105 protein-coding genes, 1 tRNA gene and 1 pseudogene (1 of these 107 only partly in view) are annotated in these 114,806 nt (G+C 64.1%); 68 read left to right on the forward strand and 39 right to left on the reverse strand.

What is annotated here, in order from left to right; translation table 11 throughout:
* Together aceB and QCE58_RS06845 are read right to left on the reverse strand one after the other, a co-directional pair.
* On the reverse strand, positions 1-356 hold the 5' portion of the coding sequence (gene aceB / locus QCE58_RS06840) for a malate synthase A (protein WP_034472023.1). It extends 1,255 nt beyond the left edge of the window; the window shows 356 of its 1,611 coding nt (coding positions 1-356); its start codon is at positions 354-356; its stop codon lies beyond the left edge, outside the window.
* A gap of 18 nt (positions 357-374) precedes the next feature.
* Positions 375-1,214, reverse strand: coding sequence for a haloacid dehalogenase type II (locus tag QCE58_RS06845; protein WP_051996521.1), 840 nt, complete (start codon positions 1,212-1,214; stop codon positions 375-377).
* A gap of 138 nt (positions 1,215-1,352) precedes the next feature.
* Here QCE58_RS06845 and QCE58_RS06850 point away from each other — a divergent pair, with 138 nt between their 5' ends.
* Positions 1,353-2,255 (forward strand): LysR family transcriptional regulator, encoded by a 903-nt coding sequence (locus QCE58_RS06850; RefSeq protein ID WP_250521067.1) that lies wholly within the window; start codon positions 1,353-1,355, stop codon positions 2,253-2,255.
* 132 nt (positions 2,256-2,387) lie between these two features.
* The gene (locus tag QCE58_RS06855) at positions 2,388-2,822 is read left to right on the forward strand and encodes a universal stress protein (protein ID WP_250521068.1); all 435 of its coding nucleotides are present in this window, start codon (positions 2,388-2,390) and stop codon (positions 2,820-2,822) included.
* An 87-nt stretch (positions 2,823-2,909) separates the two neighbouring features.
* Here the strand turns inward: QCE58_RS06855 and aceA are convergent, their stop codons facing one another.
* The 3 genes from aceA to QCE58_RS06870 all read right to left on the reverse strand — a co-directional run bounded on the left by aceA (position 2,910) and on the right by QCE58_RS06870 (position 6,981).
* Positions 2,910-4,217 (reverse strand): isocitrate lyase, encoded by a 1,308-nt coding sequence (gene aceA, locus QCE58_RS06860; RefSeq protein WP_250521069.1) that lies wholly within the window; start codon positions 4,215-4,217, stop codon positions 2,910-2,912.
* Between the two features lie 373 nt (positions 4,218-4,590).
* Positions 4,591-6,237 carry a DEAD/DEAH box helicase gene (locus QCE58_RS06865; protein ID WP_034472015.1) on the reverse strand — a complete coding sequence of 549 codons (1,647 nt, stop codon included), beginning with the start codon at positions 6,235-6,237 and terminating at the stop codon, positions 4,591-4,593.
* A 474-nt stretch (positions 6,238-6,711) separates the two neighbouring features.
* Entirely contained in the window at positions 6,712-6,981 is a 270-nt protein-coding gene (locus QCE58_RS06870; protein WP_250521070.1) for an acyl-CoA-binding protein, read from the reverse strand.
* A gap of 178 nt (positions 6,982-7,159) precedes the next feature.
* Here QCE58_RS06870 and tsaB point away from each other — a divergent pair, with 178 nt between their 5' ends.
* From tsaB to QCE58_RS06890, 4 genes are read left to right on the forward strand one after another with little or no spacing between them, the layout of a single operon-like run.
* On the forward strand, positions 7,160-7,939 hold the full coding sequence (gene tsaB, locus QCE58_RS06875; RefSeq protein ID WP_250521071.1) for a tRNA (adenosine(37)-N6)-threonylcarbamoyltransferase complex dimerization subunit type 1 TsaB: 780 nt from the start codon (positions 7,160-7,162) through the stop codon (positions 7,937-7,939).
* Positions 7,936-8,430, forward strand: a complete 495-nt coding sequence (gene rimI / locus QCE58_RS06880) for a ribosomal protein S18-alanine N-acetyltransferase (RefSeq protein ID WP_008350138.1) — start codon at positions 7,936-7,938, stop codon at positions 8,428-8,430. Before tsaB ends, rimI begins: the two co-directional genes overlap by 4 nt.
* Positions 8,417-9,310: a uracil-DNA glycosylase family protein gene (locus tag QCE58_RS06885; RefSeq protein ID WP_250439596.1), complete on the forward strand. Its 894-nt coding sequence runs from the start codon at positions 8,417-8,419 to the stop codon at positions 9,308-9,310. Before rimI ends, QCE58_RS06885 begins: the two co-directional genes overlap by 14 nt.
* On the forward strand, positions 9,310-10,293 hold the full coding sequence (locus tag QCE58_RS06890) for a DUF1853 family protein (RefSeq protein ID WP_250521072.1): 984 nt from the start codon (positions 9,310-9,312) through the stop codon (positions 10,291-10,293). The genes QCE58_RS06885 and QCE58_RS06890 overlap by 1 nt, the downstream gene beginning before the upstream one ends.
* A gap of 11 nt (positions 10,294-10,304) precedes the next feature.
* Here the strand turns inward: QCE58_RS06890 and thiD are convergent, their stop codons facing one another.
* From thiD to lplT, 4 genes are read right to left on the reverse strand one after another with little or no spacing between them, the layout of a single operon-like run.
* Complete coding sequence (gene thiD / locus QCE58_RS06895) at positions 10,305-11,111, reverse strand: bifunctional hydroxymethylpyrimidine kinase/phosphomethylpyrimidine kinase (RefSeq protein WP_309779713.1); 807 nt, start codon at positions 11,109-11,111, stop codon at positions 10,305-10,307.
* A gap of 10 nt (positions 11,112-11,121) precedes the next feature.
* Positions 11,122-11,769 carry a thiamine phosphate synthase gene (gene thiE, locus QCE58_RS06900; protein ID WP_250521074.1) on the reverse strand — a complete coding sequence of 216 codons (648 nt, stop codon included), beginning with the start codon at positions 11,767-11,769 and terminating at the stop codon, positions 11,122-11,124.
* A gap of 1 nt (position 11,770) precedes the next feature.
* A complete protein-coding gene (gene thiM, locus QCE58_RS06905; protein ID WP_034472006.1) occupies positions 11,771-12,586 on the reverse strand; it encodes a hydroxyethylthiazole kinase in 816 nt (271 codons plus the stop codon).
* A gap of 13 nt (positions 12,587-12,599) precedes the next feature.
* A complete protein-coding gene (lplT, locus tag QCE58_RS06910) occupies positions 12,600-13,907 on the reverse strand; it encodes a lysophospholipid transporter LplT (RefSeq protein WP_008350127.1) in 1,308 nt (435 codons plus the stop codon).
* Positions 13,908-14,188: 281 nt separating this feature from the next.
* On the opposite strand from lplT, the gene alr reads away from it, so the two are divergent.
* The 3 genes from alr to QCE58_RS06925 all read left to right on the forward strand — a co-directional run bounded on the left by alr (position 14,189) and on the right by QCE58_RS06925 (position 17,111).
* A complete protein-coding gene (gene alr, locus QCE58_RS06915; protein WP_034472003.1) occupies positions 14,189-15,259 on the forward strand; it encodes an alanine racemase in 1,071 nt (356 codons plus the stop codon).
* A gap of 40 nt (positions 15,260-15,299) precedes the next feature.
* Entirely contained in the window at positions 15,300-16,685 is a 1,386-nt protein-coding gene (radA, locus tag QCE58_RS06920; RefSeq protein WP_175979974.1) for a DNA repair protein RadA, read from the forward strand.
* Positions 16,686-16,847: 162 nt separating this feature from the next.
* Positions 16,848-17,111, forward strand: coding sequence for a DUF2866 domain-containing protein (locus QCE58_RS06925; protein ID WP_008350121.1), 264 nt, complete (start codon positions 16,848-16,850; stop codon positions 17,109-17,111).
* Here the strand turns inward: QCE58_RS06925 and QCE58_RS06930 are convergent.
* Both QCE58_RS06930 and QCE58_RS06935 read right to left on the reverse strand, forming a co-directional pair.
* On the reverse strand, positions 17,108-18,130 hold the full coding sequence (locus tag QCE58_RS06930) for a CaiB/BaiF CoA-transferase family protein (protein WP_034471999.1): 1,023 nt from the start codon (positions 18,128-18,130) through the stop codon (positions 17,108-17,110). The two genes, QCE58_RS06925 and QCE58_RS06930, sit on opposite strands and share 4 nt — an antisense overlap.
* A gap of 15 nt (positions 18,131-18,145) precedes the next feature.
* Entirely contained in the window at positions 18,146-20,086 is a 1,941-nt protein-coding gene (locus QCE58_RS06935) for an ATP-binding cassette domain-containing protein (RefSeq protein ID WP_008350117.1), read from the reverse strand.
* A gap of 155 nt (positions 20,087-20,241) precedes the next feature.
* Here QCE58_RS06935 and QCE58_RS06940 point away from each other — a divergent pair, with 155 nt between their 5' ends.
* A complete protein-coding gene (locus QCE58_RS06940) occupies positions 20,242-20,733 on the forward strand; it encodes a glutathione peroxidase (protein WP_008350115.1) in 492 nt (163 codons plus the stop codon).
* 6 nt (positions 20,734-20,739) lie between these two features.
* Here QCE58_RS06940 and cls read toward each other — a convergent pair whose 3' ends face one another.
* The 6 genes from cls to dapC form a co-directional block, all read right to left on the reverse strand.
* Complete coding sequence (gene cls, locus QCE58_RS06945; protein WP_033537247.1) at positions 20,740-22,230, reverse strand: cardiolipin synthase; 1,491 nt, start codon at positions 22,228-22,230, stop codon at positions 20,740-20,742.
* Between the two features lie 129 nt (positions 22,231-22,359).
* Positions 22,360-23,244: a 50S ribosomal protein L3 N(5)-glutamine methyltransferase gene (prmB, locus tag QCE58_RS06950; protein ID WP_250521075.1), complete on the reverse strand. Its 885-nt coding sequence runs from the start codon at positions 23,242-23,244 to the stop codon at positions 22,360-22,362.
* A 30-nt stretch (positions 23,245-23,274) separates the two neighbouring features.
* Complete coding sequence (gene dapE / locus QCE58_RS06955) at positions 23,275-24,411, reverse strand: succinyl-diaminopimelate desuccinylase (protein ID WP_008350108.1); 1,137 nt, start codon at positions 24,409-24,411, stop codon at positions 23,275-23,277.
* Between the two features lie 95 nt (positions 24,412-24,506).
* On the reverse strand, positions 24,507-24,878 hold the full coding sequence (locus tag QCE58_RS06960; protein ID WP_008350107.1) for an ArsC family reductase: 372 nt from the start codon (positions 24,876-24,878) through the stop codon (positions 24,507-24,509).
* Positions 24,879-24,880: 2 nt separating this feature from the next.
* Complete coding sequence (gene dapD, locus QCE58_RS06965; protein ID WP_175979978.1) at positions 24,881-25,720, reverse strand: 2,3,4,5-tetrahydropyridine-2,6-dicarboxylate N-succinyltransferase; 840 nt, start codon at positions 25,718-25,720, stop codon at positions 24,881-24,883.
* Positions 25,721-25,771: 51 nt separating this feature from the next.
* Entirely contained in the window at positions 25,772-26,989 is a 1,218-nt protein-coding gene (gene dapC / locus QCE58_RS06970; RefSeq protein WP_175979979.1) for a succinyldiaminopimelate transaminase, read from the reverse strand.
* A 193-nt stretch (positions 26,990-27,182) separates the two neighbouring features.
* Between dapC and QCE58_RS06975 the strand changes: the two genes are divergently transcribed.
* The 5 genes from QCE58_RS06975 to def all read left to right on the forward strand — a co-directional run bounded on the left by QCE58_RS06975 (position 27,183) and on the right by def (position 36,033).
* Positions 27,183-28,157 carry a DMT family transporter gene (locus QCE58_RS06975; protein ID WP_250480466.1) on the forward strand — a complete coding sequence of 325 codons (975 nt, stop codon included), beginning with the start codon at positions 27,183-27,185 and terminating at the stop codon, positions 28,155-28,157.
* Between the two features lie 124 nt (positions 28,158-28,281).
* Positions 28,282-31,797, forward strand: a complete 3,516-nt coding sequence (gene smc, locus QCE58_RS06980) for a chromosome segregation protein SMC (protein WP_250521076.1) — start codon at positions 28,282-28,284, stop codon at positions 31,795-31,797.
* Between the two features lie 175 nt (positions 31,798-31,972).
* Positions 31,973-33,232 carry a cell division protein ZipA C-terminal FtsZ-binding domain-containing protein gene (locus QCE58_RS06985; protein ID WP_008350095.1) on the forward strand — a complete coding sequence of 420 codons (1,260 nt, stop codon included), beginning with the start codon at positions 31,973-31,975 and terminating at the stop codon, positions 33,230-33,232.
* Positions 33,233-33,424: 192 nt separating this feature from the next.
* The gene (gene ligA / locus QCE58_RS06990; RefSeq protein WP_008350094.1) at positions 33,425-35,503 is read left to right on the forward strand and encodes an NAD-dependent DNA ligase LigA; all 2,079 of its coding nucleotides are present in this window, start codon (positions 33,425-33,427) and stop codon (positions 35,501-35,503) included.
* A complete protein-coding gene (gene def, locus QCE58_RS06995) occupies positions 35,500-36,033 on the forward strand; it encodes a peptide deformylase (RefSeq protein WP_008350093.1) in 534 nt (177 codons plus the stop codon). The genes ligA and def overlap by 4 nt, the downstream gene beginning before the upstream one ends.
* Before the next feature lie 72 nt (positions 36,034-36,105).
* Here the strand turns inward: def and QCE58_RS07000 are convergent, their stop codons facing one another.
* The 4 genes from QCE58_RS07000 to map form a co-directional block, all read right to left on the reverse strand.
* On the reverse strand, positions 36,106-36,342 hold the full coding sequence (locus tag QCE58_RS07000; protein ID WP_008350092.1) for a hypothetical protein: 237 nt from the start codon (positions 36,340-36,342) through the stop codon (positions 36,106-36,108).
* Between the two features lie 216 nt (positions 36,343-36,558).
* Positions 36,559-38,430, reverse strand: a complete 1,872-nt coding sequence (locus tag QCE58_RS07005) for a pseudouridine synthase (RefSeq protein WP_250521077.1) — start codon at positions 38,428-38,430, stop codon at positions 36,559-36,561.
* 6 nt (positions 38,431-38,436) lie between these two features.
* Positions 38,437-41,022 (reverse strand): [protein-PII] uridylyltransferase, encoded by a 2,586-nt coding sequence (locus QCE58_RS07010; protein WP_250521078.1) that lies wholly within the window; start codon positions 41,020-41,022, stop codon positions 38,437-38,439.
* A 64-nt stretch (positions 41,023-41,086) separates the two neighbouring features.
* Entirely contained in the window at positions 41,087-41,896 is an 810-nt protein-coding gene (gene map, locus QCE58_RS07015) for a type I methionyl aminopeptidase (RefSeq protein ID WP_008350089.1), read from the reverse strand.
* A gap of 384 nt (positions 41,897-42,280) precedes the next feature.
* On the opposite strand from map, the gene rpsB reads away from it, so the two are divergent.
* The 16 genes from rpsB (at position 42,281) to QCE58_RS07095 (ending at position 58,329) form a co-directional block, all read left to right on the forward strand.
* Positions 42,281-43,033, forward strand: coding sequence for a 30S ribosomal protein S2 (rpsB, locus tag QCE58_RS07020; RefSeq protein ID WP_008350088.1), 753 nt, complete (start codon positions 42,281-42,283; stop codon positions 43,031-43,033).
* A 140-nt stretch (positions 43,034-43,173) separates the two neighbouring features.
* A complete protein-coding gene (tsf, locus tag QCE58_RS07025; protein ID WP_008350087.1) occupies positions 43,174-44,055 on the forward strand; it encodes a translation elongation factor Ts in 882 nt (293 codons plus the stop codon).
* 349 nt (positions 44,056-44,404) lie between these two features.
* On the forward strand, positions 44,405-45,118 hold the full coding sequence (gene pyrH / locus QCE58_RS07030; protein ID WP_008350086.1) for a UMP kinase: 714 nt from the start codon (positions 44,405-44,407) through the stop codon (positions 45,116-45,118).
* A gap of 94 nt (positions 45,119-45,212) precedes the next feature.
* Positions 45,213-45,773, forward strand: a complete 561-nt coding sequence (gene frr / locus QCE58_RS07035) for a ribosome recycling factor (protein WP_008350085.1) — start codon at positions 45,213-45,215, stop codon at positions 45,771-45,773.
* A gap of 83 nt (positions 45,774-45,856) precedes the next feature.
* Entirely contained in the window at positions 45,857-46,639 is a 783-nt protein-coding gene (gene uppS, locus QCE58_RS07040; RefSeq protein ID WP_034471985.1) for a polyprenyl diphosphate synthase, read from the forward strand.
* Positions 46,633-47,445: a phosphatidate cytidylyltransferase gene (locus QCE58_RS07045; RefSeq protein ID WP_008350082.1), complete on the forward strand. Its 813-nt coding sequence runs from the start codon at positions 46,633-46,635 to the stop codon at positions 47,443-47,445. Before uppS ends, QCE58_RS07045 begins: the two co-directional genes overlap by 7 nt.
* 18 nt (positions 47,446-47,463) lie before the next feature.
* Positions 47,464-48,681, forward strand: coding sequence for a 1-deoxy-D-xylulose-5-phosphate reductoisomerase (locus QCE58_RS07050; RefSeq protein ID WP_250480470.1), 1,218 nt, complete (start codon positions 47,464-47,466; stop codon positions 48,679-48,681).
* 7 nt (positions 48,682-48,688) lie between these two features.
* Positions 48,689-50,071, forward strand: a complete 1,383-nt coding sequence (gene rseP, locus QCE58_RS07055; protein ID WP_250480471.1) for an RIP metalloprotease RseP — start codon at positions 48,689-48,691, stop codon at positions 50,069-50,071.
* Between the two features lie 77 nt (positions 50,072-50,148).
* Complete coding sequence (gene bamA, locus QCE58_RS07060; RefSeq protein WP_008350077.1) at positions 50,149-52,461, forward strand: outer membrane protein assembly factor BamA; 2,313 nt, start codon at positions 50,149-50,151, stop codon at positions 52,459-52,461.
* Positions 52,462-52,567: 106 nt separating this feature from the next.
* On the forward strand, positions 52,568-53,074 hold the full coding sequence (locus QCE58_RS07065) for an OmpH family outer membrane protein (RefSeq protein ID WP_008350075.1): 507 nt from the start codon (positions 52,568-52,570) through the stop codon (positions 53,072-53,074).
* Between the two features lie 28 nt (positions 53,075-53,102).
* Entirely contained in the window at positions 53,103-54,194 is a 1,092-nt protein-coding gene (gene lpxD, locus QCE58_RS07070) for a UDP-3-O-(3-hydroxymyristoyl)glucosamine N-acyltransferase (RefSeq protein ID WP_250480472.1), read from the forward strand.
* Positions 54,195-54,341: 147 nt separating this feature from the next.
* A complete protein-coding gene (gene fabZ / locus QCE58_RS07075) occupies positions 54,342-54,800 on the forward strand; it encodes a 3-hydroxyacyl-ACP dehydratase FabZ (RefSeq protein WP_008350071.1) in 459 nt (152 codons plus the stop codon).
* Between the two features lie 64 nt (positions 54,801-54,864).
* The gene (gene lpxA / locus QCE58_RS07080; RefSeq protein ID WP_008350069.1) at positions 54,865-55,653 is read left to right on the forward strand and encodes an acyl-ACP--UDP-N-acetylglucosamine O-acyltransferase; all 789 of its coding nucleotides are present in this window, start codon (positions 54,865-54,867) and stop codon (positions 55,651-55,653) included.
* Between the two features lie 11 nt (positions 55,654-55,664).
* The gene (gene lpxB, locus QCE58_RS07085) at positions 55,665-56,831 is read left to right on the forward strand and encodes a lipid-A-disaccharide synthase (RefSeq protein ID WP_008350067.1); all 1,167 of its coding nucleotides are present in this window, start codon (positions 55,665-55,667) and stop codon (positions 56,829-56,831) included.
* Positions 56,831-57,535 (forward strand): ribonuclease HII, encoded by a 705-nt coding sequence (rnhB, locus tag QCE58_RS07090; RefSeq protein ID WP_008350066.1) that lies wholly within the window; start codon positions 56,831-56,833, stop codon positions 57,533-57,535. The genes lpxB and rnhB overlap by 1 nt, the downstream gene beginning before the upstream one ends.
* 17 nt (positions 57,536-57,552) lie before the next feature.
* Entirely contained in the window at positions 57,553-58,329 is a 777-nt protein-coding gene (locus QCE58_RS07095) for an RNA methyltransferase (protein WP_250480474.1), read from the forward strand.
* Between the two features lie 6 nt (positions 58,330-58,335).
* Here the strand turns inward: QCE58_RS07095 and QCE58_RS07100 are convergent, their stop codons facing one another.
* The gene (locus tag QCE58_RS07100) at positions 58,336-59,154 is read right to left on the reverse strand and encodes a pyruvate, water dikinase regulatory protein (RefSeq protein WP_008350062.1); all 819 of its coding nucleotides are present in this window, start codon (positions 59,152-59,154) and stop codon (positions 58,336-58,338) included.
* 504 nt (positions 59,155-59,658) lie between these two features.
* Between QCE58_RS07100 and ppsA the strand changes: the two genes are divergently transcribed.
* From ppsA to QCE58_RS07115, 3 genes are all read left to right on the forward strand, one after another.
* Positions 59,659-62,076: a phosphoenolpyruvate synthase gene (gene ppsA / locus QCE58_RS07105; protein ID WP_250480475.1), complete on the forward strand. Its 2,418-nt coding sequence runs from the start codon at positions 59,659-59,661 to the stop codon at positions 62,074-62,076.
* A 96-nt stretch (positions 62,077-62,172) separates the two neighbouring features.
* Positions 62,173-62,604 carry an NfeD family protein gene (locus QCE58_RS07110; RefSeq protein ID WP_008350058.1) on the forward strand — a complete coding sequence of 144 codons (432 nt, stop codon included), beginning with the start codon at positions 62,173-62,175 and terminating at the stop codon, positions 62,602-62,604.
* Between the two features lie 25 nt (positions 62,605-62,629).
* Positions 62,630-63,556 (forward strand): SPFH domain-containing protein, encoded by a 927-nt coding sequence (locus QCE58_RS07115; RefSeq protein ID WP_008350056.1) that lies wholly within the window; start codon positions 62,630-62,632, stop codon positions 63,554-63,556.
* 44 nt (positions 63,557-63,600) lie between these two features.
* Here the strand turns inward: QCE58_RS07115 and smpB are convergent, their stop codons facing one another.
* The gene (gene smpB, locus QCE58_RS07120; protein ID WP_008350055.1) at positions 63,601-64,050 is read right to left on the reverse strand and encodes an SsrA-binding protein SmpB; all 450 of its coding nucleotides are present in this window, start codon (positions 64,048-64,050) and stop codon (positions 63,601-63,603) included.
* A gap of 119 nt (positions 64,051-64,169) precedes the next feature.
* Here smpB and QCE58_RS07125 point away from each other — a divergent pair, with 119 nt between their 5' ends.
* Both QCE58_RS07125 and QCE58_RS07130 read left to right on the forward strand, forming a co-directional pair.
* Entirely contained in the window at positions 64,170-64,607 is a 438-nt protein-coding gene (locus QCE58_RS07125; RefSeq protein WP_008350053.1) for a type II toxin-antitoxin system RatA family toxin, read from the forward strand.
* Positions 64,604-64,927 carry an RnfH family protein gene (locus tag QCE58_RS07130; protein WP_008350051.1) on the forward strand — a complete coding sequence of 108 codons (324 nt, stop codon included), beginning with the start codon at positions 64,604-64,606 and terminating at the stop codon, positions 64,925-64,927. Before QCE58_RS07125 ends, QCE58_RS07130 begins: the two co-directional genes overlap by 4 nt.
* Before the next feature lie 6 nt (positions 64,928-64,933).
* On the opposite strand, the gene QCE58_RS07135 is transcribed toward QCE58_RS07130, so the two are convergent.
* The gene (locus tag QCE58_RS07135) at positions 64,934-65,893 is read right to left on the reverse strand and encodes a DMT family transporter (protein ID WP_034471975.1); all 960 of its coding nucleotides are present in this window, start codon (positions 65,891-65,893) and stop codon (positions 64,934-64,936) included.
* Between the two features lie 212 nt (positions 65,894-66,105).
* Between QCE58_RS07135 and guaB the strand changes: the two genes are divergently transcribed.
* The 23 genes from guaB (at position 66,106) to ltaE (ending at position 90,576) form a co-directional block, all read left to right on the forward strand.
* On the forward strand, positions 66,106-67,566 hold the full coding sequence (guaB, locus tag QCE58_RS07140) for an IMP dehydrogenase (protein WP_008350049.1): 1,461 nt from the start codon (positions 66,106-66,108) through the stop codon (positions 67,564-67,566).
* Between the two features lie 15 nt (positions 67,567-67,581).
* Positions 67,582-68,382: a hypothetical protein gene (locus QCE58_RS07145; protein ID WP_175979992.1), complete on the forward strand. Its 801-nt coding sequence runs from the start codon at positions 67,582-67,584 to the stop codon at positions 68,380-68,382.
* Positions 68,383-68,547: 165 nt separating this feature from the next.
* Positions 68,548-70,131: a glutamine-hydrolyzing GMP synthase gene (gene guaA, locus QCE58_RS07150; protein ID WP_250480476.1), complete on the forward strand. Its 1,584-nt coding sequence runs from the start codon at positions 68,548-68,550 to the stop codon at positions 70,129-70,131.
* A 23-nt stretch (positions 70,132-70,154) separates the two neighbouring features.
* Entirely contained in the window at positions 70,155-70,715 is a 561-nt protein-coding gene (thpR, locus tag QCE58_RS07155) for an RNA 2',3'-cyclic phosphodiesterase (RefSeq protein ID WP_250521080.1), read from the forward strand.
* Positions 70,716-70,806: 91 nt separating this feature from the next.
* Positions 70,807-71,370, forward strand: coding sequence for a D-alanyl-D-alanine dipeptidase (gene ddpX, locus QCE58_RS07160; protein WP_034473567.1), 564 nt, complete (start codon positions 70,807-70,809; stop codon positions 71,368-71,370).
* 13 nt (positions 71,371-71,383) lie between these two features.
* On the forward strand, positions 71,384-72,967 hold the full coding sequence (locus QCE58_RS07165; RefSeq protein WP_008350038.1) for an ABC transporter substrate-binding protein: 1,584 nt from the start codon (positions 71,384-71,386) through the stop codon (positions 72,965-72,967).
* A 71-nt stretch (positions 72,968-73,038) separates the two neighbouring features.
* On the forward strand, positions 73,039-74,013 hold the full coding sequence (locus QCE58_RS07170) for an ABC transporter permease (RefSeq protein ID WP_235366356.1): 975 nt from the start codon (positions 73,039-73,041) through the stop codon (positions 74,011-74,013).
* A 19-nt stretch (positions 74,014-74,032) separates the two neighbouring features.
* Positions 74,033-74,944: a nickel transporter permease gene (gene nikC, locus QCE58_RS07175; RefSeq protein ID WP_250521081.1), complete on the forward strand. Its 912-nt coding sequence runs from the start codon at positions 74,033-74,035 to the stop codon at positions 74,942-74,944.
* Between the two features lies 1 nt (position 74,945).
* Positions 74,946-75,806, forward strand: a complete 861-nt coding sequence (locus tag QCE58_RS07180) for an ABC transporter ATP-binding protein (protein WP_250434602.1) — start codon at positions 74,946-74,948, stop codon at positions 75,804-75,806.
* The gene (locus QCE58_RS07185) at positions 75,803-76,534 is read left to right on the forward strand and encodes an ABC transporter ATP-binding protein (protein ID WP_008350032.1); all 732 of its coding nucleotides are present in this window, start codon (positions 75,803-75,805) and stop codon (positions 76,532-76,534) included. Before QCE58_RS07180 ends, QCE58_RS07185 begins: the two co-directional genes overlap by 4 nt.
* A 277-nt stretch (positions 76,535-76,811) precedes the next feature.
* Positions 76,812-77,204 carry a DnaJ family domain-containing protein gene (locus QCE58_RS07190; protein WP_033537251.1) on the forward strand — a complete coding sequence of 131 codons (393 nt, stop codon included), beginning with the start codon at positions 76,812-76,814 and terminating at the stop codon, positions 77,202-77,204.
* Positions 77,201-77,797, forward strand: coding sequence for a tRNA adenosine(34) deaminase TadA (gene tadA, locus QCE58_RS07195; protein ID WP_175979996.1), 597 nt, complete (start codon positions 77,201-77,203; stop codon positions 77,795-77,797). The genes QCE58_RS07190 and tadA overlap by 4 nt, the downstream gene beginning before the upstream one ends.
* A complete protein-coding gene (gene ldcA, locus QCE58_RS07200; RefSeq protein WP_174447754.1) occupies positions 77,791-78,714 on the forward strand; it encodes a muramoyltetrapeptide carboxypeptidase in 924 nt (307 codons plus the stop codon). Before tadA ends, ldcA begins: the two co-directional genes overlap by 7 nt.
* 296 nt (positions 78,715-79,010) lie before the next feature.
* Positions 79,011-79,757 carry a GntR family transcriptional regulator gene (locus QCE58_RS07205; RefSeq protein WP_250480477.1) on the forward strand — a complete coding sequence of 249 codons (747 nt, stop codon included), beginning with the start codon at positions 79,011-79,013 and terminating at the stop codon, positions 79,755-79,757.
* A gap of 364 nt (positions 79,758-80,121) precedes the next feature.
* Positions 80,122-81,609: an NCS1 family nucleobase:cation symporter-1 gene (locus tag QCE58_RS07210; RefSeq protein WP_175979998.1), complete on the forward strand. Its 1,488-nt coding sequence runs from the start codon at positions 80,122-80,124 to the stop codon at positions 81,607-81,609.
* A gap of 50 nt (positions 81,610-81,659) precedes the next feature.
* On the forward strand, positions 81,660-82,397 hold the full coding sequence (locus QCE58_RS07215) for an aspartate/glutamate racemase family protein (protein WP_250456399.1): 738 nt from the start codon (positions 81,660-81,662) through the stop codon (positions 82,395-82,397).
* A 131-nt stretch (positions 82,398-82,528) separates the two neighbouring features.
* The gene (gene puuE / locus QCE58_RS07220) at positions 82,529-83,479 is read left to right on the forward strand and encodes an allantoinase PuuE (RefSeq protein ID WP_008350018.1); all 951 of its coding nucleotides are present in this window, start codon (positions 82,529-82,531) and stop codon (positions 83,477-83,479) included.
* A complete protein-coding gene (gene uraD, locus QCE58_RS07225; RefSeq protein ID WP_008350016.1) occupies positions 83,476-84,000 on the forward strand; it encodes a 2-oxo-4-hydroxy-4-carboxy-5-ureidoimidazoline decarboxylase in 525 nt (174 codons plus the stop codon). Before puuE ends, uraD begins: the two co-directional genes overlap by 4 nt.
* A 43-nt stretch (positions 84,001-84,043) precedes the next feature.
* A complete protein-coding gene (gene alc / locus QCE58_RS07230; RefSeq protein WP_250480479.1) occupies positions 84,044-85,054 on the forward strand; it encodes an allantoicase in 1,011 nt (336 codons plus the stop codon).
* The gene (locus QCE58_RS07235; RefSeq protein WP_033537260.1) at positions 85,054-85,557 is read left to right on the forward strand and encodes an ureidoglycolate lyase; all 504 of its coding nucleotides are present in this window, start codon (positions 85,054-85,056) and stop codon (positions 85,555-85,557) included. Before alc ends, QCE58_RS07235 begins: the two co-directional genes overlap by 1 nt.
* Positions 85,558-85,779: 222 nt before the next feature.
* Positions 85,780-87,492, forward strand: a complete 1,713-nt coding sequence (locus QCE58_RS07240; protein ID WP_250480480.1) for a GMC family oxidoreductase — start codon at positions 85,780-85,782, stop codon at positions 87,490-87,492.
* Positions 87,493-87,510: 18 nt separating this feature from the next.
* Positions 87,511-89,445: an alkyl/aryl-sulfatase gene (locus tag QCE58_RS07245; protein WP_051996674.1), complete on the forward strand. Its 1,935-nt coding sequence runs from the start codon at positions 87,511-87,513 to the stop codon at positions 89,443-89,445.
* A gap of 126 nt (positions 89,446-89,571) precedes the next feature.
* The gene (gene ltaE / locus QCE58_RS07250) at positions 89,572-90,576 is read left to right on the forward strand and encodes a low-specificity L-threonine aldolase (protein WP_250480481.1); all 1,005 of its coding nucleotides are present in this window, start codon (positions 89,572-89,574) and stop codon (positions 90,574-90,576) included.
* 65 nt (positions 90,577-90,641) lie between these two features.
* Here ltaE and QCE58_RS07255 read toward each other — a convergent pair whose 3' ends face one another.
* Together QCE58_RS07255 and uraH are read right to left on the reverse strand one after the other, a co-directional pair.
* Positions 90,642-91,835 (reverse strand): urate hydroxylase PuuD, encoded by a 1,194-nt coding sequence (locus tag QCE58_RS07255; RefSeq protein WP_008350004.1) that lies wholly within the window; start codon positions 91,833-91,835, stop codon positions 90,642-90,644.
* Positions 91,836-91,897: 62 nt separating this feature from the next.
* Positions 91,898-92,251 carry a hydroxyisourate hydrolase gene (uraH, locus tag QCE58_RS07260; RefSeq protein WP_034473589.1) on the reverse strand — a complete coding sequence of 118 codons (354 nt, stop codon included), beginning with the start codon at positions 92,249-92,251 and terminating at the stop codon, positions 91,898-91,900.
* Positions 92,252-92,714: 463 nt separating this feature from the next.
* On the opposite strand from uraH, the gene QCE58_RS07265 reads away from it, so the two are divergent.
* Positions 92,715-94,085 (forward strand): 8-oxoguanine deaminase, encoded by a 1,371-nt coding sequence (locus tag QCE58_RS07265; protein ID WP_033537253.1) that lies wholly within the window; start codon positions 92,715-92,717, stop codon positions 94,083-94,085.
* Between the two features lie 110 nt (positions 94,086-94,195).
* Here QCE58_RS07265 and QCE58_RS07270 read toward each other — a convergent pair whose 3' ends face one another.
* Positions 94,196-95,128: a LysR substrate-binding domain-containing protein gene (locus QCE58_RS07270; RefSeq protein ID WP_008349998.1), complete on the reverse strand. Its 933-nt coding sequence runs from the start codon at positions 95,126-95,128 to the stop codon at positions 94,196-94,198.
* 271 nt (positions 95,129-95,399) lie between these two features.
* Here QCE58_RS07270 and QCE58_RS07275 point away from each other — a divergent pair, with 271 nt between their 5' ends.
* The 4 genes from QCE58_RS07275 to QCE58_RS07290 all read left to right on the forward strand — a co-directional run bounded on the left by QCE58_RS07275 (position 95,400) and on the right by QCE58_RS07290 (position 100,232).
* A complete protein-coding gene (locus QCE58_RS07275) occupies positions 95,400-96,974 on the forward strand; it encodes an ABC transporter ATP-binding protein (RefSeq protein WP_250480482.1) in 1,575 nt (524 codons plus the stop codon).
* Between the two features lie 7 nt (positions 96,975-96,981).
* Complete coding sequence (locus QCE58_RS07280) at positions 96,982-98,088, forward strand: ABC transporter permease (protein ID WP_008349994.1); 1,107 nt, start codon at positions 96,982-96,984, stop codon at positions 98,086-98,088.
* A gap of 16 nt (positions 98,089-98,104) precedes the next feature.
* A complete protein-coding gene (locus tag QCE58_RS07285; RefSeq protein WP_008349992.1) occupies positions 98,105-99,034 on the forward strand; it encodes an ABC transporter permease in 930 nt (309 codons plus the stop codon).
* 112 nt (positions 99,035-99,146) lie between these two features.
* Entirely contained in the window at positions 99,147-100,232 is a 1,086-nt protein-coding gene (locus QCE58_RS07290; protein ID WP_250521082.1) for a BMP family ABC transporter substrate-binding protein, read from the forward strand.
* An 85-nt stretch (positions 100,233-100,317) separates the two neighbouring features.
* Here the strand turns inward: QCE58_RS07290 and QCE58_RS07295 are convergent, their stop codons facing one another.
* The 4 genes from QCE58_RS07295 to QCE58_RS07310 all read right to left on the reverse strand — a co-directional run bounded on the left by QCE58_RS07295 (position 100,318) and on the right by QCE58_RS07310 (position 103,567).
* Entirely contained in the window at positions 100,318-100,524 is a 207-nt protein-coding gene (locus QCE58_RS07295; RefSeq protein WP_008349988.1) for a dodecin, read from the reverse strand.
* A 235-nt stretch (positions 100,525-100,759) separates the two neighbouring features.
* Entirely contained in the window at positions 100,760-101,251 is a 492-nt protein-coding gene (locus QCE58_RS07300) for a hypothetical protein (protein WP_008349986.1), read from the reverse strand.
* A 322-nt stretch (positions 101,252-101,573) separates the two neighbouring features.
* On the reverse strand, positions 101,574-102,017 hold the full coding sequence (mscL, locus tag QCE58_RS07305; RefSeq protein ID WP_008349984.1) for a large conductance mechanosensitive channel protein MscL: 444 nt from the start codon (positions 102,015-102,017) through the stop codon (positions 101,574-101,576).
* A 164-nt stretch (positions 102,018-102,181) separates the two neighbouring features.
* Positions 102,182-103,567: a DUF2252 domain-containing protein gene (locus QCE58_RS07310; RefSeq protein WP_175980003.1), complete on the reverse strand. Its 1,386-nt coding sequence runs from the start codon at positions 103,565-103,567 to the stop codon at positions 102,182-102,184.
* 257 nt (positions 103,568-103,824) lie between these two features.
* Between QCE58_RS07310 and glgX the strand changes: the two genes are divergently transcribed.
* Positions 103,825-106,023, forward strand: coding sequence for a glycogen debranching protein GlgX (gene glgX / locus QCE58_RS07315; RefSeq protein ID WP_008349981.1), 2,199 nt, complete (start codon positions 103,825-103,827; stop codon positions 106,021-106,023).
* Positions 106,024-106,367: 344 nt separating this feature from the next.
* Here glgX and QCE58_RS07320 read toward each other — a convergent pair whose 3' ends face one another.
* The 3 genes from QCE58_RS07320 to QCE58_RS07330 all read right to left on the reverse strand — a co-directional run bounded on the left by QCE58_RS07320 (position 106,368) and on the right by QCE58_RS07330 (position 109,002).
* Positions 106,368-107,570, reverse strand: coding sequence for a lipopolysaccharide assembly protein LapB (locus tag QCE58_RS07320; RefSeq protein WP_034473597.1), 1,203 nt, complete (start codon positions 107,568-107,570; stop codon positions 106,368-106,370).
* A gap of 124 nt (positions 107,571-107,694) precedes the next feature.
* Positions 107,695-108,375: a PspA/IM30 family protein gene (locus QCE58_RS07325; protein WP_034473631.1), complete on the reverse strand. Its 681-nt coding sequence runs from the start codon at positions 108,373-108,375 to the stop codon at positions 107,695-107,697.
* 219 nt (positions 108,376-108,594) lie between these two features.
* Positions 108,595-109,002 carry a plasmid mobilization protein gene (locus QCE58_RS07330; protein WP_008349975.1) on the reverse strand — a complete coding sequence of 136 codons (408 nt, stop codon included), beginning with the start codon at positions 109,000-109,002 and terminating at the stop codon, positions 108,595-108,597.
* A 495-nt stretch (positions 109,003-109,497) separates the two neighbouring features.
* On the opposite strand from QCE58_RS07330, the gene QCE58_RS07335 reads away from it, so the two are divergent.
* Positions 109,498-112,047 carry a penicillin-binding protein 1A gene (locus QCE58_RS07335; protein ID WP_250480483.1) on the forward strand — a complete coding sequence of 850 codons (2,550 nt, stop codon included), beginning with the start codon at positions 109,498-109,500 and terminating at the stop codon, positions 112,045-112,047.
* 60 nt (positions 112,048-112,107) lie between these two features.
* Here the strand turns inward: QCE58_RS07335 and QCE58_RS07340 are convergent, their stop codons facing one another.
* From QCE58_RS07340 to QCE58_RS07350, 3 genes are all read right to left on the reverse strand, one after another.
* Positions 112,108-112,539, reverse strand: a complete 432-nt coding sequence (locus tag QCE58_RS07340; protein ID WP_008349971.1) for a copper chaperone PCu(A)C — start codon at positions 112,537-112,539, stop codon at positions 112,108-112,110.
* Between the two features lie 7 nt (positions 112,540-112,546).
* Complete coding sequence (locus tag QCE58_RS07345; protein WP_250480484.1) at positions 112,547-112,909, reverse strand: copper resistance protein CopC; 363 nt, start codon at positions 112,907-112,909, stop codon at positions 112,547-112,549.
* A gap of 71 nt (positions 112,910-112,980) precedes the next feature.
* Positions 112,981-113,361 (reverse strand): DUF2946 domain-containing protein, encoded by a 381-nt coding sequence (locus tag QCE58_RS07350; RefSeq protein WP_008349967.1) that lies wholly within the window; start codon positions 113,359-113,361, stop codon positions 112,981-112,983.
* A gap of 147 nt (positions 113,362-113,508) precedes the next feature.
* Between QCE58_RS07350 and QCE58_RS07355 the strand changes: the two genes are divergently transcribed.
* Positions 113,509-113,585 (forward strand) — tRNA-Met (locus QCE58_RS07355).
* 270 nt (positions 113,586-113,855) lie between these two features.
* Here QCE58_RS07355 and tssE read toward each other — a convergent pair.
* Both tssE and QCE58_RS07365 read right to left on the reverse strand, forming a co-directional pair.
* Positions 113,856-114,284, reverse strand: coding sequence for a type VI secretion system baseplate subunit TssE (gene tssE, locus QCE58_RS07360; protein ID WP_200889159.1), 429 nt, complete (start codon positions 114,282-114,284; stop codon positions 113,856-113,858).
* 36 nt (positions 114,285-114,320) lie between these two features.
* The gene (locus QCE58_RS07365; RefSeq protein WP_250521084.1) at positions 114,321-114,698 is read right to left on the reverse strand and encodes a DotU family type IV/VI secretion system protein; all 378 of its coding nucleotides are present in this window, start codon (positions 114,696-114,698) and stop codon (positions 114,321-114,323) included.
* A gap of 11 nt (positions 114,699-114,709) precedes the next feature.
* On the opposite strand from QCE58_RS07365, the pseudogene QCE58_RS07370 reads away from it, so the two are divergent.
* Positions 114,710-114,806: pseudogene (locus QCE58_RS07370) on the forward strand (type VI secretion system lipoprotein TssJ); the annotation flags it as partial.

The raw sequence follows: 114,806 nt of genomic DNA on the forward strand, positions 1-114,806 counted from the left end.
GTCATGTAGGAATCCGCGCCGGAGTTGAGCGCGTTGATGATCATCTTGCGCTCGACCGGACCGGTGATCTCGACGCGACGGCATTGAAGATCTGCCGGCAGCGGCGCGACCTTCCAGTCGCCTTCGCGGATCGATTTCGTTTCTTCGAGGAAGCTCGGGCGCTCGCCCGCATCGAGACGCTTCGTGCGCTCGACGCGCGCCGCGAGCAATTGCTTGCGGCGCGGCTCGAACTGGCGATGCAGCGACGCGACGAACGCGAGCGCTTCGGGCGTCAGGATGGTCTCGTAGCCGGGCTTGATATCGGCTGAGATGGCCATGCCTTTCGGAAGCGAAAGCGGATTCGATGGATGCGTCATGGTTTTCTCCTTGGTCGGTCAGACGGTTTTGCTGGTGGTTGTGCGTGAAGCGTTGCGCTGCCTGCTTTTCGGCTGCGTGATCCGGCGAGAGTTGGCGACGGCGCGCGTCGCGCCGCCTTCGATGAAAGCGATGAGATCGGCCATGCCGCGGCCGCTGCCGTGCGGCGCGACGCCCAGTTCCTCGGGCGGCAGCGCGGCGCGGTTGATCCAGAAAGTCGTGTAGCCGAACCATGTTGCGCCGGCGACATTCCAGCCGTTGCTCGACGCGAATACGATGTCGCGCGCGCTGGCATCGAAGGCTCGGGTGCCGAGCGCGTAGGCGGCGGGCGCGGGCTGGTAGGCGCGCGCTGCATCGACCGACAGAACGTAATCGAAGAGGCCGCTCATGCCGGCGCTTTTCACGGCGATGTCGAGCATCGGCGGATTGCCGTTCGACAAAATCGCGAGCGGAATGGCGAGGCCGTCGCGCAACGATCTGAGCGCGGGCAGCGTGTCGGGGAACGCGGAAAGGCACGCGTATTCGTCCATCAGGCGCTTCTCGGCGGCGCTCGTGAGCGCATCGGCGAGGTTCAGGCGTGCAGCCGCGTGGCGCAGCGCATCGATCGTGACTGTCCAGAACGGCTCGTAGTGCGCGCCCGACGGATCGGCGAGCGTGCGCAGTTGCGTGTACTCGATCTGCTTGCGGCGCCAGAGCTTCGAGAGTGCGTCGCCGTGGCCGGGAAAGAGCTGCTCGGCCGCCGCGACGACCGAGTGGACGTCGAAAAGCGTGCCGTAAGCGTCGAAGATGACTGCGCGGGGGAGCTTGGACAACTCGCGGGAAAATTCGCTGGACGATGCGTGTGTCGTTATGGCCGACATAGCCTTGCGCTCCGTTTAGAGGTCGGAATCGATTGTATTCGTGATCTAAGTGATGGAAAAAGCTCCGCAGCATCACTTGATCTTTTACTTTTACTTACCTAATCTGTGGTTCAACACCGATATTGACGACGAACGCGCATGGATCGATTCAAGCAGATAGAAACCTTCGCTTCGGTCGCGGCGAAGGGCAGCCTGTCGGCGGCGGCACAGGCGGAGGGCATCGCGCCGGCCGTCATCGGACGCAGGCTGGATGCGCTCGAAGAGCGGCTCGGCGTGAAGCTGCTCGTGCGTACGACGCGCCGAATCACGCTGACCTTCGAAGGCTCCGCGTTTCTCGAGGACTGCCAGCGCGTCATCAACGACATGCAGAACGCGGAGGCGAGCGTGTCGGCGGGCGGCGTGAAGGCGAGCGGGCATTTGCGCGTCTCGGCGCCGGCGGGCTTCGGACGGCGTCACGTCGCGCCGCTCGTGCCGAAGTTCACGGCCTTGCATCCGGACGTTTCCGTGAGTCTCGATCTGACCGACCGCATGGTCGATCTCGTCAACGAAGGCTTCGACTGCGCCGTGCGTCTCGGCGAGTTGCCGGATTCGTCGCTCGTCTCGTTGAAGCTCGGAGAGAACCGGCGCGTGTGCGTCGCGTCGCCGGAGTATCTGGAAAAACGTGGCGAGCCCGCCGATCTCGCCGCCCTCGCGCATCACAATTGCCTGGCACTCGGCGCGTCGGCGAATCAGCAGCGTGGCTGGGTGTTCGAGCAGGACGGCAAGGTTGTCACGATCAAGGTTTCCGGCACGATGGAATGCTCGGACGGCGCCGTGCTGCACGAATGGTGTCTCGAAGGCCGCGGTCTCGCGTGGCGCTCGTGGTGGGAAGTCGGCGATGACATCGACGCTGGCCGCCTCGTCAGCGTGCTCGATGCGTACGCCGCGCCGCCGATCGGCATTCACGCGGTGTTTCCGCAGAGGCGGCATCTGCCGTTGCGCGTGCGATTGCTTCTCGATTTGCTCAAACATACCTATAACGCGACGGGATATTGGGGGTGACGGCGAGCCGGTGAAAGCTTCGGAATCCTATGCGCGGCGTCGCATCGCCGCGCGGGTACATCGAAATTGCTCTGCGCCGGCGCCCGTTACTACAATGGAATCACGCACCATCAACTGACGGGGGAGGACGCCATGTTCAAACACATCCTCGTGCCGACCGACGGCTCGGAGCTATCGCAAAAGGCCATCGACGGCGCGATCGATCTTGCGCAATCCGTCGGTGCGCGCATCACGGCTTACGCGTGCCTGCCTCAGTATCCGTATTCGCCATTCGCCGATGTCGCCGTCGAGCCGCCCGACGATTTTCACGCCCGCGCCGAGAACGAAGCCCGCGAACATCTGCGCGCGGTCGAGCGCGCCGCGGAAAGCGCCGGCGTGCCCTGCACGAGCGTGACGAGCATCGATGCCGCGCCGTATATCGGCATCATCGAGGCGGCGGAGCACAACGGTTGCGACGTGATCCTGATGGCGTCGCACGGACGGCGCGGTCTCGGCAGTCTGCTGATCGGCAGCGAAACGCAGCGCGTCCTGACGCATACGAAGATTCCGGTGATCGTGTATCGCTAGCGAGCGGCGTTCCCCGGCGCGCGGCTGCGCGCGCCGGGACCGCCGCTTCTTTTCACCACTCTCCCTGATTCGCCTGCTGAAGCCGTATTACGCGACCTTCTTGTCGAAGAACTGCTCGCCTTCGGTCGAGCCGTGCAGGGCGGTCGTCGATGCTTCCTTCTCGACCGTCTGCGTGACCGCGTCGAAGTAGCCGGTGCCCACTTCGCGCTGGTGCTTGACGGCCGTGAAGCCCTTGTCGGCGGCGGCGAATTCGGCCTGCTGCAATTCGACGAACGCGCTCATCTGCGAACGGGCGTAGCCGTGCGCGAGGTTGAACATCGAATAGTTCAGCGCGTGGAAGCCCGCCAGCGTGATGAACTGGAACTTGTAGCCCATCGCGCCGAGTTCACGCTGAAACTTGGCGATGGTCGCGTCGTCCAGATTCTTCTTCCAGTTGAACGACGGCGAGCAGTTGTACGACAGCATCTTGCCGGGGAATGCCTTGTGGATCGCCTCGGCGAACTTCTTCGCGTATTCGAGATCCGGCTTGCCCGTTTCGCACCAGACGAGATCGGCGTAGGGCGCGTAGGCGAGGCCGCGCGAAACTGCCTGCGCGAGACCCGGCTTCGTGCGGAAGAAGCCTTCCACCGTGCGCTCGCCGGTGAGGAACGGCTTGTCGTTGTCGTCGATGTCGGACGTGACGAGATCGGCGGCTTCGGCGTCCGTGCGGGCGATGAGCAACGTCGGCACGCCGCACACGTCCGCGGCCAGCCGCGCGGCCGACAGCTTCGCCACATTCTCGCGCGTCGGCACGAGCACCTTGCCGCCCATGTGACCGCATTTCTTGACCGACGCCAGTTGGTCCTCGAAGTGCACGCCCGCGGCGCCGGCTTCGATCATCGCCTTCATGAGTTCGAACGCGTTCAGCACGCCGCCGAAACCCGCTTCGGCATCGGCGACGATCGGCGCGAAGTAATCGATATAGCCTTCATCGCCTGGATTCTGCCCTTCCGACCATTGAATCTGATCGGCGCGGGTGAGCGTGTTGTTGATGCGCTTCACGACGAGCGGCACCGAATTCGCCGGATACAGCGACTGGTCGGGATACATTTCACCCGCGACGTTGGCATCTCCCGCCACTTGCCAGCCCGACAGATAGATCGCCTTGAGGCCGGCCTTGACCTGCTGCATCGCCTGATTGCCGGTCAGCGCGCCGAGCGCGTTGACGAACGGCTCGTCGTTGATCGATGCCCACAGCCGTTCGGCGCCGCGTCGCGCGAGCGTGTGCTCCGGCTGCACCGAGCCGCGCAGACGCACGACGTCATCCGCCGAGTAGCCGCGCTTGATGCCCTTCCAGCGCGGATCGGTTTCCCATTGCTGCTGGAGTTGCTGGGCTTGTTGTTGACGTGAGGTCATGGCGAATCTCCCTGAGACTGGACTGATGTTCCTGAATCGCATGAGCGGCGCCGAATCGGCGTTCTGCGTTTGCTCAACTCTTATATAAGAGTCTAGGCTAATGCGATTTTCCGAAACACCTCTCTGACAGAGATTTCGAGTTTATTTTCCTTGTTAAAAATCAACGAGATACGATCGGAATATCGTATTGCGGAACGGCGTTTTCTATCTTGCAACCGCCGGTTTTGTGCCGCGCAGCACCGCTTTTGCGACGCAAAAGAGCATTGCGCATGGTGAAATATGGCGACGGGGCGAAAAAAAACCGATGCACGAGGCATCGGTTTTTCTTTTCGCAACGGGGAAGCGGTATCAGGAACCGCTTCCCGCAAGCAGCTTAGCTGCCGCGGCGCGGGGCGCGCGGGCCGTCGTTACGGCGTGCGCTGTAGCCGTCGCGCGAGCCGTAGCCGCCTTCGCGATTGCCACCGCGATAGCCGCCGTCGCTGTTGCCGCCACGGTAGCCGCCATCGCTGTTGCCGCCGCGATAACCGCCGCCATCGCGATAACCGCCTTCGCGAGAACCTGCATTCGACTTGTTGCCATAACCGCCGGCGTTGCCCGGACCGTAACCACGGCCACTGCTGCTGCCGCCGCCATTGCCACCGAAGCGACGGCCACCGCCGTTACCGCCCGGACGGCCACGGCCGCCGCCGAAACCACCCTTCGGCGGCGCCTTGCGCGGTTCGAAGCCTGCGACGACGTTCACCGGCAGCGGCGCGCGCACGAAACGCTCGATGCGCTTCAACGCGCCCATTTCGGCGTAGTGCACGAGGCTCACCGCCGTGCCGCTGCGGCCAGCACGGCCGGTACGGCCGATACGGTGCACGTAGTCTTCCGCGAACTTCGGCAGGTCATAGTTGAAGACGTGCGTGATACCCGGAATGTCGATGCCGCGCGCGGCGACGTCGGTCGCGACCAGCACGCGCACGCGGCGCTCGCGCAGCGCGCGGATCGTCCGGTTGCGCGCGCCTTGCGGCAGATCGCCGTGCAGCGCGGCGGACTCGAAGCCCGCGTCGGCGAGACGGTTGGCGATCAGATCCGCGTCGCTCTTCGTCGCCGTGAATACGATCGCCTGATCCAGGCCTTCGCCGCGCAGCAGATGATCGAGCAAGCGGTCCTTGTGATCGCGGTCATCGACGTAATGCACGGTCTGCGCGATGTTGCTCTTCGCTTCGAGCTTCTGGACGATCTCGATGCGCTCCGGATCCTTCAGCAGCCGGCCGGTCAGCGACGTGATCTTGCTATCGATGGTCGCCGAGAAGAGCAGCGTCTGACGCGAGGCGGGCGTCGCGTCGACGATCGTCTCGATGTCTTCGATGAAGCCCATGTCGAGCATGCGATCGGCTTCGTCGAGCACGAGCATGTTGAGTTCCGACAGGTCGATGCGGCCGCGTTCCAGATGGTCGATCAGGCGGCCCGGCGTCGCGACGAGAATCTCAGGGTTCTTCGCGAGGAGCATGAGCTGCTGGCCATACGCGACACCGCCCAGAATGCTGACGGTGCGCAGGCGGCGCAGATGCTTGCCGTACGTGGTCGCGGCGGTGGAAACCTGCATCGCGAGTTCGCGCGTCGGCGTGAGCACGAGCAGCTTCGGGCGCGCGATCGGCTGCGGACGGCGGCCACGCGCTGCGTTCGGGTCGCGCGGCGCGCGCGGCTGTTGCGCTTCCAGCTTTTGCAGTTGCGCGAATTTTTCGATGGCGGGCAGCATGAACGCGGCCGTCTTGCCCGAACCGGTCGGGCTGGAGACGAGCAGATCGCGGCCGGCGAGCGCGGCGGGAATCGCGCGCTGCTGCACGGGCGTCGGGGATTCGTAGCCCGCAGCGGTCAGCGCGGACACGATATCGGCGGAAAGGCCGAGCGATTCGAAAGTGGGGCCGGCGGGCTTGTCGGCGGGTGCGTCGGTGGCCGGGGTATCGGCCGAGGGGGTGATGCCAATGTTTGCTGCGAGATTGTCCAACGGGCTAGCGGTGAAGCTCGAAGTCATGTCGATCCTTGAAACGAGGAATAAGGCGTCGGCGCCAATCGGCATACCCAGGTCGTTGGATTCAGCGAGCGAAGAAACAGCGAGCAAATCGAAAAACGTAGGCTACTCGCGCGAACGTGCGGCGAGTATCTTTGTTAGAAGCTGTATCGGATACGGCAGGCTCGATCGTTCCGAAGAGAACGACGGGCGCTGACGTCAGCCTGATGCATGACGGGCCGAGAAACGTGCTGCGCGCAAATGCGACGCAAAGGCCTGGCAGGAAGGGGACAGTTTCTAAACTGGATTGGAGCGAAACGCTACGAAGCGCCTTGCTGCGTGGGACTTGCCGGAAGGCTCGCCACCCGCAATCGAGCGCTGACCGCTAGTATATCGGAATTTGCTGCACTGCGCCACATTTTGACGCATCGCCGCGCCATCTTCGGGCATCGGACGGCGCGGCCGGTCCGCTGGAACTGGCCGACGCCGGCCGGAACTTCAGGCCGCCTCGCCCCGCTTGAGCGATTCGACGAGTTCGACGTAGCGTGCCTTGGCGTCGTCGGCGGGCGTGCCTTGCAGCGCGGCCCACGCTTCGTATTTGTATTTGCCGGCGATATTCGTGAAGCCCGGCTTTTCGCCTTGCACGTCGCCGATGCTCGCCTGCTTGAAAAGCGCATAAAGCCGCAACAGCGTGAGATTGCCGGGACGCTCGGGCAGTTGAGTCACGTCGGACTGGGCTTGGGCGAATTGCTGATCGATGTCGGTCATGCGTTCTCCGTTGTTATCGAGATGGACCGGACGATCTTAGCAAGCGAGACGCGCGAGCCCGGTCGAGGCTTTCCTCCAACCGAGGACGCCTTCCAGACGCCTTGCGGACGCGAATTGGATCGACCGCGTATCGCCGATCACGCGAATCCGGCGCATGTCCCGCATTACAATACCGGCTATGACACGCACCGTTTTGCTCGCCCTCGACACCTCGACGGAATTTTGCTCCGTCGCGCTCCTGCTCGCCGACAGCGCTTTCGCCGCCACTCCGAACTCCGCCGCGCCTCAATACGTGAACGGCGACACGCGCGTGTGGTTTCGCCACGAGGCGACCGGCGCCGTGTCGAGCACGCGCCTTTTGCCGGCCGTGCGCGAGCTTTTCGCCGACGCCGGGCTCGCGCTCGCCGACTGCGCGGCGATCGCATTCGGCGCGGGCCCAGGCTCCTTCACCGGCTTGCGCACGGCGACAGGCGTGGCGCAAGGCCTGGCGTTCGGTTTGAACGTGCCGGTCGTGCCGGTGAGCACGCTGCTCGCCTGCGCGGAGCACGCGCGCCTGAACGATCCGTCGATCCCGGCGCGCGTGCTAGCGGCGCTGGACGCCCGCATGGATGAAGCGTACTGGGCCGATTTCGAATTCGATGCCGCCGCCGGCGACTGGCGCACGCTGCATCCGGCCGCGCTCGATGCGCCCGGCGCGCTGCCTCTGCCCGACGTGCCGTTCGCGCTCGCGGGCAACGCCGCGTCCGCATTCGGCGATCGTCTGCCGGCGCTCGCCGCCGCCGCGCGTGTCGATCGCGAGGCGCTGCCGCACGCGCTGCCGGTCGCGCTCATCGGCTTGCGGGACTGGCGGGCTGGGCGCGCGGTCGCACCCGAACACGCCGCGCCCGAATATGTGCGCGACAAGGTCGCCCAGACGACGGCCGAACGCATGCAGACTCGCGAGGAGGCGCTTCGGTGAGCGGCGTGCTGCTGGCCGATCGGTATCTCACACCGATGACGGAAGCGGACCTCGACGAAGTCGCCGCGGTCGAAAAGCTCGCCTACGAGTTTCCGTGGAGCCGCGGCAATTTTCAGGATTCGCTGCGCAATGGCTATTTCGGCGTGTGTCTGCGCCATGTGACCGGCACGCTGATCGGCTATTGCGTGCTGATGCCCGTCGTCGACGAGATGCATCTGCTCAATCTGTGCGTCGCACCGTCTGCGCAGCGGGCGGGGGCGGGTCTGACGCTTCTGCGCGAAGCGGTCCGCATCACGCGCGCGGAGAAGCTCGAAGGCGTGCTGCTCGAAGTGCGGCCGTCCAATCCGCGCGCGATCCAGCTCTACGAGCGTTTTGGCTTCGCGGCCATCGGACGCCGCAAGAACTATTACCCCGCGCGGCATCGCTCGCGCGAGGACGCAATCGTCATGCGTCTGTCGTTTACGGAGGAGACTGCGCATGGCGCTCGATGAAATGCTGATCGAAGAGTTGGGAATCGGGCCGGTCTGGGTACGGCGTGGGCTTGCGCCCGCGCCGAAGGTCGAGGAAGAGCGCACGCCTGAAGCGATCGCCACGATGGCGGAAGCACCCGCGCCCGTCGTCGTCGACATGCGGCCGGAGCCGAAGCCGCTCCAGTCCGCACAGCCCGAATCCGACGCGCCGCCGCTCGACGCCTACGACGATCTCCCCTGGACCGACGAAACGCCGCTCCATGTCGAGCCCGCCACCGCGGAAGCCCCGAGCGACATCCACACGCTCGGCTGGGATGCGCTCGCCGAACGCGTCGCGAACTGCGAGCGCTGCCGTTTGTGCGAGCGCCGCACGAACACGGTCTTCGGCGTCGGCGATCGCGAAGCCGACTGGATGCTGATCGGCGAAGCGCCGGGCGAGAACGAGGACAAGCAAGGCGAGCCGTTCGTCGGCCAGGCGGGCAAGCTGCTCGACAACATGCTGCGCGCGCTCACGCTGTCGCGGCAGACGAACGTCTATATCGCGAATGTCATCAAGTGCCGGCCGCCCGGCAACCGCAATCCCGAGCTCGACGAAGTCGCGCGCTGCGAGCCGTATCTGCAACGGCAGGTCGAACTCGTGAAGCCGAAGGTCATCGTCGCGATGGGACGCTTCGCCGCGCAGAGTCTGCTGAAGAACGAGGCGAGCATCGCATCGATGCGCGGACGCGTGCACGAGTATCGTGGCGTGCCGGTGGTCGTCACGTATCACCCGGCTTATCTGCTGCGCAGCCTGCAGGACAAGTCGAAGGCGTGGGCCGATCTCTGCCTCGCGCGCAATACGTATCGCGAGGCGCTCGCCGCGCTCGGCGTCGAGCAAGGAGCAGAGAAGGGCGGCGTCTGATGACGGCCCGGGCGAGCGATCTCACGCGTCTCGTCGATCGTTTCGGCGACGTCACGGTTCGCGATCTCGCCTGGCTTCTGTTCGCTCCCGATCTGCTGCGCGAAGGCGACGCCGCGCTCGCGCATCCGTTCGCGTCGACAGCGGAGCGCGACGCGACGCTCGTGTGGCTGAAGGCGCTCGATGCCGCGCCGCAGCCGCTGCACGATCACGCGCGCGATCCGAAGTTCACGCGCCTCGGCATCTACGCCGAGAGCCTCATCCGCTTTTTTCTCGCGCACGGTCCGGCGGCGCGCCTCATCGCGGCGAACGTGCCGTTGCGGCAACAGCGGCGCACCATCGGCGAATGCGATTTCCTGCTCGAATCGGCGGATGGCGCGCGGCTGCACTGGGAGCTGGCGGTGAAGTTCTACCTGCATATCGACGATAGCGACGGCGATGCGGCGCGCGCGGCGCGTCTGTCGAACTACGTCGGGCCGAATCTGCAGGATCGCTTCGATATCAAGCACGAGCGGCTTCTCACGCATCAACTAGCGCTGACGCGGCGCGCCGAGTTCGCGTTGCTCGGCTTCGACGGTCCGTGGCAGGCGCAGTTGTTCATCAAAGGCCGGCTTTTCTATCACGGGCTCGGCGGCGACGAGGTCGTGCCCGCGCGCGAAATAGGGGAGCACCATCTGCGCGGATGGTGGCTGACGGCGTCGGAATGGCGCGACGCGCGCTCGAATGCGTCGGACGATGAGCGCGCGTGGGTCGTGCAGCCGCGCATGGCGTGGCTCGCGTCGCGGCGGCTCGATGCGGATTCCGCCGAAACGCTGATCGCGGAATCGGAGGCGATTCGCGCGCGTCTCGAAGGCACGATCGCGCCGACGATGGTTGCCGCCTACGCGCGCGACGAAGCGGGAAATTTCGTGGAGGAATCGCGAGGCTTCATCGTGCCGGACGACTGGCCGGAGCGCGCGCGGGCGTTCGCCGCGTCGGCGGACTGATCACCGGCTGATCACCACCAGCGGAAAAAATGATGCACCGGACCGACGCCATGACCGACGTCGAGCCGCACGCTCGCTTCGATCGCGCCGGTCAGATAGCGCTTCGCCTCGGCGGTCGCGCTCGCAAGATCGTCGGTTTGCGCAATCAGCGCCGCGATCGCCGACGACAGCGTGCAGCCCGTGCCGTGCGTGTTCTTGAGCGGCACGCGCGCGCCGCCGAGCCTCAGTGCGCCCGCCGCCTCGATCAGCCAGTCGGGACTGTCGTTCGATGCAAGGTGGCCGCCTTTCATCAGCACGGCCCGCGCGCCGAGCGCGCGCAAGGCTTCGCCCTGACGGACCATCGCGTCTTCGTCGGCGGCGCTTTCTTCGCCTAACAGCGCCGCCGCTTCCGGCAGATTCGGCGTGACGAGCGTCGCGAGCGGCAGCAATTCGTCGCGCAACGCGACAACGGCTTCCGGCGCCAGCAGCGCGTGATTGCTCTTCGAGATCATCACGGTGTCGAGCACAACATGTTTCGGCCGATGGCGCTTGAGCGCCTCGGCGACCGCGCGCACGATGCCCGCGTTCGCCAGCATGCCGATCTTCACGGCATCGATGCGGATGTCGTCGAACACGGCGTCGAGCTGCGCCGCGATGAACGCGGGCTCCGGCGCGTGAACGGCTGTCACGCCGCGCGTGTTTTGCGCGGTGAGCGCCGTGATGACGCTCGCGCCGTACGCGCCGAGCGCGGAGAACGCCTTCAGATCGGCCTGAATGCCCGCGCCGCCGCCCGAGTCGGAGCCGGCGATCGTGAGGACGTTCGGAATGGTTTTCGTGATTGCCATGAGCTTAGATGCGTGACTGTGCGATGGTCGCGGCAAGCGCCGAGGCCGCCGTGCGCGGATCGGTCGCCTTGCAGATCGCCGACACCACCGCGAGACCGGCGGGCTTCGCGCGCATGACGTCTGCGGCGTTATGTGCCTGAATGCCGCCGATCGCGACGGTCGGCACATGCGCGGCCGCGCAGATTTCAGCGAGACCCTCGATGCCGCAGGGCGTGGAGGCGTCGGTCTTGGTCGGCGTCGCGTACACCGGACCCGCGCCGAGATAATCGACGACGCCCGCGCGTTTCGCCGCGTCGGCGGTTTCATCGAGATTCGATACCGACAGGCCGATCAGCGCGTCCGGCCCGAGCAGTCGGCGCGCGACATCGGCGGGCAGATCGCGCTGGCCGATATGCACGCCATCCGCGCCGACAGCCAGCGCGACATCGACATGATCGTTGACGACGAACGGCACGCCGTGCGCGCGCGTGATCGGCAGCAGATCGCGCGCGAGATCGAACCACGCGCGCTTGTGCCACTCGGGCGCGCGCAGTTGCACGATGGTCGCGCCGCCTTCGAGCGCGGCGCGCGCGACACGAACCGCCGCGTCATGACCGCCGCACTGCACGGGATCGAGCACGAGATAGAGCGAGAGATCGAACGAAGCGCGCATGTCAGCCGGCAACGATGTCGCGCTGCACGAGCGTCTTGCCGAACGCGGCTTCATCGAGCGATGCGAGCCGGTCCAGATACGCGACGGCGAAGCTGCCGGGCAGCGCGGCGTCGCGCGCGGCGAGTTCCCCCGCGATGGTCGAATAGGCGATGGCGGCGACGGTCGCGGACCAGAACGCGTCGCGATCCGGCGCCGCGCCGACGAACGCGGCCACCGTCGCGGACAACGCGCAGCCGACGCCCGTCACGCGCGTCATCAAGGGCGAGCCGTTCGACATCGCGATGACGCGGCGGCCATCGGTCACGTAATCGGTCTCGCCCGTGACCGCGACGACGGCCTGCGTCTTCAGCGCGAGCACCTGCGCGGCGTCGAGCGCGGCATCGGTGGCGGCGGTGCTGTCGACGCCGCGTCCGCTCGCTGCGCCCCCCGACAAGCTGATGATCTCCGACGCGTTGCCGCGGATCACCGCGGGCTTCGCATCGAGCAGATCGAACGCAAATTCGGTGCGAAACGCGAGCGGCCCGACCGCGACCGGATCGAGCACCCACGGCGTGCCCGCGCTGTTGGCGGCCTCGACGGCGGCGCGGATCGCGCGGCTCTGCGGCACGTCGAGCGTGCCGAGATTGACCGACAGCGCATTGGCGACGGCCGCGAATTCGCCGACTTCCTCGCGCGCGACGACCATCGCGGGCGCGGCGCCGATCGCGAGCAGCACGTTCGCGGTGAAGTTGGTGACGACGAGATTCGTGAGGCAATGCACGAGCGGCGCGCGTTCGCGCACGCGGGTGACGAAGGAAAAGAGATCGGCGGCAAGCATGATGCGAAGAGGGTCAGTGCCGCGCTTCGCCGATCAGCGCGACCGAATCGAACGCGCGCTGATTGGCCTGATGCCGTCGCATCACGAAGTACATCATGAGACACACGAACGAGCCGAACAGCACGATGACGAACTGGATCGGCACGTCGAGCCACACGAGCACGGCGTAGAGGCACAGCATGACGAGCACCGACAGGTTCTCGTTGAAGTTCTGCACGGCGATGGAATGCCCGGCGGAAAGCAGAACGTGCCCGCGATGCTGGAGCAGCGCGTTCATCGGCACGACGAAGAAGCCCGACAGTCCGCCGACGATCATCAGGAACACATATGCGATCAGCAGATAGCCGGGGAAGTGCATCTTGCCGAAGTAGATGCCCCAGTGCGCGGGAAAGAGATGGCGCGTGTAGAAGGCCATCAGCATGACGGCGAGTCCCATGACGATGCCTACCGGCAGCACGCTGAGCGAGCGCTTGAGCGGCACGCGCGCGGCCGCGAGCACCGCGCCCGCCGCGACGCCGACCGCGATCACCGCCTGCAGGATCGCTGCCTGCGAGAGCGTCATGCCGAGCGACACTTCGGCCCATTTCAGCACGATGAACTGCAGCGTCGCGCCTGCGCCCCAGAAGAGCGTCGTGACGGCGAGCGAGATCTGGCCGAGCTTGTCGCGCCAGAGCACGAGAAAGCAGTCGGCGAAATCGGTGATGAGCTTGAGCGGCCGCGTCTCCTGCTTCGGATAGCGCGCGCCGGTGTCGGGAATGCGCAGATTGAAGATCGCGGCGATCACGTACATCAGCATGATGACGAGCATTGCGGCTTCGGCGGGCGTGTTGATGCGCGGAATGTGCAGCGACAGCAGATGACTGGCGATATGCGGACTGATGAGCGCGCCGCCCATGACCGTGCCGAGGATGATCGAGCCGACCGTCGTGCCTTCGATCCAGCCGTTCGCGGCGACGAGCCGATCGGCTGGCAGGAGCTCGGTCAGAATGCCGTATTTCGCGGGCGAATAGGCCGCCGCGCCGAACCCGACGATGCCATACGCGAGCAACGGATGCGCGCCGAAGAGCATCGTCACGCAGCCCACGACCTTGATCGAATTGGTCACGAACATGACGTGGCCCTTGGGCCGGGAATCCGCGAAAGCGCCGACGAAAGCCGCGAGAATCACATACGACAGGACGAAGAACAGCTTGAGCAGCGGCGTCATCCAGTTCGGGGCGTGAAGGTCTTTCAGCAGTGCAATGGCAGCGATCAGTAGAGCGTTATCGGCCAGCGATGAGAAAAACTGCGCGGCCATGATGGTGTAAAAACCTTTTTTCATCTGATCCGAAGCTTTCCTCACTGCGGGTGATCCGCCCCGGGCACCGGTCGTGCACTCGGGCTTATGCCTTTCGAAATGGGTTGTGTGCACGGCTTTATAACACGAAAATAGGCGCATTCTGACTAGCAGTAATCTCGATCGCGCCAGAAATGACGCGCCTGTGTTCGTGATTCCTCATAACATACTGATTCGCAAGGCGTCCCGGTCGGCGCAGCAGGACGCGTCCCGCTCGCGTATGCTGGCCTTTTAGACCGCACTCGTTGCAATTCCACCAAACGCTCATGCCGCGCCCCCTTTCAGCAACAATTCACACCGCCGCGCTCGCCAACAACCTGGCCGTTGCACGCAAGTACGCCCCGAAATCCAAGATCTGGGCCGTCGTCAAGGCCAATGCATATGGCCACGGTCTCGCCCGGGCGTTCCCCGGTTTGCGCGCAACGGACGGCTTTGGCCTTCTCGACCTCGAAGAAGCCGCGAAGTTGCGTGAATTGGGGTGGGCCGGGCCAATTCTTTTGCTCGAGGGCTTTTTCCGGCCGACCGACATCGACGTGATCGACCGCTATAGCCTCACCACGGCCGTGCACTGCGACGAGCAGTTGCGGATGCTGGAAATGGCGCGGCTGTCGAAACCGGTCAACATTCAGTTGAAGATGAACAGCGGCATGAACCGGCTCGGCTATACGCCCGAGAAGTTCCGCGCCGCGTGGGAGCGCGCGCGCGCCGTGCAGGGCGTCGGCCAGATCACGCTCATGACCCATTTTTCCGATGCCGATGGCCCGCGCGGCGTCGCGCATCAACTGGAAGCGTTCGAACGCGGCGCGGAAGGCATCGCGGGCGCGCGCAGTCTCGCGAACTCGGCGGCGCTCTTGTGGCACCCGGGCGCGCACTTCGACTGGGTGCGGCCCGGCATCATGCTGTACGGCGCATCGCCGTCGGGCGTGACCGCGGATATCGCCGATACCGGCCTCAAGCCCGCGATGACGCTCCAGTCCGAGCTGATCGCCGTGCAGACGGTCGACGCGGGGAGCAGCATCGGTTATGGCTCGACGTATACAGCGGGAACGCCGATGCGCATCGGCGTGGTCGCGTGCGGCTACGCGGACGGCTATCCGCGCGTGGCGCCCGAAGGCACGCCCGTGATCGTCGACGGCGCGAGAACGCGGCTCGTCGGCCGCGTGTCGATGGACATGCTGACCGTCGATCTGACGCCGTGCCCGAACGCCGGCATCGGTTCGCGCGTGGAACTGTGGGGCGCGAATCTGCCGATCGACGATGTCGCGAGCTCGGCCGGCACGATCGGCTACGAACTCATGTGCGCGATCGCGCAACGCGTGCCGGTGCGCGCGGAATAACAACACGAAATCAACAACAAGAAATCAGGCAAGGCTTCGAGTGGCAAAAGTAGCGAAGGCAAAAACGCTGTATGTGTGCAGCGAATGCGGCGGGGAATCGCCGAAGTGGACCGGCCAGTGCGCCGCATGCAACGCGTGGAACACGCTGACCGAATCGGTGGCGCAGACGGCGTCGAACCATCGCTTCCAGGCGCTCGCGAAGAGTTCGCCGGTGCGCAAGCTCGCGGAAATCGAGGCGTCGGACGTGCCGCGCTTCACGACGGGCGTCGGCGAATTCGATCGCGTGCTGGGCGGCGGGCTCGTGCCGGGCGGCGTCGTGCTGATCGGCGGCGATCCGGGCATCGGCAAATCGACATTGCTACTGCAATCGCTCGCCGAAATCGCGCGCGAGCGGCCGGCGCTCTACGTGAGCGGTGAGGAATCCGGCGCGCAGATCGCGCTGCGCGCGCAGCGGCTCGGACTGATCGGCGGCGCGAGCGCCGCGGGCGATCTCGCGCTGCTCGCGGAAATTCAGCTCGAAAAGATCCAGGCGACCATCGATGAGCAACGGCCTGAAGTCGCCGTCATCGACTCGATTCAGACGATCTACTCGGAAGCGCTGACGTCCGCGCCCGGCTCCGTCGCGCAAGTGCGCGAGTGCGCGGCGCAACTCACGCGCATCGCGAAGCAGACGGGCACGTCGATCATCATGGTCGGCCACGTGACGAAAGAGGGCAGCCTCGCGGGACCGCGCGTGCTGGAGCACATCGTCGATACCGTGCTGTATTTCGAAGGCGACACGCACTCGTCGTTCAGGCTCGTGCGCGCGTTCAAGAATCGCTTCGGCGCCGTCAACGAGCTCGGCGTCTTCGCCATGACGGAAAAGGGCTTGCGCGGCGTCGCCAATCCGTCGGCGCTATTTTTGTCGCAGCACGAGCAGAGCGTCGCGGGTTCGTGCGTGCTCGTGACGCAGGAAGGTTCGCGGCCGCTGCTCGTCGAAGTGCAGGCGCTCGTCGATACCGCGCACGTGCCCAATCCGCGCCGGCTCGCGGTCGGGCTGGAACAAAACCGGCTGGCGCTGTTGCTGGCGGTGCTGCATCGGCACGCGGGAATTGCGTGTTTCGATCAGGACGTGTTCCTGAACGCGGTCGGCGGCGTGAAGATCACCGAGCCCGCCGCCGATCTCGCCGTGCTGCTCGCGATCCACTCGTCGATGCGCAACAAGCCGCTGCCGAAGGGTCTCATTACGTTCGGCGAGGTGGGCTTGGCGGGTGAGATCCGGCCGTCTCCGCGCGGGCAGGATCGCCTGAAGGAAGCGGCGAAGCTAGGCTTTTCCGTCGCGCTCATTCCGAAGGCGAACGCGCCCAAGCAGGCCATCGACGGTCTGAAGGTGATCGCCGTGGACCGCATCGAGGAAGCGATCGACCGCGTTCGCGACCTCGAATGATTTCGCGATCGGACCCTTCGTAACGGCGTGTAAAAATCCCGTTGCGCAATGTAACCCAACGGACGCGCGGTTTTCCTATCCTTACAGGGCTACGGACCCGGCCAACTTCGCCAAGGGCATTTCAACACGCGAAGTGACCGGAAGGATCGAGAGGACCACGCATTGAAACACGCTAATTCAGCCCGGCCGAAGCCCGCTTTCCACCTGCGCGGATGCCGCGTCTCCGCGCCGCTTCAGCAGCCTTGGGGCAGCGGCTGCCGGATCGTCGAATGGATCGACGAGCAAGGCCAGATCTCGCGTCGCGTCGTCGCGGCCGATGTCACCGAGGATCAAGTCGTCGCGACCATTCGCGAGCATGTGACGGGCCGCAAGCATGTGCTCGTCGACGACGAACGTCAGCCGCGTCAGGTCTTGCCGCGGCGTTAGGCGCTTCTGAAAAGCGGGTGTGCCGCCGCTTCGGCAGGCGTCAGCACGGGCGCGACGCAGCAATCGAGCGGCTCCAGCAACGTCATCCATTCGTCGCGCGTGCGTTCGCGGAAAATCGCGGCAAGCTGCGCGGACAAGTCTGCCGCGTCCGCACCGCCGATCGCCTGTCCGAGGCTCCAGTGCCGCGTCGCCCAATCGGGACGGCCGAGCGCTTCGCACAAGGTCTGCCAGAACTTCAGCTCCAGCGCGCCGACCGCGACGAAACGGTCATCGCGCGTGCGATACACGTCATAGCAGGGCGCGCCGCCGTTCAGCAGGCCAGCGCCCGCGCGCGTCGTGGCTTCGTCGGCATTGGCGAGCGCGATATGCGCCATCACGTTGTGCGCGTGCGCCGCGTGCGTCATCGACACATTCAGGCAACGTCCTTCGCCGCCGCGCGCGACGTGCCACGCCGCCGCCAGTATTTCCATGACCGCCGAAAGCGCGCCGCCGAGCAGATCCGCCAGTTGGAAATTCGGCGCGATGGGGGTGCCGTCGCGCGCCGCGAGCTGATCCAGCACGCCCGCATACGCGATGTAGTTCAGATCGTGTCCGGCCTTCTGCGCGAACGGTCCCTCGCTGCCGAAACCGGTGATCGCGCAATAGACGAGCTTCGGATTTGCCTCGCGCAGCACGTCGTAGCCGACGCCCAGCCGCGCCATCACCGAAGGTCGAAAGCTCTCGACGAGCACGTCTGCATCGCGCGCAAGTTCGATCAATTTCGCGCGGCCTTCGTCCGTTTTGAGATCGAGCGTGAGCTGCCGCTTTCCGCGATTGACGATGCGATAAAACGCGCTCGGCGTGCCGCTTTGCCGATCGGCTTCGCTTTGCAGCATCGTGCGGGTGTAGTCGCCTTCGCCCGGCGGCTCGATCTTGAGCACATCGGCGCCGAGTTCCGCGAGCCGTAGCGTGGCGATGGGGCCAGGTAGAAGCCGCGTCAGATCCAGCACGCGCAGGCCGGTGAGGGAAGGCGTCGTCAAGTTGTCGATCTCCGGTTATGAGCCGATCTGCTCCAGTTCCTCGTGCGCTTCGAGCCACTCCATTTCGAGCGTTTCGAGGCGCGCATTCACTTCGCCCTGGCGTCGGATCGTCTCAGTGAGTTTCGCTTTCATCGGCGCTTCGTAGCTCGCCGGATCGGCGACGAACGCATCGAGTGCCGATTTTTCCGCGTTGAGCTTTTCCATCTCTTTCTCGATCTTGGCGATGCGCGACTTGAGCGGCTTCGTCAGATGCGCAAGCTTTTGCCGTTCCTGAGCTTCCTGCCGGCGCTGTTCCTTGCGATTGAGCGCGCTGTCGGACGCCTCGCCCGAGGCCGCGGCGCTCGCTTCCTTCGCCGCCGCGCGCGTTTCGGCGGCGTGCTGCAGAAGCCAGTCGCGGTAGTCGTCGAGATCGCCGTCGAACGGACTCAGGCGATGCTTCGCGACGAGCATGAACGTGTCGGTCGTCGCGCGCAGCAAGTGCCGGTCGTGCGACACGAGTATGAGCGTGCCTTCGAACTGCGCGAGCGCCATGGTCAGCGCGTGGCGCGTTTCGAGGTCGAGGTGGTTGGTCGGCTCGTCGAGCAGCAGCAGATTCGGCTTTTGCCAGATGATGAGCGCCAGCGCGAGCCGCGCCTTCTCGCCGCCGGAAAAGGGCGCGATCTTCGCGGTCGCCATGTCGCCGGAGAAGTTGAAGCTGCCGAGAAAGTCGCGCAGTTCCTGCTCGCGCGTGTCCGGTGCGAGGCGCGCGAGATGCTGGAGCGGGGAATCGTCCGGGCGCAGCGTTTCCAGTTGATGCTGCGCGAAATAGCCGATCTGCAAGCCTTTGCCCTGCCGGACGTCGCCGGAAAGCGGTTCGAGCGTCTGCGCGAGCGTCTTGATGAGCGTCGATTTCCCCTGACCGTTCGCGCCGAGCAAGCCGATGCGCTGGCCGTTCTGGATCGACAGCGTCACGCCTTCGACGATTGGAATCTCGCCGCCCGCGTCGTTGTGATAGCCGCAACGCACGCTCTCCATGACCATCATCGGATTCGGCGCGGCGTCGGGCTCGCGGAATTCGAACGTGAAGGGCGAGGTTGCGTGCGCGGGCGCGATCAGCTCCATCTTCTCCAGCGCCTTCACGCGGCTTTGCGCCTGCTTGGCTTTGGTCGCCTTGGCCTTGAATCGGTCGATGAAACTCTGCAGATGCGCGACTGTCCTTTGCTGCTTCTCGTACGCGCTTTGTTGCAGCGCGATCTGCTGCGCGCGCAGCACTTCGAACTGGCTGTAGTTGCCGCCGTAGCGCTTCACCTGACGATTTTCCAGATGCAGCGTGACGTTGCAGACCGAATCGAGGAACTCACGGTCGTGCGAGATCACGACGAGCGTGCCCGCATAGCGCCCGAGCCAGTCTTCCAGCCAGACGATGGCGTCGAGGTCCAGGTGGTTGGTCGGTTCGTCGAGCAGCAGCAGATCGGACGGACACATCAGCGCCTGCGCGAGATTCAGGCGCATGCGCCAGCCGCCCGAGAAGCTCGACACCGGCTCGCGCGTCTGCTCGAGCGTGAAGCCGAGACCGAGCAGCAGCGTTTCGGCGCGCGCGGGCGCCGTGTAGCCGTCGGCATCGGCGAAGGCGGCGTGGGCTTCCGCTTCGGCCGCGCCGTCATGCGCGGCGGACGCGGCCACGATGCGCGCCTCGATCGCACGCAGATGCGTGTCGCCGTCGAGCGTGTAGTCGAGTGCGCTGCGATCCACGGCGGGCGTTTCCTGCGCGACGTGCGCGATGCGCCACGACGGCGGCATCGAGAAATCGCCGCCGTCCGCGTGCAATTCGCCGCGCAGCACGGAAAAGAGCGTCGACTTGCCCGCGCCGTTTGCGCCGACGAGACCGGCCTTCTCGCCCGGATTGAGCGTGAAGCTCGTGTCTTCGAAAAGCGGCTTGGTGCCGCGGGACAGGCTGAACTGGTTGAAGCGGATCACGTCGGAATGGCGGCGAAAAGGGCGCGGCTTTGAGGGAAAGCGCTATTTTAGACCGGACCGATTGCGCGGCAGGGGGCGGCCGTTCGGCTAATGGCGGGCGAACGCGCGACGGGTTAGCATCGCGTGACTTTCATCGAATTTTTCCGGAGCACGCCATGAGCACAGCCAGCGAAGGCATCTACGGCTTCTCGGCCGAAACACTCGACGGCGCGACCGTCAGCCTCGACAAGTACCGCGGCAAGGTTCTGCTCATCGTGAATACGGCGAGCGAATGCGGATTCACACCGCAGTACAAGGGTTTGCAGGAGGTTTATCGACAGTACGCGGCGCGCGGTTTCGAGGTGCTCGGCTTTCCGTGCAACCAGTTCGGCAAGCAGGAACCGGGCGATGCCGGGCAAATCGGCGCTTTCTGCGAGCAAAACTACGGCGTCACGTTTCCGATGTTCGCGAAGATCGAGGTGAACGGCTCCAACGCGCATCCGCTCTACAAGTATCTGAAGGACAAGGAACCGGGCCTGCTCGGCATCGAAGCGATCAAGTGGAATTTCACGAAGTTTCTCGTCGATCGCAGTGGCAAGGTCATCAAGCGCTATGCGCCGCAGACCAAGCCGGAATCGATCACCGACGACATCGAAAAGCTGCTCTGACGCCGCTCAGAGAATCGGCGAGAAAAGCCGCGCGACGTGCATCGCCATGCGCCGCCAGAAGGCCTTGCCGCGATAGTCATTGGCGTCGATCTCGAACGAATGCGCGAAGTCGGCGAGCAGCATGGTTTCCACTTCGCTAGCGAACGCGCGATCGACGGTCAGCACCGTGATCTCGAAGTTCAGGCGAAACGAGCGATTGTCGAGATTCGCGCTGCCGATCGACGCGGCGATGCCGTCGACGAGCACGACCTTCTGATGCAGAAATCCCGGCTTGTAGCGGAAGATGCGAACGCCCGCCTGCACGAGGTCGTACGCATAAAGCCGTGACGCCGCGAACACCACGCGATGATCGCGCCGGCTCGGAATCAGGATGCGTACGTCGACGCCACGCATCACGGCGAGCCGCAGCGCCGAGAACACGGCTTCGTCGGGAATCAGATAGGGCGATGTGATCCAGATGCGCTCGCGCGCCGCGTTGATCGCCTCGACAAAGAAAAGCGAACAGGTTTCCTGTTTGTCCGCCGGGCCGCTCGACAGCACCATGCAGTGCATGTTCTCGCCGGAATGCGGCGCGGGGCCGAGTTCCGGCAGGCGTTGCGTCGCCCAGTACCAGTCTTCGGTGAACACGAACTGAATGCTCGCGACCGCCGGGCCGCGCACTTCGATATGCGTGTCGCGCCACGGCGAAAGCCGCGGATTGCCGCCGAGATATTCGACGCCCACGTTGTGCCCGCCGACGAACGCGCATTTGCCGTCCACCACGACGATCTTCCGATGATTGCGGAAGTTGATCTGGAAACGGTGCACGAACTTGCGGGTGGCCGCGAACGGATGCGCCTCGACGCCGCCCGCCCGCAGCGCATTGACGTAGCGATGCGGCAGGTCGAAGCTGCCGATACTGTCATAGAGGAAGTACACGCGCACGCCGGCCTGAGCTTTCTTGATGAGCGCGTCCTTGAGCATTTCGCCGAGCGCATCGGCGCGCACGATGAAGAATTGCACGACCACATAGCGTTCGGCGCCGGCGATCGCTTCGAGAATCGCGGCGAACGTCGCGTCGCCGTTGATGAGCACGCGGGCCGAGTTGCCGCGCAAGAACGGCATGCCGGACAGGCGCTGCAGCGTGCGGATCGTCGGATTGCCGAGATAAGCGGCAGGCCCCGGCGCGATTTCGCCGCGCGCGCCGGTGGAATCGACGAGCGGAGCGGCTTCGGGCGCATCGCTGCGGGCGCCGGAATCCCATTCGGCAGGCTTCGAACGGCTGCGCAGGATCTCGATTTCCAGCCGCCGTTCGTCGATATAGCCGGCGAACTTGCTGCGGCCGAGGAAGAGATACGGGATCAGCGTGAAGTAGGGCATCGCGACGAGCGACACGGCCCACGCGACCGCGCCTTGCGACGTGCGTGTGTTGATGACGGCATGGATCGCGGCGATCACGCCGAGCACATGCGCGGCCATCACGAGCGTGCCGAGGTGAAGCCAGTCGGATGCTTGCATAGACGCGGGAAGGAGCTAAGGGCTTGGCTAATGGCGATTTGCCATATTACCCAACCCTTCCACGCGAAGTGTCAGCGATCGTTGCAGCGCTTGCGCCGCCGCAACGACCGCTCACGGAGAAGCGGACGCTCAGGCCGGAAGGTCGGCGGCCTGGATGAGGAACACGTTGTCATCGCCGGCGCTCGTCGAGAGCCAGACGAGATCGAGGCCGCCGAGCGCGGCTTCCACATTCGGGCGCTCATTGCCGATCTCGACGACGAGCACGCCGTCCTCGGTCAGCCACTTGCCCGCCTCGCGCACGATGCGCCGTACCACGTCCATGCCGTCCGCGCCGCCCGCGAGCGCGAGCTCGGGTTCGTGGCGGTACTCTGCCGGCAGCGCCTGCATCGCGTCCGCGTTGACGTACGGCGGATTCGTGATGATGACCTCGTAGCGCGCCTCGGGAAGCGGCGCGTACAGGTCGCCTTCGTAGAGGCTCACGCGCTCTTCCAGACCGTAATCGTCCACATTGCGGCGCGCGACCGCGAGCGCATCGGCGGAAATGTCGACGGCGTCGACATCGGCGTTTTCGAAGGCCTGCGCCGCGAGAATCGCGAGGCAGCCCGAGCCGGTGCACAGTTCGAGCACGCGCGTGACCTGATCCGGATCGGCCACATACGGCTGCAAGCCGTCCTGCAGCAACTCGCCGATGAACGAGCGCGGCACGATCACGCGTTCATCGACGTAAAAGCGGCGGCCGTGCATCCACGCTTCCTGCGTGATGTACGCGGCGGGAATGCGTTCCTTCGCGCGGCGCTCGATGACTTTCATGACCGCGTCGATCTCGTGGTCGAGCAGGCGCGCGTCGAGGAACGGGTCGAGCGTGTCGAGCGGCAGATGCAGCGTATGCAGGATCAGATACGCGGCTTCGTCGTAGGCATTGGACGAGCCGTGGCCGAAGGACAAGCCCGCTTCGGTGAAACGCGAGACGCCGAAGCGCAGCAGGTCGCGCACGGTGGTGAAGGGCAGCGCCATCGAAGGCTCCTTTTTATTGTCGGATTTGAATTAGGCGATCAGTGCTTCGAGCACGCGGCGGTACACGTTCTTCAACGGTTCGATGAAGCGCACTTCGACATGCTCGTCGATCTTGTGGATCGTGCCGTTCGGCGGGCCGAATTCGACGACCTGATCGCAGATTTGCGCGATGAAGCGTCCGTCGGACGTGCCGCCCGTGGTAGACAGCTCGGTGCGCACGCCGGTTTCATCGGCGATGGCTTTTTCGAGCGCGTCGGACAGCGCACCGCGCGGGGTGAGAAACGGCAGGCCGCTCACGATCCACTGCAGGTCGTATTCGAGGCCGTGCTTGTCAAGGATCGCGTGGACGCGGCTTTGCAGGCTCTCGACCGTGCTCGCGGTCGAGAAGCGGAAGTTGAACATCAGGTCGGCATGACCGGGAATGATGTTGGTCGCGCCGGTGCCCGAATGCAGGTTCGACACTTGCCAGGTTGTCGGCGGGAAATATTCGTTGCCGTCGTCCCATTTTTCGGCGACGAGCTCGGCGAGCGCGGGCGCGAGCAGATGCACCGGATTCTTCGCGAGATGCGGATACGCGATATGCCCCTGCACGCCCTTGACGACGAGCTTGCCCGTCATCGAGCCGCGCCGGCCGTTCTTGACCATGTCGCCGAGCGTGGCGTTCGAAGTCGGCTCGCCGACGATGCAGTAATCGAGCCGCGTGCCGCGCGCCTTCAGCGCTTCAACGACCTTGATCGTGCCGTCGGTCGCGGGGCCTTCTTCATCGCTCGTGATGAGAAACGCGAGCGTACCGCGATGTTCCGGATGCTGCGCGACGAATTCCTCGCTCGACACGACGAACGCCGCGAGCGACGCCTTCATGTCCGCCGCGCCGCGACCGTAGAGTTTGCCGTCGCGATGCGTCGGGGTGAAGGGCGGCGAGCTCCACTGTTCGAGCGGGCCGGTCGGCACGACGTCGGTATGGCCGGCGAAGGCGAGCAGCTTGCCGCTTGCGTCCGTGCCGCGCCTGACGGCCCACAGGTTCGTGACGCCGCCCGATTCGATCGTTTCGCATTCGAAGCCGATCGCCGCGAGCCGCTCGATCATGAGCGCCTGGCAAGCCTTGTCGTCGGGCGTGACGGATGCGCGTTCGATCAGCGCTTCGGTAAGGGAAAGGGTGCCGGACATGGTTCTTTTTCCACAGCGATAAAAAATGCCGGCGCGCGGGCCGGCACTCGTAGCAAGCTCGCGATGACCGTCGGATTCACAGTCATCGCGTCGGCTCAGGCAAAGAGCGTTTCGTACTGCTCGGCGGAAAATCCGAGCGTCTTCACGCGCCCGTTCACCACCACGACCGGCCGCTTGATGATCGACGGCTTGTGGATCATCAGCGCGATCGCGCCGTTGGTCGTGTCGGCTTCGGCCTTGTGCACGTCCGACAGGCCGCGCCACGTCGTGCCGCGCTTGTTGATGAGCTGATCGAGCGATACGTCCTTCAGCCAGTCCTGAACCAGCTTCTCGTTCACGCCGGCTTTCTTGAAGTCGTGAAACTCGAACGGCACGCCGTGCTCTTCCAGCCACACGCGCGCCTTCTTCACCGTGTCGCAGTTCGGAATGCCGTAGACGACAGTCGTCGGGGTGGATCCGCGTGCCAAAATCAGTCGCCTCGCAGCAGTTCGTTCAGGCCGACTTTCGCGCGCGTCTTGGCGTCGACCTTCTTCACGATGACCGCGCAGTACAGGCTGTGCGAGCCGTCCTTCGACGGCAGGTTGCCCGCGACGACGACCGAGCCCGCCGGAATGCGGCCGTACGTGACTTCGCCGGTTTCGCGATCGTAGATCTTCGTCGACTGGCCGAGATACACGCCCATCGAGATGACGGAATTCTCTTCGACGATCACGCCTTCCACGACCTCCGAACGCGCGCCGATGAAGCAGTTGTCCTCGATGATGACCGGGTTCGCCTGCAGCGGCTCCAGCACGCCGCCGATGCCCACGCCGCCCGACAGGTGCACGTTCTTGCCGATCTGCGCGCACGAGCCGACGGTCGCCCACGTATCGACCATCGTGCCTTCGTCGACATATGCGCCGATGTTGGTGTAAGACGGCATCAGCACGACGTTCTTCGCGATGAACGAGCCGCGGCGCGCGATGGCCGGCGGCACGACGCGGAAACCGCCCGCCGCGAAGTCTTCGGCCGTGTAGTTCGCGAACTTCGAGGGCACCTTGTCGTAGAACTGCGTGTAGTTGTAAGACCCGCCACCGGCAGGCATCGGCGCGTTGTCTTCCAGTCGGAACGACAGCAGCACGGCCTTCTTGAGCCACTGATTCACGACCCAGTCGCCATCGCGCTTTTCGGCGACGCGCATCTGGCCTTTGTCGAGCTGCTCGATCGCATGCGCGACGGCTTCGCGGACTTCGGCGGGCGCGGCCTTGGGCGACAGCTCGGCGCGGTTTTCCCAGGCGGTATCGATGATGCTCTGAAGTTGTTGCGACATAGTTGGTATCAAGGATGGGTAGTTGGGCCGGCTACGTTTCAGAACCGTTTGTCAGGAACTGAGCGTGCGGCAGAATTCGACGATGCGGCGAGCGCCTTCGACACATTCCCCGGTTTCAGCGACGAGCGCGATGCGCACGAAACCTTCGCCGGGATTCGTGCCGTGCGCCGTGCGAGCGAGAAAGGAGCCCGGCAGAACCGTCACATTATAGTCGGCGTAAAGGCGTGCAGCGAACTGGGTATCGGTGAGCCCGGTGCCCGAAACGTTCGCCCAGAGGTAGAACGCGGCGTCGGGCAAACGCACGTCGAGGACGTCCGCGAGCATCGGCGTGACCGTCTGGAATTTTTTCAGATACTGCGCGCGGTTGTCGCGCACGTGCGTTTCATCCTGCCACGCGACGATGCTCGCGCGCTGAAACACCGTCGACAGCGCCGCGCCGTGATACGTGCGATAGAGCAGGAAGTCCTTCAGGATCGACGCATCGCCCGCGACGAAGCCCGAACGCATGCCCGGCACGTTCGAGCGCTTGGACAGGCTCGACAGCATCACGAGACGGTCGAAGTTGCGATTGAGCAGCCGCGCGGCTTCGAGGCCGCCGAGCGGCGGATTGCTTTCGTCGAAATAGATCTCCGAATAACACTCGTCCGATGCGATCACGAAGCCGTGCCTGTCCGACAGCGCGAAGAGTTCGCGCCAGTTTTCGAGCGTGAGCACGGCGCCCGTCGGGTTGCCCGGCGAGCAGACGTAGAGCAGTTGCGTGCGCGCCCAGATCTCTTCGGGCACCGCCGAGTAATCGCACGCGAAGTTGCGCGCCGGATCGCTGTTGACGAAGTACGGCTCGGCGCCCGCGAGCAGGGCCGCGCCTTCGTAGATTTGATAGAACGGGTTCGGACAGAGTACGATGGGCGGTTCTGCGGCCTTGTTCGTGCGGCTGTCGATCACGGTCTGCGCGAGCGCGAAAAGCGCCTCGCGCGAGCCGGAGACAGGCAGCACTTCGGTTGCCGGATCGATCGATTCGAGGCCGTAACGCTGCATCACCCATGCCGCGATCGCGCGGCGCAACGGCTCGCTGCCGAGCGTCGCCGGGTAGCTCGCGAGGCCGTCGAGCGAATCGATCACCGCATCGCGGATCAGCGCGGGCGTCGGATGCTTCGGCTCGCCGATGCCGAAGCTGATCGGCGTGAATCCCGCGCGCGGCTCGATGCCCTTGAAGAGCAGACGAAGCTTTTCGAATGGATAAGACTGAAGTTTCTCGAGAAGTGGATTCACGGCGTGACCGGTAAGCAGTGAGCGATGCGCGCGAGGCGAGAAGCGCCTGCGAGCGCGGCAATCGGAAGAATCGAACGGACGTGAAACGAACTCACGATTATAGCGCGTGGCGTCGCGCCGGAAACGGCGGGCGGCGCGCGCCACGAAGGACGAAAACACGAGTGATGCCGGACGCAATGCAAGGACCATCTCGATGACGAGCAGCGTGCGCAACGCATGGCCGACGCTCGCAATCATGCTCGGCGCGTCGGTGTGGGGCCTTGTCTGGTATCCAATGCGGATGCTTGCCGCCATGGGCCTCTCCGGCACGGCCGCGAGCGCGACGACGAGCGCCGCCGCGTGCGTCTTCGTGCTCGTCGCGAAACGCCGCTCGATCAGTACGCTGTCGTGGCACTGGCTGCTCGTCGGGCTCGGCGTGGCCGCGGGCGTGACCAATATCGGTTTCGTGTGGGGCGCGATCCACGGTCAGGTGATGCGCGTGCTGCTGCTCTTCTATCTGACGCCCGCGTGGACCGCGATCTTCGCGCACTTCATCCTGAAAGAGCGTCTCACGCGCGCCGACGCCGCGCTCTCGCTCCTCTCGCTCGCGGGCGCGGTCACCATGCTCTGGTCGCCCGAACTCGGCATGCCGCTGCCGGCCGATCTCGCCGAATGGTCGGGTCTGACGGGCGGCATGGGCTTCGCGATGAGCAACGTGCTCGTCGTGAAAGTCACCCGTACGCTGCCCGCGATGAAGCCCGAGATGCGCACGGCGGTGATCTTCGGCGGCGCGGCGCTCATCGCGTCCATCGTCACGCTGTTCGAGCCGATGCCCGCGCCGCCCGCAGCCGCTCTCTTGCCGACCGTGAGCCTGATCGTGATCGGGCTGGGCGTCGTGCTCGCCGGCAACAACATGATCGTGCAACTCGGCCTCGCGCGCGTGCCGGCCAATCGTGCGTCGATCATCATGCTGTTCGAACTCGTCGTCACGGCGCTGTCGGCGTGGCTCTTCGCAGGCGAAGTCCCCGGCGCGCGAGAATGGGCGGGCGGCGCGTGCATCGTCGTTGCATGCGTGCTGTCGGCGTGGGTGCATCGGCCGCGGGCAGCGCGCTCGCCTTCGTCCGCCGCGTCCGACATCGCGATAGAAGTGCCGGAAAGCAAAAAGAAATCGACTCGCGCGATGGTATGATGGAGTCCGCTTTCGCCGGGCCAGTTGATGGTGCTTCACTGCCGCGCGGCCGGGAAACGACGGGCCGCGCTGCGGCCTGTCTGCCATATATCCTCCGTCACTCATTCAAAACAGCGATATCGCCGTGCGTCTGACCTCGATAAAACTCGCTGGCTTCAAGTCCTTCGTCGATCCCACGCATTTCCAGGTCCCCGGCCAACTGGTCGGCGTCGTCGGGCCGAACGGCTGTGGCAAGTCCAATATCATCGATGCCGTGCGCTGGGTGCTCGGCGAATCGCGCGCCTCCGAGTTGCGCGGCGAATCGATGCAGGACGTGATCTTCAACGGATCGACGGCGCGCAAACCCGGCAGCCGGGCTAGCGTCGAACTCATTTTCGATAACGGCGACGGCCGCGCCGCCGGTCAATGGAGCGCCTACGGCGAAATCGCCGTGAAGCGCGTGCTCACGCGCGACGGCACTTCCAGCTACTACATCAACAACCTGCCCGCGCGCCGTCGCGACATCCAGGACATCTTCCTCGGCACGGGTCTCGGCCCGCGCGCCTACGCGATCATCGGGCAGGGCATGATCGCGCGCATCATCGAGGCGAAGCCCGAAGAGCTGCGGGTGTTCCTCGAAGAAGCCGCGGGCGTGTCGAAGTACAAGGAGCGCCGCCGCGAGACGGAGAACCGTCTGCATGACACGCGCGAGAACCTGACGCGCGTCGAAGACATCATCCGCGAGCTGTCGACGAACCTCGAAAAGCTCGAAGCGCAGGCGGTCGTCGCGACGAAGTACAAGGAACTGCAGGCCGAAGGCGAAGAGAAGCAACGCCTTCTGTGGCTCTTGCGCAAGAAGGAAGCGGGCAACGAAGCCGAGCGTCAGCAGCGCGCCATTCGCGAGGCCCAGGTCGAGCTCGAAGCGCAGACGGCGCGTCTGCGTGAAGTCGAAGCGCAACTGGAAACGCTGCGCGTCGCGCACTACAGCGCGAGCGACGCGATGCAAGGCGCGCAAGGCTCGCTCTACGAAGCCAATGCCGAAGTGAGCAGGCTCGAAGCGGAGATCCGCTTTATCGTCGAGTCGCGCAATCGCGTGCAGGCGCAGATCGCCGCGCTCACCGCGCAGCGCGAGCAATGGCAGGTGCAGGCGCAAAAGGCGCGCGACGAAATCGATACCGCGACCGAAGCGCTCGCCGAAGGCGAAGAAAAGGCCGCGATCGCGCAGGAAAATGCCGCCGCGAAACACGACGCGCTCCCCGCGCTCGAAGCGCGCTGGCGCGACGCGCAAGCGCAATTGAACGAAGAACGCGCGGGCATCGCGCGCGCGGAACAGGCGCTCAAGCTCGAAGCGGCGCATCAGCGCAACGCGGATCAGCAGCTTCAGCAATTGCAGCAGCGTCAGGAGCGTCTGAAGAGCGAGGCGAGCGGTCTGGACGCGCCCGACGAAGCGCATCTCGAAGAGTTGCGCATGCAGCTCGCGGAAAACGAAGAGATTCTCGCCGAAGCACAAGCGCGTCTCGCCGATGCGCAGGAAACCGTGCCGCGTCTGGACGCCGAGCGCCGCGCCGCGCAGGAACGCGTGCAGAAGGAAAGCGCGCAGATCCATCAGCTCGAAGCGCGCCTCGCCGCGTTGAAGCAGCTTCAGGAAAGCGTGCAGACGGAAGGCAAGATCCAGCCGTGGCTCGACAAGCACGAGCTCGGCGCGCTGCCGCGTCTGTGGAAGAAGCTGCACGTCGAGACCGGCTGGGAAGCGGCGCTCGAATCCGTGCTGCGCGAGCGTCTCGCCGCGCTGGAAGTATCGAATCTGGATTGGGTCAAGGCGTTCGCCACGGATGCGCCGCCCGCCAAGCTCGCGTTCTACTCGCCGCCCGTCGCGGGCAAGCCGGTCGACGCGCCGCAAGGCTTGCGCTCGCTGCTGTCGCTCGTGCGCATCGACGATCCGGGCCTGCGCGCCGTGCTCAACGAATGGCTCGCCACGACTTTCGTCGCCGACGATCTCGCGCAGGCGCTCGCTTCGCGCAATCAGTTGCCGGATGGCGCCGCGTTCGTCGTGAAGGCGGGGCATATCGTGACGCGCGTGGGCGTGCAGCTTTACGCGTCGGATTCCGAGCAGTCGGGCATGCTCGCGCGTGCGCAGGAAATCGAGAATCTGACGAAGCAGGTGCGCGCGCAGGCTTTGCTGTCCGATGAAGCCAAGGCCAACGCCGTGCGTGCCGATGCCGCCCACACGCAAGGCTCGCAGACGCTCGCGGAAGCGCGCGCCGCCGCTGAACGCGCGACGCAGCGCGTGCACGCGTTGCAGATGGACGTGCTCAAGCTCACGCAGGCGCACGAACGCTATACGCAGCGCAACACGCAGATCGGCGAGGAGCTCGAAGAGATCGCCGCGCAGGTCGACGAGCAGCGTGCCTTGCGCGCCGAATCGGAAGCCGCGTTCGAACGTCACGATGGCGAAATCGCGCAATTGCAGGCGCGTTTCGAAGACAACCAGCTTGCGTTCGAGTCGCTCGACGAGGAACTCACGAACGCGCGCCACGAACTGCGCGAACTGGAACGCGCCGCGAGCGATGCCAGCTTCGCCGTGCGCGGCCTCGCCGCGAAGATCGACGAATACAAGCGCAATATCGAGACGGCGCACGATCAGAGCGAGCGCATCGCGGGCACGCTGGAAGACGCGCGCGCCGAACTCGAAACCATCAACGAACAGACCGCGCAGACCGGCCTGCAGGACGCGCTCGAAGTGCGCGCGGCGCGCGAGGAAGCGCTGCATGCGGCGCGCGTCGAACTGGACGATCTGACCGCGCGTCTGCGTCAGGCCGACGAGCAGCGCCTCATGGCCGAACGTTCGCTGCAGCCGCTGCGCGACAAGATCAACGAGTTGCAACTGAAGGAGCAGGCGGCGCGCATCAGCGGCGAGCAGTTCGTCGAGCAGTTGCAGGCAGCCGGGGTCGATGAAGCCGAGCTCGCAGAAAAGCTCACGCCGGACATGAAGCCGTCGTATCTGCAGGGCGAAGTCACGCGGCTGAACAACGCGATCAACGCGCTCGGCCCGGTCAACATGGCCGCGCTCGAGGAACTCGCCGCAGCGACCGAGCGCAAGCATTTCCTCGACGCGCAGTCCGCGGATCTGAACGACGCCATCGGCACGCTGGAAGACGCGATCCAGAAGATCGATCAGGAAACGCGCGCGCTGCTGCAAGGCACCTTCGATGAAGTGAACCGTCACTTCGGCGAACTGTTCCCGCGCCTTTTCGGCGGCGGTCAGGCGAAGCTCATCATGACCGGCGATGAAATCCTCGACGCCGGCGTGCAGGTCATGGCGCAGCCGCCCGGCAAGAAGAATTCGACGATTCACCTGCTTTCGGGCGGCGAAAAGGCGCTGACCGCGACCGCGCTCGTGTTCGCGATGTTCCAGTTGAACCCTGCGCCGTTCTGTCTGCTCGACGAAGTCGACGCGCCGCTCGACGACGCCAACACCGAGCGCTTCGCGAACCTCGTGCGCGCGATGTCGGCCAAGACGCAGTTCCTGTTCATCTCGCACAACAAGATCGCGATGGAAATGGCGCAGCAACTGATCGGCGTGACGATGCAGGAGCAGGGCGTGTCGCGCATCGTCGCGGTGGACATGGAAGCGGCGGCGGGCTTCGCGCAGAACGGCTGAAGCATCGCGCTCGCGAGAGTTTGATTGAGTGAAAGGGCCGGACGAGGTTTCCGGCAGCGTGCGTCAAGGCGCGGAGTGGCGCGCATCGGCCAGGCGGCGGCGAGAAGCCGGAACGCGGCGATGCGCGCGACAGATCGCGCGGCGCTTCGTAACTTAAAAGAATGATGGAGCCTGCATGGACGAGTTGACACTCGGTTTGATTGGAGCCGGAGCCGTGGTGGTGGGCGGCGTGGTGGTGTACAACGCGTGGCAGAGCGCGAAGGTGCGTCGCAAGATGCCGCGTCCGATGCCGGACGAAGCGGCGGATGCGCTTGCGCGCCAGGAAGCGGACGACGAGCAGCCGTTCATCGAGCCCGTGCGTCAGTCGCGGCGCGAGCCCGTAGCGGGCGGCGCCGATGGCGCCGATGCCGAACCGCGCGATACGCGTGTCGAGCCGAGCTTCGGCACGGCGAACGAGTCGACGGCGGCGGCTCCCGTCGCGCCTGCCGATACCGCCGTCGATCTCCAGGCCGAGGCGACGTCCGCCAATGGCGCGTCCGAGGAAGCGCCAAGTGCCACCGAAGACGAGCGCACCGAACCGGTGATGCCCGCCGCGACGACGATTTCGCAGGCGCCGCCGGCGGTCGTCGATCGCCGCATCGATTGTGTCGTGCCGATTCGCCTCGCCGCGCCGGTTGCGGGCGATCGCGTGATTCCGCTTGCGCAGCGCCTGCGCCGCGCGGGCACGAAGCCCGTGACGATCGAAGGCAAGGCCGAAGGCGACAGCGCGTGGGAGTTGCCGCGAAACGGCGTGCGCTACGAGGAGTTGCGCGCGGCCGCCCAGCTCGCGAACCGCAGCGGCCCGCTCAACGAACTCGAATTCTCGGAGTTCGTGACCGGCGTGCAGCGGCTTGCCGACGCCATCGACGGCGCGCCCGAATTCCCCGACATGATGGAAACCGTCGGCATGGCGCGCGAGCTGGACGCGTTTGCCGCGCAATGCGACGCGCAGCTCTCGATCAACATCCTCTCCGACGGCGCGCCGTGGTCCGCGAACTACGTGCAGGCGGTGGCGTCGCAAGACGGCCTTTTGCTCTCGCGCGACGGCACACGCTTCGTCAAACTCGACGCGAAGCAGAATCCGGTCTTCATGCTCCAGTTCGGCGACACGAACTTCCTGCGCGACGACCTCACCTACAAGGGCGGCCAGATGATCACGCTGGTGCTCGACGTGCCCGTCGCCGACGAAGACATCCTGCCGTTCCGCCTGATGTGCGATTACGCGAAGTCGCTGTCGGAGCGTATCGGCGCGCGTGTCGTCGACGACCAGCGCCGGCCCTTGCCGGAGTCCGCGCTGCTCGCCATCGAGAAGCAGTTGATGACGCTCTACGCGAAGCTGGAGCAGGCGGGCATTCCGGCCGGCTCGCCCGCGACGCGGCGTCTTTTCAGCCAGTAACTTTTTGCTGCGCGCAGTCGGCAAGGCGCTTGCTTGCCAGGAGAATCGCGCCCCAGCCGGGGCGCTTTTCTTTGCGTGCGCGCCGCCGCACCGACGCCCGCACTTAGGCCGTTTGGCCGAGGCCACGATTTACCGATCTTCTGAGACAATCGAACGGTCGGTTGACTGACTTACCTACTTTCTCGAAGCCGCATGTCCGCAAAATCAAAAGCCGAATCCGCCGCGACCGCGAAGTCGGGCGCCGCCGTGCCCAGCGCCGCTCGTCCGGCCGAGCGCGCGGCGTGGCTGCGTTCGGAACTGGAACGCGCGAACTACGCGTATTACGTACTGGATCAGCCGGATCTGCCCGACGCCGAGTACGACACGCTCTTCAAGGAACTTCAGGGCATCGAGACCGAGCATCCGGATCTGATCACGCCGGATTCGCCGACGCAGCGCGTGGGCGGCGAAGTCGCCGAAGGATTCACGCCGGTCGTCCATGACGTGCCGATGCTTTCGCTCAACAACGGCTTCGCGGACGAGGACATCGCCGCATTCGACAAGCGCGTGTCCGACGCGCTGGGCCACGCGAGCGTCGAATATGCGTGCGAGCTCAAGTTCGATGGTCTCGCCATTTCCCTGCGTTACGAGGACGGCCATTTCGTGCAGGCCGCGACGCGCGGCGACGGCGCGACGGGCGAGGACGTGACGGCGAACGTACGCACCATCCGCTCGGTTCCGCTCACGCTGAAGGGCAAGAACGTGCCGAAACGGCTCGACGTGCGCGGCGAAGTGCTGATGTTCAAGCGCGATTTCGAGCGCCTGAATGCGCGTCAGCGCGAAGCGGGCCAGCGCGAGTTCGCGAATCCGCGCAACGCGGCGGCGGGCGGCTTGCGTCAGCTCGATCCGAAGATGACCGCGCAGCGTTCGCTGTCGTTCTTCGCTTATGGCATTGGCGTGCTCGAAGGCGCGGAGATGCCCGCGACGCACGCCGCGTTGCTCGACTGGTACAAGGAAATGGGCTTGCCGGTGAATGCGGAGCGCGCCGTGGTCGAAGGCGCCGACGGTTTGCTCGCCTTCTTCCACCGGATCGGCGAGAAGCGCGAGAAGCTGCCGTACGACATCGACGGCGTCGTCTACAAGGTCGACCGCCGCGACGAGCAGGATAAGCTCGGCTTCGTGTCGCGCGCGCCGCGTTTCGCGCTCGCGCACAAATTCCCGGCGCAGGAAGCGCTGACGCAACTGCTCGCCATCGACGTGCAGGTCGGTCGAACGGGCGCGATCACGCCGGTCGCGCGTCTCGCGCCGGTGTTCGTCGGCGGTGCGACGGTCACGAACGCGACGTTGCACAACGAGGACGAAGTGCGGCGCAAGGACATCCGCATCGGCGATACGGTCACGGTGCGCCGCGCGGGCGACGTGATCCCCGAAGTCGTCGGCGCCATTCTTGAGCGCCGTCCCGCCGACGCGCGCGAATTCGTCATGCCGACGGAGTGCCCCGTCTGCGGCTCGAAGATCGAGCGCCTGCCGGACGAGGCGATCGCGCGCTGCACGGGCGGGTTGTTCTGTCCCGCTCAGCGCAAGCAGGCACTGTGGCACTTCGCGCAGCGCCGCGCGCTCGATATCGACGGGCTAGGTGAGAAGATCATCGATCAACTCGTCGAGCAGAATCTCGTGCGTACGCCCGCGGATCTGTTTAATCTCGGCTTTTCGACGCTCGCGGCGCTCGACCGTTTCGCCGACAAATCCGCGCAGAACCTGATCGATTCGCTCGAAAAAGCGAGGAAGACGACGCTCGCGCGCTTCATCTATGCGCTCGGCATCCGGCACGTGGGCGAATCGACGGCGAAGGATCTCGCGAAGCATTTCGGCTCGCTCGATCCGATCATGGCTGCTTCGGTCGAAGAGCTGCTCGAAGTCAACGATGTCGGGCCGATCGTCGCCGAGGCCATCCACAATTTCTTCAGCGAAGAACACAACAAGCATGTGATCGAGCAGTTGCGCGTCAAGGTGTCGTGGCCGGAAGGGCCGCCCGCGCCGAAAGCGCCGCAGGGCGTGCTGGCCGGCAAGACCGTCGTGCTGACGGGCACGCTGCCCACGCTATCGCGCGAGGAAGCGAAGGAAATGCTGGAGTCGGCGGGTGCGAAGGTTGCCGGTTCCGTATCGAAAAAGACCGACTACGTCGTGGCGGGCGCGGAAGCGGGCAGCAAGCTCGCCAAGGCGGAGGAACTCGGGGTTCCTGTTCTCGACGAAGAGGCCATGCGTAAGCTTTTGGAAGGAGTCACTCCATGATTCGCGAAATCCTGAAGATGGGCGATCCGCGGCTTTTGCGTATCGCGCAGCCGGTCGAGCATTTCGACACGCCCGAACTGCACGCGCTCGTGCAGGATATGTTCGATACGATGCGCGACGCCAACGGCGCGGGGCTGGCCGCGCCGCAGATCGGCGTCGATCTGCAGGTGGTGATCTTCGGCTTCGGGCAGAACGAGCGTTATCCGGACGCGCCGTCGGTGCCGGAGACGGTGCTCATCAATCCGATCATCACGCCGAACGGACACGACATGGAGGAGGGTTGGGAAGGCTGTCTGTCCGTGCCGGGTTTGCGCGGCGCGGTGCAGCGTTTCTCGATGATCCGCTATCAGGGTTTCGATCAGTACGGCAAAGCCATCGAACGGCTCGCGGAGGGCTTTCACGCGCGCGTCGTGCAGCACGAGTGCGACCATTTGATCGGCAAGCTCTATCCGATGCGTATCACCGACTTTTCGAAGTTCGGCTTCACCGAAGTGCTGTTTCCGGGTCTCGATCCCGCGCGCGACGACTGACGCCGCGCGGTTGGAATCGCAACGAATCAGCCTGAATACGGAGAGCCGCTTTCGCGAGAAGCGGCTTTTTCTTTACGCCAACGTTTTCGGATTGCCGCTGACGTCGGGTTGACGAAACAGCGCGACATGCTCCGGATTCGCGGATGCCTGCAGGCGTCCGTCGGGCAGACGGGCGATCACCATTTCACCCACGCCGGGGCTCGTCACGACGACTTCGTCGCGCAGGGCGAGGAGGGCTTCGAGCCGTCGCCGGCCACTCACGATCTCCAGACCGGTTCCCGTCTCACGAACGATGATTTCAACTGACATGGCGATTCTCCATCAATGCCGTTCAATGCTGCTGATCCTGCTGTCTGGTTTATCGGATCGATGACTTATTTTCTTTAGCCAAAAAGCCGCCAAAAATGAAACGGCACGACCGGAATTGCGTCGTGCCGTTTTTTCTGCTGGAACGTCGCATTTTTGCGACGCAATACGGCGCCGCGCGAACGTTCGATCGACGTGCGCGCGAACTGCTCGGTTTGCTCAGAAAGTCTCGTTCGGGCCGAGATAGCGCCACTGGCCGGGGGGCAGCGCGCCGAGCGTCACGTGGCCCATGCGAATGCGCTTCAGACCGACCACTTCCAGTCCGACGAGCTCGCACATGCGGCGGATCTGCCGCTTCTTGCCTTCGCGGAGCACGAAGCGCAGTTGTTCGCCGTTTTGCCAGCTCACCTGCGCGGTCTTGAGCGGCACGCCGTCGAGTTCGAGGCCGTGACGCAGGAGCGCGAGTTTTTCGGCGGGGAAATGCTGATCGACGTCGACCGTATGCTCGCCGAAGCGCACGCGCACGAGGTATTCCTTGTCGACTTCCGAGTGGCCGCCGATCAGTTGTTTCGCGATGCGGCCGTCCTGCGTGAGCACGAGAAGTCCCGTCGAGTCGATGTCCAGGCGGCCCGCCGGCGCGAGCGTGCGCAGATGGCTCGGCGCGAAGCGCACACCCGAGTGGTCCTCGTTCCAGTGATTGGCCGGGTTGATGAGCGTGACCGCGGGCTCGTAGCCGTCTTCCGCCTGACCCGAGACGTAGCCGACCGGCTTGTGCAGCAGGATCGTGACGAGGCGCGCTTGCGCGGAATGCGCCGCGGGCAGGATTTCGATGTTCTGCGTCGGACGGATGCGCGTGCCGAGCGTGTCGATGACCTCGCCGTCGACGAGCACCCAGCCTTTCTCGATCCATTCGTCGGCTTCACGGCGCGAGCAGAGGCCGAGCTCCGACATCACTTTCGACAGGCGCACGAGGCCGTCGTGGTGATCGCGATGCTTCGGCGCGGACTCGGGGACGGGCGCGGCGGGCTTCGTCGCAGGTTTCGCCGCTGGCTTGCGCGTATCGCCGCGATCGTCGCGTCTGGCGTACGGACGGTCGTTCTCATCGCGGCGTGCGGGACGCGCTCCGGGCGCGCGATCGTCGCGTGACTTGCGCGGATCGCGTTCGTTGAAAGCGGGACGCGAATCGTCGCCGCGCGGTTTGAAGGGACGACGTTCATCGGCGCCCGATGCGCGTTCGCCACGCGGCGGCCTGTCGTCGAACGACTTGCGCGGACCACGTTCACCGAAAGCGGGACGCGAATCGTCGCCGCGCGGTTTGAAGGGACGACGTTCATCGGCGCCCGACGCGCGTTCGCCACGCGGCGGCCTGTCGTCGAACGACCTGCGCGGACCACGCTCGCCAAACGCCGGACGCGAATCGTCACCACGCGGTTTGAACGGGCGACGTTCATCGCTACCCGATGTGCGTTCGCCACGCGGCGGCCTGTCGTCGAACGACTTGCGCGGACCACGCTCGCCAAACGCCGGACGCGAATCATCGCCGCGCGGTTTGAACGGACGACGTTCATCGCTACCCGATGTGCGTTCGCCACGCGGCGGCCTGTCGTCGAACGACTTGCGCGGACCACGTTCACCGAAGGCGGGACGCGAATCGTCACCACGCGGTTTGAACGGACGACGTTCATCGCCACCCGACGGACGCTCGCCACGCGCAGGCGGACGACCCTCGAACGACTTGCGCGGACCACGTTCACCGAACGCGGGACGCGAATCATCGCCACGCGGTTTGAACGGACGACGTTCATCGCCACCCGATGAACGCTCGCCACGCGCAGGCGGACGACCTTCGAACGACTTGCGCGGACCGCGTTCACCGAACGCCGGACGCGAATCGTCACCACGCGGCTTGAAAGCACGCGGCTCACGCGGCGCGTCGCTGCGCTTGTCGGCCGGCTGGCCCGATCGCTTCGGATGCGCCTCGTCCGGCGACGGTGCGCGAACGGGCTTGCGCCCGGTGGTCGTGCCGGCTCGAACCGGCGAACGCGTTGCCGAGGTCGGACGCGGATGTTTGGCTGTCAGTTTGACGCGCATAAAGTCTCAGGCTGCGATCGCGCGCAGCAGTTCGGTTTCCACCTGGATCTGGGTGCGGTTGTTCGACAGGCTCTTGCCGTCGAGCAGAAACACGTCTTCGACGCGTTCGCCGAGCGTGTTGATCCGTGCCGCCTGCACGCCGATCCGGTGTTGCGCCAGAACGCGCGCGATCGAATAAAGAAGGCCCTGCCGGTCGTTCGCCGACACGGATAGGATGTAGTACTGGCCGCGATCGTCGGGACGCAGGTCCACGCGCGGCGTGATCGGAAACGTACGCACGAGCCGCGACACGCGGCCCTTCGACGGTTCCGGGAGAATACGCTCGTCCGTGAGCAGCGCGGCCAGTTGCTGCTCGACGAGATTGGCGATGTCGCGATAACTCCCGTCGTGGTCCGGATGGGCCACGAGGAAGTTGTCGAGCGCATAGCCGTGGCGGGTCGTCGTCACGCGCGCATCGAGCACGGAAAGCCCGTTCTTGTCGAAATACGCGCAGATGCCGGCGAAAAGATCCGGCCGATCCTTCAGATAGACGAGCACCTGCAGCGCGGCGCCGATGGGCGAGGGCCGCGCCCGCACGATCGGCTCCTCGCTCGCGACGTGCCGATAGAGCACGCGCGTCTGCCACGCGATGTCGGCCGGATCGTGACGCAGGAAATAGCCGACGTCGAGCTGATCCCAAAGCCGCTTCTGCGCGCCTTCGGGAACCGTTTCGAGCCGCAGCAGCGCGAGCGCCGCTTCCTGCCGCGATTTGAGTTCCGAATGCGCGTCGGTCTGCGCGCCGCCGAGCACGGCTTGCGTCGCGCGGAAGAGATCTTCCAGCAGCTTGCCCTTCCAGTTGTTCCAGACTTTCGGACTCGTGCCGCGGATATCGGCGACGGTCAGCAGATACAGCGCCGTGAGCCGGCGTTCCGTCTTCACGACGGAGGCGAACTGCTTGATGACGTCCGGATCGCTCGTGTCCTGCTTCTGCGCGACCTGGCTCATCGTCAGATGCTGCTGCACGAGCCACACGACGAGCTCGGTGTCTTCGTCGCCGATGTCGTGTTCGCGGCAGAAGCGCCGGGCATCGGCCATGCCGAGCGTCGAATGATCGCCGCCGCGGCCTTTCGCGATATCGTGAAAGAGCGCCGCGACGTACAGCACCCACGGGCGCTCGAAATTGCCCATCAGTTGGCTGCAGAACGGATATTCGTGCGCGTGCTCGGCGATCGCGAAGCGCCGCAGATTGCGCAGCACCATCAGGATGTGCTGATCGACCGTGTAGACGTGATAGAGATCGTGCTGCATCTGTCCGACGATGCGCCGGAAGTTCAGCAGATAGCGCCCGAGCACGCTCGTCTGGTTCATCAGGCGAAACGCGTGCGTGATGCCTTCGGGCTGCTTGAGAATCTCCATGAACAGCCGGCGGTTTTCCGGGTCGCGCCGCCAGTCGCGGTTCATCAGATCGCGCGCGTTGTAGATCGCCCGCAGCGTGCGCGCCGAAAATCCCTTGATGCCGCGCGTTTGTTCGTACAGCAGAAACGCTTCGAGAATGGCGTGCGGCTCGCGCTCGAAGACATCGTCGCGGGCGATTTCCAGCATGCCTTGCTTCTCGACGAAACGCCCGTTGACGACGCGCGTGATGCCGCTCGTCGACGGAAAAAGCTGCGCTTCGACGTTCTGGATCAGGATGGTCGCGAGCTGCGTGACGGCTTTCGCCGCCCAGTAATAACGGCGCATCAACTGCTCGCTCGCGCGCTTGGCGGCGGTCGCCTTGAAGCCGAAGCTTTCCGCGAGCGGCGTCTGCAGGTCGAAGACGAGAATGTCCTGACGGCGCTTCGCGATGACGTGCAACCGCGCGCGCAGCGCCTTCAGGAAGCCTTCGTTGCGGCGTAGTTCGCGCGCTTCGCGTTCGGTGATGAGCCCGCGCGTGTCGAGTTCGCGCCAGCTGCTGCCGAAACCCGCTCCGCGCGCAATCCAGAGAATCAGTTGCAGATCGCGCAGGCCGCCGGGACTTTCCTTGATGTTCGGCTCGAGGCTGTAGGGCGTGTCCTGAAACTTCGCGTGCCGCTGGCGCATTTCCAGCACCTTCGCCTGGAAGAACGCGCGCGGATCGAGCGTCTCGTGGTAGCGCGCCGAGAAGCGCTGAAAAAGTTGCGTATCGCCGCAGATGCGCCGCGCTTCGAGCAGCGACGTCTGCACGGTGATGTCGTTGCCCGCCTCGGCGATGCATTGCTCCACCGAGCGCACGCTGCTGCCGATATCGAGCCCGAGATCCCACGCCATGCCGATGAAGCGCTCGACGCGGCCGTTGAGCTCCGCGTCGCTGCCGTGCGGCGATGCGTCGGGCAGCAGGACGAGAATGTCGACGTCGGAGTAGGGCGCGAGCTCGCCGCGTCCGTAGCCGCCGACCGCAACGAGCGCCGCGCTGTCCGGCATGTCGCAGGCGGACCACGCGCCTTTGAGGGCGTCGTCGGTGGCGCGGGCGAGCGCGCGCATCAGCGGTTCGACGTTCGAGCCGGACTGAAAGCGTTCGATGAGCGCCGCCTTCGCCGCCTTGTAGGCGGCGCGCAACGATTCACAGGGCGTGGCGACAGCGGCGGTGACGCTCATGGATCGACCAAAAAGGAGGTGGGGGCGCGCCGGCGGGAAAGCGGGCGCGCGCGGAGACGGAGAATCAGGCGGTTGCCGCGATCAGTTGCGACGGCGCCTGCGTGCCCGCCGAGACGGTCAGCACTTCGTAGCCCGTCGGCGTGACGAGCACCGTGTGCTCCCATTGCGCCGAGAGGCTGCGGTCGCGCGTCTTGACGGTCCACTGATCCGGCATGGTGCGGATTTCGCGGCGGCCGGCGTTGATCATCGGTTCGACGGTGAAGATCATGCCCGCCTCCAGTTCGATGCCCGTGCCCGCGCGGCCGTAATGCAGCACCTGCGGCTCCTCGTGGAACACCTGGCCGATGCCGTGGCCGCAATATTCGCGCACGACGCTGTAGCCTTGCGACTCCGCGTGCTTCTGGATCGCCGCGCCGATATCGCCGAGATGCGCGCCGGGGCGCACCTGATCGATGCCGAGCCACATGCAGTCGAACGTGGTCTGCACGAGACGCTTCGCCAGAATCGAGCCCTCGCCGACGATGAACATGCGGCTCGTGTCGCCGAAATATCCGTTCTTGATGACGGTGATGTCGATATTGAGCGCGTCGCCGTTCTTCAGCACTTTCTCGCCGGGGATGCCGTGACAGATCACGTCGTTCACGGAAATGCACGTGGCCTTCGGGTACGGCGGATAGCCGGGCGGCTGATAATTGAGCGGTGCGGGAACGGTGCCTTGTTCCTTCACCATATATTCGTGGCAAAGGCGATCGAGTTCTTCGGTGGTCACGCCGGGAACGATATGCGGCGTGATGAAATCGAGCACTTCGCTGGCGAGCCGGCAGGCGACGCGCATCTGTGCGATATCGTGTTCGTTTTTCAGCGTAATGGACATGACTTGGCCCGGAATGCGTCAATGCGGCAGTGAGCCGCGAAAGCGGCATTATCGCACCTTAGGAAATGCGCCGCACCCGGATAGTTCGAGGCGGGCGGCCGCGAAACACGAAACGCGCGCGCAATTCGGATCGGCCGTGCTGCTTGAGCCGACCAATCCTCACATGCTATACTCGCAGGCTAAGTCGTAATCCATATTGTCGTCACGATTTCATAAGACAATCGTGCCTGCAGGTGTGAAACGCGACTTAGTGTTAGTTGTTCCAGTCTGTTCAAGTCGATACGCAAGCCGGCGCACCCAGGGTGTCCGGCGTCCGGAAAGCAAAGATAACCGGGCGCGGGATGCGGCAGCCGGCTTAAGACCCAACCCTCGCGGAGAATTTTCATGGCAGTCACGATGCGTCAAATGCTGGAAGCCGGTGTCCACTTCGGTCACCAAACCCGCTTCTGGAATCCGAAGATGGCCCCGTACATCTTCGGTCATCGCAACAAGATTCACATCATCAACCTCGAAAAGACCCTGCCGCTCTACAACGACGCGCTGAAGTACGTGCGCCAGTTGGCAGCCAATCGCGGCACGATCCTTTTCGTCGGCACGAAGCGTCAGTCGCGCGACACGATCGCGCAGGAAGCAGCGCGCGCCGGCATGCCTTTCGTCAACGCCCGCTGGCTCGGCGGCATGATGACCAACTTCAAGACGCTGAAGGTTTCGATCAAGCGCCTGAAGGACATGGAAGCAGCGCTGGAATCGGGTGAAACCGAGCGGATGAGCAAGAAGGAAGCGCTTCTGTTCGAGCGCGAAATGGTCAAGCTGCAGAAGTCGATCGGCGGCGTCAAGGACATGGGCGGCATTCCGGACGCGATGTTCGTCATCGACGTCGGCTACCACAAGATTGCTGTCACCGAAGCGAAGAAGCTCGGCATTCCGGTCATCGCCGTGGTCGACACGAACCACTCGCCGGAAGGCATCGACTACGTGATCCCGGGTAACGACGACGCATCCAAGGCCGTCGCGCTGTACGCTCAGGGCGTCGCTGACGCGATCCTCGAAGGCCGCGCGAACGCGGTGAACGACGTTGTGCAAGCTGTCCGTAACGGCGAAGGCGACGAGTTCGTCGAGGTCAACGCAGAGGCGTAATCGAGCCCTGTGGCCGACAAAAAAGGGGGCTTTGCGAAAGGCCCCTTTTTTTTAGTCGGCGCGATAGACATGCCAATTTTCCTGCCGTGGGCGGGCTGTAAAGCCGGCGGCACGTATCAAACAGACTCAAGGAGCGAATGATGGCGGCAATTACCGCAAGCATGGTGGCAGAACTGCGCGCGAAGACCGATGCGCCGATGATGGAATGCAAGAAGGCGCTGACGGAAGCCGACGGCGACATGGCGCGCGCGGAAGAGTTGCTGCGCGTGAAGCTCGGCAACAAGGCGAGCAAGGCGGCATCGCGCGTGACGGCTGAAGGCATCGTGACGGCGCACGTCGAAGGCGGCGTGGGCGCGCTCGTCGAGCTGAACTGCGAAACCGACTTTGTCGCGAAGAACGACGACTTCCTGGCTTTCGGCAAGACGATTGCTGAACTGGTCGCGAAGAACAACCCGGCCGACGTGGCCGCGCTGTCGGCGCTGCCGCTCGAAAGCTCGACGGTCGACGCAGTGCGTCTGGCGCTCGTCGGCAAGATCGGCGAAAACTTGTCGATCCGCCGCTTCGTGCGCTTCGACTCCGCGAACAAGGTTGCGTCGTACCTGCACGGCACGCGCATCGGCGTTCTGGTCGAATTCACGGGCGCTGACGAGCAAGTCGGCAAGGACGTCGCGATGCACGTCGCCGCGATGAAGCCGGTTTCGCTGTCGTCGGACGAAGTGCCGGCCGATCTGATCGCCAAGGAGCGCAGCATCGCCGAGCAGAAGGCTGCCGAGTCGGGCAAGCCGGCCGAGATCGTCGCGAAGATGGTCGACGGCTCGATTCAGAAGTACCTGAAGGAAGTGTCGCTGCTGAACCAGCCGTTCGTGAAGAACGATAAGCAGACGATCGAGCAGTACCTGAAGGCGGCCGGCGCATCGGTGCAGAAGTTCGCGCTGTTCGTGGTTGGCGAGGGCATCGAGAAGCGTCAGGACGACTTCGCGGCCGAAGTGGCGGCGCAAGTCGCGGCGGCCAAGCAGTCCTAAGGCACGCTAAGGCTCGTTTAAGACGCGTGTGCTGTCATGGCGCGGCCGCGCGTCGGGCCCGCAGTACCGCGGCGGATCGTCCCGCCGCAAGAATTCAGCGATCCGGTTCGCACGAAGAGCGGGGGGGGGGGGGGGCGGGGGGCCCGAAGGCTCGCCGCGCACACCCCCCCGCCCCCACCCCGGGCCCCGCGCCCGCGGCGGGCGCCCGGGGGGGGCGCGCCCCCACCCCCCCCCCCCCCCCCCCCCCCCCCCCCCCCCGCCGCCCGATCCGGCCCGCTTGCGGTAAGTAATGTTTCACCCCTACAGTTCTACGTTGTTGCAACCCTCCTCGGCGCGATCGGAACCTCATATGCCCACAGCCTACAAACGCGTACTCCTCAAGCTCTCCGGCGAAGCCCTGATGGGCGACGATGCTTTCGGCATCAATCGCGCAACAATCGAAAGGATGGTGGCGGATGTCGCGGAGGTGGTGCGGATCGGGACGCAACTGGCCGTCGTGATCGGCGGCGGCAACATCTTCCGCGGTGTCGCGGGCGGCGCGGCCGGCATGGACCGGGCGACGGCCGACTACATGGGGATGCTCGCCACGATGATGAACGCGCTCGCGCTGCAAGACGCGATGCGCCACGCGGGCATCGAAGCGCGCGTGCAATCCGCGTTGCGCATGGATCAGGTGGTCGAGCCGTACATCCGCCCCCGCGCGATCCGTCAACTGGAAGAGGGCAAGGTCGTGATCTTCGCGGCCGGCACGGGCAACCCGTTCTTCACGACGGATACGGCCGCCGCGCTGCGCGGCTCGGAAATCGGCGCCGAAGTGGTGTTGAAGGCGACGAAGGTCGATGGCGTATACTCCGCCGACCCGAAGAAGGACCCGCATGCGACGCGTTACAGCACGATCAGCTTCGACGAGGCGATCGGCAAGAATCTTCAGGTGATGGACGCCACCGCGTTCGCACTGTGCCGCGACCAGAAACTGCCGATTCGCGTGTTCTCGATCACGAAGCCGGGCGCATTGAAGCGCATCGTGCAGGGCGACGACGAAGGGACGCTCGTCCACGTGTAAACTCTCGCGGTATCAGGCGCCGCGCAGCGGGGCGGCAAGCCTCGCGCGACAGAGCGCCGCTATCGCCGGTAAAACTTAGGTTTGGAGGTTCAAAATGAGTGTGGCTGACATCAAGAAGAGCGTCGACCAGAAGATGCAGCGGTCGATCGAAGCGTTCAAGGCCGATCTCGCCAAGATCCGTACGGGCCGCGCCCACACCGGGCTGCTCGACCACATCCAGGTCGACTACTACGGTTCGAACGTGCCCATCTCGCAAGTCGCGAACATGACGCTTGTCGATGCCCGTACGATCGGCGTGCAGCCGTGGGAAAAGAAGATGGTCGCGGTGATCGAGAAGGCGATCCGCGAATCGGATCTCGGCCTGAACCCTGCCACGCAGGGCGACCTGATCCGCGTGCCGATGCCCGCGCTGACCGAAGAGCGCCGTCGCGAACTCACGAAGGTCGTGAAGAGCGAAGGCGAGACCGCCAAGGTCGCCGTGCGCAATCTGCGCCGCGATGCGAACGATCAACTGAAGAAACTCGTGAAGGACAAGGAGATTTCGGAAGACGACGAGCGCCGTGCGAGCGACGAAGTGCAGAAGTTCACCGACAAGTTCGTCGCCGAAATCGACAAGCTCGTTCAGACCAAAGAATCCGAAATCATGACGGTGTGAGGCCGTAGAGACGGTCCTGCCAAGCCCGGACGTGCAAGCTCCGGGCTGGCTCTCACTTCTTCAGATTCCCAGATTCAGCGGCCATGACCTATACCAGCTCCACCGTTGCCGTGCCCGATGTCGCGGCTGTCCCGCGTCACGTCGCGATCATCATGGACGGCAATGGCCGATGGGCGACCGAGCGGCGTCTGCCGCGCGTCGCCGGTCATACGCGCGGCGTCGATGCGGTCCGCGCGACCGTCGAAAGCTGCGCGCGGCGCGGCGTCGAATTCGTCACGCTCTTCGCGTTCAGTTCCGAGAACTGGCGCCGTCCGACCGACGAAGTGTCCTTCCTGATGCGCCTGTTCGTGACCGCGCTCGAACGCGAGATCGGCAAGCTGCATGCGAACGGCATTCGTCTGCGCGTCGTCGGCGACATTTCCATGTTCGACGACCGCATCCGCGCGCTCATCCAACGCGCCGAAACCAAGACAGCCCGCAATACGCGACTCACGCTGACCATCGCTGCCAATTACGGCGGGCGCTGGGACATCATGCAGGCGACGAAGAAGCTCATCGCGGAGTCTCTCGAGTCGGGCGTGCCCGCGCGCGTGGACGACGAATCGTTCGCCGAACATCTCGCGATGGCCTACGCGCCGGAGCCGGATCTGTTCATCCGCACGGGCGGCGAGCAGCGCATCAGCAACTTCCTGCTGTGGCAGCTCGCTTACACCGAGTTCTACTTCACCGACACCTACTGGCCCGACTTCGACGCCGACGCCCTGGACCGCGCGATCGCGTCCTACGGCGACCGCGAACGCCGCTTCGGGCGCACCAGCGCGCAACTCGCTTCCCAATCGCAGAAGGCCGACACCCTTTCATGCTAAGAACCCGTGTCATCACGGCAATCGTCCTGCTCGCCGTACTCGTGCCGATCACGCTGTTTGCGCCGATCGGCGCATTCGGAGCGTTGATCGGGTTCGTCGTCGTGTTCGCGGCCTGGGAATGGGGACGGCTCCTCAAGCTGAACGGGGCGGGGCCGGTCGCCTACGCGCTCGTCGCGGGCATCGCGCTCGTTCTGAGCACGTTCCTCGGGATCAAAGCCACGCCGCTCTACCAGATGGCCGGTATTTTCTGGGTGCTGGCGGGGCCTTACGCATTGCTTCGCAAGCCCGCGCTGGCCGCGCACGCCTGGCGCGCGTTCCTGCTTTTCGCCGGAATCGTCGTGTTTCTGGCCTGCTGGCACGCGGTCGTCGACGCGCGCACGCGAGGCGTATCCTTCGTGCTATCGCTTCTGCTAGTAGTCTGGCTGGCTGATATAGGCGCATACTTCGCCGGAAAAGCGCTCGGCCGCCATAAGCTCGCCCCGTCGATCAGCCCGGGCAAGACCTGGGAGGGCGCCATCGGCGGGTGGCTCGCCGTTATCGTCATCGGCGCGCTCGCCGCCGCCACCGGCTTTTACGCGCCCACCGTATTCACCGCCTTCGTCGGACAGCTCGGCTGGGATCGCGCGTTCGTCGCGCTTTCCGTGCTGGTCGCGTTCAGCGTGGTCGGCGATCTGTTCGAGTCGCTGCTCAAGCGCCAGGCGGGTGTCAAGGACTCGAGCGGCCTTCTGCCGGGTCACGGCGGCGTCCTCGACCGCATCGACGCATTGTTGCCTGTATTGCCGATCGCATTGCTCATGCTTGGCTGATCGGCTAGAGAAGAATTTATGCAAACACGTCTCACACTGCTCGGCTCCACGGGCTCGATCGGCGATAGCACGCTCGACGTCGTGGCGCGGCATGCGGACCGTTTCTCGGTCTACGCGCTCACCGCTCACCGCAACGGCGACAAACTCGTCGCGCAATGTCTGAAGTTTCAGCCCGAAGTGGCGGTCGTCGGCGACGCCGAAACCGCCGTACGCGTCGCGGCTGCGTTGCGCGCGCAGGGTTGCAAGACCGAAGTGACGCACGGGCCGGAGGCGCTCGTCGAAGTCGCGCGCGCGGCGCAGTGCGATACGGTCGTCGCGGCCATCGTCGGCGCGGCGGGCCTGGCGCCCACGCTCGCCGCCGCACGCGCCGGCAAGCGCATCCTTCTCGCGAACAAGGAAGCGCTCGTGATGTCCGGCCAGATTTTCATGGATGCGGTGCGCGACAACGGCGCGATCCTGCTGCCGGTCGACAGCGAGCACAACGCGGTGTTCCAGTGCCTGCCGCCTTGCGCAGACAAGGAAGCGAAGCTGCACGGCGGCGTCTCGAAGATCATCCTGACGGCGTCCGGCGGTCCTTTCCGCACGCGCGAGCCCGCGACGCTCGTGAACGTCACGCCAGAAGAGGCCGTGAAGCATCCGAACTGGGCGATGGGCCGCAAGATCTCGGTCGATTCCGCGACGATGATGAACAAGGGCCTCGAAGTCATCGAGGCGCACTGGCTCTTCGATCTGCCCGGCTCGCGCATCGAGGTGCTGATCCATCCGCAGAGCGTGATTCATTCGATGGTGTCCTATGCCGACGGCTCGGTGCTCGCGCAACTCGGCAATCCGGACATGCGTACGCCGATCGCGCATGCACTGGCGTATCCTGAGCGTGTCGATTCGGGCGTCGCGCCGCTCGATCTCGCGCAGATCGCGACGCTCACATTCGAAAAACCCGACTTCGCGCGCTTCCCGTGTCTCGCGCTGGCGATTGCCGCGCTGGAAGCAGGCGGCATCGCGAGCGCGGCGTTGAACGCGGCCAATGAAATCGCCGTCGAGGCGTTCCTCGATCGCCGCATCGGCTTCATGGCGATCGGCGACGTGGTGGATCGCGTGCTGAACGCGCTGCCGAATACGAGCGCCGCGACCTTGGCCGACGTTCTCGCCGCGGATGCCGACGCGCGCCGTCTGGCGTCCCGTTTCGTCGCAGAGCTCACCGCGAGCGCGCCGGGCGCCGAACCCATCGCCCATTGAGGCCGTCATGAACTTTCTGACCGAAATCGTCGCCTTCGTTGTCGCGATCGGCGTACTCGTCGTCGTCCACGAATTCGGTCACTACAGCGTCGCGCGACTGTGCGGCGTGAAAGTGCTGCGGTTCTCGGTCGGCTTCGGCAAGCCGCTCGTGCGATGGGTCAGCAAGAAGACGGGCGTCGAATGGACGATCGCCGCGCTGCCGCTCGGCGGCTACGTGAAGATGCTCGACGAACGCGAGGTCGATCCCGAGAGCGGCACGACCATTCCCGCTGAAGACCTGCCGCGCGCGTTCAACCGTCAGAACGTGGGCAAGCGCATCGCGATCGTCGCGGCGGGGCCGATCGCCAATTTCCTGCTCGCAATCGTGCTGTTTTCCGCCGTGTTCGCGGGCGGCGTGACCGAGCCGGCGGCGATCGTTTCGCAGCCCGCTTCCAATACGGCGGCGGCGCAAGCGGGCTTCGAAGGCGGCGAAACGATTCTCTCGATGCGTGACGCGGAAGGCGGCGAGACGCATCCGATCCGCTCATGGTCCGACCTGCGCTGGAAGATGCTCGACGCATCGTTCGATCATCGGCGCGTCGTGCTGACGGCGAAGACGCACGACGGCACCTTCGACTTTCCGGTGACGGTCACGGGCATCGCCGATTCCGAAGCCGATCAGGATTTCATGGACAAGCTCGGCTTCACGCCGGGCGGCGGCACGCTGACGGTCGCGGGCGTCGAGGCGGGCAGCGCGGCGCAGAAGAGCGGGCTGAAGGCGGGCGACATGCTGCGCGCGATCGACGGCCGCAGCGTCGACAACGCGACGAGCTTCATCGACTACGTGAAGGCGCACGGCGGCAAGCCGGTGACGCTCGTGGTCGAGCGCAACGGCCAGCGCGATTCCGTGCAGATCGTGCCGGACGTGAAGCGCGATGCGTCGACGGGCCAGGACATCGGGCGTATCGGCGCCGCGCTCGCGAATCAACTGCCGACGGTGGATGTGCGCTACGGGCCGCTCGAAAGTCTGCGCCTCGGCGTGAACCGCACGTGGGACATCAGCGTGTACTCGCTGCGCATGTTCGGGCGGATGATCACCGGCGAGGCGTCGCTCAAGAATCTGTCAGGGCCGGTCACGATTGCCGACTACGCGGGCAAGAGCGCAAGGCTCGGCGCGACGGCCTTCATTTCGTTTCTGGCACTCGTGAGCATCAGCCTCGGAGTGTTGAACTTGTTACCGATTCCGGTATTGGACGGTGGGCATCTGTTATATTATTTGGTTGAGGCTGTTACCGGCAAGGCAGTATCCGATCGCTGGCAGCTTGTTCTGCAAAGGGCGGGCCTGGTCTGCATCGTCGCTCTGTCGATGATCGCGCTGTTCAATGACCTCGCGCGTCTGATTCGTTTTTGATCCACTTTGACAATTTCTGGCGGCGTCTTTCGAGCGACCGCCGGAACGAATGCAGCTTTAAATACTGGGGAAGCACGTTGTTCAAACCTCATCGCTTTGTTCCTAAGACGGCTGTGGCCGCGGCGCTCGCCGCAACGGGCATGGCGGCGCACGCCACCACGCCGTTCGTCGTGCAGGATATTCGGATCGACGGTCTCCAACGCATCGAGCCTGGCTCCGTGTTCGCTTATCTGCCGATCAAGCAAGGCGACACCTTCACCGACGACAAGGCCTCCGAAGCGATTCGCGCACTCTACGCAACGGGTTTCTTCAACGACGTTCAGATTGCCACCGAAGGCAACGTGGTGATCGTTCAGGTGCAGGAACGCCCGGCGATTTCGGCCATCGATTTCGCGGGCCTGCACGAGTTCGACAAGGACAACCTCACGAAGGCGCTGCGTTCCGTCGGCCTGTCGCAAGGCCGCTCGTACGACAAGGCGCTCGTCGACAAGGCGGAGCAGGAGCTCAAGCGCCAATACCTGACGCGCGGCTACTACGCCGCGGAAGTCACGACCACCGTGACGCCGGTCGACCGCAATCGCGTGCAGATTCTGTTCTCCGTCGCCGAAGGTCCGAGCGCGAAGATTCGCCAGATCAACTTCGTCGGCAACAAGGCGTTCAGTTCCAGTACGCTGCTCGGCGAAATGCAGCTTTCGACGCCGAACTGGTTCTCGTGGTACACGAAGAGCGATCTCTACGCGAAGGAAAAGCTCACGGGCGACCTCGAGAACGTGCGCTCGTACTATCTGAACCGCGGCTACCTCGAGTTCGCGATCGACTCCACGCAGGTGTCGATCTCGCCGGACAAGAAGGACATGTATCTGACGATCGCCGTGCACGAAGGCGAGCCGTACAAGATCAGCAGCATCACGCTTTCGGGCAATCTGCTCGACCGTCAGGCCGAGCTCAACAAGCTCATCAAGATCAAACCGGGCGAGCGCTTCTCGGCCGAAAAGCTGCAGTCGACCACCAAGGCGATCGTCGACAAGCTCGGCGAATACGGCTACGCGTTCGCGCAGGTCAACGCGCAGCCGCAGATCGATCAGGCGAACCACACCGTGGCGCTCACGCTGCAAGTCGATCCGAGCCGTCGCGTGTATGTGCGGCGCGTGAACATCGTCGGCAATACGCGCACGCGCGACGAAGTGGTGCGCCGCGAAATGCGCCAGCTCGAAAGCTCGTGGTTCGATTCGAGCCGCCTGGCGCTGTCGAAGGACCGTATCAACCGTCTCGGCTACTTCACCGACGTGGACGTCACTACGACGCCCGTGGAAGGCACGAACGACCAGGTCGACGTCGACGTGAAGGTGGCCGAAAAGCCGACCGGCGCGATCACGCTGGGCGCGGGCTTCTCGTCGACGGACAAGGTGGTGCTCTCGGCGGGCGTGTCGCAGGACAACGTGTTCGGCTCGGGCACGAGTCTCGCGGTCAACGTGAACACCGCGAAAACCTATCGCACGCTGACCGTGACGCAGGTCGATCCGTACTTCACGATCGACGGCATCAAGCGCATCACCGACGCTTACTACCGCACGTATCAGCCGCTGTATTACTCGACGGATTCGAGCTTCAAGATCATCACGATGGGCGCGGACACGAAGTTCGGCATCCCGTTCTCGGAGCAGGACACGGTGTTCTTCGGCGTCGGAGCCGAACAGAACACGATGGACGTGGACAGCAACACGCCGCAGTCCTACAAGAACTACGTGAACGAGTTCGGCCGTGTCGTGAACAACTACCCGCTGACCGCGGGCTGGTCGCGAGACAATCGCGACAGCGCGCTCGTCCCGAGCCGCGGCTACTACATCCAGTCGAACGCAGAATACGGCACGCCGCTCGGCAACACGACGTACGCGAAGTTCGACGCGCAGTTCCAGTATTACTACTCGTTCGCGCGCGGTTTCGTGCTCGGCTTCAATCTGCAGGGCGGCTACGGCAAGGGCCTGCAAGGGCAGACGTACCCGATCTTCAAGAACTACTACGCGGGTGGTATCGGTTCGGTGCGCGGTTACTCGCCGAGCTCGCTGGGTCCGCGCGACGCGAAGACCAACGACCCGATCGGCGGCTCGCGCATGGCGGTCGGCAATATCGAGCTGACGTTCCCGCTGCCGGGAACGGGCTACGATCGTACGCTGCGCGTGTTCACCTTCCTCGATGCCGGTAACGTCTGGGGCGATCCGGGTCAAGGCGGTACGAGCGGCGGTGCAAACGGCTTGCGCTACGGTTACGGTCTGGGTCTCGCGTGGATCTCGCCGATCGGCCCGCTCAAGCTGAGCCTCGGCTTCCCGCTGCAGAAGCATGAGGGCGACCAGTATCAGAAGTTCCAGTTCCAGATCGGTACGGCGTTCTAAGCAGCCCGCCGATGAACGCGAACTTCATTTTTTTCGACGTAACGTGAGGAACACTTTGGGAACCGGTAAGCATTCGAAACATAGGGCGCTGGCGCTTGCGTTGTCGATGGTTCTCGGCCTGGGCACGGCGATGTCCGCCAGTGCTCAGGAAGCGCGCATCGCGGCGGTCAATTCGGACCGCATCTTGCGCGAATCGTCCGCGGCGAAGGCCGCCCAGTCGAAGCTCGAGCAGGAATTCTCCAAGCGCGACAAGGCGCTGCAGGACATGGCGCAGCGCCTGAAGGCGATGTCGGACAACATCGACAAGAACGGTGCCTCGATGTCGCCGACCGACCGCGCGGCCCGTCAGCGCGATCTGGCGCAGCTCGACGCGGACTTCCAGCGCAAGCAGCGCGAGTTCCGCGAGGACCTGAACCAGCGCCGTAACGAGGAACTCGCGGCGGTGCTGGACCGCGCGAACAAGGTGATCAAGCAGATCGCCGAGCAGCAGCACTACGACCTGATCGTGCAGGAAGCGGTGTACGTGAGCCCGCGCATCGACATTACGGATCAGGTGCTGAAGGCGCTGGCGGCGGGCGCGACCGGCACGGGTTCGCTCACGAACCCGAACTGACGAGGACTGAGACGAGATGGCATCAGGCATGACGATCACCCTCGGCGAGCTGGTGAAACGCTTCGGCGGCGAGGTGGTCGGCGACGGCGCGCACGCGGTCGGCAGTCTCGCGCCGCTCGACAAGGCGGGCCCCGCGCAGCTCGCGTTTCTCGCGAATCAGAAGTATCTGCCCCAAGTCGAGACGACGCGCGCCGGCGCCGTGCTGATTTCCCCGGCCGACCTCGACAAGGTGACGAATCGCGCGGGCAGTAATTTCATCGTCACGCCGAATCCTTACGCTTATTTCGCTCGCGTGGCTCAGGCGTTCATCGACTTGGCGACGCCCAAGGCCAAGCCTGGCGTGCATCCGAGCGCCTACATCGATCCGGACGCGAAGGTTGCGGCGAGCGCCGTGATCGGCCCTCACGTGACGGTTGAGGCGGGCGCGGTCGTCGGCGAGCGCGTGAAGCTGGATGCGGGCGTAGTCGTCGGGCGCGGCGTTACGCTAGGCGACGACGTTCATCTGTATCCGAACGTCACCGTTTATCACGGCTGCAAGCTCGGCGCGCGCGTGATCGTGCACGCGGGCGCGGTGATCGGTGCGGACGGTTTCGGCTTCGCTCCGGATTTCGTCGGCGAGGGCGATGCGCGCACCGGAAGCTGGGTGAAGATTCCGCAGGTTGGCGCGGTGGATATCGCCGACGACGTGGAAATCGGCGCCAACACGACGATCGATCGCGGCGCAATGGCGGACACCGTCATCGAGGAATGCGTGAAGATCGATAATCTCGTGCAGATCGGCCACAACTGCCGCATCGGCGCGTACACGGTCATCGCCGGCTGCGCGGGCATCGCGGGCAGCACGAGCATCGGCAAGCATTGCATGATCGGCGGCGCGGTGGGCATCGCGGGGCACGTGACGCTCGCGGACTACGTGATCGTCACCGCGCAATCCGGCGTGTCGAAGTCGCTCCTGAAGCCCGGCATGTACACGAGCGCGTTTCCGGCCGTGCCGCATGCAGACTGGAACAAGAGCGCGGCGATCATGCGCAATCTGGACAAGATGCGCGAGCGCATCAAGGCGCTCGAGACCGCGCTCGCCGATTCACGCAAGCGCGACGAGACGAGCGGCGGCGCATAAGCGCCGGGCTCGTTCGAACGAAGAACGAACCACAAGCAAGAGCGGGCCGGTTCAAGCCGCCGAAGCGAGCTGGCAATCCCGGGCGGGCGTCCGATACGGCCCGCCATCCAAATTTCCGCGCCCGACGCGCGCGTGAGCAGAACGACCATGAGCACAGAAAAAATCAATCTCGACATCCACAAGATTCTCACGCTGCTGCCGCATCGCTATCCGATCCTGCTCGTGGACCGCGTGCTCGAACTCGAGCCGCACAAGAGCATCAAAGCGATCAAGAACGTGACGATCAACGAGCCGTATTTCCAGGGCCACTTCCCGACGCGCCCGGTGATGCCCGGCGTGCTGATTCTCGAAGCGCTCGCGCAGACGGCCGCGCTTCTGACGTTCGCGGAAGAGCCGCACGATCCGTCCAACACGCTCTATTACTTCGTCGGCATCGACGGCGCGCGCTTCAAGCGCGTGGTGGAGCCGGGCGATCAGCTCGTTCTCAACGTCACGTTCGAGCGGTACATGCGGGGCATCTGGAAGTTCAAGGCGCGCGCCGAAGTGGACGGCGTGACCGCCGCCGAAGCCGAGCTCATGTGTACCGTCAAGAGCACGGACGCCTGAGCGCCTTCGCGTTCACACCGCGTTCAACGTAACAAGCAGCACGAACAGCATAGGCGAAAAGCGCATGAGCAAGATTCACCCAACCGCGATCATCGAGCCGGGCGCTCAGCTCGACGAGTCCGTCGAAGTCGGGCCGTACGCGATCGTCGGTTCGCACGTCGTGATCGGCGCGGGCACGACCATTGGCTCGCACAGCGTGATCGAGGGCCACACCACGATCGGCCGCGATAACCGCATCGGCCATTACGCGTCGATCGGCGGCCGTCCGCAGGACATGAAGTACAAGGGCGAGCCGACGCGCCTCGAAATCGGCGACCGCAACACCATCCGCGAATTCACGACGCTGCACACGGGCACGGCGCAGGATCAGGGCCTCACGTCGATCGGCAGCGACTGCTGGATCATGGCGTACGTGCACGTCGGTCACGACTGCCGGCTCGGCGACAACGTCATCATGTCGAGCAACGCGCAACTGGCGGGACATGTCATCGTCGGAGACCACGCGATCGTCGGCGGCATGTCGGGCGTGCATCAGTTCGTGCGCATCGGCGCGCATTCCATGCTGGGCGGCGCATCGGCGCTCGTGCAGGACGTGCCGCCGTTCGTCATCGCGGCAGGCAACAAGGCGGAGCCGCACGGCATCAACGTCGAGGGTCTCCGCCGCCGCGGCTTCACGCCCGACGCCATTTCGGCGCTGCGCTCCGCGTATCGCATCGTCTACAAGAGCGGCCTGTCGCTCGAAGAGGCGAAAGCGCAGCTGAAGGAGCTGAGCACGGCAGGCGGCGAGGGCGATGCGCCCGTCAAGGCATTCTCCGATTTCATCGCGGCGTCGCAGCGCGGCATCATCCGCTGACACGCTGTCCGATGACCCTGATCACCAACCCGCCACGCATCGCGATGGTCGCGGGCGAGCCGTCCGGCGACCTCCTCGCGGCATCGCTGCTCAAAGGCCTGCGGCGCACGCTGCCCGAAGGCACGCGCTATAGCGGCATCGGCGGTCCGCGCATGACGGCCGAGGGCTTCGAAGCGCATTGGCCGATGGACAAGCTGACCGTGCGCGGCTATGTCGAAGCGCTGAAGCACATTCCCGAGATTCTCGGCATCCGCAACGAGATCAAGCGTCAGTTGCTTGCCGAGCCGCCGTCCGTTTTCATCGGTGTGGACGCGCCCGATTTCAACTTCGGCCTCGAGCAGCCGCTGCGCGAAGCGGGCATTCCGACCGTGCATTTCGTCTGTCCGTCGATCTGGGCGTGGCGCGGCGGCCGCATCAAGAAGATCGTGAAAGCGGTCGATCACATGCTGTGCGTGTTTCCGTTCGAAACGGCGCTGATGGAAAAGGCGGGCGTCGCCGCGAGCTACGTCGGCCATCCGCTCGCCGATGACATTCCGCTCGAGCCGGACGTCGCGGGCGCGCGCCGCGAACTCGGCATCGCGGAAGGCGGTCCGGTGATCGCGGTCCTGCCGGGCAGCCGTCGCTCGGAGATTTCGCTGATCGGCCCGACCTTCTTCGACGCGATGGAACTGATGCAGCTTCGCGAGCCCAACGTGCGCTTCCTGATGCCTGCGGCGAATCCGGCGTTGCGCGAACTGCTGCGGCCGCTCGTGGACGCGCATCCGCATCTGTCGCTGACGATCACGGACGGCAACGCCCAGCGCGCGATGACCGCCGCCGATGCGATCCTCGTGAAAAGCGGCACGGTGACGCTCGAAGCGGCGCTGCTCAAGAAGCCGATGGTCATCTCGTACAAGGTGCCTTGGCTGACGGGTCAGATCATGAAGCGTCAGGGTTATCTGCCGTATGTCGGCTTGCCGAACATTCTGGCGGGCCGCTTCGTCGTGCCGGAAATCCTGCAGCACTTCGCGACGCCCGAAGCGCTCGCCGACGCCACGCTGAAACAGTTGAACGACGACGCCAACCGCCGTACCCTGACGGAAATATTCACCGACATGCACATCGCGCTGCGCCAGAATACGTCGCAGAAAGCGGCCGAGGCCGTCGCGCGGGTGCTCGACACGCGGAGGCCGCGGTAATGGCCGCTAGACGATCGGCGCAAGCCGGACTCGATTTCAGCTCACCGTTCGACGTCGTTTGTGGCGTCGACGAGGCCGGGCGCGGTCCGCTGGCCGGTCCGGTCGTGGCGGCGGCGGTCATCTTCGATCCGGCGAAGCCTCGCATCAACGGCCTCGACGATTCGAAGGCGCTCTCTGCCAAAAGGCGCGAAGAGCTGTACGAGAAGATCGTCGATCGGGCGCTCGCGTACTGCATCGCGTCGGCGAGCGTCGAGGAAATCGACACCATCAACATCCTGCACGCGAGCATGCTGGCGATGAAGCGCGCGGTGGAAGGCCTCTCGGTCGCGCCGACGCTCGTGAAAGTCGATGGCAATCGCTGCCCGACCTTGTCCATCCGCAGCGAAGCCGTGATCGGCGGCGATGCGCTCGTCAAGCAGATCTCGGCGGCGTCGATTCTCGCAAAGGTCACGCGTGATCGCATGCTGGTCGATCTGCACGAACTTTTTCCGATGTACGGCTTCGCCACGCATTCCGGCTACGGCACGCCGCAGCATCTGAAGGCGCTGCGCGAACATGGGCCGTGCGAGCATCATCGGCGGTCGTTCGCGCCGGTGCGCGAGGCGCACGCGCTCGTGTTCGGTTCGGTGTTGCCCGAGATCGCTCCCGAAGTGCTTCAGGTCGCATCGACGATCGAAGACGATCCCGACGCGCTCGCCTTCTGAGCGTCAACCGAATCAACGTGAAATCCATCACTTCGCGGGACAACCCGCTCTACAAGCGCATGAAGGCGCTCGCCGGGTCGACGGCGCAGCAGCGCAGAAGCGGCCACGCGCTGCTCGAAGGCCTGCATCTGGCGTCAGCGTATCTCGACGCGGCGGGCCAGCCGGAAACGTGCGTCGTCACTGAAGGCGCGCTCACGCACGAGGAAGCGCGCGAGATCGTCGCGCGCATCGAAGAGAAGCGCGTCGTCGTGTTGCCGGATGCGCTTTTCGGGCAGTTGTCGAGCGTCGTTCACGGCGTGGGCATGCTGTTGCTCGTCGAAAAGATCGATGCAGAATTGCCCGCGCGCGTCGCACAAACCTGCGTGATTCTCGATGGCGTTCAGGACGCCGGCAATGTCGGCTCGATTCTGCGCAGCGCGGCGGCGGCGGGCATCACGCGCGTATTCTGCGCGCCGGGCACGGCATACGCGTGGTCATCGAAAGTGCTGCGCTCGGGCATGGGCGCGCATTTTCTGCTGGATATTTTCGAGGACGTCGAACCGGCCGATCTCATCGCGCGACTCGACGCACCCTTGACGATCACCGATTCGCACGGTGCCGTCGCGCTCTATGATTGCGACCTGTCGGGCGCGCTCGCCTGGGTGTTCGGCAACGAAGGCGCGGGCGTGTCGCAAATCTGGCGCGATGCGGTGACGCATCGCGTGACGATTCCGCAGCCGGGCGGCATGGAATCGCTTAACGTGGCGGCCGCGGCGGCGATCTGTCTCTTCGAGCAGTGCCGCCAGCAGCGCTGACAGCCGTCAATAGTAGGAAGGCCGCTCCGGCTTGACCTCCTGCAGGATCGTCGTGGCGATTTCCTCGATCGACTTGTGCGTCGACGAAAGCCACTTGATGCCTTCGCGCTTCATCATCATTTCCGCCTCGTTGATCTCGTAGCGGCAGTTTTCGAGTGCGGCGTACTTGCTGCCCGGACGGCGTTCGTTACGGATCTCGGCCAGCCGCTGCGGATCGATCGACAAACCGAACATCTTCGTCCGATGCTCGAGCAGCGGCGTCGGCAGCTTGCCGCGCTCGAAATCTTCGGGAATCAGCGGATAGTTCGCCGCCTTCACGCCGTACTGCATCGCGAGATAAAGGCTCGTCGGCGTTTTGCCGCTGCGCGATACGCCGACGAGAATGACGTCCGCGTCGGCGAGATTGCGGTTCGACTGGCCGTCGTCGTGGGCGAGCGAGAAATTGATCGCCTCGATGCGATTCTTGTATTCCTCCGTGTCGGCGTTCTGGTGCACGCGGCCCATCGCGTGCGTCGATTTCATTTCCAGTTCGTGCTCGAGCGGCTCGATGAAGGTCTGGAACATGTCGAGCACGAGCGCGTTGCAGCCCTTGACCACTTCATTCGATGCGCTGTCGACGAGCGTCGTGAACACGATCGGCCGGCGGCCATCGAGCGCGACGACTTCGTTGATCTTCTCGACGGTCGCGTAGGCCTTGTCGATCGAGTCGACGAACGGCACGCGCACGAGCCGGAATTTTTGATCGAACTGGGCGAGGATCGAATGCGCGAAGGTTTCGGCAGTGATCCCGGTCCCGTCGGAAACGATGAATACGGAAGGCGGCATCGGCGAAAGAGGGAACGAGTTGGGGCGACGATGCTCAAACGCTGAACCGTGGCTAGCGCGAAAGCACGGACGCCGTAAAAACCTGTGTTAAGGTAGCTGACCGCTGGCAGGCAGTGAACCGGGCGTGAGCGCCGGGGTGTGGGTGAGCCCACGATCAGGCGTTAAAGACCTCGATTTTGCCGTGGAACGACTGCCCGGCCGAAACAATTTTGAAATACGGCAAGGTAGAATAGCGGCAACCTGTTCGATAAGCAATTGCGGAGAAATTGAATCGGATTTTCGTCAAATCGCGGTCGTTTCGTGGCATTTCGTTACGTCAGTCCACGTTTTCGAGCAGATTTCAGACGTACCCCGCTTCTTTTTGACGTGCCCCGGTTCTCGCGGGCGCGTGTCCCCGAAGGTTTATCAAACAGGTTGTACGAGATGCGTGCGCGCTTCCAATGAGCGCGCTCGCATATGAGCCCACTCGTGCGATCGTGCATTCCATCCACCTTAGGGGCTTGTATGACTAACGCAGTCAATGTTGCGAAAGATGTCGCAAAGGATCAGGCGTATGTAGTTCCATTCGAGCAGTTGCGAATGACCGACGTGGAAATCGTCGGCGGCAAGAATGCGTCGCTCGGCGAAATGATCAGCCAGCTTTCCGAAGCCGGCGTTCGCGTGCCGACGGGCTTCGCCACGACTGCGCTCGCATTCCGCGACTTCCTCCATCACAACAATCTGACGGACCGCATCGCCAATCGTCTCGAGACGCTCGATGTCGACGACGTCAAGGCGCTCGCCGAAGCCGGCAAGGAAATCCGTCAGTGGATCGTCGACGCGCCGATGCAGCCGCGCCTCGAAGACGAAATCCGCCGCGGTTTCGAAGTCCTTCAAGCCAGCTCGCCCGAAGAGCTTTCGTTTGCCGTGCGCTCGTCGGCGACGGCCGAGGACTTGCCGGACGCATCCTTCGCGGGCCAGCAGGAAAGCTATCTGAACGTGGTCGGCATCGAGGACGTGCTCGATCGCATGAAGCACGTGTTTGCGTCGCTTTATAACGACCGCGCCATTTCCTATCGCGTCCACAAGGGCTTCACGCATGCGGAAGTCGCGTTGTCGGCGGGCGTGCAGCGCATGGTGCGCTCCGACGTCGGCGCGGCCGGCGTGATGTTCACCATCGACACCGAATCGGGCTTCAAGGAAACCGTCTTCATCACGTCGAGCTACGGCCTGGGCGAAACCGTCGTGCAAGGCGCGGTGAATCCGGACGAGTTCCACGTCTTCAAAACGACGCTCGAACAGGGCAAATACCCGATCATCCGCCGCTCGATCGGCTCGAAGCTCATCAAGATGGAATTCACGAAGCCGGGCGAGCCGGGCCGCGTGAAGACCGTCGACGTGCCGCACGAACAGCGCAACCGCTTCTCGATCACCGACGAAGACGTGATCGAGCTCGCGAAGTACGCGGTCATCATCGAGAAGCACTATCAGCGTCCGATGGACATCGAGTGGGGCAAGGACGGCCGCGACGGCAAGCTGTTCATCCTCCAGGCGCGCCCGGAGACGGTGAAGAGCCAGGCGTCGGGCAAGGCCGAAATGCGCTTCAAGCTGAAGGGGCAGTCGAACGTGCTGGCGACCGGCCGCGCGATCGGCCAGAAGATCGGCGCGGGCCCAGTGCGCGTGATTCACGATCCGTCGGAAATGGAACGCGTGCAGCCGGGCGACGTGCTCGTCGCCGACATGACGGACCCTAACTGGGAACCGGTGATGAAGCGCGCATCGGCCATCGTGACCAATCGCGGCGGCCGTACGTGCCACGCGGCGATCATCGCGCGTGAGCTGGGCGTGCCGGCGGTTGTCGGCTGCGGCGACGCAACGGACATCCTGAAGGACGGCGCGCTCGTCACGGTGTCGTGCGCGGAAGGCGACGAAGGCAAGATCTACGACGGCCTGCTCGAAACCGAAGTGACCGAAGTGCAGCGCGGCGAACTGCCGAACATTCCGGTCAAGATCATGATGAACGTCGGCAATCCGCAACTCGCGTTCGACTTCGCGCAGTTGCCCAACGCGGGCGTCGGCCTCGCGCGACTCGAGTTCATCATCAACAACAACATCGGCGTGCATCCGAAGGCGATTCTGGAGTACCCGAACGTCGATGCCGATCTGAAGAAGGCGGTTGAAAGCGTCGCGCGCGGCCATGCATCGCCGAAAGCGTTCTACGTCGACAAGCTGACCGAAGGCATCGCCACGATTGCAGCGGCGTTCTATCCGAAGCCCGTCATCGTGCGTCTGTCGGACTTCAAGTCGAACGAGTACAAGAAGCTGATCGGCGGTTCGCGCTACGAGCCGGATGAAGAAAATCCGATGCTCGGTTTCCGTGGCGCGTCGCGCTATATCGCGGAAGACTTCGCCGAGGCGTTCCACATGGAATGCATCGCGCTGAAGAAGGTCCGCGAGGAAATGGGCCTGGACAACGTGCAGATCATGGTGCCGTTCGTGCGTACGCTGAAGCAGGCGGATCGCGTGGTCGAGCTGCTGAAGAAGTTCGGTCTCGAACGCGGCAAGAACGACCTGAAGCTCGTGATGATGTGCGAAGTGCCGTCCAACGCGATTCTCGCCGAGCAGTTCCTGGAGCGCTTCGACGGCTTCTCGATCGGTTCGAACGACCTGACGCAGTTGACGCTGGGCCTCGATCGCGACTCGGGCATGGAGTTGCTCGCGGCGGACTTCGACGAGCGCGACGAAGCGGTGCAGTTCATGCTGAAGCGCGCGATCGAGACGTGCCTGAAGCTGAACAAGTACGTCGGCATTTGCGGTCAGGGCCCGTCGGACCACCCTGATCTCGCCGAGTGGCTCGCGAAGCAGGGCATCGAGTCGATGTCGCTTAATCCGGACACGATCATCGATACGTGGCAGCAGCTCGCGAAGACCTTGTCAAAATAAGTCGATGTCACACCTTTCCACTTGCTTTCGGATTGGTGCAGCGTGATATAAAAACACCCCGGACTTTTCCGGGGTGTTTTCGTTTGGAGACTGATGATGGAAACGGGCGGGTTGATCTGGTGGGTCGCTGCGGGCGCGCTGATCGTCGCGGAATTGTTTACCGGAACGTTCTATCTGCTCATGATCGCGCTCGGGATGATCGCGGGCGGCGTCGCTCATGTGCTCGGCGCGTTGCCGCACGTACAGATGGGCGCGGCCGCGGTCATCGCGCTGATCGCGGTGGCGGTGCTGCGGCGCTCGCGCTTCGTCAGCTGGAAGCGGCGTGACGACGCCTCGCGCGATGCGGCCGTGAATCTCGATATCGGCGCGACCCTGGAAGTCGATCAATGGCATCACGGCCACGCGCGCGCAATGTATCGCGGCGCGCAGTGGGATGTCGAGCTCGCACCGGGCGAAACGGAGGGCGCGCGGCTTTATCGCATCACGGCGCTCGACGGCAATCGCCTGATCGTCGCGGCCAAACGGTAGTCCTATAAGGAGAAAAATAATGTCAATGTACTTTGCGCTCATCGTGCTCGTCATCGCGATCGTCATCGTGTCGAAAACGGTCAAGATCGTCCCTCAGCAACACGCATGGATCATGGAACGCCTCGGCCGCTATCATGCAACGCTCACGCCGGGCCTCAACATCGTGCTGCCGTTCATCGATCGCATCGCCTACAAGCACATGCTGAAGGAGATTCCGCTCGAAGTGCCGAGCCAAGTCTGTATCACGCGCGACAACACGCAGCTTCAAGTCGATGGCGTGCTGTACTTCCAGGTCACGGATGCGATGAAGGCTTCGTACGGATCGAGCAACTTCGTGTTCGCGATCACGCAACTGTCGCAGACGACGTTGCGTTCGGTCATCGGCAAGCTGGAGCTCGACAAGACGTTCGAGGAGCGCGACTTTATCAACCAGAGCATCGTGAATGCGCTCGACGAAGCCGCGTCGAACTGGGGTGTGAAAGTGCTGCGCTATGAAATCAAGGATCTCACGCCGCCGAAGGAAATCCTTCACGCGATGCAGGCGCAGATCACCGCCGAGCGCGAGAAGCGCGCGCTGATCGCCGCGTCCGAAGGGCGCAAGCAGGAGCAGATCAATCTGGCATCGGGCGCGCGCGAGGCCGCGATCCAGAAGTCGGAAGGCGAACGGCAGGCGGCGATCAATCAGGCGCAGGGCGAAGCCGCCGCGATTCTCGCGGTGGCGGAAGCGAACGCGCAAGCCATCGAGAAGATCGGCACTGCAATTCAGACAGCGGGCGGCATGGAAGCGGTGAATCTGAAGGTTGCGGAGCAGTATGTCGGCGCGTTCGGCAATCTCGCGAAGCAGGGCAACACGCTGATCGTGCCGGGCAACATGTCCGACATGAGCACGATGATCGCGTCCGCGTTGTCGATCGTGAAAGGCGAGGGCAGCGGCATAATCAGGAAGAGCTGAAGCAATCGGGGCCGCTAAAAAGCGCCCCCGATTCGTTTCACGGTTTAACGCGAGGCGGTTCGCATCAGACGCCCGCGTTCGCGTTCCCAGTCGCGCTTCTTTTCGGTCTCGCGTTTGTCGTGCAACTTCTTGCCCTTCGCGAGGCCGATTTCACATTTCACGCGGCCATCCTTGTAGTGGAAGTTGAGCGGCACGAGCGTGTGCCCGCGCTGCTCGACCTTGCCGATGAGCTTGTCGATCTGTTCGCGGTGGAGGAGCAGCTTGCGCGTGCGCACCGGATCGAGGTTAGCGAATTTCGATGCTTCGGGCAGCGGGCTGATATGCGTGCCGATCAGAAAGAGCTCGCCGTTCTTGATCACGACGTAGCCTTCCTTGATCTGCGCGCGCCCGGCGCGAAGCGCCTTGACTTCCCAGCCCTCGAGCACGAGACCGGCCTCGTAGCGCTCTTCGACGAAGTAATCGAAGAAGGCTTTTCTGTTGTCGATGATGCTCATGAATGGAAAGTGCCCAACTCGTTTAAAATCCTGATTTTAGCAGCGCGCCGGCATGCGTTCGATCCGATGCCTCGTTCTCTTGCGCGTTGCCGCCCAATTCAGCCACCGCTGCGCCCTATATGGCAGACGTCCAGAAAACCGTATTGATCCGCCATTCAGCGGAAGAAATGTTCGACCTCGTCACCGATGTCGCCGACTACCCCAATTTCCTGCCTTGGTGCGGCGGCGTCGAAATCGGCCGCCACGACGAGAACGGCATGGAAGCGAAGATCGACATCAGCTTCAAGGGCATCAAGCAGCATTTCGCGACGCGCAATGTGCAAAAGCGTCCGACCAATATCGATATGGAGTTCCTGAGCGGCCCTTTCAAGAAATTCACCGGATATTGGCACTTTACGCCGCTGCGCGCGGACGCCTGCAAGATCGAATTCGCGCTGCATTACGAATTCTCGAACGTGATTCTGGAGAAGATCATCGGGCCGGTGTTCAGCCATATCGCCAACACGTTCGTCGATTCCTTCGTGAAGCGCGCGGACCAGCGCTACGGCAAGCCATGATGCATATCGATGTCTGCTACGGCCTGCCCGATGGCGCGTTCCTGAAGCGCGTCGACCTGCCCGAGGGCGCGACGGTGCGCGATGCGATCGACGCAAGCGGCGTGCTGCTCGCGCATCGCGACATCGATCTGACGACGCAGAAGGTCGGCGTGTTCGGCAAGCCGAAGCCGCTCGACGCGGCGCTCGCCGACTTCGACCGCGTCGAGATTTATCGGCCGCTGAAGGTGGATCCGAAGGCCGCGCGCCAGCGCCGCGTGGACAAGGCGCGCAAGGCGGGTTCGATCGAAGGGCGCAAGTGGCAGTCGAAGGATTCGCGCTGAGCGAATTCAATGCGCGGGCGCTTCTTTCGCCGCGGCGGGCGCCGGCTCCAGCGTGTGCTGCCTGACCGACCAGATTACGCCGGCGAGCAGCAGCACGATCGCGAGCACTTCGGGCGAGCGCGGCCAGCGGCCGTCGTAGACGAAGGCGTAGAGCAGGGCGAAGAGCGTCTCGAACACGATCATCTGCCCTGACAGCGTGAGCGGCAGGCGCTTCGCTGCCGCGTTCCACAGCATGTTGCCGAGCCACGAGCCGCCGGTGGCCAGCGCAAAAGAAACGATCCAGAACAGATGCCAGCGCGACGCGGGGACGCTCGCCTGCACCGTGCCCGCGGGCAGCATCCAGACGATCGCGCCGAGCGCGACGCCGAGCAGACCCGTCACGATGCCCCACAGGATGGACCACTCGTTGCCGTCGAAATGGCGATTCGATTGCAGATACCGCGCGTTGACGACCGCGTACCACGTCCAAGAAGCGAGCGCCCCGAGCGCGCATCCGAGTCCGGCGAGGCGCGTGAGCACGCTCGTCGCGTGATCGGCGTCGCTGAATACATCGAGATTGATGCACGCGATGCCCGCCAGCACGAGCAGGAGCGGCCCGATGAGCCTTTTCAGGTCGACCGCGCCGCGATCCCGCCGTCCGGCGAGCGTGACGGTCACGGGGAGAATGCCGACGATCAGCGACGAAGGCGCGACGCCCACGAGCTGCACCGCGCTCGCGAGCAGCATGTAGTACAGCAGGTTGCCGACCAGCGCGAGCTTCGCGAGCGCGATGAAATCGGCGCGCGTGAGCTTGGCCGCGAGGCGCCGGGCGAACGGCAGCGCCACGGCGAGCGAAACCGCGCCGTACATCAGATAGCGCCCGACGGAGAGCGTCAGCGGCGAAAAATCCGGCAAGAGCCGTGGCGCGAGAAAGATGAAACCCCAGATCGCTCCCGCCGCCATTCCGTACATCACACCGCGCTGCATCGTCCGACTCCTGCCGAAATTTCAACTGACGGCGCGAAGCGTAGCATGTGGCCCCGGGCGGCCGTCTTGTCTAAAACTGCAACAACGCGGACGCCCGGCAGACGGGCGAAAGCGGTCCGGAATTTGCGTCCGAATGGGCTAAGCTGCTGTTCGGGCAGTGAAAATGCAGGGAACTATCGGTATAATCTGCTTTTGCGCCCATAGGATTTGCCATGCGTCTGATCCAGAAAGCACTCACGTTCGATGACGTGCTCCTCGTGCCCGCCTTCTCCAGCGTTCTCCCGCGCGACACCAGCCTGAAATCCCAGCTGACTCGCAATATTTCCCTGAACATGCCTCTCGTGTCCGCCGCCATGGACACGGTCACCGAAGGCCGGCTCGCCATCGCGATGGCGCAGATGGGCGGCATCGGCATCGTCCACAAGAATCTCACCGCCAAGGAACAGGCCCGCGAAGTCGCGAAAGTGAAGCGCTTCGAATCGGGCGTCGTGCGCGATCCGATCACGATTCCGCCGCAAATGCGCGTGCGCGACGTCATCGCGCTGACGCAGCAGCACGGCATTTCGGGTTTCCCGGTGGTCGAAGGCGCGCAACTGATCGGCATCGTCACCAATCGCGACCTGCGCTTCGAAGAACGGCTCGATGAGCCGGTGCGCAACATCATGACGCCGCGCGAACGCCTCGTGACGGTCAAGGAAGGCACGTCGCTCGCCGAGGCGAAGGCGCTGATGCACAGCCATCGCCTGGAGCGCGTGCTCGTGGTGAACGACGCGTTCGAGCTGCGCGGCCTGATGACGGTGAAGGACATCACCAAGCAGACCGAAAACCCGGACGCCTGCAAGGACGAAGACGGCAAGCTGCGTGTGGGCGCGGCCGTGGGCGTCGGTCCGGACAATGAAGAGCGCGTCGAGCTGCTCGCGCAGGCGGGCGTCGACGTGATCGTCGTCGATACCGCGCACGGCCATAGCCAGGGCGTGCTGGAGCGCGTGCGCTGGGTCAAGCAGAATTATCCGCACGTGCAGGTCATCGGCGGCAATATCGCGACGGCGGCGGCAGCCAAGTCGCTCGTCGAGTACGGCGCGGACGCGGTGAAGGTCGGTATCGGCCCGGGCTCGATCTGCACGACGCGGATCGTGGCGGGCGTCGGCGTGCCGCAGATCACGGCGATCGCGAATGTTTCCGAAGCACTGCGCGGCACCGGCGTGCCGGTCATCGCGGACGGCGGCGTGCGCTTCTCGGGCGACGTGTCGAAGGCGCTCGCGGCGGGCGCGAACGTCGTCATGATGGGCAGCATGCTCGCGGGCACCGAAGAATCGCCGGGCGACGTGTTCCTGTATCAGGGCCGCCAGTACAAGTCGTACCGCGGCATGGGTTCGGTCGGCGCGATGAAGGACGGCGCGGCGGACCGCTACTTCCAGGACAACTCGGCGAACATCGACAAGCTCGTGCCGGAAGGTATCGAAGGCCGTGTGGCCTACAAGGGCTCGGTCAACGCGATCCTGTTCCAGATCGTCGGCGGCGTGCGCGCGAGCATGGGCTACTGCGGTTGCCGCACGATTTCCGAGCTGCACGAGAAGGCGGAATTCGTTCAGATCACGGCGGCCGGCATGCGCGAATCGCATGTGCATGACGTGCAGATCACGAAGGAAGCGCCCAACTATCACGTCGACTAATCGAGCGGACTGATCATGAAACCGTTGCTGCGGGTCGTGCTCGTCATCAATGCCCTGATTTTTCTGGCGTTCGGCCTGTTGTTTCTGCTGACGCCGTGGGCGGGCCTGTACGGCGCGCTGCAACTGGATTCGATCCGCGTTCAGCCGGCGTTCGCCGGGCAGTTGCTCGGTATCGCGCTCATCGGGCTGTCGTGGCTTGCGTTTCACGCAGCCGTCGATGGCGCGTTGACGGCTCGCGCCGCGCGCGTGTCGGGACACGTGCAGTGGCTGTCGGGGGTGGTGGTGCTGGTCTGGCTGCTCGGACTGCATACGCCTCAGATCGATGGCTTCGGGCAGATCAGCGCGGCCGTCGTGGGCGCCGTGCTGCTGGTGCTCGGTCTGGGCAGCGTGAGACTGTCGTCGGCGGTGCGTCGGCGCGAGCGCGCGGCGGCGGCCGGCGCGGTATCGGCGCAGCGCGCGGAAAAGAAGGCGGCGCAAAAGCGTGACGAGTTTTCCGCGAGCAACGCGGCATCGTCGGCGCGCGCCGAATCGGTCGATCTCGCGGCGCGTCCCGCAGCGCGCGCACCGGGCGCGACGGCCATCGATCCGGTATCGGGCCGCACGCTCGATCCCGTCTCGCCGGCCGGCGCGGTTCGCGCGCACCCGGACGGCGCGGTCGATCCCGTTACCGGCGGCACGCTCGATCCGCTGACGGGCCGCGCGGTCGATCCGGTCACCGGCAAGCGCATCGAGCCCGTCATCAGCGGCGAGATCGATCCGGCGACGGGTCGAAGAGCCGATCCGCTCGCGCCCGACGCGGGCCGCGCGCCTCGCTGAAGGCGTGAAGCGCATGCTACGAGCCACGCACGCGCAGCAACGGAAACACGCAGGACAAGCACGGTCGGCCTTTGCGCCGGCCGTCGATTTATTTGCAGACCGGGGCGCGAGGCCGCGCTCCGGCAGCACCGACATCATTCGTTCACTTAGCCTTTGGCCGCAGCCATGCACGACAAAATCCTGATTCTCGATTTCGGCTCCCAAGTCACCCAGCTGATCGCGCGGCGCATCCGCGAGTCGCACGTCTACTCGGAAATCCATCCGTACGACGTCGACGAGACATTCATCCGCGAATTCGCGCCGAGGGGCATCATCCTGTCCGGCGGCCCGAACTCCGTCACCGAGGCGAAGTCGCCGCGCGCCCCGCAGATCGTCTTCGATCTCGGCGTGCCGGTGCTCGGCATCTGCTACGGCATGCAGACGATGGCCGATCAGCTCGGCGGCAAGGTCGAACTCGGCAACGTGCGCGAATTCGGCTATGCGGAAGTGCAGGCGCTGAATCACACGGGCTTTCTGGAAGGCATTCAGGATTTCGCCAGCGACAAGGGCGAGTCGATGCTCAAGGTTTGGATGAGCCACGGCGACAAGGTCGTCGATCTGCCGGCGGGTTTCAAGCTGATGGCCTCGACGCCGTCGTGCCCGATCGCCGCGATGGCCGACGACGACCGGCGCTTCTACGGCCTGCAATGGCATCCGGAAGTCACGCATACGGTGCAGGGCCGCGCGATGCTCGACCGTTTCGTGCTGGAGCTGTGCGGCGCGAAGGCCGATTGGGAGATGGGCCATTACATCGACGAGGCGGTCGAGAACATCCGCGCGCAGGTCGGCAATGAGCACGTGATTCTCGGCTTGTCGGGCGGCGTGGATTCGTCGGTGGCGGCGGCGCTTTTGCATCGCGCGATCGGCGACCAGCTGACGTGCGTGTTCGTCGATCACGGCTTGCTGCGTCAGAACGAGGCGGAGCAGGTCATGTCGACGTTCGCGGATCACCTGGGCGTGAAGGTGATTCACGTCGATGCCAGCGAGGAATTTCTGCAGAAGCTTGCGGGCGTGACCGATCCGGAGGCGAAGCGCAAGATCATCGGCGCGGAGTTCGTCGAAGTGTTCCACAACGAATCGGACAAGCTCACCGATGCCAAGTGGCTCGCGCAGGGCACGATTTATCCGGACGTGATCGAATCGGCGGGCAAGGGCAAGAAGGGCGCGCATACGATCAAGAGCCATCACAACGTCGGCGGTTTGCCGGAGACGCTGAATTTGAAGCTGCTCGAACCGCTGCGCGAGCTTTTCAAGGACGAAGTGCGCGAACTCGGCGTGAAGCTCGGTCTGCCGCCCGCGATGGTGTATCGCCATCCGTTCCCCGGTCCGGGTCTCGGCGTGCGGATTCTCGGCGAAGTGAAGCGCGAATTCGCGGACCTGCTGCGCCGCGCCGATGCGATTTTTATCGAGACGCTGCGCAACACCATCGACAAGGAAACGGGCAAGTCGTGGTACGACCTGACGAGCCAGGCGTTCGCGGTGTTCCTGCCGGTCAAGAGCGTCGGCGTGATGGGCGACGGGCGCACCTATGAATACGTCGTCGCGCTGCGCGCCGTGCAGACGCTCGACTTCATGACCGCGCATTGGGCGCATCTGCCGCATGATCTGCTCGGGCATGTTTCCAATCGCATCATCAACGAAGTGCGCGGGATCAATCGGGTGGTGTATGACATCTCTGGCAAGCCGCCCGCGACAATTGAGTGGGAGTGAGCCGCGTCTGATTGCGAGGGGGCATGACTGATTCCGCGTCCGATCGCCCCACCGACTCGCTCTTCTTCGCGATCTATCCGGACGCAGTCGCCGCCGCGCGCATCGCCGAACTGGCGGCGCGGCTGCGTATCGAGCGCACGCTGAAGGCGAGGGCGATTCCCGCCGATCGCCTTCACGTCACCCTGCATTATCTCGGCGCCTTCGCAGGCGTTCCCGCCGATGTGGCCGCGCACGCTTGCGCCGCAGCATCCCGAATCGCGTTGCCGCCCGTCGATGTGACGCTCGACCGTATCGAAAGCTTTTCCGGCCGTCGCGCGAGACGCCCGCTCGTCGTTTCCGGCGATGTCACCGAGCCGCTCGACGCGCTCGAACGAACGCTCGGCACGGCGCTGGAAGCGGCAGGCATCGCACTGAAGCGGCATCCCCGTTTCACGCCTCATGTGACCTTGCTCTACGACGAACACCGCGTCGCGCGTGAGCGCATCGAACCCATCGCATGGACCGTGCGTGAGTTCGCGCTCGTGCGCAGCCGGCTCGGCAAATCGCAACACGAAGTCCTCGCGCGCTGGCCGCTCGTGCCGTGAATCGGCGGAACCACGCGCAATAAAAGGTTTCGCGGATTTTTCTAACGCGTTAAGGTGCGTGTATCGGAATGAATCGAGACGAAGCGCTTACATGACCCGATCCCGCCTGCTGCACATCACGCCCGACACCCACCACGTCCAGATCGATCTCGTCTACGCGACCGATCGCAATTTCACCGGCAAGCCCATCTACAAGGCGCAGCACTGCCTGCTGCTCGAGCCCGCCGAAGCGGCATTGCGTAAAGCCGTCGATATCGCGAAGAGCATCGGCATGACGCTCAGGATCTTCGACGCCTATCGTCCGCCGCAAGCGCAGAAAGTGCTGTGGGATTTCCTGCCCGATCCGACCTTCATCGCCGAACTCGGACGCGGCTCGAACCATAGCCGCGGCACGGCGGTGGACCTGACGCTCGTCGATCGCGACGGCAACGAGCTCGACATGGGCACCGGTTTCGATGCGATGGTCGCCGAATCCGAGCACTTTCACTTTGGCTTGCCGGAGCATGTGCAGCGCAATCGCACGCTGCTGCTGGGCGTCATGCACGGCGCGGGCTTCACGCACATCAAAAGCGAGTGGTGGCATTACGAATTGCCCGGCTCGCGCGAACTTGCTCTGATCGACAACGAAGAATGCGGCCCGCTGCGGCTCATGTAATCGGGGATTCGACATGAAACTGACTGCACTGATCACGGCGCTGATGCTCACGTTGATGAGCGCGCCGCCGGCAAGCGCCGCGACGCCGAAAGACATGTTCGTCATGGCCACGTTGCTCGATGAATTCACGTCGCTCGATCCCGGCGAAATCTACGAACTGGTGCCGGAGGAATACGTCGCGAACACGTATGACCGTCTGGTGCGCGTCGATCTGAAGGATCCGTCGAAATTCAATGGCGATGTCGCCGAATCGTGGACGGTGAGTCAGGACGGCCTCACGTTCACGTTCAAGATCCGGCCAGGACTCAAGTTCCATTCCGGCAATACGCTCACCGCCGATGACGTCGCGTGGTCGATCCAGCGCACCGCGCTGCTCGACAAGGGCGCGGCGGCGGTGCTTGCGGGCATCGGGCTGACGAAGGCGAACGCGTTGCAGAACGTGAAGAAGATCGACGATACGACCGTCTCGATCACGACGGATCAGCGCTATGCGCCGACCTTCGTGCTCAACGTGCTCGGTTCGTGGCCGGCGTCGGTGGTGGATCGCAAGCTCGTCGAATCGCACGCGAAGGGCAACGACTACGGCAACGAGTGGCTGAAGACCAACGAAGCGGGTTCGGGCGCGTACAAGCTCGTGAAATGGACCGCGAACGACAGCATCGTGCTGCAACGCTTCGACGGCTATCGCATTCCGCTCGCGATGAAGCGCATCGTGCTGCGTCACGTCACGGAAGCGGCGAGCCAGCGTCTGATGATCCAGAACGGCGACATCGACGTCGCGCGCGACCTCTCGCCCGACGATCTCGACACGCTCTCGAAGAACGGCGTCATCAAGGCGACGGCCGTGCCGCAAGCGACACTCATGTATCTCGGCCTCAACAACAAGAATCCGAATCTCGCGAAGCCGGAAGTCTGGGAAGCGATGAAGTGGCTCATCGACTATCAGGGCATTCAGAAGAACGTGATCCGCACGACCTACAAGGTTCACGAAGCGTTTCTCCCCGAAGGCTTTCTCGGCGCGCTGAACGAAAACCCGTATCACCAGGATGTCGCGAAGGCGAAGGCGCTGCTCGCGAAAGCGGGCTTGTCCAACGGCTTCACGGTGAAGATGGACGTGCGCAACGATTATCCGTACAGCGAGATCGCGCAAGCCGTGCAGGCGAATCTCGCGCTCGCCAACATCAAGGTGCAACTCGTGCCGAGCGACAACAAGCAGACGCTCGGACGATATCGCGCGCGGGCCCACGATATCTACATCGGCGAGTGGTCGGCGGATTACATCGATCCGCACAGTAACGCGCAGGGCTTCGTGTGGAATCCGGACAACTCGGATGCATCGAGCTACAAGATGCTCGCGTGGCGCAACGCGTGGGACATTCCACAACTGACGAAGGAAACCAACGCGGCGCTCGCCGAAAGCGATACGAAAAAGCGCGCGCAGCTGTACGAGAAGATGCAGCGTGAAGTGCTCGCGAAATCGCCGTTCGTCATCATGTTCCAAAAGGTGTCGCAGGTGGCGGCGCGGCCCGGCGTGACCGGTCTCGAAGTCGGGCCGATCAACGATCTCGTGTCGTATCGCAACATCAAGAAGCAGTGAACACGGTCACGCTCATCGGCTCGCGGCGCGGCGGCGCGCGCATCGCGTTGGCGCTCGCGCGCTGGATCGCGATGCTCGCCATCACGTTCACGGGCTTGCTCGCGATCACGTTTTTCATCGGCCGCAAGATTCCGATCGATCCGGTGCTCGCGATTCTCGGCGATCGCGCGTCCGCGACGGCTTATGCCGCCGCGCGTCTGCGGCTCGGTCTCGACAAGCCGCTCATCGAACAATTCCTGATCTACGCGCGCGACGTGCTGCACGGCAATCTCGGCATTTCGCTGTTGACGGCAAATCCGGTCATCGACGACATCAAGCGCGTCTTTCCCGCGACGCTCGAACTCGCGACGCTCTCGACCTTCATCGGCATCGCGATCGGCGTGCCGCTCGGCGTCGCGGCGGCGGTGAAGCACAATCGCATCGTCGATCACATCGCGCGCGTGATCGGGCTCGCCGGAAGCTCCGTGCCGGTGTTCTGGCTCGCGCTGATGGGCCTGCTGCTCTTTTACGCGCGGCTGCATTGGGTGTCCGGGCCGGGACGCATCGATCCGCTTTACGACGGCATGGTCGATACCCGCACGGGCAGTTTGCTCATCGATTCGCTCATCGCCGGCGAATGGGATGTCTTCGAGAACGCGTTCTCGCATATCGCGCTGCCGGCGAGCGTGCTCGCGTTCTATTCGATCGCGTATCTGTCGCGGATGACGCGCTCGTTCATGCTCGAACAACTGAGCCAGGAATACGTGACGACCGCGCGCGCGAAAGGGCTGCCCGAGCGCCGCGTGATCTGGCGGCACGCGTTCGGCAATATCGCGGTGCCGCTGCTGACGGTGATCGCGCTCGCATACAGCTATCTGCTCGAAGGCTCGGTGCTGACGGAGATCGTGTTCGCGTGGCCGGGCATCGGCTCGTATCTGACGGGCGCGCTGTTGAACGCCGACATGAACGCCGTGCTCGGCAGCACGCTCGTGATCGGCGCGACGTTCATCGCGCTCAATCTGTTGACCGACGCGCTGTATCGCGTGTTCGATCCGCGTGCGCGCTGACATGGAGGATCTTGCGCAGATGAAACAGCCGCGAACGGGCTCGCGCGCGTGGCTCCTGACCGATACGCCCGCGTCGCCGCGTCAAGCCGCGCTCGGGCGCGCGTATCGGCGCTGGCGGCGGTTCTCGTCGAATCCGTTGAGCATGCTCGGACTCGCGATCCTGCTGCTGCTGATCGTAGTCGCGGCGTTCGGGCCGATGCTCGTCACGCAGGATCCGTTGCAGCAGGTGCTCGCCGAACGTCTGACGCCGCCCGGCGCGGCGCACTGGTTCGGCACCGATCAACTCGGCCGCGACATCCTTTCGCGGCTCGTGCACGGCTCGCGCCTGACGCTCGCGATCGCGATGCTCGTCGTCGTGCTCGTGGTGCCGGTCGGGCTTTTGATGGGCACGGTGGCGGGTTATTGCGGCGGCATCGTCGATACGGTGCTGACGCGCTTGACCGACGTCGCGCTCGCATTTCCGAAGATCGTGCTCGCGCTCGCGTTCGCCGCCGCGCTCGGGCCGGGCGTGCTCAATGCGGTGATCGCGCTGTCGATCACCGCGTGGCCGCCGTATGCGCGTCTCGCGCGCGCGGAGTCGCTGCGGCTCGCGCAGGCCGATTACATCCATGTGGCGCGTCTGCAAGGCGCTTCGCATCTGCGCATTCTGCTGCGGTATATCGTGCCGCTGTGCTCGTCGTCGGTGATCGTGCGCGCGACGCTCGACATGGCCGGCATCATTCTCGCCGTCGCCGGTCTCGGCTTTCTCGGACTGGGCGCGCAGCCGCCGAGCCCGGAATGGGGTTACATGGTCGCGGCGGGCCGCAACGTGCTGCTCGACGCGTGGTGGGTCGCGACGATTCCCGGCCTCGCGATCCTCGCGGTGAGCCTCGCCTTCAACCTGCTCGGCGACGGTCTGCGCGACGTCTTCGATCCGCGTCACGGAGGCTGACATGCCCGATGCACTGGCTGAAATCGACGGACTGGACGTGGCCTTCGCGAGCCATGACGGCGTGCTCATGCCCGCCGTGCGCGGCGTATCGCTGACGGTGCGGCGCGGCGAGCGGCTCGGCATCGTCGGCGAATCGGGATCGGGAAAATCGCTGACGGGGCGCGCGCTGCTCGGACTGCTGCCGCCCGAGGCGAAATGGTCGGCTAAGGCGCTGCGTTTCGAAGGGCAGGACCTGCTCGCGATGCGCCCGAAAGCGCGCCGCCGCCTGTGCGGCACGCGCATGAGCATGATCCTGCAGGATCCGAAGTTCTCGCTGAACCCGGTGATGACCGTCGCGCAGCAGATGCGCGAAACATTTGTGCGGCAGGGCGTGAAAGAAGGCCGGCGCGCGTTGCGCGAGCGCATCGTCGCGGCGCTGGAAGCGGTGCATATCCGCGATCCGCAGCGTGTCGCGGATGCGTATCCGCACGAACTGTCCGGCGGCATGGGCCAGCGCGTGATGATCGCGATGATGGTCTCGGCCGGCCCGCGCCTTCTGATCGCCGACGAACCCACGAGCGCGCTCGATGTCCTCGTATCGATGCAGGTGCTTGCCGTGCTCGACGAGATGATCGCGCGCCACGATACCGGCCTCGTGTTCATCAGTCACGATTTGCCGCTCGTGATGTCGTTCTGCGACCGCGTCGCGGTGATGTACGGCGGTCGCGTCGTCGAGACGTGCGCGGCGCGCGATCTCGTTCACGCGACGCATCCGTACACGCGCGGGCTGCTCGAAGCGAATCCGCCGCTCGTGAATCCGCCCGACGAGTTGCCGACGCTGCGCCGCGACCCCGCGTGGCTCGATGAAGGCATCGCGCGATGATCGAAATCGAGCGCGCGCTCATCCGCTTCAAGACGAAGAGCGGTCACGTCGACGCCGTGCGCGACGTTTCGCTGCGCGTGGAAGAGGGCGAGGTTTTCGGACTCGTCGGCGAATCGGGCAGCGGCAAGTCGACGTTGTTGCGCGCGCTCGCCGGGCTGACGCCGCTGTCGGGCGGCAGGATAAGCATCGGATCGCGCCCTGGAAGCCGCGACGTGCAGATGGTGTTCCAGGACCCCTACGGCGCGCTGCATCCGCGCTTCACCGTCGACAAGACCTTGCGCGAGCCGCTCGCGATCAACGGCATCGGCGACGAAGACACGCGCATTCTCGCCGCGCTCGCCGAAGTCGGGCTCGGTCCGGCGTATCGATTCCGCTATCCGCATCAGTTGTCGGGCGGGCAGCGCCAGCGCGTGTCGATCGCGCGCGCGTTGATCGTCGAGCCGCGCGTGCTGCTGCTCGACGAGCCGACCTCCGCGCTCGATGTCTCCGTCCAGGCGGAAATCCTGAACCTGCTGCGCCGCCTGCATCGCGAACGCAAGCTGACGATGATCCTCGTGAGCCACAATCTCGCCGTGATCGGCTTTCTTTGCCAGCGCGTCGCGGTCATGCGCAACGGCGAAATCGTCGAGCAACTGGGCGTCGATGCCGTGCGTTCGCGCGACGTTACGCACGAGTACACGCGCCGGCTTCTGCTCGCGACTGAAGGCTACACACGACAGAACGCGTAGTCGTCGTACAAGCACAATCGTCATGACGCGGTCAATGGATGTTGCGCGAACGACGCATAAGCACGGCGATAAGCCCGGTATACGACGACGCGCGGCGGGCCGGCTTGTCTTCGACGAAACCGGTGCCGCCGCCGCTGATAGAATGTGCGCTGGATTGTCGAGACGTGCCGAACAACGCGCGAGCGTGGTTTTCCGGCTGCCTTCCGACTTCGAGCTAACCAACGGAAATCGTGACAGACCGCGCCCGTTCGCGGGTGAAAACCGGTCGTAATCCCCGATGAAATTGCTAGATGCTTTGGTCGAACAGCGGATCAACGAAGCCGCTGCGCGTGGCGAGTTCAACAACCTGCCGGGCGCGGGCGCACCGCTTCACTTCGACGACGACACCCTCGTGCCCGAGGAAGTGCGCGTCGCCAATCGAATCCTCAAGAATGCGGGCTTCGTCCCGCCGGCAGTCGAACAGCTTCGCGCGCTGCGCGGGCTTCAGGAAGAGTTCGACAAGGTGACGGACCCCGCGGCCCGTTGCCAGTTGCAAGCCAAGATGCTCGCGCTCGACATGGCGCTCGAGTCGCTGCGCGGCGGCGGCTGCGTGCCGCACGAATATCGCCGGCGCATCGCGGAGCGTTTGTCCGAGCGCGCGCAGTCGCGCGTGGCGGTGGACGTCAAGTGACCGGCCTGCCGGATGCGGCCGATCCCGCGCCCAGCGCTCAAATCGCCGATCCTGCCAGCGAACGCGATCGCCGCTTCATGGCGCTCGCGCAACGCGCCGCCGACGAAGCCCGTCGCGCGGGCGAAGTGCCCGTCGGCGCGGTCATCGTGCTCGGCGACGAAGTCATCGCCACCGGCTTCAATCATCCGATTCGCGGACACGATCCGTCCGCGCATGCCGAGATGGCCGCGCTGCGCGCCGCCGCCCAATCGCTCCAGAACTACCGCTTGCCGGGCTGCGAGCTCTACGTGACGCTCGAACCTTGCCTGATGTGCGCGGGCGCGATCATGCACGCGCGCATCTCGCGCGTCGTCTACGGCGCCACGGACCCGAAAACGGGTGCGTGCGGCAGTGTCGTCGACATGTTCGCGAATGCGCAGCTCAATCACCACACCACCGTGACGGGCGGCGTGCTCGCGGATGAATGCGGGCATGCGCTCAAGAATTTCTTCGCCGAGCGCCGCCGCCTCGCGCGCGACGAACGCGATGCGCGCCGCGCGCGCGAAGCCGGGCAACCCGCCGCCGATTCATCTGATCGAATAACAACATCGTGAAATCACGCACCATCGACCTCGTTGCGCCCTCTGGCTATCCACACGATCCGGCGGCCGTCGAGCGCGGCATCGGACGGTTGCGCAGGGAAGGGCATCGGCTCGAAAACGTCGACGCGACGCGCCGACGCTTCCAGCGCTTCGGCGGCACCGATGCGGAACGCGCCGCCGATCTCAATCGTCTTGCGGATGCATCGCGTCCGTTACCTGACATCGTACTTGCGGTGCGGGGCGGATACGGCGCGTCGCGCATCCTGCACGGCCTCGACTACACCGGGCTGCGCAGGCTCGCGGATCAGCCGGTGGCGATCGTCGGCCACAGCGATTTCACCGCGATTCAATGCGCGCTGTTCGCGCACGCCGGTGTGAAAAGCTTCGGCGGACCGATGTTCGCGGGCGATTTCGGCGCCGAGCAGGTCAGTTCGTTCACGATGCAGCACTTCTGGAACGCGATCTCGCGACCGAGTTTCACCATCACGAGCCATACGCCGCAGCAACAGACCGTCGACGCGACCGGCATGCTGTGGGGCGGCAATCTCGCGATTCTGGCGTCGCTCGTCGGCACGCCGTATCTGCCGCCGGTCGAGGGCGGAATCCTGTACATCGAGGATGTCAACGAGCATCCGTTTCGCATCGAGCGGATGATTTATCAGCTGTATCAGGCGGGCGTGCTCGGTCGGCAGCAGGCGATCGTGATGGGGGAGTTCTCCGGCGGCCGTCTGTCGGACTACGACAACGGCTATTCGCTCGACGCGATGATCGAGCAGGTGAGGTCGGTGACGGGCATTCCGGTGGTGACAGGATTGCAGTTCGGACACGTCGAAAATCTGCTGACGCTGCCCTTCGGTGCGGCGGCGCACCTTATCGCGAGCGAGCGGGGCTTCACGCTGAAACTTTCCGATTACCCGCATCTGGCTTGAGTCCGCGTGGCAAGGCGCTCAAGCGAGCGCCTTATTTTTAGCTCGGCCCTGCAACTAACTGTCGGTTCATGCACCGTCCGCGACAACTGCGTGCACCACGTCGGCGCTAGAATTGTCGACAAAAAAGAGGCGGCAATGCTGACAAAAACTTGTGGAATCTGCTGCGAAGCCCGCCGATATTGAGCCTCAGCAAAACGCGGTACTCGAAAAACGCGCGGTAACCGATAATTTTAAAAATGAATTGTTGACAATCTTTATGTCGATTCTAAGATGCTTAACATGCAAGCGAGCACATCATGTCCGACAGCAAGCGTAGTGCTGCACCGAACGCTGCAGATTCCGCTCCCAACGGGGCGAACGCCGAGTCGATCGCCGAGAACATCCGCGCCGCGATCCTCGAGCATCGGCTGGCGCCGGGCGCGAAGCTGACCGAAGCGCAGTTATGCGAGGTGTTCGCCGTGAAGCGCGGCACCGTCCGCCAGGCGCTCGCGCAACTGTCGAACGAACGGCTCGTCGATCTGGAGCCGAATCGCGGGGCGTTCGTCGCGAGTCCGTCGTTGCAGGAAGTGCATGAAGTGTTCGAAATGCGCCGCATCATCGAATTGGCCGTGGTGGACCGAATTGCGCAAGGGCACGGCGTGCGTCGGCTGAAGTCGATCAGCGCGACGATCGGAAAAGAGCGCCGCGCTTTCGAAAGCCACGATTTTTCGTCGTGGATCCGGCTCTCCGGCGAGTTTCACACCGAACTCGCGGCGCTTACCGGCAACACGGTGCTGTGCGAATGCCTGTCGGGACTCGTCGCGCGTTCGACGCTGATCTCGGCGCTGTATGAATCGCTCGGCAAGAGTTCGTGCTCGTTCGAAGATCACGAAGCGATTCTCGCCGCGCTCGATGCAGGCGATGCAGCGAAAGCCGGCGTGTTGATGGCGCAACATCTGCGCGACGTCGAACTGAAGATGCTGGAGCGGCCGGCACGCGGCGCGGTCGATCTGAAGGAAGTGTTCATGAAGCCCGCCGAGCGCGAACGAGCGCTCGATATGTAAGGCAGACAGACGGCAGATCGGACTATCTGCCATCGGCTGAATCAAGCAGGACTAAATAACTGGAGACCGTGCCTCGCGCTTCGCGCGAAGGCGCGTGGAGAGTCGCACGCTTTGAAAATCCGTAGCGTGTATCGCACCGAACAGGACGCTCGTGTGAGCGTGAAATGAAAGCCGCCGCAGGGCGGGCGTGCCGGGCCGATGCCTCGCGCGCTCTCGGCCTCATGCCCGAAGGCGAAAACGCAAATCCGAAGAATGCCGCGCGGGATGGAGACATCCGACACGTCAGCGAAGGCATCCGATCGAAGCTTGAACCCCGAGCATTTGCAGTTTTCTCATCACGCAAGCAGCCAATGAAGGAGACGTCATGGCCCAGTTCAGTGCATCCGGCAGCTCAACCCTGCCGCCGCTCGACAACGAGTATGAAGAGCAACATCTGCCCGCCGGTTACAGCGACCGGCTTTACAACGAGGACCTCGCCCCGCTCAAGAATCAGACCTGGGGCGCGTACAACATCTTCGCGTTCTGGATGTCGGACGTGCACAGCGTCGGCGGTTATGTGTTCGCCGGAAGTCTCTTCGCGCTCGGCCTGACGAGCTGGCAGGTGCTGGTGTCGCTGCTGATCGGCATTGGGCTCGTGAACGTGCTGTGCAATCTGATCGCTAAACCGAGCCAGGTGGCGGGCGTGCCGTATCCCGTCGCGTGCCGCGCCACGTTCGGCGTGCTCGGCGCGAACATTCCGGCCGTGATCCGCGGGCTCATTGCGGTGGCGTGGTACGGCATTCAGACATATCTGGCGTCGAGCGCGCTCGTCATCGTCGTGCTGAAGTTCGTGCCGTCGCTGATGCCTTATGCCGACGTCCACAAGTACGGCTTCGTCGGGCTTTCGGCGCTCGGCTGGGCGGGCTTCATGCTGCTTTGGGTGCTGCAGGCCGTCGTGTTCTGGCGCGGCATGGAGATGATCAAGAAGTTCATCGACTTCGCCGGTCCCGCCGTCTACGTCGTGATGTTCATTCTCGCCGGCTATATGGTGTGGCGCGCGGGCATCGACAATATCGGCCTGAACCTCGGCGGGGTGAAGTATCACGGCACGGAAGTGATTCCCGTGATGATCACCGCGATCGCGCTCGTCGTTTCGTACTTCTCCGGCCCGATGCTCAACTTCGGCGACTTCTCGCGCTACGGCAAGAGCTTTCGCAGCGTGAAGCGCGGCAATTTCTGGGGCCTGCCGGTCAACTTCCTGGCGTTCTCGGTCGTGACCGTCATCACGACTGCGGCGACGCTGCCGGTCTTCGGCCAGCTCATCACGGATCCGGTGGAAACCGTCGGCCGCATCGACCATCCGTCTGCTGTGATTCTCGGCGCGCTGACCTTCACGATCGCGACCATCGGCATCAACATCGTCGCGAACTTCGTGTCGCCGGCCTTCGACTTCTCGAACGTCGCGCCGAAGCTCATCAGCTGGCGCATGGGCGGCATGATGGCGGCGGTCGCGTCGATCTTCATCACGCCGTGGAACCTGTTCAACAACCCGGCCGTGATCCACTACACGCTGGATATTCTCGGCAGCTTCATCGGACCGCTGTATGGCGTGCTGATCCTCGACTTCTATCTCGTGAAACGCGGCAAGCTGGTGGTCGACGATCTCTACACGGTGTCGGAACAGGGCAAGTACTGGTACACGAAGGGCGTGAACCGCCGCGCGGTGATGGCGCTCGTGCCGGCCGCCGTGCTCGCGACGCTCTGCGTGATGGTGCCGGCGCTCGAAGCCGCTGCGAACTTCTCGTGGTTCATCGGTGCGGGACTCGGCGCGGTGTTCTATTACTTCCTCGCGGATCGCAAGCGCGGAGTCTAAAACGATAGCTGGAACCTGAGAGAATTTCCGAAGGCAGTGTGGAGACAGCAATGCGCATCAAACTGATCAACCCCAACACGACGCAGCGCATGACCGACTCGATGGGCCGCTGCGCCCGCGAGGTCGCCGCGCCCGGCACGGAGATCGTCGCCGTCAGCCCGACGATGGGCCCGCCGTCCATCGAAGACTATTACGACGAGGCGGTCGCGTCGCTCGGTCTGCTCGCCGAAGTGGAAGCGGGCGAAAAGCAGGGCTTCGACGGCTATGTGATCGCGTGCTTCGGCGATCCGGCCCTTTACGCCGCACGCGAACTGGCGCGCGGCCCGGTGATCGGCATCGCGGAGGCGGCGATGCATGCCGCGAGCGTCATCGCGCCGGGATTTTCCGTCGTCACGACGTTGCAGCGTACCGTCGGCATGGCTTGGCATCTGGCGGAGCGCTACGGCATGGAGCGCTTCTGCAAAAACGTCCGCGCGACAGACGTCCCCGTGCTCGAACTGGATGTGCCGGGGTCGCCGGCGCGTCGGACGATCATCGACGAATGCAGGCGCGCGCTCGACGAAGACGGCTCGGACGCCATCGTGCTCGGCTGCGCGGGCATGGCGGAGTTCTGCCGCGAAGTGGAGGACGCGATCGGCGCGCCGGTGGTTGAGGGCGTGACGGCCGCGGTGAAATGGGCGGAGGCGCTCATCGCGCTGAAGCTGCACACGGCGAAACGCGGCGACTACGCGCGCCCGCTCGCGAAACGGTACGACGGCGTGCTGTCGGATTTCAGCCCGCGCCGATAGCCTTTTCGCCGGACACATACCGATGACGTGACCCGGATTATGCGCCCTGATGTATGGGCGCGTCCGGGTCTTTTAGCTACACTGAATCGTCGACAATCCCGTTTTTTCAACGCTTGAGCAGAACGCCAGCCATGTCACTCGATCCGAACTACCCACGCGATTTGATCGGCTACGGCCGCCACCCGGTGCAGGCGAACTGGCCGGGACGGGCGCGCGTCGCCGTGCAATTCGTGCTCAATTACGAAGAAGGCGGCGAGAATTGCGTGCTGCACGGCGATCCGGGCTCCGAGCAGTTCCTGTCGGAGATCGTGGGCGCGGCGGCGTATCCGTCGCGTCACATGAGCATGGAGTCGATCTACGAGTACGGTTCGCGCGCGGGCGTGTGGCGCATCCTGCGCGAGTTCGAGAAGCGCGGCATGCCGCTGACGATCTTCGGCGTCGGCATGGCGATCGAGCGGCATCCCGAAGTGGCGAAGGCGTTCGTCGAACTGGGGCATGAAATCGCGTGTCACGGCTATCGGTGGATTCACTATCAGGACATGTCGCCGGAGAAGGAAGCCGAACACATGCGCCTCGGCATGGAAGCGATCGAGCGCGTGACGGGCGTGCGGCCGCTCGGCTGGTATACCGGGCGCGATAGCCCGAATACGCATCGGCTGGTCGCGGAATACGGCGGTTTCCTCTACGACTCGGACTATTACGGCGACGACCTGCCGTTCTGGACCGAAGTCGAAGTGACGGGCGGCGAGAAGAAGCCGCATCTGATCGTGCCGTACACGCTCGACACCAACGACATGCGCTTCGCGACGCCGCAAGGCTTCAACACGGGCGATCACTTCTTCACGTACCTGAAAGACGCGTTCGACGTGCTCTACGAAGAAGGCGACGAAGCGCCGAAGATGCTGTCCATCGGCATGCACTGCCGCTTGCTCGGCCGGCCGGGGCGCTTTCGTGGCCTGCAGAAATTCCTCGATCACATCGAGAAGCATGATCGCGTGTGGGTTACGCGGCGTGTCGACATCGCGCGTCACTGGCGCGAGCAACATCCTTTCGAAAAAGCTAACAACGGGACGGCGGCATGAAGGCGATGCACTACACACTCGACCAACTCAACACCATGCCCGCCGACACGTTCGTGACGGTGCTCGCGGGCATTTTCGAGCACTCGCCGTGGGTGCCGGAAAGAGCGGCGCAACAGCGCCCGTTCAAGGACATCGACGCGCTGCATCGCGCGATGTCGCAGATCGTCGAAGAGGCCGGCGAAGACAGGCAGCTCGCGCTCATCAACGCGCACCCGGAGCTCGCGGGCAAAGCGGCGGTGCGCGGCGAGCTGACCGCCGAATCGACGCGCGAACAAAGCGGCGCGGGCCTGAATCTGTGCACGCAGGAAGAGTTCGACAGGCTTCAGTCGCTGAACGCGCAGTATCGCGAGAAATTCGGGTTTCCGTTCATTCTCGCGGTGCGCGGCTATGACCGTCACGGCATCATCGCGAACTTCGAAGCGCGCGTGAATCACGACCGCGCCGAAGAATTGCGCACGAGTCTCGACCAGATTTACCGGATCGCGGGCTTCAGGTTGAACGACCTGATTCAAGCGGCGTAATCCGCAAACAACCGTAAACGAACGAAAAGAAGGACAGAAACAAATGGCAATCCCGACACTCGATCCCAATGCGCCCGACTTCACGCGCCGCTATGTGAACCTGGCGGACCCGCGTCTGGGCGCGCAGGCACTCGAGGCGAGCGACGATTTCTTCGCGCCGAAGGAACGCATGCTGAATCCCGAGCCGGCGGTGTTCATTCCCGGCAAGTACGACGATCACGGCAAGTGGATGGACGGCTGGGAAACGCGCCGCAAGCGCACGACGGGCTATGACTGGTGCATCGTCAAGCTCGCGCGTCCGGGCGTCATCAAGGGCATCGATGTCGACACGAGCCACTTCACCGGCAACTTCCCGCCGGCGGCGTCGATCGAAGGGGCGCATGTCGCCGACGGCGCACCGAATCAGTCGACGCAATGGACGGAAATCGTCCCGTCGACGACGCTGCAGGGCAACAGCCATCACTATCTCGAAGTCGAGGTCCAGCAGCCGTTCACGCATCTGCGCGTGAACATCTATCCGGATGGCGGCATCGCGCGTCTGCGGGTCTATGGCCAGCCGCAACTCGACTGGAGCAACGCGGACAAGCATGCGCTCGTCGATCTCGCCGCGATGGAAAACGGCGCGTACATGGTCGGCACGAACAATCAGCACTTCGGTCTCGCATCGACCTTGCTGATGCCGGGCCGCGGCGTGAACATGGGCGACGGCTGGGAAACGCGCCGGCGTCGCGAGCCGGGCAACGACTGGTGTATCGTCGCGCTGGCGCAGCCGGGCGTCATCAAGAAGGTCGAAGTGGATACCGCGCACTTCAAGGGCAATTTCCCCGACCGCTGCTCGCTTCAGGCGGCATACGTGAAGGGCGGCACGGACAGCTCGCTCGTCACGCAGGCGATGTTCTGGCCGGTGCTGCTCGGCGAACAGAAACTGCAGATGGACAAGCAGCATTTTTTCGAGTCCGAACTCGCCGCGCTCGGCCCCGTGACGCACGTGCGCTTCAATATTTTTCCTGACGGCGGCGTGTCGCGTCTTCGTCTCCTCGGAACCCTTGCATGATGAAGAAACTCGCTATCGAACCGTTGACGCGCGCAGCGTTCAAGCCTTATGGCGATGTCATCGAACTCGATGGCGCCAAGCAGATTCCAATCAACCTCGGCACCACGATCCGCTTCCACGATCTGTGCAACGTCGACGTGACCGACGGCGGCGGGCACGCGATCGTCAATCTGTTTCGCGGCCAGCCGCGCACGCTGCCGTTCGAATGCAAGATGATGGAGCGTCATCCGCTCGGCAGCCAGGCGTTCATTCCGCTCGATGACCGGCCGTATCTCGTCGTCGTCGCGCCCGCGGGCGATCTCGACGAATCGAAGATCCGCGCCTTCGTCACGCGCGGCTGGCAGGGTGTGAACTATGCGAAAGGCGTGTGGCATCACCCGCTGCTCGCGCTGGGGAAGGTGAGCGATTACATCGTCGTCGATCGCGGCGGCGGCGAAGGGCACAACCTCAACGAGCAGGATCTGAAGGAATCGCTCTGGCTGACCGAAGACGCGCTGCGATAGGCGCATCGAAAGCAGCACCCGCGCAGTGACGAAAGACCGGAACGCACCTCCGGTCTTTTTTTTCGTCACAGCGCCGCCCACACCACCCGATATCGCCGCCTTCCCACCCGAAATCTCCGTTGAACGGGACAGACCCGCCCCTTACCCTTGACGGACGGCTTGCATCCGGCCAGCGTCCGCCTCGGGACCGTCCGGTGCCGCACTAATAAATACGGAGACAGCATGAGCGATTCGGCCAGGAGGCGCGCGAGCGTAAGCGGTAACGATCAGTATGACTACATAGTGGTCGGGGCAGGATCGGCGGGATGCGCGGTCGCGAGCCGCCTTGCCGACCAGCAAGGGGTCACGGTCGCATTGCTGGAGACCGGCCCGGACGATCATCACTACACGGTGTGGGCGCCCGTCGGCGTGGCGAAGCTGGCGGTGAAGGAAAATGTGCGCAACTACGGTTATCACACGCTGCCGCAACCGTCGCTGAACAACCGGGTGTCGTTTCAGCCGCGCGGCCGCGGACTCGGCGGCAGCTCGTCGATCAACGGCATGCTGTATGTCCGCGGTCATCGCAACGATTACGATCAATGGGCGCAACTCGGATGCCGCGGCTGGAGCTACGAAGAAGTCCTTCCGTACTTCCGCAAGGCCGAGTCGAACGGCCGGATCCGCAATGGTCTCGACGACGCCTTCCACGGCGCGCAAGGCCCGCTGCACGTCTGCGATCAGCGCACGCTCAATCCGTTCAGCCAGCGCTTCATCGACGCCGCGTTGCAGGCGGGCATGCGGCTCAATCACGATTTCAACGGACAGCATCAGGAAGGCGTCGGGCTATATCAGGTCACGCAGTACAACGGCGAGCGCTGGAACACCGCGCGCGCGTATCTGCATCGCGGCGACGCAGCCGATGCATCGCTCTGCGGCGGCCGCGACTCGCTCTCGGTGATGACCGGCACGATCGCGCTGCGCATCGAGTTCGACGGCAAGCGGGCGACCGGCGTGCGCGTCGTGCGCGATGGCGTCGAGCGCAGCCTGCGTGCGCGTCGCGAGGTCATCGTGTGCGCGGGCGCGTTCAATTCGCCGCAACTGCTTCTGGCATCGGGAATCGGCCCGGCCGCGCATGTGCGCGAGATGGGTATCGATGTCGTGCACGATCTGCCGGGCGTCGGCGAGAACCTGCAGGATCACATCGACATCACGATCAAGAAGGCCGTGCCGACCGCCGATCTCTACGGCTACTCGTGGCGCAACATCGCGCGCATGATTCCGGAGCTGATGCGCTACAGGCGCGACCGCACAGGCATGTTCGCATCGAACATCATCGAGGCGGGCGGCTTCACGCGCAGCCGCGAAGGGCTCGCGGAACCCGATCTGCAGTTCGCGTTCATTCTCGCGCTCGTGGGCAGCCGTGGCGACGGCGCGGGCAGGAAAGCGCCGCCGGGATACAGCTGTCACGCGACCAACCTGCGCCCGAAAAGCCGTGGCGTGCTTCGCCTCAAGTCGCGCGACATGCGCGATGCGCCGCTCATCGATCCGCGCTATCTGAGCGTGGAATCCGACATGGACAACCTCGTGACCGGCGTGCGGCTCATTCGCCGGATTTTCTCGCAGCCCGCGCTTGCGCAAGCGGGCGGGCGCGAGCTCATGACCGACGATTTCGGCCCCGGCGAGGGCGATGAGCGCGCCATTCGCGCTTACATCCGCCAGCATGCGGACACGCTCTTTCATCCGGTCGGGACATGCAAGATGGGCGTCGATGAACTCGCGGTCGTCGACCCCGACCTGCGCGTGCGCGGCATCGATGGTCTGCGCGTGGCCGACGCCTCGGTCATGCCGACGATCATCGGCGGCAACACGAACGCGCCGACCATCATGATCGCGGAGAAGGCCGCGGATCTCATTCGTGCCGCCGTCTCCACCGAGACGCGCGTCGAGGCAATCTAATTCAGCGGGGAACATCGCATGCAAAACGGTGACACACAGGCGCTGCCGAAACCTTATCCGCCGTCGCTGCCGGCGACCGCGGCGACGCGCGCGGCGCACGAGCGCGCGCTGCACGAACTGCCTCCCGACGATCCCGAGGAGGAAGCGGACGCGCGGCGCGGATTCATCGGCACGGTGCCGGACGCCGAGGTGCGCGGCGCATATGGCCAGCTCGTCTGGAGCCTCGCGGACTACGCGTTTCTGAACGAGCCCGAGGCGCCCGACACCGCGCATCCGTCGCTGTGGCGTCACGCCCGCATCAATTCGCTGCACGGCCTTTTCAAGGTGACGGAGCGCATCTATCAGGTGCGGGGTTTCGACGTCTCGAACGTCACGTTCATCGAGGGCGACAGCGGGCTCATCGTCATCGATCCGCTGACATGCAAGGAAACCGCCGAGGCCGCGCTCGCGCTCTATTGCGCGCATCGGCCGAAGCGTCCGGTCGTGGCCGTCATCTACAGCCATAGCCACGCGGATCATTTCGGCGGCGTGCGCGGCGTCACGAATGACGCGGATGTGCAGGCCGGGCGCACGGCGATCATCGCGCCGGCCGGGTTCATGGAAGAGGCGGTGTCGGAAAACGTGATGGCCGGCCCGGCGATGGCGCGCCGCGCGCAGTTCCAGTTCGGCCACACGCTCGCGCGCAACGCGTGCTGCCAGATCGATGCCGGCATGGGCAAGACCATGCCGCGCGGCACGATCACGCTGATTCCGCCGACGCAGCTCATTCGCGAGCCGCTGGAGACGCATGTCATCGACGGCGTCGAGATCGTTTTCCAGCTGACGCCGGAAAGCGAAGCGCCCGCCGAAATGCATTTTTACTTCCCGCAGGAGCGCGCGCTCAATCTCGCGGAGAACGGCACGCGCTCGCTGCACAATCTGTGTCCGCTGCGCGGCGCGAACGTGCGCAATGCGCAACGCTGGGCGCGCTATCTGGGCGAGTCGCTGGAGCGCTTCGGACGCCACGCGGATGTCGTGTTCGCGCAGCACAACTGGCCGACTTGGGGCCGCGAGCGTATCGCCGGATATCTCGAAGCACAGCGCGATCTTTACAAGTATCTGCACGATCAGACCGTACGCATGATGAATCGCGGCATGAACGCGGCCGAGATCGCGGAGGTCATGCGCCTTCCCGATTCGCTTCACGCGCTGTGGCACGCGCGCGGCTATTACGGCACGGTGTCGCACAACGTGAAGGCCATCTATCAGCAGTATCTGAGCTGGTACGACGGCAATCCGTCGAATCTGCACGCGCTGCCGCCGGAACTGGCGGCGCCGCGCTACGTCGAGTACATGGGCGGCGCGGATGCCGTGCTCGAACGCGCGCGCCGGGACTTCGGCAAGGGCGAATATCGCTGGGTCGCTCAGGTGATGAATCATCTCGTGTTCGCGCAGCCGCAGTTGCTCGAAGCGCGCGCACTGGGCGCGGCGGCGCTGGAGCAGATGGGCTATCAGGCCGAATCGGCGACGTGGCGCAATGCGTTCCTTCTGGGTGCGCGCGAGTTGCGGGAAGGGCATCGCGCGGCGACGCAGTTCGCGAGCCGCAGCCGCGACATGGTGTGCGCGATCACCGAAGACATGTTCTTCGACTATCTGGCGGTGCGTATCGACGGGCTGAAGGCACAGAATCTGACTGCGCGCTTCGACTGGCGTTTCAGCGATGTCGACAAGCGCTTCTCCGTGAATCTGCAGCACGGCGCGCTGACGTGGTCCGCGCTGCCGTGTGCGTTGCCGCCGCACGCGCAGATCGACATGACGCGCGAGACGCTGAATCTGATCCTCTGCGGCGAAACCGGCTTCGCGGGCGCACTGCGCGAAGGTCAGATCCGCGTCACGGGCGATCTCGACGCGTTCAAGTCGCTGCTCGGCGCGCTCGAACAGGTCGACAACGACTTCAACGTCGTGGAACCGTAAGCGGCGCGTCGTTATCGCGTATCGAAAGGCCGGTGCGGGCGCGCCGGCCTTTCGCGTTTCGGGGCGCGCTCTTTATCGAACGGCTAAGATAGTCGGCCCAGACGAGCCTGAAACAAGGAACCACGCATGATCGATCTTCGCAGCGACACCGTCACCCGTCCCAGTCAGCCGATGCTCGCCGCGATGACCGCGGCCAAAGTCGGCGACGATGTCTGGGGCGACGATCCGACCGTCATCGAATTGCAAGGCAGGCTCGCGGAGCGCACGGGCAAGGAAGCGGGCCTGTTCTTTCCGAGCGGCACGCAGAGCAACCTCGCGGCGTTGATGGCGCATTGCGCGCGCGGCGACGAATACATCGTCGGCCAGCAGGCGCACACGTACAAGTACGAAGGCGGCGGCGCGGCGGTGCTCGGCAGCATCCAGCCGCAGCCGATCGAAAACGCGCCCGACGGCGCCTTGCCGCTCGACAAGATCGCGGCGGCGATCAAGCCGATCGACAATCACTTCGCGCGCACGCGTCTGCTCGCGCTCGAAAACACCATCGGCGGGAAGGTGCTGCCGGCGTCTTATGTCGCGGAGGCGACGCAACTCGCGCGCAGTCGCGGTCTGTCGACGCATCTCGACGGCGCGCGCGTATTCAATGCGGCGGTGGCATCGGACAAACCAGTCGGCGAACTGTGCGCGCCGTTCGACTCGGTTTCCGTCTGCTTCTCGAAGGGGCTGGGCGCGCCGGTCGGTTCGGTGCTGGTCGGATCGAAGGCATTGATCGATGTCGCGAGCCGCTGGCGCAAGGTGCTCGGCGGCGGCATGCGCCAGTCGGGCGTGCTGGCGGCGGCGTGTCTGTATGCGCTCGATCATCACGTCGATGGCCTCGTGCAAGACCACGACAACGCCGCGCATCTCGCCGCCGGCCTCGCACAGATCGATGGCATCAAGATTCAGTCGCACGCGACGAACATGGTTTTCGCGCAGATTCCCGAGGCGCATTGCGCGCGGCTCGAAGCCTTTCTGAAGGAGCGCGGCATCCTCACGCAGATGCTCTATGCGTCGCGCTTCGTCACGCATCGCGATGTGTCGCGCGCCGATATCGACACGGTCGTTCGCGCGGTGAAGGATTACTTCGCACGTTGAAGGTCGAATGAAAAATGCCCCGCTTCCGAACGAAGCGGGGCATTTCATTGCGCGCAGCGGCAAGCTTATTCGACAGCGCCGCCTGCAAACCACGCCGCCACCTTCTGACGCTCCGCATCCGTCATTTGCGTGACGTTGCCGAGCGGCATCGCCTTCAGCGTCACGGCCTGCTGATGCACGCGCTGCGCATTCTGCTTGATTTCCGCGGGCGTATCGAGCAGGACGCCGGCGGGTGCGCTGCCCATCATCGTCGGATGCGCGGAGTGGCACGTCGCGCAACGCTGCTGGATGATCGGCTGAATGTCGGAGACCTTGATCGTCGGCGCGCCTGCGGCCTGGGCGACGGGCACCGAAGGTGCGGGCATCGTCCATGCGAACGCGCCGAGCACCAGCACGAGACCCGCGACCGGCATGTACCACAGCACCTGGCCGCGATGGCGCATCACGAAGAACTGGCGAATCAGCGCGCCCGCCAGCATGATGAGCACGAGGATCAGCCAGTTGTACTTGTGCGTGTAGGTCATCGCGTAGTGGTTCGACAGCATCGCGAACACCACCGGCAACGTGAAGTACGTGTTGTGCACGGAGCGCTGCTTGCCGCGCTTGCCGTAGATCGCGTTCGGCGTTTCGCCCTTGAGCATCGCGGCGACCATCTTGCGCTGGCCCGGAATGATGACGAAGAACACGTTCGCCGACATGATCGTCGCGATCATCGCGCCGGTGATCAGATACGCCGCGCGGCCCGCGAACACATGGCACGCGATGAACGCAGCGATCAGCACATAGATGCCGACGCAGATGCCGAGCAGCTTGTCGTTGGTGCCGAGCACGCGGCACAGCGTGTCGTACACGATCCAGCCGGCCATCAAAAAGCCGAGCGCGGCCGATACGGCGACCACCGGACCCATGTCGAGCACGCTCTTGTCGATGAGATACGTGCTCGGCGCCATCAGATACAGCACGAAGAAGAGGCCGAAGCCCGACATCCACGTCGTGTACGACGGCCAGAACGACCAGTGCAGGTTTTCCGGCATGTCCTGCGGCGCGACGGAATACTTCTGCATGTGATAGAAACCGCCGCCGTGAACGTGCCAGAAATCGCCGAACACGCCGCGTCGGCGCGCGTTCGGGTCGGTTGGCGGTTTCAAACTGTTGTCCAGCGCGACGAAATAGAACGATTCGCCGATCCACGCGATCGCGACGATGACGTGCAGACAGCGCAATACGAGATTGAGCCAGTCGGTGACAAAGCCTTCCATGTACTCCTCCACTACCGATTCGTTATGTGCTTGTGGGGTTCAAGCGATGTTTTGGCTGCCGCTCAGCTTCCGCGATAGGTGCTGTACGCCCACGGCGACACGAGCAGCGGAACGTGATAGTGCGACGAAGCATCCGCGATGCCGAAGCGCAGCACGACGCGATCGACGAAGCGCGGCTCGGGCACTTTCACGCCGAGCGCGGCGAAGTAGTCGCCTGCGTGGAACACGAGTTCGTATTCGCCGGTTTCGAAGTCGGCGCCTTCGAGCAGCGGCGCATCGGCGCGGCCGTCGTCGTTCGTGTGGATGGTCCTGATCGCGCGGCGGGCGTCGCCGTTGAGCGCGAACAGCTCGACTTTGAGGTTCGCGCCCGGGCGGCCGTGCGCGGTGTCGAGGACGTGGGTAGTGAGCTTGCCCATTCGCAGTTTCCTTGAGTTGTGCGAGATCCGGCTTTGCGCATCGATCCGAAATTCGGCACCTGATTACTCGAGGTGCGTCTGCGGCGGATCGAGGCTCCACGTCAGTGGCTACATACCCGTCGGCGTTTCAGATGCGCGCCGTGTACAGCATTGTAGGAATTCGAGACGCGCTGTGCGGCCGCGATAGGAAAGATAATGCCTGACGCATGACAGCGTCGCGTAAGCAAGACGCACGCGCTCGGAATCGCTTTTTGCCGATGCTACCCGCGCCAATAATCGGGAATATATTGCCGCCGTGAAGATGACTATGACTGCCGCTTGATTGCGTCCGATTTTTTGGCTGCGGACAGTAGCGGTGCGCGCAATATCCATGGATATTTGCCGCGTCCCGAAGACGGCGGCAGACGCTGGGTAACCGGGGCTTTTCACTGGTTTCCCAACTGTCTCTGGAGAGAGTTAGCTTATGCCACGCAGTCTTCTGGTCAAGAACGCCCACATGCTCGTCACGATGGACGAAGCGCGCCGCGAAATCGCCGATGGCGGCATGTATATCGAGGGCAATCGCATCGTGCAGGTCGGGCCGACGAGCGAACTTCCGCAATCCGCCGACGACGTACTCGACATGCGCGGTCATCTCGTGATTCCGGGCCTCGTCAACACGCACCATCACATGTATCAGAGCCTCACGCGCGCGATTCCCGCCGCGCAGAACGCCGAGCTTTTCGGCTGGCTCACGAATCTCTACAGGATCTGGGCGCATCTGACGCCCGAAATGATCCATGTCTCGACCCAGACCGCGATGGCCGAACTGCTGCTGTCCGGTTGCACGACGTCGAGCGATCACTTGTATATCTATCCGAACGGCAGCCGGCTCGACGACAGCATCGCGGCGGCGCGCGAGATCGGCATGCGGTTTCACGCGGCGCGCGGGAGCATGAGCGTCGGACAAAAGGATGGCGGCTTGCCGCCCGATTCGGTCGTCGAAAAGGAGGATGCGATTCTGAAGGATTCGCAACGCCTGATCGAGACGTATCACGACGAAGGCCGTTACGCGATGCTGCGCGTGGTGGTCGCGCCTTGTTCGCCGTTTTCGGTGAGCCGCGAATTGATGCGCGATGCGGCGCTGCTCGCTCGCGAATACGGCGTGTCGCTGCACACGCATCTGGCCGAGAACGTGAACGATGTCGCGTATAGCCGCGAGAAATTCGGCATGACGCCGGCGGAATATGCGGAGGATCTCGGCTGGGTCGGGCATGACGTGTGGCACGCGCACTGCGTGCAGCTCGACAAGGCGGGCATCGAGCTTTTTGCGCGCACAGGGACGGGTGTCGCGCATTGCCCGTGCTCGAACATGCGGCTCGCGTCCGGGATCGCGCCGATTCGCGCGATGCGCGATGCGGGCGTGCCGGTGGGTATCGGCGTGGATGGGTCGGCGTCGAACGATGGCGCGCAGATGGTCGCGGAAGTGCGGCAGGCTTTGCTCCTGCAACGCGTTGGGTTCGGGCCGGATGCGATGACTGCGCGTGAGGCGCTGGAAATTGCGACGCTCGGGGGCGCGAGGGTGCTCAATCGCGATGATATCGGGGCGCTTGCGCCGGGCATGGCGGCGGATTTTGTCTCCTTCGACCTCTCGCAGGTCGCGTTTGCCGGGGGGCTTTCTGATCCTGTCGCTGCGTTGGTGTTCTGTGCTCCGTCGCAGGTGTCGACCAGTGTTATCGACGGGAAGATCGTGGTGAAGGATGGGGTGCTTGCGACGGTGGATCTAGGCGCGGTCGTGGAGCGCCACAATCGTCTGGCGCGGGACTTGGTTCAGGCTGCTTCTTCGGGCTCTTGATCTTTCTTGGGGGCGTTGCGTGAAACCTGTGTTCGCGTCGGTCTTTTCGCACCGGGGCAACGCTAATAGACCGACGCGAACACAGGTTTCACGAACGAGCAAGGAAAGCGTTAAGGCTGATCGATCAACGACCGCGTCGCCTCGGCGACGAGCCCCCGCAACCATCGCACTTCATCCGAATAATGACACCGCTCATGCCACAACTGGTAATACTGCATCGGCGGAAAATCGAGCGGCGCGGGCACGACTGCCAGCGGCAAGAACCGCGCGTAATGGTCCGCGAACAGCCGCGTCGTCGTGAACACGAGATCCGACTTGATCAACACGTAAGGCGCGAGATTGAAGTACGGCAACGTAACGACGACATGACGCTTCAACCGTTCCCGCGCGAGATGCACGTCGATCGCGCCGCGCTGCCCGACGGAATAGGGCGTCGGCGCGAGATGCGGCGCGTTCAGGTACTGATCGAGCGTAAGCCCGCCGCGCTTCGCGAAAGGATGCGTATTGCTGACGAGACACACGATCTTGTCGACGAACAGATTCGAAAGATGCAACTGCTCGGGCGGCTCCGGCCAGTTGCCGACGACGATATCGAGTTTGCCGTCCTCCAGCGCGAGTTCGTAATCGAACGCCGGACCGAGCGAATGAAATTCGAGCGTGGCGTTGGGCGCGGCCTGCCTGAAGCGCTCGACGACAGTCGGCACGAACAGCACGTTCAGATAATCCGGACAGCCGATCCGATAGCACCGCACCGAAGTGGACGGGTCGAAATTATGCTGCTGAACCTTGATGCGCTCGATTTCACGCAGCGCGTTCTGCGTCGGTTCGAGCAGGCGCAGGCCATATTCGGTCGGCACCATGCCGGACTTGCCGCGCACGAGAAGCGGGTCGCCGGTGATGTCGCGCAAGCGCCGCAAGGCAGCGCTGATGGCGGGTTGCGACTGATTGAGCTTGACGGCCGCACGCGTCACGCTGCGTTCCATCAGGAGGGTATGCAAGACGCGCAATAAGTAAGTATCGATCGCCTCGCGTTGCTGACTCATGTTATCTCCACTATATGTTCTGGCTGATCGACGCAGGGGTGCGACATATCGTTTTTAATATGTTGCAAAAAATTCGTCAAGATGTGAGTTACCCGCGATGCCTGGGTTTGCGGGGCGCAACACATAATTTTGAGTTATCGACTTAGCGTCTCGATTTCTGTAAATTCTGCCCGCGATATGAGTTCGTGCGACATCACGCTGTCTTGCGCTCTCGAGCGGTAACTTTTTCCAGCCCGGCCTGCTCGGTGGCCGGGCGCATCTCTGGATCTCAATGGGCGACGCCATCTCCACGTCGACGACGCCACCGCGCCTGGCGTTGTCCGGTATCAGCAAGCAGTATCCGTCGGTCAAGGCGAACGACGGCGTGAATCTCGTCGTCATGCCGGGCGAAATCCACGCCGTGCTCGGCGAGAACGGCGCGGGCAAATCCACGCTGATGAAAATCATCTACGGCGCGGTGCGCCCGGATGAAGGCGAGATCCGCTGGCAGGGCGAGGCGGTCGAGATCGGCAGCCCGGCCGCCGCGCGCAAGCTCGGCATCGGCATGGTCTTTCAGCACTTTTCGCTGTTCGAGACGCTGACCGTCGCCGAAAACATCGCGCTCGCGCTCGACGAAAAGTTCGACATGAAGGCGCTCGGCAAGCGCATCCGCGATGTGTCGAAGGACTATGGCCTCGATGTCGATCCGCAGCGCCACGTCCACAGCCTGACCGTCGGCGAACGGCAGCGCGTCGAGATCGTGCGATGCCTCCTGCAGAATCCGCGGCTGCTCATCATGGACGAGCCGACGTCCGTCCTTACGCCGCAAGCCGTGCAGAAGCTTTTCAAGGTGCTGCGCCGCCTCGCGTCCGAGGGCTGCAGCATTCTCTATATCAGTCACAAGCTCGACGAAATACAGTCGCTGTGCGAAAACGCCACCGTGATGCGCGGCGGTCGCGTGACCGGCAACGTCGATCCGCGCAAGGAGACGCATGCGTCGCTCGCGCAACTGATGGTGGGCCATTCGCTGCCCGACTACACGCGCCGCGAACACCATCCCGGCGACGTGCGCCTTGCGGTGAAAAATCTGTCGGTCGCGAGTCCGGACCCGTTCGGCACGTCGCTCGACAACGTCTCGTTCGGGGTGCACGCGGGCGAGATTTTCGGGATCGCGGGCGTGTCGGGGAACGGACAGGCGGAGTTGCTCGCGGCGCTGTCGGGCGAAATCCGCGATAAACACGTCGCCGCCGATGCCGTGTCGATCTGCGGCAAGCCCGCCGCGCGTCTCACCGCGGGCGGCCGCCGGCGGCTCGGCTTCGCGTTCGTGCCGGAGGAGCGGCTCGGCCGCGGCGCGGTCCCGGCGATGTCGCTCGCCGATAACGGCCTGCTGACCGCGCATCGCGAAAACATGGTGCGCGGCGGCTGGATCAAGGCGGGCACGGTCAAGGCATTCGCGGAACGCTGCATCAAGTCGTTCGACGTGCGTTGCGGCGGCAGCGATGCGCTCGCGCAAAGTCTCTCCGGCGGCAACTTGCAGAAATTCATCGTCGGACGCGAGATTCTGCAGGAGCCGAAAGTGCTCGTGGTCGCGCAGCCGACTTGGGGCGTCGATGTCGGCGCGGCGGGTTTCATCCGCCAGCAACTGCTCGATCTGTCCGCGCGCGGCGTCGCGATTCTCGTGATTTCGGAAGAACTGGAAGAACTCTTCGATATCTGCGACCGGCTCGCCGTCATCGCGCGCGGCAAGCTCTCGCCGGTGCGCAAGACGAGCGAAACCAATGCGGAGGAGATCGGCCTCTTCATGGCCGGCCTCTTCGAAGGCAAGCCCGCGCCCGCCGTCGAATCCGACTCTCTTCAGAAGCACTAAAAGAACGATGATCTTCCCTTATCGACTCGAAGCGCGTCCGGCGCCCTCGCGCGTCATGCAGCTCGCGGTGCCGGTGGTCGCCGCCGTCGCGACGCTCGTCATCGGCTTTCTGATTTTCAGCCTCGTCGGACAGGATCCGCTGCGCGCGATGCATGCGTTCTTCATCGAGCCGCTCTCCAGCATCAACGGCTGGTCGGAGCTCGTGCTCAAGGCGTCGCCGCTGTGCCTGATCGGGCTCGGGCTCGCGGTCGGCTATCGCGCGAACGTGTGGAACATCGGCGCGGAAGGGCAGATGCTGCTCGGCGGCATCGTCGCGGGCGGCATCGCGGTCCATGTCGGCGATGCTTCCGGCTGGTGGACGCTGCCGCTGATGATGGTGGGCGGCATCGTCGGCGGAATGGTGTGGGCGGGCATTCCCGCGCTGCTCAAGAGCCGCTTCAACACGAACGAAATCCTGACGAGCCTGATGCTCACCTACGTCGCGACGCAGTTGCTCATCTATCTCGTGAGCGGTCCGTGGCGCGATCCGGAAGGCATGAACTTCCCGATCTCGGCGATGTTCGGCGACGACGCGCTCTTCCCGCGTCTCTACGGCGACTGGCACTGGACATGGCTGAAGGGCACGCGCATCAACGCGTCGGTGTTTCTGACGGCGATCGCGATTCCCTGCGTGTGGCTCTTCATGCGCAAGAGCTTCGCGGGCTTCCGGATGAACGTAGGCGGTCTCGCGCCGCTCGCCGCGCGCTACGCCGGGTTCTCCGACAAGAAGACGATCTGGACCTCGCTCCTGCTTTCCGGCGGCCTCGCGGGTCTCGCGGGCATGGGCGAAGTGGCCGGTCCGATCGGCCAGCTTCAGGCGGGCTGGTCGCCGGGCTACGGCTTCACGGCGATCATCGTCGTGTTCGTGGGGCGTCTGCATCCGGTCGGCATCGTGCTCGCCAGTCTGCTGATGGCGCTGCTTTATCTCGGCGGCGAAGCGGTGCAGACGTCGCTGCAATTGCCGCAAGCGCTCGCGGGCGTGTTTCAGGGCTTGCTGCTGTTCTGCCTGCTCGGTTGCGATCTGTTCGTGAATTTCCGCATCAAGCGCAGGACGCCTGCACATCACGCCGCTTAACGAGGTCGAGAAAAACATGGACATCAATCAAGCCAGCAATCTCGCTTCGAGCGCCGTGATCGCCGCCATCCCGCTGATGTACGCGGGCGCGGGCGAACTCGTCGCGGAAAAATCCGGCGTACTGAATCTCGGCGTCGAAGGCATGATGCTGATGGGCGCCGTCACCGGCTACGCCGTCACCGCGATCACGGGCAGCCCGTGGCTCGGCATCGTCGCGTCGGTGTTCGCCGGGCTCGCGATGGCGCTGCTCTTCGGCTTTCTCACCATCACGATGCTCGCGAATCAGGTCGCGACGGGCCTCTCGCTGACCATCTTCGGCATCGGCTTTTCGGCGTATGTCGGCAAGCCCTATACGTCGGCGGCGGTGCGCTCGACCATCGACGTGATGCCGATTCCCGGGCTGTCGAGCATTCCGGTGCTCGGCCCGGCGATCTTCTCGCTCACGCCGCTCGGCTATCTCGCGTTCATCATGTTCGCGGTGATCGGCTGGTTCCTCTACAAGACGCGGGCGGGGCTCGTGCTGCGCTCGGTCGGCGAATCGCCGGCGGTCGCGCATTCGGTCGGCTTTCCGGTCGTCGGCGTGCGCTACGGCGCGACGCTCTTCGGCGGCGCGATGGCCGGCATCGCGGGCGGCTATTACTCGATCGTCTATCTGCACGTCTGGCAGGAGCAACTGACGTCGGGGCGCGGCTGGATCGCGCTCGCGCTCGTCGTGTTCGCGACGTGGCGCCCGGGCCGGCTGCTCATCGGCGCGTTGCTGTTCGGCGCGGTGATGGCGCTGCAGTTCTACGCGCAGGCGATCGGCGTCCCGGTGCCGACGCAATTTCTCGCGATGCTGCCGTATATCGCGACGATCGTCGTGCTCGTGCTCATCTCGCGTAACCCGAACACGATCAGGCTCAACGCGCCCGCATCGCTCGGCAAGCCGTTCTTCGCGGCGAGTTGATGCCGCTGTTGTTCGCGCGCAGCATCGCGGTTCCGTTCTCATTTTTGACCGACCACACTGATGCGGGCCAAAGCAATTCGTTTGACACACAACATCGACCAGGAGAATCACAATGAATAAACCATGGCTGAAGGCGATCACCGCTACGGTCGCACTGTCCGCCACCGTCGCGGCCTTGAGCGCGCGGGCGGCGGATGCGCCGGGCGTCGCGTTCGTCTATCTCGGCAATCCGGGCGATGCAGGCTGGACCTTCGCGCACGACGCCGGCAGCAAGGAGGCCGAAGCGAAGTACGGCAGCAAGATCAAGATCACGCGCGTCGAGAACGTGCCGGAATCGGCGGACTCGGAACGCGTGTTCCGCGATCTCGCGAACAAGGGCAACAAGGTCATCTTCGCGACGAGCTTCGGCTATCAGGATTTCGCGCTGAAGGTCGCGAAGGATTTTCCGGACACCATTTTCCTGACGGCCACCGGCTTCAAGAAGGCGAAGAACTTCGGCACGTATGACGTGCGCATGTATCAGGGCGCGTATCTCGCGGGCGTCGCCGCGGGCTACGTGACGAAGACGAACACGCTCGGCTTCGTCGCGTCGGTGCCGATCCCGGAAGTGGTGCGCAACATCAACGCGTACACAATGGGCGCGCGCTCCGTGAACCCGAAGGTCCACACGAAGGTCATCTGGATCAATAGCTGGTTCGATCCGGGCAAGGAAAAGCAGGCAGCCGAAACGCTGATCGGCCAGGGTGCCGACGTCCTGCTGCAGAACACCGATTCGAACGCGACGCTCAACACCGCCGCCGAGAAGAAGGTCTTCGCGTTCGGCTGGGATTCGAACATGAAGAAGTTCGGCCCGAGCGCGCATTTGGGCTCGGTCGTCGCGCATTGGGGCGTGTATTACAACGACGTGATCCAGAAGGTGATCGACGGCAAGTGGAAGAACGATCCGGTATGGCTCGGCATTCCGCAGAAGGCCGTGGATCTCGAAGACCTGAATACCGGCGCGATTCCCGCGAAGGCAGTGCAGGCGATCTCCGCGAAGCGTGACGAGTTGCACGCAGGCAAGTGGGATGTGTTCAGCGGTCCGATCAAGGATCAGTCGGGCGCGGAGAAGGTGCCGGCCGGCAAGACGCTGACCGACCCGGAACTGCAGCGCATCAACTGGTACGTCGAAGGCGTGGACGGCTCGCTGCCGAAGTAAGCGCGCATCGTTCGCTCGCCGCAATGTAAAACCGCGCTTCGTTGCAAAACGAAGCGCGGTTTTTTCATGCGATGAGCCACGCGCATCAATCGATACGCAGTCCCACCTTGATCGTCACCTGCCAGTGCAGGATCTTGCCGTCCTCGATGTGCCCGCGCGTTTCCACCACTTCGAACCAGTGCATGTTGCGCAGCGTTTTCGACGCCTTCTCGAGCGCGACGCGCACGGCGTCATCGCTCGATTGCGGCGACGAGCCGGTCAGTTCGATCTGCTTGTAGACGTGTTCCGACATGGTGTTCTCCTTGTAGTGTGGTGGATCGGTCAGAGCGATGCGACGCGTGGCGTCGCAAGATGCTTCGAATACCGATGCAGCAAGGCACGCGCCATCACGCTTTCGCGCGTGGCTTCCATTAAAGGACAGGAACGCGTGCGGGAGTAGTCGGGGTTTGCGCGAAGCGCGCTCGGCGCACGAGCCTCGTCAGCGAGGCCCGCGTGCATCGGCAGGAACCAGGGAGGTCCGCGCAGGATCAGCGCAGCGGTCGCGAAGCGGCGTCGCCTGCGTCCTGACGGCGCGTGCCGCGACGCCTGCGCGCCGAAACCGTCGCGCCGAATTCGCTCAGGATCTGGGCGCGGGCGCGGCTCGCGAATACAAGGAAACCGAAACCGTTCCCCTCGTACCAGTAACCGCCGTTCTCGAGTCCGTCGAGCGGCTGTTCGAGCGCGTTGGTGATGGATTCGACACAACGCCTGTGCAGCTCGTCGATCGCCGGGTAGGGCGGCTGGGCGCCTCGCACGCTGCACAGAAGGACATCGAGTCCCGGCAACACATGTGCGTACAGCACCGGTTCATCCTGGGCGCGAGCCCTGGCGATCTTGGTGTCTAGCTGACCAAATGGCTTGAAATGCCGAAGCACGGCGAGAAAAGACTCGTCGCCATCAGCCTTCACGCGCTTACGCTTTTTCGGGAAGGACATAAAAACTCGCCTGAAAAAGAATTGCAAGAAACGCAGCGTCCTCATGCGGCCACTCCCGTCTTGCGCGCCGCACGTCGATCTTTTATAGCGCATCGATGTGATTAGGTCACGGTGAATCGGGCCATTCGTTTTTAGCAACGGCAAGAGCCGCTGCTCCTTCCTGGCGCACGATTCGTGCCGACGACCGTTTGGCGGCCCGCTTGGCTTCCCTCAGAGCATCTATCTCAATAATAGTCCTGCTGCACCCCACGCGAACAGCTTTCATGAAGAAAAAAGCGGGTGGACGCACCAAGGGGATAGGGTGGCCAATCAGGCAGACCCGCCCGCGCCGCGCGGGTTCCGCTGCGATGCGAGCGGGTTTGCCCGGCTAGACGCGCGGTGCGTTCTTGAGTTCGTCGCGAATCTCGCGCAGCAGCAGCACGTCTTCGGGCGTCGCGGGCGGCGGCGCGGCTTCGGCCGGCTTGCGCAGATTGTTGATGAACTTGACCATCAGAAAGATGATGAACGCGAGAATGATGAAGTTGATCAGCGTGGTGATGAACGAGCCATAGCCGAATACGGCGACGCCCGCGGTCTGCAAGTCCTTGTACGAATCGGGATTGCCTTTGAACGTTGGCGGTATCGGCCCGAGCCGGACGAACAGGTTCGAAAAGTCCAGGCCGCCGGTGGCGAGGCCGACCACCGGCATGATCAGATCTTTGACGACGGAATTGACGATCGTCGAGAATGCGCCGCCGATGATGACGCCGACCGCGAGGTCCATGACGTTGCCCTTCAGGGCGAAGTTCTTGAATTCTTCGATCATGCTCATGCGCGGCTTCCTCCAGTGTGCGTTAGACGGTTGTGCGGGCCAAGGCGGCAGCAAGGGCTATGCCGTTGGAACCCGCGCGAAACGCCGGGCGCGGCGCGTTTCGTTGCGGGCACCGACAATGATAGTCAATTCGATTGCGGCTCGCGCGGGGCGCCGGAATTCGTTCAGGCCGACGGCACGCGCCCCACGCTGATCGCCGCGCAAAAAGCCGCGTGATCCGCGACCGTCTGCGCGCCATAGCGCTCGGCCCACATCGCGTAGGCGGCGTCGAGCCGGTCGGAGTTGCCGCAATACCCGGCGATGAGCGCGGCATCGCCGGTGCGCGCGTGGGCGCGGGCGAGCAGGAGGCCGAGGCACCACGCGTAAAAGTCGAAGGTCGCGCCGTGCAGCCAGTCGACGGGAATCGAGCCGCGGATCTGCTTCATCTGGCGCACGTAGAAGTCGCGGCCGGAAATGGTCGTCCAGCCGAGCAGCGCATCCGATGAACTCTGCATCAGACGCTGACCATGCACGACCCGCCGTCCCTGATGGCGATACGGCTCCGGGAGCGGCGGCACGAACGGCGCGGCGGCCGGCACGATGCCTTCCTTCACCTGAATGAAGAGCGGATCGCCGAGCGCGCGGCCGAGCATCAGCACGAGATACGCGCGCGTGCCGACGCTGCCCACGCCGACGACGCGATGCGCGACATCCACGACGTCGTAGCGTTCGAGCATCATGCGCCATTCGCCGGCCAGCGTTTCCAGATAAGCCTTCAGGCCATCGATCACATGATTTTTCTCGGCGGCGTCGAGCGCGGTCAGGATCGGCGGATCGGCCTTGAAGCGATAGCTTTTGCCGACGGGCTCCGCGACTTTCGCGAGCATCGTCGCGTGCGAGCGCTTCATCGCGCGTTCAACGGTTTTCTCTATGGTCGCCTTCTCGTCGGAATCGAGCTTCGTGGGCGCGTCCATGTGCAGCGCGCTCGCGTAGGAGCGCATCTGCCAGAGATCGTAGGGGCTTACTTGCCAGAGTCCGGCCATCGTCGTGCGATACGCGGCGCATGCCGAACGCACGGCGCTTTCGCGCCCGGCGGCATCGACGCCATTTTCGCGCGCCGCGACGTTGATGCTCGCGGTCAGACGCTTCAAGTCCCATTCCCACGGGCCGACGAGCGTTTCGTCGAAATCGTTCAGATCGAACACGACGTCCTGGCGCGGCGTGCGAAAAAGGCCGAAATTATTGACGTGCGCGTCGCCGTCGATGATGACGTTGTGGCCGATCGAAGGCGACTTCGCCAGATCCCACGCCATCACCGTCGCGGAGCCGCGCAGGAACGCGAACGGCGACTCGGCCATGCGCTGCATCCGCAGCGGAATGAGCCGCTCCTGCCGGCCCGCGTTGCCCGCGAGCACGCGTTCCACGGGATCGGGCCGGTCCGGCTCGGGCGACCAGGCGCCGTGCGCGTCGAACGGTACCGCGTCGCGGAGTGAACGGCCCATGGCGCGGCTTTGCTCGGCCGCGCCGTTGATGGGTGTATTCGTCGAAGCGGAACCAGGGCGGGTGGACAAGGCGCGTTCTCCTTCGGCGATAAAAGGGCGTGTCGAGCGTTCGTCGAACGCAGAGCATTCGGCGCTCCCGGCGGGAAGGTTTTACACGCGCAGCGCATGACGCGGGTGCGTCTCGGTGGCGCGAACCGCATGAAGCAAGCTGCACGCCGGGCCGGGCCACGGGCACGGGATATGCTCTTTACGATCGGCTTGAAGCCGCGCAATGCCAACGCACGATCCCGACGCACTTCGCGTCAATCTTTCGAACACATCATCTCATGCCCAACGAAATCCGCATTGCCGAAGGCTCCCCGTTTCCGCTCGGCGCAACCTGGGACGGACAGGGCGTGAATTTCGCGCTGTTTTCCGCGAACGCGACCAAAGTCGAGCTGTGTCTCTTCGATGAGAAGGGCGAAAAGGAAACGCAGCGCATCGAACTGCCCGAATACACCGATGAAGTCTGGCACGTCTACGTTCACGGCCTGCAACCCGGCGCGGTCTATGGCTATCGCGTGCATGGACCGTACGAGCCCGAAGCCGGACATCGCTTCAATCCCAACAAGCTGCTGCTCGATCCGTACGCGAAGGCGCACGTGGGCGAACTGAAGTGGGACCCGGCCGTGTTCGGCTATACGCTCAACGCCGAAGGCGACGATCTCACCTTCGACGAACGCGACAGCGCGCCCTTCATGCAGAAGTGCCAGGTCGTCGATCAGGACTTCTCGTGGACGCATGCGACGCGCGTGCGCGTGCCGTGGGAGCACACGATCTTCTACGAGACGCACGTGCGCGGCTACACGAAGCTGCATCCGGCGATTCCGGAGCACATGCGCGGCACTTTCGAGGGGCTCGGACAGAAGGAAGTGGTCGATTACATCAAGAGCCTGGGCGTGACGTCGGTCGAGCTTTTGCCGATCCACGCGTTCGTCAATGACAGTTATCTGCTCGACAAGGGCCTCACGAATTACTGGGGTTACAACACGATCGGCTTTTTCGCCGCCGATCCGCGCTACTTCGCGCGCGGGCCGGGCGTCGTCGCCGAGTTCAAGGAAATGGTCGACCGGCTGCACGAGGCCGGCCTCGAAGTCATCCTCGACGTCGTGTACAACCACACCGCCGAAGGCAACGAACGCGGGCCGACGCTGTCGTTTCGCGGCATCGACAATGCGTCGTACTACCGGCTGATGCCCGAAGAATCGCGCTATTACATCAACGATACCGGCACCGGCAATACGCTCAACCTGTCGCATCCGCGCGTCCTGCAGATGGTCACCGACAGCCTGCGCTACTGGGTGACGGAGATGAACGTCGATGGCTTTCGCTTCGATCTCGCGACGATTCTCGGCCGCGAGCCCTACGGCTTCGACGAGGGCGGCGGCTTCCTCGACAGTTGCCGGCAAGACCCGATTCTCTCGAGCGTGAAGCTCATCGCGGAACCGTGGGATTGCGGTCCGGGCGGCTATCAGGTGGGCGGCTTTCCGCCGGGCTGGGCGGAATGGAACGATCGTTACCGGGACACTGTGCGCGAATTCTGGAAGGGCGACGAAGGCGTGTCGCCTGAGCTCGGCAAGCGCATCACCGCATCGGGCGACAAGTTCAACAAGCGCGGGCGCCGTCCGTGGGCGAGCGTGAACTTCATCACCGCGCACGACGGCTTCACGCTGAACGATCTCGTCTCGTACAACGAGAAGCACAACGAGGCGAACGGCGAGGACAACAAGGACGGCCATTCGGACAACAAATCGTGGAACTGCGGCGTCGAAGGTCCGACCGACGACCCCGAGATCCGCGCGCTGCGCGAGCGCCAGAAGCGCAACATGCTCGCGACGCTGCTGTTTTCGCAAGGCACGCCGATGCTGCTCGCCGGCGACGAATTCGGCCGCACGCAGAAGGGCAACAACAACGCGTATTGCCAGGACAACGACATCAGTTGGGTGAACTGGGACATCGACGACGATGGCCGCGCGCTCACGGAATTCGTGCGCAAGCTGACGACGCTGCGTCACACGCTGCCGGTGCTCAGGCGCCAGCGCTTCCTGACCGGCGAATACAACGAGGACCTGCAGGTCGCCGACGTCCGGTGGCTCGGCACGACCGGCGACGAACTCACGCAGGAGCAATGGGACGATCCGAACATGCGCTGCTTCGGCGTGGTGATGGACGGGCGCGCGCAGGCGACGGGCATCCGCAAGCCGGCATCGGATGCGACGCTGCTGCTCATCGTCAACGCGTATCACGACGTGGTCGATTTCACGCTGCCCGACATTCCGGGCCCCGACGAGTGGATTTGTCTCATCGACACCAACGCGCCGATTCGCGAGGAATTGCCGGAGTTCGGCGCGGACGATGTGTATCAGGTGACGGGCCGCTCGCTGCTCCTGTTTGCGCTTCAGCCGCGCGGCGCGACCAAGCGCATTTTCAAGCGGCTTGAAGAAGCGCTGACGGACGAAGTCCCGCCTGAAGGCGAGGCGAGTTGAGGCTCGCGTCGGCGGGGTCCGGCGCGCGAGCGGTTATCATCTGGTTTTTGCGATAGCGACAGTAGGCGGCGGGAGCCGCCTTCTTTTTTCCACGATGGCCGTATCTTTCACGCATGAACGCGCGCCTCTTCAAGGCCGCGTGGCGCCGACGGCATGATCCTGCATGCCATCCTGCGCGTCGCGAGCTGGGATCAGCTCGAGCGGATCTGGGAATTCATCGTCGGCTTCTTCAAGTTTCTCTGGGGCCTGCTGCGCTTTCTCGGCGGCGGTTGATGCGCTGATCTTCACGACGAAACGAAAAGGGCTCCGCGAAACGGAGCCCTTGTTTTTCGTACGCGAGCAGATCAGGAATCGCGCCAACTGTCGTCGTTGCTGCCGAGGTCGAGGTTTCCGCCCCCGCCGCCATCGTTCCAGTCGTTCGAGCCGTTGCCGAAATCGAGGCCGCCGCCGTTGTCGTTGCCGAAGTCGAGACCGCCGTTATCGTTCTGCGGCGGACGATCGACGGGGACTTCGCGCTCGATCACGCGATCGCGCCCATGCGAGAGCGCCTCGCCCAGCAGCACGCCGGTAAGCAATCCGCCCATGCCACCGCCGAACCCGCCGCCGCCTTGCTGGATGATGACGGGCGGCTGCTGCCCTTGCTGCGGCGGATACGGCCCTTGCTGCGGATACTGCGGCTGGCCGCGTCCGAAACGCTCGGCTTCCTGCGCATATGGCGAGCCGTTCGGTGCGCCGGCTTGCGCATAGTTGTTCGCGTTCGGATCGGGCCGGCCTTCGGCGCGCGCCTTCAGGCTTGCAACCTGATTCTCCAGATCTTCGATCGCATACGGCGGTACCGGATTCTTCGAGTTCGACAGCGATTCGACCATCTCGCGCAACTGCGTTTCCGCGCCTTCGACGTCCTTCAGCAGCGCTTCATGGCCCGGCGCGGTGGAGAGCCGCACGTCTAGTTTGAGCGTGCGCACTTCGTTGAGCAGTTCGGTTGCGCGCTTGATCTGCGAACGGCGATCGTTCTCGGCCTGACCGTCGTCGCGTGAGCGCGCACGGCGCAATCCCCAGCGCAGCACGAGCGCGATCGCCGCGATCAGGATCGCCAAACCGATCCACGCGCCCATGCCGATGCCGTGCGTCTGCGGCGCGGGCGCGGCTTGTTGCTGATTGAAGGGATTCTGTGCGCTAGACGTAGTCGCGCCGTTGTCCGATCGCGGCGAGATGCTCGCGCGCGTCGCATCGGCCTGAATGCGGGCCTGCGTGGCCGCGAAGCGCGAAGGATCGGTGAAGCTCAATGCGGGATCGAGCGATTTCGCTTGTTGCAGATGCGAAAGGGCGTCGCTGTAACGGCCTTCGCGGTCGAGAACCTGCGCGTAGAGATAATGCGCGTGCGCGTTCTTCGGATGCGCCTCAAGCACTTCGCTCAGTTGCGAGTCGGCCTTTTGCCAGTTGCCCTGCGTCATCGACTGCTCGACCTGCTGCGCGGTCGGCAACGCGAACGCGAGCGGGGATGCGAGCGACAGCGACAACGCCAGAGCCGTCAAGAACTTTTTCATGATGCGGGCCGGACGCGATGAACGTCCGTCTCCTGTCGATGCAATCGTGTACTGCTCAAGGTAACGCATATTCGTGCGACGCGTGGCTTGCCCGGCGGCTCGCCACGCATGCACTCGCCAGCACTTATTGCGCCGGCGGATTCAACTGCTTCTTCAGCGCTTCGAGACGGTCTTCGACGGAAGGCCCGCGATTGAGCGCGGCGAGCTTGTCATCGAGCGCCTTGCCGGACTTCTGGTCCGCCGAATTCAGGCGCGCATCCGAGCGGGCGTTGGCGAGCTGAACCTTGTCTTCGAGCTTCTGAAAGTCCTCCGAAAGATTCTTTCCGCCAATGCCGCCCAGCGCCGTCGCCGCGGTGTCCTTCGCCTGCGCGATCTGCTGCTTCGCCTGAAGGATGTTCGAGCGCGCGTTCAGATCGTTGCGGCGCTGACGCATGTCCGTGATCTGCTGCTTCAGATGATCGACCGAAGGCACCAGCGTCTGCAGTTCCGCGGCGAGCGCGTCGCGTTCGGTTTCGGCGTTCGCCTGCGCCGCGAGGGCTTCGCGCGCGAGGCTTTCATCGCCGGACTGCAGCGCGCGCTTCGCGCCGTCTTCGTACTTCTTCGCCTTGTCGGCGGCGGCGTCGCGCTTGCTTTGCTGCGTCGCGACCTGCGCTTCGATCTCGATGAGCGAGTTTTCCGCCTTCGCGATGCTGTCGTCGAGTTCGCGCACGATCTGGCGAGCGTCGCGCGAAGGGTCCTGCATGGTGTCGGCGGCGTCGTTCAAGAGGCCTTTGACCGTGCGCGTGATGGAATCGAAAAGCGACATGTATTTCTCCTGGAGGAAGACGGCGGCGTTCACTCGATCCACGCGCCGCGCGGCTCGAATGTGAGGCGCAATGCGCGGGATTGCAAGCGCACGCGAGCTTCGCGTGCACGCCGGGTTTACCCGCTCATTAGATCATGCCGCGGCTTAACCGGGACTTAACGGAAGGTTAAGGAGTGTAACGGCGCGCCTTGCCGGAAAAGGCAGGCAGGGCGCCGGTGGCTAGCGCTCGGTGTGCGTGTCGTCGGTCAGCGAGGCGTCGTCGCCCTCATCGGCGTCATGCTCGAGTGCGTCTTCGGATGCGGGGGGCTCGGGATGCGCCTGCGCAAGCGTGCGCGCCTGCGCTGCGCGTTTGGTCGCGCTTGCGGCGGCATCGCGGGCTTCGCGTGCGGCGGCTTTCGCAGCGACGCTCTTCAGCGCGGCGTTGAGCGCATCGGGCGCTTTGGGCGCGCGCAGCCGATCGACGATGCCCGCGACCTTGATCTGCTCGCTCGTCGCGTTGAAGTTCAGCACGGCGCGCCGCATGAGCTCGCTCACGCTGATGCCGAGGGAGTCCGCTGTATTGCTGATGGCCAGCTTCTGCGCGGGAGTCACGAAAACAACGATGCGTTCGCTGGGTTTGGTCGTCATGGGCGGCTCACAAACAGTAAGGCGATCGTAACCGGACTACGGGGACGACCGCGGCTTCGGTTCATCAAACTGCACGACATCGTTATTGCAGGCTCGCGAGAGCCGTTTCGGGAACCCGCGATCCATTCATCCATCATATCGGTTTGCGCGCGGCCGTGCGTGTGAATGGCCTCGCATCACACGCGATGAGCGTTGCGCAAAAACGGCGCGCGATCAACGACTTGTGCATTTTCTCATACGGTTGTCCACAAGGCTCTCAACACTTTCTGTGGGTAACACAACATTGGCGCGCATCTGGCGGGCTCGCGGCAATTTACTTACAAAAAAATCCTGCGCATTTTGTGGTGGCCCGCGCGAATTCTTTAAAATGCGCTGTTACCTCCGGCCGGATCCGGCCTGCACATTCGCTCGTCCCGTCTTGGCAGTCGCGTCGTTTTTCGGCGCATCGCAGCGCGGCAGCGGGCGCGCTTCATGGCGCGCCGAACGAACCCAGTCATGCCTATCATCAAACGACCCGACTCATCGAATTCCTCGCGCTACGATCGCGAACCCCGCTGGAACGACTCTCGCAACGACTCACGCAATGACTCGGGCGGCCGCGACGGCGGCGGGCGCAACGGCGGTGGCGGCCGCAATGACCGCAACGATCGCAATGACCGCGGCGGCCGGGGCCGCTCTCCGCTCGCACGCATCGCGCTCTGGTTCGCGGGACTCGCGGCCATCGGCGCGGTGATCGGCGCGCTCATCGTCGGTTATGCGCTCGTCGTCATGGGGCCGAATCTGCCGTCGCTCAATGCGCTCATCGACTATCGTCCGAAGGTGCCGCTGCGCGTCTATACGGCCGATCACGTGCTGATCGGCGAGTTCGGCGAGGAGCGCCGCAGCCTCGTGCGCTTTCAGGACATTCCCGATCAGATGAAGAAGGCGGTGCTCGCAATCGAGGATTACCGCTTCTACGATCACGGCGGCGTCGACTTCGTCGGCATCCTGCGCGCGGGCGTGACCGATCTGATGCACGGCGGCGCATCGCAAGGCGCGAGCACGATCACGATGCAGGTCGCGCGCAACTTCTTCCTGTCGAGCGAGAAAACCTATACGCGCAAGATCTACGAGATGCTGCTCGCGTACAAGATCGAGAGCGCGCTCACGAAGGATCAGATTCTCGAGCTGTACATGAACCAGATCTATCTGGGCGAGCGCGCGTACGGTTTTTCGGCTGCTGCGCGCGTGTATTTCGGCAAGGACCTGAAGGACATCACGCTTGCCGAAGCGGCGATGCTCGCGGGCCTGCCGAAAGCGCCGTCGGCGTATAACCCGGTCGTCAATCCGAAGCGCGCGAAGGTGCGTCAGCAGTACATCCTGAAGCGCATGCTCGATTTGAACTTCATCACGCGCGAACAGTTCGCTCAGGCGAGCGCCGAGGAAATTCACACGAAGTCCTCGGGCACCGAATACGGCGTGCATGCGGAATACGTCGCGGAAATGGTCCGGCAGATGATGTACGCCCAATACAAGGAAGAGACCTACACGCGCGGCCTCACGGTGACGACGACCATCGATTCCGCCGATCAGGACGCCGCGTATAAAGCCGTGCGCAAGGGCGTGATGGACTATGAGCGCCGGCATGGCTATCGCGGGCCGGAGGGCAATGTCAATCTGCCGTCGAACGCGGATGACCGCGCCGAGGCGATCGAAGACGCGCTCGTCGATCATCCGGACAACGGCGAGCTCGTCGCGGCGGTGGTCACGGCCGCGAGCCCGAAGCAGGTGAGCGCACAGTTCGTCGGCGGCGATACTGCGACGATCGCGGGCGACGGCCTGCGCTTCGTGGCGGCCGCGCTGCGCAACAACGCATCGAAGGCGCTCGCGATCAAGCCGGGCTCGATCGTGCGTCTCACGAAGGACGGCAAGGGCAACTGGCAGATCACGCAGTTGCCGCAGGTCGAAGGCGCACTGGTTTCGATGACGCCGCAGGACGGCGCGATCCGCGCGCTCGTCGGCGGCTTCGACTTCAACAAGAACAAGTTCAATCACGTTACGCAGGCATGGCGTCAGCCGGGTTCAAGCTTCAAGCCGTTCATCTATTCGGCGGCGCTCGACAAGGGTCTCGGACCGGCGACCATCATCAACGACGCGCCGCTGTATTTCCCCGCGGCGGGCGGCGGCGATGCGTGGGAGCCGAAGGACGATGACCAGCCCGACGGCCCGATGTCGATGCGCGTCGGCCTGCAGAAGTCGAAGAACCTCGTGTCGATCCGCATCCTCTCGTATATCGGCACGGGCTACGCGCAGGACTTCGTCACGCAGAAGTTCGGCTTCGACAAGGACAAGACGCCGCCTTATCTGCCGCTCGCGCTCGGCGCGGGTCTCGTCACGCCGTTGCAGTTGAGCGGTGCGTACTCGGTGTTCGCGAACGGCGGCTATCGCATTAATCCGTATCTGATCGCCGAGGTCGCCGATGCGCGCGGCACCGTGATCTCGCGCGCCAATCCGCTGATCGCGGGGAGCAGTGCGCCGCAGACGCTCGAGCCGCGCAACGCGTACATCATGAACAGCCTGCTGCATACCGTCGCGACGCAGGGCACGGGCTCGGGCACCAACGTGTTGAAGCGCAACGATCTGCAAGGCAAGACCGGCACGACCAACGACGCAAAGGATGGCTGGTTCGCGGGCTATCAGAAGCAGCTCGTCGCGGTCGCGTGGATGGGCTACGACCAGCCGAAGACGCTCGGCAGCCGCGAGTTCGGCGCGCAGCTCGCGTTGCCGATCTGGGTCGAGTACATGGGACGCGCGCTGCGTGGCATTCCGCAGGAGCAGATGGAGCGGCCGGACGGCATCACCACGGTCGATGGCGAACTCTTCTACGCCGACCGGACGCCGGGCGCGGGATTCGTCGCGAGCATCGGGCTGGATAACGCCAATCCGATGGCGGGCGATGCCACCACGATGGGCGGCGTGGGTCCGGCGGGCATGCAGGCGCCGCCCGCGCCGCAGGTTACGACCGACGAGCGCAAGCAGATCATGGATCTGTTCAGCAAGCACTAGCGATAAAAAAACGCGCCGGACTTCACAATCCGGCGCGCTTTTCTTTGGGGGGCGCGAAACTCAGTGGCCGACCGTCGCTGCCGACTTCACGTCACAGTTCACCTTGAGCGTCGACTTGTCCGCGAACGATAGCGTGAGCGGAATCGTCGAGCCGACCTTGAGCGGCTTGCCGGGCTCTTCGAGCATCAGGTGATAGCCCTTCGGCGCGAAGTTCAAGGTGCCGTGCGCGGGGACATCGACGGAATCGACCGCCGACATCGTCGCCGTGCCGTTCTTGCTCTCCGACTTGTGCATCATCGTCATGCCGAACGCGGGCGTTTCCGCGGCCGTGAGGGTCGCGGGTTTGTCGCCGTTGTTGGCGACGGTGAAGTAGCCCGATGACGGCAGGTTCGGCGGCATCGCACGAACCCAGCAATCGCGGGCCTCGAGCGTCGCGGCCTGAGCGAACGATGCGCAGACGAGCGCGCTCGCGAGTACAGCGATTTTTTTCATTGTGTCCTCACTTGACGGTGAAGTTGTAGTGGCCTTGCGTGCGATGCCCGTCGGCCGCGAACGCGCTCCATTGGACCTTGTAGACGCCCGGCGCGAGATCGGGGAGCGCGACGCTCATGTGCTTTTTGTCGCGTGCATCGACTGTGGATTTCTCGGTGTTGACTTGCGTGCCCTGCGCATTGGTGACGATGAGCTTGCTGAAGGTCGGTTCGAGTGCTTCGCCGAAGTCGATCGCAACTTCGTGCGGGGCGCTGACGGCCGCGCCGGGGCCGGGTTGTTGCAGCTTCGGCAATGCATGCGCGAATGCGAGTTGCGCGGAGCCGATGAACGCGAGCGCGAGTGCGCTGCGCATCAACGATGATGAAAGCATGATGTGTCCTTGCGTGCCCGAAACCGATGGGGGTTCAGGCGATGAACGAAGTCTGTGTTTGCCGATGCGAATCAGGCGAAGGCGGGCGGGGCGCGCGGTTGTGCGGCGGTGAGCGATGCTCGGCGAGGCGCGTCGGTGCGATGATTTGCGACGAAGGTTTCGCGCGGCGGGAGAAGGGCGGCCGCGCGATGCGGCGATACGGTCGGCGTGGGCGCGTGCGCGATGAGATCGCAATAAGCGCAGGCCTGCAGATGATCGACGGTGTCATGCTTTTGCGGATGCGTGTCGCGCGATGCCTGGGCATCGGTTGCGCACACGGACGCGAGCAACGATTCGATGCGCGCATGTTCGAGCGTTTGCGATGCGACGGGCGCGAGCGAGAGCAGCAGGATCGCGCATATCGCAGCGAACCCGCCGATCTTCCCGATGATGCCCCGACGCAAGTGATGCATGCCGATACATGGACGATGATGAACGAGCGATTATGCCATGCGGGTTTGTAGGCGCTTCGCGAGGGATGGGACGCATCGATTGATTGTTTTAGAAAATAGGGTGTTGCGGCAAAGTAAGCGATGACATATAATCTTTTCTTCGACGGACGCGGGGTGGAGCAGTCTGGCAGCTCGTCGGGCTCATAACCCGAAGGTCGTAGGTTCAAATCCTACCCCCGCAACCAATATTGGCAAGCCGTCACACCATCAAACCCGCCTTTGAGCGGGTTTTTTGTTGTCTGTCTTTTCAATGCAAATACGCCTTGTCAATCGCGCGGCCAGAACCGCGCTCGTGCGCGCCCGAGCCGCATCAAGGGTCGGCGAAAGGCTGCGGCTTCTACCACCGGTTCGCCAACTAAAGGCCTGATGCGTGCAGCGCTCGGACGCGCGATCAGAAATGAATCGCTCCTTGCGGAAGCCACGACATCGATTCGAGGGGAACCTCAGTCGAACGCTCACTCATCGCGCGCCTGCTGAAGCATCCTCAACCGCGTCCTGCCATCCGGCATGAAGTCCGTGCCGAAGCGCACAAGCCCCTCGCGTCGAAGGTGACACGCCATCGTGAAGCTCAAGAGCATGCCCGGCTCGGGCTTGTTGATCTCGATGTCGATCGCCCTCAGGCGTGGCTCGTACTCGAGCAACGTCGACTCGATCTCGGTTTTCAACTTATGCGCAGAAGCCGGCAAGTGCCGGTATATCTCGGACAGATCGTCGAGCCCATACCCGGGCAAATGCGCGAGCGCCTTGCGACGGCTGTTGAGAATCCGCTGGATGTTGTCCCGCACCGAATAGAAAGTCTGCTCTTCGGGCGAGTGATCGATGATCGCCGTTCCGTCCGCGAAGTGTCCGGTGATCCGCTCGAAGAGGCCGGGTCCCGCGCGCATCATCGTTTGACCTCGTGTTTCATGCCTGCGCTCCTTTCATTGCGTCATGCGGGCAACGGACGCATCCAGCCACGCATTGATTCCAAACCAGATCAGCCCGACCACTACGCAAGCGACTGCGATGCCGGCGAGCGGAGAGATTCGCTGCGTCCACGCACGCATAATTGGCGCTTTGACGATGACGGAGCCATCATCCTTCTGCTGCCTCTGCTCGACACGAAGCTGAGCATCGATGGCCCGTCGGAGGCGAATTTTCGCGTCGTCGCCTTCGAGGGCGAGTCTCCCCGTGAAACCGAGATCCAGCACCGCGCCGAAGATCGCGAGCAGCGCAAGCACCGGCCTGGGGTCTCGCAGCCGCTCTCGGATTCGCCGCACGAGTTCTTCGCCGGCATCGTTGGTCTCGAACTTCTCCAACTGCAACGGTCTTCACCACGCAAGTCAAGTCGATGAACGTCGAACTGAACGGTCGCGCCGCGTTGAACGAGAACGCGACCGGCCAGCCGCTTTCGACGGTGGTGCGGT

Source organism: Caballeronia sp. LZ028 (assembly GCF_031451415.1).
Classification (GTDB): domain Bacteria; phylum Pseudomonadota; class Gammaproteobacteria; order Burkholderiales; family Burkholderiaceae; genus Caballeronia; species Caballeronia zhejiangensis.

Bases quoted from the DNA above. Each gene is read 5' to 3' on its own strand.
- QCE58_RS07275 (WP_250480482.1), top strand. From the start codon at position 95,400: ATGGGCGACGCCATCTCCACGTCGACGACGCCACCGCGCCTGGCGTTG.
- ddpX (WP_034473567.1), top strand. From the start codon at position 70,807: ATGACCCGATCCCGCCTGCTGCACATCACGCCCGACACCCACCACGTC.
- frr (WP_008350085.1), top strand. From the start codon at position 45,213: ATGAGTGTGGCTGACATCAAGAAGAGCGTCGACCAGAAGATGCAGCGG.
- QCE58_RS07330 (WP_008349975.1), bottom strand. From the start codon at position 109,002: ATGACGACCAAACCCAGCGAACGCATCGTTGTTTTCGTGACTCCCGCG.
- QCE58_RS07065 (WP_008350075.1), top strand. From the start codon at position 52,568: ATGGTTCTCGGCCTGGGCACGGCGATGTCCGCCAGTGCTCAGGAAGCG.
- rpsB (WP_008350088.1), top strand. From the start codon at position 42,281: ATGGCAGTCACGATGCGTCAAATGCTGGAAGCCGGTGTCCACTTCGGT.
- thiM (WP_034472006.1), bottom strand. From the start codon at position 12,586: ATGCTTGCCGCCGATCTCTTTTCCTTCGTCACCCGCGTGCGCGAACGC.
- fabZ (WP_008350071.1), top strand. From the start codon at position 54,342: ATGAGCACAGAAAAAATCAATCTCGACATCCACAAGATTCTCACGCTG.
- aceA (WP_250521069.1), bottom strand. From the start codon at position 4,217: ATGACCTCACGTCAACAACAAGCCCAGCAACTCCAGCAGCAATGGGAA.
- uppS (WP_034471985.1), top strand. From the start codon at position 45,857: ATGACCTATACCAGCTCCACCGTTGCCGTGCCCGATGTCGCGGCTGTC.
- QCE58_RS07300 (WP_008349986.1), bottom strand. From the start codon at position 101,251: ATGAGGACGCTGCGTTTCTTGCAATTCTTTTTCAGGCGAGTTTTTATG.
- QCE58_RS06940 (WP_008350115.1), top strand. From the start codon at position 20,242: ATGAGCACAGCCAGCGAAGGCATCTACGGCTTCTCGGCCGAAACACTC.
- guaA (WP_250480476.1), top strand. From the start codon at position 68,548: ATGCACGACAAAATCCTGATTCTCGATTTCGGCTCCCAAGTCACCCAG.
- lpxB (WP_008350067.1), top strand. From the start codon at position 55,665: ATGACCCTGATCACCAACCCGCCACGCATCGCGATGGTCGCGGGCGAG.
- QCE58_RS07045 (WP_008350082.1), top strand. From the start codon at position 46,633: ATGCTAAGAACCCGTGTCATCACGGCAATCGTCCTGCTCGCCGTACTC.
- tsaB (WP_250521071.1), top strand. From the start codon at position 7,160: ATGACACGCACCGTTTTGCTCGCCCTCGACACCTCGACGGAATTTTGC.
- QCE58_RS07235 (WP_033537260.1), top strand. From the start codon at position 85,054: ATGAAGAAACTCGCTATCGAACCGTTGACGCGCGCAGCGTTCAAGCCT.
- alc (WP_250480479.1), top strand. From the start codon at position 84,044: ATGGCAATCCCGACACTCGATCCCAATGCGCCCGACTTCACGCGCCGC.
- QCE58_RS07320 (WP_034473597.1), bottom strand. From the start codon at position 107,570: ATGAAAAAGTTCTTGACGGCTCTGGCGTTGTCGCTGTCGCTCGCATCC.
- QCE58_RS07050 (WP_250480470.1), top strand. From the start codon at position 47,464: ATGCAAACACGTCTCACACTGCTCGGCTCCACGGGCTCGATCGGCGAT.
- QCE58_RS07215 (WP_250456399.1), top strand. From the start codon at position 81,660: ATGCGCATCAAACTGATCAACCCCAACACGACGCAGCGCATGACCGAC.
- glgX (WP_008349981.1), top strand. From the start codon at position 103,825: ATGCCCAACGAAATCCGCATTGCCGAAGGCTCCCCGTTTCCGCTCGGC.
- QCE58_RS07135 (WP_034471975.1), bottom strand. From the start codon at position 65,893: ATGCAGCGCGGTGTGATGTACGGAATGGCGGCGGGAGCGATCTGGGGT.
- QCE58_RS07000 (WP_008350092.1), bottom strand. From the start codon at position 36,342: ATGTCAGTTGAAATCATCGTTCGTGAGACGGGAACCGGTCTGGAGATC.
- QCE58_RS07145 (WP_175979992.1), top strand. From the start codon at position 67,582: ATGAAACCGTTGCTGCGGGTCGTGCTCGTCATCAATGCCCTGATTTTT.
- uraD (WP_008350016.1), top strand. From the start codon at position 83,476: ATGAAGGCGATGCACTACACACTCGACCAACTCAACACCATGCCCGCC.
- QCE58_RS06865 (WP_034472015.1), bottom strand. From the start codon at position 6,237: ATGACTTCGAGCTTCACCGCTAGCCCGTTGGACAATCTCGCAGCAAAC.
- QCE58_RS07110 (WP_008350058.1), top strand. From the start codon at position 62,173: ATGGAAACGGGCGGGTTGATCTGGTGGGTCGCTGCGGGCGCGCTGATC.
- lpxA (WP_008350069.1), top strand. From the start codon at position 54,865: ATGAGCAAGATTCACCCAACCGCGATCATCGAGCCGGGCGCTCAGCTC.
- pyrH (WP_008350086.1), top strand. From the start codon at position 44,405: ATGCCCACAGCCTACAAACGCGTACTCCTCAAGCTCTCCGGCGAAGCC.
- QCE58_RS07185 (WP_008350032.1), top strand. From the start codon at position 75,803: ATGATCGAAATCGAGCGCGCGCTCATCCGCTTCAAGACGAAGAGCGGT.
- QCE58_RS07325 (WP_034473631.1), bottom strand. From the start codon at position 108,375: ATGTCGCTTTTCGATTCCATCACGCGCACGGTCAAAGGCCTCTTGAAC.
- rnhB (WP_008350066.1), top strand. From the start codon at position 56,831: ATGGCCGCTAGACGATCGGCGCAAGCCGGACTCGATTTCAGCTCACCG.
- QCE58_RS07280 (WP_008349994.1), top strand. From the start codon at position 96,982: ATGATCTTCCCTTATCGACTCGAAGCGCGTCCGGCGCCCTCGCGCGTC.
- ligA (WP_008350094.1), top strand. From the start codon at position 33,425: ATGTCCGCAAAATCAAAAGCCGAATCCGCCGCGACCGCGAAGTCGGGC.
- tsf (WP_008350087.1), top strand. From the start codon at position 43,174: ATGGCGGCAATTACCGCAAGCATGGTGGCAGAACTGCGCGCGAAGACC.
- QCE58_RS07005 (WP_250521077.1), bottom strand. From the start codon at position 38,430: ATGCGCGTCAAACTGACAGCCAAACATCCGCGTCCGACCTCGGCAACG.
- QCE58_RS07255 (WP_008350004.1), bottom strand. From the start codon at position 91,835: ATGGAAGGCTTTGTCACCGACTGGCTCAATCTCGTATTGCGCTGTCTG.
- QCE58_RS07290 (WP_250521082.1), top strand. From the start codon at position 99,147: ATGAATAAACCATGGCTGAAGGCGATCACCGCTACGGTCGCACTGTCC.
- QCE58_RS07170 (WP_235366356.1), top strand. From the start codon at position 73,039: ATGCTCGCCATCACGTTCACGGGCTTGCTCGCGATCACGTTTTTCATC.
- prmB (WP_250521075.1), bottom strand. From the start codon at position 23,244: ATGGCGCTGCCCTTCACCACCGTGCGCGACCTGCTGCGCTTCGGCGTC.
- QCE58_RS07265 (WP_033537253.1), top strand. From the start codon at position 92,715: ATGCCACGCAGTCTTCTGGTCAAGAACGCCCACATGCTCGTCACGATG.
- ppsA (WP_250480475.1), top strand. From the start codon at position 59,659: ATGACTAACGCAGTCAATGTTGCGAAAGATGTCGCAAAGGATCAGGCG.
- ltaE (WP_250480481.1), top strand. From the start codon at position 89,572: ATGATCGATCTTCGCAGCGACACCGTCACCCGTCCCAGTCAGCCGATG.
- thiE (WP_250521074.1), bottom strand. From the start codon at position 11,769: ATGCGCGCTTCGTTCGATCTCTCGCTCTATCTCGTGCTCGATCCCGTG.
- nikC (WP_250521081.1), top strand. From the start codon at position 74,033: ATGAAACAGCCGCGAACGGGCTCGCGCGCGTGGCTCCTGACCGATACG.
- QCE58_RS06850 (WP_250521067.1), top strand. From the start codon at position 1,353: ATGGATCGATTCAAGCAGATAGAAACCTTCGCTTCGGTCGCGGCGAAG.
- QCE58_RS07115 (WP_008350056.1), top strand. From the start codon at position 62,630: ATGTACTTTGCGCTCATCGTGCTCGTCATCGCGATCGTCATCGTGTCG.
- QCE58_RS06890 (WP_250521072.1), top strand. From the start codon at position 9,310: ATGACGGCCCGGGCGAGCGATCTCACGCGTCTCGTCGATCGTTTCGGC.
- cls (WP_033537247.1), bottom strand. From the start codon at position 22,230: ATGCAAGCATCCGACTGGCTTCACCTCGGCACGCTCGTGATGGCCGCG.
- rseP (WP_250480471.1), top strand. From the start codon at position 48,689: ATGAACTTTCTGACCGAAATCGTCGCCTTCGTTGTCGCGATCGGCGTA.
- QCE58_RS07205 (WP_250480477.1), top strand. From the start codon at position 79,011: ATGTCCGACAGCAAGCGTAGTGCTGCACCGAACGCTGCAGATTCCGCT.
- map (WP_008350089.1), bottom strand. From the start codon at position 41,896: ATGTCCATTACGCTGAAAAACGAACACGATATCGCACAGATGCGCGTC.
- lplT (WP_008350127.1), bottom strand. From the start codon at position 13,907: ATGAAAAAAGGTTTTTACACCATCATGGCCGCGCAGTTTTTCTCATCG.
- puuE (WP_008350018.1), top strand. From the start codon at position 82,529: ATGTCACTCGATCCGAACTACCCACGCGATTTGATCGGCTACGGCCGC.
- QCE58_RS07345 (WP_250480484.1), bottom strand. From the start codon at position 112,909: ATGCTTTCATCATCGTTGATGCGCAGCGCACTCGCGCTCGCGTTCATC.
- QCE58_RS06870 (WP_250521070.1), bottom strand. From the start codon at position 6,981: ATGACCGACATCGATCAGCAATTCGCCCAAGCCCAGTCCGACGTGACT.
- QCE58_RS07210 (WP_175979998.1), top strand. From the start codon at position 80,122: ATGGCCCAGTTCAGTGCATCCGGCAGCTCAACCCTGCCGCCGCTCGAC.
- uraH (WP_034473589.1), bottom strand. From the start codon at position 92,251: ATGGGCAAGCTCACTACCCACGTCCTCGACACCGCGCACGGCCGCCCG.
- lpxD (WP_250480472.1), top strand. From the start codon at position 53,103: ATGACGATCACCCTCGGCGAGCTGGTGAAACGCTTCGGCGGCGAGGTG.
- QCE58_RS06855 (WP_250521068.1), top strand. From the start codon at position 2,388: ATGTTCAAACACATCCTCGTGCCGACCGACGGCTCGGAGCTATCGCAA.
- QCE58_RS07125 (WP_008350053.1), top strand. From the start codon at position 64,170: ATGGCAGACGTCCAGAAAACCGTATTGATCCGCCATTCAGCGGAAGAA.
- thpR (WP_250521080.1), top strand. From the start codon at position 70,155: ATGACTGATTCCGCGTCCGATCGCCCCACCGACTCGCTCTTCTTCGCG.
- guaB (WP_008350049.1), top strand. From the start codon at position 66,106: ATGCGTCTGATCCAGAAAGCACTCACGTTCGATGACGTGCTCCTCGTG.
- mscL (WP_008349984.1), bottom strand. From the start codon at position 102,017: ATGAGCATGATCGAAGAATTCAAGAACTTCGCCCTGAAGGGCAACGTC.
- QCE58_RS07010 (WP_250521078.1), bottom strand. From the start codon at position 41,022: ATGAGCGTCACCGCCGCTGTCGCCACGCCCTGTGAATCGTTGCGCGCC.
- QCE58_RS07130 (WP_008350051.1), top strand. From the start codon at position 64,604: ATGATGCATATCGATGTCTGCTACGGCCTGCCCGATGGCGCGTTCCTG.
- QCE58_RS07100 (WP_008350062.1), bottom strand. From the start codon at position 59,154: ATGCCGCCTTCCGTATTCATCGTTTCCGACGGGACCGGGATCACTGCC.
- QCE58_RS06975 (WP_250480466.1), top strand. From the start codon at position 27,183: ATGACGAGCAGCGTGCGCAACGCATGGCCGACGCTCGCAATCATGCTC.
- QCE58_RS06885 (WP_250439596.1), top strand. From the start codon at position 8,417: ATGGCGCTCGATGAAATGCTGATCGAAGAGTTGGGAATCGGGCCGGTC.
- QCE58_RS07295 (WP_008349988.1), bottom strand. From the start codon at position 100,524: ATGTCGGAACACGTCTACAAGCAGATCGAACTGACCGGCTCGTCGCCG.
- QCE58_RS07340 (WP_008349971.1), bottom strand. From the start codon at position 112,539: ATGAAAAAAATCGCTGTACTCGCGAGCGCGCTCGTCTGCGCATCGTTC.
- QCE58_RS07335 (WP_250480483.1), top strand. From the start codon at position 109,498: ATGCCTATCATCAAACGACCCGACTCATCGAATTCCTCGCGCTACGAT.
- QCE58_RS07270 (WP_008349998.1), bottom strand. From the start codon at position 95,128: ATGAGTCAGCAACGCGAGGCGATCGATACTTACTTATTGCGCGTCTTG.
- alr (WP_034472003.1), top strand. From the start codon at position 14,189: ATGCCGCGCCCCCTTTCAGCAACAATTCACACCGCCGCGCTCGCCAAC.
- tssE (WP_200889159.1), bottom strand. From the start codon at position 114,284: ATGCGCGCGGGACCCGGCCTCTTCGAGCGGATCACCGGACACTTCGCG.
- smpB (WP_008350055.1), bottom strand. From the start codon at position 64,050: ATGAGCATCATCGACAACAGAAAAGCCTTCTTCGATTACTTCGTCGAA.
- QCE58_RS07165 (WP_008350038.1), top strand. From the start codon at position 71,384: ATGAAACTGACTGCACTGATCACGGCGCTGATGCTCACGTTGATGAGC.
- QCE58_RS06985 (WP_008350095.1), top strand. From the start codon at position 31,973: ATGGACGAGTTGACACTCGGTTTGATTGGAGCCGGAGCCGTGGTGGTG.
- dapD (WP_175979978.1), bottom strand. From the start codon at position 25,720: ATGTCGCAACAACTTCAGAGCATCATCGATACCGCCTGGGAAAACCGC.
- def (WP_008350093.1), top strand. From the start codon at position 35,500: ATGATTCGCGAAATCCTGAAGATGGGCGATCCGCGGCTTTTGCGTATC.
- QCE58_RS06845 (WP_051996521.1), bottom strand. From the start codon at position 1,214: ATGTCGGCCATAACGACACACGCATCGTCCAGCGAATTTTCCCGCGAG.
- QCE58_RS07180 (WP_250434602.1), top strand. From the start codon at position 74,946: ATGCCCGATGCACTGGCTGAAATCGACGGACTGGACGTGGCCTTCGCG.
- QCE58_RS07240 (WP_250480480.1), top strand. From the start codon at position 85,780: ATGAGCGATTCGGCCAGGAGGCGCGCGAGCGTAAGCGGTAACGATCAG.
- dapE (WP_008350108.1), bottom strand. From the start codon at position 24,411: ATGTCCGGCACCCTTTCCCTTACCGAAGCGCTGATCGAACGCGCATCC.
- QCE58_RS07350 (WP_008349967.1), bottom strand. From the start codon at position 113,361: ATGCATCACTTGCGTCGGGGCATCATCGGGAAGATCGGCGGGTTCGCT.
- QCE58_RS07285 (WP_008349992.1), top strand. From the start codon at position 98,105: ATGGACATCAATCAAGCCAGCAATCTCGCTTCGAGCGCCGTGATCGCC.
- QCE58_RS07190 (WP_033537251.1), top strand. From the start codon at position 76,812: ATGAAATTGCTAGATGCTTTGGTCGAACAGCGGATCAACGAAGCCGCT.
- QCE58_RS07245 (WP_051996674.1), top strand. From the start codon at position 87,511: ATGCAAAACGGTGACACACAGGCGCTGCCGAAACCTTATCCGCCGTCG.